Below are 82,739 nucleotides of genomic sequence, written 5' to 3'. Positions count from 1 at the left end.
GTTGTGGTGACTTAATTATATCAAAGATGGACGATTCTTTTTTATATTTTCTGTAAAGAAAGAGGTTGCCCAAAAGTAGCTATTCAGCTACTTTTGGGACAACCTCTTTCTTCATATAGTTTCCTTTTTTACAAATAGTAATTTATCTTTCTGCTCATTACTCGCCATCACTACTAACATCTTTTTAATATGAGCAGGTACTTGCTCTAGCGTTACACTCAATCCTGACTTATCCGACTGCTCAATGAAATTCAATAACGCCATAGCTCCTGATACATCCATATAGCGTGCATCTTTCATACGTAAAACAACCGGAGATTTTACGTCTTGTAAAGCATAAAAAACACGATCCACTGTTAAAAACGAAAGTGGTCCCTTAATTTTATATGTTGCTTCCTTTTCTTTTACAATAAAAACTTTACGTTCTTTACATTTCACCATGTATATAATGAATGAAAGAATAATACCAAACGCAACCGCGATCATTAAATCAAACTTCACTGTGACAATCATCGTTACGAGCATAACAACGACATCACCTTTTGGCGCTACATGCATTTTCTTCATGCTCTCCCAATCAAACATGCCAATACCAGTTAAAATTAAAATACCTGATAATACAGCAAGTGGAATGTATTGTACGACTGATCCAAGTCCCATAATGAAAATAAATAATATAACACTATGCATACTTGCTGAAAGCGCCGTTTTACCGCCACTTCTTATATTAACGATAGATCGTACCGTCGCCCCTGCCCCTGCTAATCCGCCAAACAATCCGCTCATCACATTACCGATACCTTGTCCGACCAGTTCTTTATTACTTTTATGACGCGTACCCGTCACATTATCCATTACGACCGATGTTAACAACGAGTCAATCGATCCTAATAAAGCAATACTAAGCGCTGGTAAAACAAGTTCTGCTACGCCTGTTCCACTTAAAGATGGAATATGAAGCGTTGGCATCGCTTCTGGAATCGTCCCAATCTTTTCAATCACCTTATTTAATGACAAATTTCCGATAACCGGTAACCTCACTGTAAGCCCTTCTAACGCAGAAGAAAATAAAGGAAGCATAGCTGTCACACCTACTAATGCGACTAAACTAGATGGGATTGCCTTAATCCACTTTCCAGAAACAATCATGACAATAATCGTTAATACGACGAGTAGAAAACTATTTTGCACATGTTTCATTTCACCTAAAATAATAATTAATGCGATTCCGTTCATAAATCCTGAAACGACAGGATACGGAATGTACCGCACGTAAGATCCAAGCTTACATACACCGAATAAAATTTGAAACAGTCCCGCCATCATAAATGCTATAAAACTCGCCTCTAATCCGTGCGTCGCAATAACCCCTGTTGCGATAACCGTAATCGGTCCAGTTGGGCCTGTAACCTGCCCAGGTGTACCACCAAATAACGCCGCAAATAAGCCTGCAAAAATTGCACCATACAATCCGACTAGTGCTCCCTCAGACGTTCCCGTTGCAGCAATACCAAATGCAATGGCAAGTGGCAACGCAACAATCGCAACAGTAAAACCTGCTAAACATTCCTTTGCTATTTTTTGAAACATATAATAACCACCTTTGTATAAAGTCCATTTTCCATTGTACACCTAAATAGATACATTCGTTAGTCCACTTTTTACAGTATCGTGACGTAAACGCATTCAATTACAAGTACCTACCGCATCTTTGGAAACCATTGTAACTGTGCTATAATAGATAAATTAAATCTTTTATTATATATTTGGAGGCACTATGCTAACTTTTGAAGAAAAATTATCAATTATTGAATCTTTCCCTGAATTAGAAAGAAAAAACGTATCATTAAAACGTGTGAACTTTCACTTTGAAGAAAGTCGTTTAGATAAAAAGAACGTTGTATATCATTTACATCCAAATGGAAACGGATTTGTATATGCAAGTGGTATTAAAGGTTACAAAACGGATGATAAAGGTATGGTTAACATCCGCGAATTTTCAGCAGATGAGTTACGTTCAGTAATTGAGCAATCAATTGAATTACTTTCACAAGAAGAAGTAGTAATTCCTGCAGAACCTGCGAAAGAAGAAGAATGGCAGAACGAAGACGGTCATATCCTTACTCTTATCTCAGAAGACGATATGTGGAACGTGTACGCTGGTGTAAACTTAGACGGTACATTCAACTCTTATCCAGAAGCTGCGGAATACCTTGATGAAGAAGGATTTTCACGTAAATAATATAAAAAGCGGAGACTTATCGTCTCCGCTTTTTTTTATACATCTGTTCCCAAACTAAAAACATAAGAAATTAATGCTCTCACATCCATTAATTTTTTTGGCGTCTAAACATCATCGCTCCCAAAATTAATGCGAACATACCTGCAAGAATAGAAGTAGATTCTACTGCCGCTCCACCTGTTTGAGGAAGTAATTTTAATTGCTTATTACTTTCTTTACTAGATGGTACTTCATTTTTATTTTGTACATCTTGTTTGTTTTCTGCTTCTACTTTACCTTGAATCTCTGGTTTGTTTGAAACTTTTGGCTGCTCTTTTACTTCTGACTTATTTGGTTCTTCTGGTTTCACATGTATTTCCGGCTTCTCCGTAACTTCTGGCTTCTCTAGTTCTTTCGGCTCTTCTGTTACTTTCGGTTCTTCCGGCTTTTCTTCTTTTATTTCTTCTATTGTTTCTTCTTCACCTTGTTCTTCTTCTGGTTTTACATGTATTTCCGGCTTCTCCGTAACTTCTAGCTTCTCTAGTTCTTTCGACTCTTCTGTTACTTTTGGTGTTTCCGGCTTTTCTTCTTTTATTTCTTCTGTTGTTTCTTCTTCAACTTGTTCTTCTTCTGGTTTTACATGTATTTCCGGTTTCTCCGTAACTTCTGGCTTCTCTAACTCTTTCGGCTCTTCTGTTACTTTCGGTTCTTCCGGTTTTTCTTCTTTAATTTCTTCTGTTGTTCCTTCTTCAACTTGTTCTTCTTCTGGTTTTACATGAATTTCCGGTTTCTCCGTAACTTCTGGCTTCTCTAACTCTTTCGGCTCTTCTGTTACTTTCGGTTCTTCCGGTTTTTCTTCTTTGATTTCTTCTGTTGTTCCTTCTTCAACTTGCTCTTCTTCTGGTTTTACATGAATTTCCGGCTTCTCCGTAACTTCTGGCTTCTCTAGCTCTTTCGGCTCTTCTGTTACCTTTGGCTCTTCCGGTTTTTCTTCTTTAATTTCTTCTGTTGTTTCTTCTTCAACTTGTTCTTCTTCTGGTTTTACATGAATTTCCGGTTTCTCCGTAACTTCCGGTTTCTCTAGCTCTTTCGGCTCTTCTGTTACTTTCGGTGTTTCTGGGTTAGTTGGAGCTTCCAGTTCTTCTATCGATTCTTCTTTACCTTGTTCTTCTACTTCTGTTACTTCGTGGATTTTTATATTTGTAATATTATATCCGTTAACTTTCGATTGATATCCTGATACTGGTTGTTCTTTCACTTCATACGTATGAGCTTTTCCTTCACTATCAACTGCTGGTAACTTTCCAAACTCATATTTCCAATCATTTTCTGCCTTAACTTCTTTCGTTGCAATGACTTTACCATTTTGCAGTAAATCTACTTTAATCGTTTTCGGGCGATCGTTTACTTTATCGCCTTCCCACGTTTTCGTTCCTGCAACAGATGTAGTTTTTAACTTATTTGGAACCATAAGTTTTATTCCATTTGTAGCATCCGTCTTAATTGTGAAAGGAATTTTCGCTTGTGAATCAAACTCTACATAGTTCGGAGCAGATATTTCTTGTACGTAATAATTACCTGGAGTAAGGTTTGGCGCTTCAACTATTCCGTCTTGATTTGTTGTATAGGAATCACCAATTTGCTGACCTGACTCTGTAAACAATTTAAAAGAAACACCTGGAATAAACTTATTCTCGTCTCCTTCAATATGTTTTACAATTTGCAGCGTTCCTTTCGCAGGTAAAACCCCTTCAGCCCCACCGCCAAATGATATATTTTCAACCTTTACACTATTAGATTCAGAAATCGGTTTCTCATATAAAATTTGATAATCAAGCTTGTAGTCATTCTGTAGATGTTTCAACTTTTTCCCGCTATCAGTAATCGTTGATGTATAGAAAATGGTAAACGACGTAGCATTCGCCATATGTCTATAAATTACAACTTCGAATGAGTTATCACTAGTAAGCTTAATGTATCCATAACCTCGGTCTTGAAATTGTTTAAGAGATACATACTCTTTATTGTTGATAGTAATAGTAAAACTATCTTTATTTAGCGTTTGTCCTTCTTGTAACGTATCTTTTAAAACGATGTTGTCATGTAAATATTGTTTCTTTAAATTTATATTTAAAAACCAACGCACTTCATTACTTTTGTCTGGCTGAATATCACCAGACTTATAGAAAAAGATTCCCGGTTCTGTACCTTCTCCTTTTGGATGCGTAATACTTACCATTTGTTTTTCTAAATCTGTCCCTAAATTCGTTTGTACATCTTTCGTCTTTCCGGCTTCAACATTCGTACCTTGAACAGTGAAATTAAAGTTCCCTCTAATATTTCCAAGCTTTTCTACCGTATCATTAAATGTACAAACTACATTATTTGCATTAATCTGGCACGTACCAAAAATACGCCCTGAATCATCCTTTAATGGAATTGTGCCACTATAACCTTTTAATTCTGGTGGCAGTGCTAACGTTAATGTATCCCCAGATTTCATCTTCTTTCCAGGCTTTTCACTAAAGTTTACATGTATCGTATTCTTTTCTCCATAATTTAATTTCGTCTTTTCAAATGAAAAACTATCCACAAATCCTGTCGTATTTAATTCTTGAGCATGCCCTATAATAGGCATAAAAATTTGTCCAATAAAAACCGTAAAAATAAAACAAATCACAGATATTCTTTTTAAATATGTACTCATAAAACCTCCAATATTAATTGTTACTCTTTTTTGCCGTGAGATCCATTCCACCCAAAATACCCCTTAAACTAAGGGGGTACGGACTAAAGATTATTTGCAGCATCAAACCATCGTTAGTTCTACACATAAAGTAATAAACAGCACAATTCATTAACTTATATTGCATCATTTTTACTTTTTTCGGGCAGCCAACAATAAATACTAGTCCCAATAAAAATACATTACAAGACTGTTCATTTACATATTAATTTGTTACTATATTCATGCTACCAAAATATACTAAATGACCACTTTGTCCATCAGGTCATCTGATGACTGAATTTCTTTATCTTTTACCGATAATTCTCCTTCATAACTTCATTCCACTCTTACTAAAATTATTATTTCAACATCTATAAAACTCACCTAAGTAATTTACTAAAACCTTATTTAAAGCGCAATATACGGCATTTTTAATCAAAGCGCAATGCCACAAAAAGTATTTTCGAATAATAATAAAAGAGAATTTGACTAGAAGATAAATACCATTTTTTTAATCGTTTTTTAAAAATAAAGCTACCTTTTCGTATTAGAAAAGGTAGCTTTATCTGTATAGACAACCGCTCTACCACTTACTTTTTGGCGCCTTTCAACGACTCTCTCAGGACAAATTTTTGTAATTTCCCACTTGCATTACGAGGAAGTTCATCCACAAATAAATAATGACGTGGACGTTTATAATCTGCTAATTCATCACTTTCTTTACAATATATTTCTAAATCATTTTCTGTAATCGCTTTATCTTTCTTTACAACGACAGCCACTACACGCTCTCCCCATAATTCATCTGGCTCACCAAGCACCGCAACATCTAATATACCAGGATGACTATGAAGGAAATCTTCAATTTCACGTGGATAAATATTAACGCCTCCGCTAATTATCATATCATCCACACGATCTGCGACGAATAAATAGCCATCTTTATCGAAGTAACCTAAATCACCAGAGTGATACCATCCTTTATACATCGATTTTGCATTTGCCTCTTCTCGGTTATGATAACCAGCCATCATAGTTGGACCGCGCAAAATAATCTCTCCTACTTCATAAGGAGGTAATACATCATTTGGCTCTGCTGGTGCATCTTCATTCGGTTTCACAATGCGGATTTCATGACTAAAGCACGGTGTTCCTGCTGAACCTGCTTTCGTAATTTGATCCTCTTCTACGAGAAACGCAACAACAGGTCCCATTTCTGTCATTCCATAAATTTGTACAAGATCAATATAAAGACGTTCTTTACATTCCTTCACTAATGCTGGTGCCATTGCAGCCCCGCCGTATATACCAATCTTCATGGAAGTTAAATCGTACTGTGTTAAATCTTTTTGCAACAACATATTCCACATCGTCGGCGCTGCAAAAAACGTCGTAATCTTCTCTTCTTGAATTGTATGTAATACTGTTTCTGTGTCAAAATGATGTAAAATAACATTCTTTCCACCAACTTGAATGCGCGGTATAATTCCAGCATTCAACTCACCGCAATGATATAACGGTGCTACAACAAGCCCAATACTATCTCGATTATATTTTAGGAAATACGTACAAATCATACTATGCTCAGCCATTTCGCGATGACGATGTAATACACCTTTCGGATGACCTGTCGTACCGCTTGTATACAGCATAGAACAATAATCCATTTCACCAATTTCAATATCTACTTTTTTGGAAGATGCTTCATTTACTTTTTCATGGTAGGAGCTAGCATAAGAAGGTGTATCGTCTTCTACATACCAAAAAGACGAATTCGGAAAATCTCGTTCAATGATAGCCACGGTTGGCTCAACTGCTTTTTCAAAAACAACTACTTTCGAGGATGCGTCCTGGAGAATATAAGATACTTCTTTTGCTTTTAAGCGGAAATTGATCGGGTTAAAGATCGCTCCAATTTTTGCACAGGCTAAGTAAACGTTTACAAATTCACGGCAATTATATAAGTAAACAGATACCGTATCGCCCTTTCTTACCCCTTCTTCTAATAGAGCATGCGCCGTTTTATTTATTTGCTCATCCCACTGTTTATACGTCCAGCGAATATTTTTTTCTGGTTCCACTAACGCCTCTTTATTCGGATACTTACCAACAGATAAATCGAAAATTCTCCCTATCGTCATGTACATGCCAACAATTTCCCCCTTTTCTCTTTCATAAATCTATCATTTCGTCCATAAGTAGACATTGTCCTTTAATGATTTGACTAATTTTTCTGATTATTATCGACATAGTTTTACAAACAGTTCCGCTTTTGGCGGTAAGTGAAATTATATCGGCGATTTTCCGGATATATCGGCGCAACTTGAATTATATCAGCGATTTTCAAAATATATCAGCGCAACTTGAATTATATCAGCGATTTTTCGAATATATCGACTTACCGACAAAAACTGACAATATAAGAAAGAGGTTGTTCCGACTCGGAATAACCTCTTTCTTTTTATGCAAATAGCTCTTCTAAAATTTTCAGTTTATCTTCTGTATATTTTACGAAGCCATCGTTATATGATTTTGGATCTTTCGGATTCGCAAAGTGCGTAATTGCTCCCGTTTTCGGATGAACAAATTTACTTGATGCACCACAACCAAGTCCGATAATTGATTGTACTTCTTCCATAATGACAATGTTGTAAATACTTTCTTGCGTCGGCATTGCATAACCAACGTTCTCTAAATTACCTAAAATATTTTTTTGACGATATAGGTAATATGGTACGTAATTATGCTTTTGCGTCCACTCTTCTGCTTCGTGCATCATCGCTGTAATTTCTTCGCGACCTGCTACTTTATATTTACGTTTGTTTTGCGTCATTTCAGAAGCACGTTTGAATGATAGCGTATGAACTGTTAACGATTCTGGCATTAACTTTTCTGTTTCATCTAACGTATGCTTGAAAATATCTAACCCTTCACCAGGAAGACCAACAATTAAGTCCATATTAATATTGTTCATTCCCATTTCACGAGCTAAATGATACTTCTCAATTGTTTCTTCTACAGTATGGTGACGCCCAATTGCTTTTAATGTTTCTTGATGGTATGACTGCGGATTAATACTAATACGGTCAATATTCCATTTATTTAACACTTCTAGTTTCGCTGGCGTAATTGTATCTGGGCGACCTGCCTCAACTGTTACTTCACGAACATTTTTCACATCTGGGAACGCTTCATACATTTCTTCATACAGCATATCCATCTCTTCTGCTGTAATACTTGTCGGTGTACCGCCGCCGTAATAAATCGTCGTAACTTTTACACCTTTTTCTTTTAAAAACTTACCAATTTCACGAACTTCATAATGTAAACCACCTAAGAATGAATCAACAGAGCCTTGACGTCCGTTAATTGCATACGCCGGGAATGTACAATATGCACATTTTGTTGGGCAGAATGGAATACCGATATAAATACTTACTTCCTCTTTCAAACGATATAAATCCGGAACTACCGCTAATTGGCAATCAACGATACGTTGAAGAAGTTCAATTTTCTCTTCATGAATTAAATAACTTTCACGAAGTTCTTGGTGTGCTTCTTCTTTTGACATACCATTTTGAAGCATTTTATGAAGAAGTTTCGTTGGACGAACTCCAGTTAAAATACCCCAGCTTTGTTCAATACCAGTTAACTGCTGAAGAACAGAAAGATATACATAAGAAACAACGTGCTTCACTTGCTTCATACGCTCTTTTTCATCTGTAAAAGCAGATAAATCTTTTGCGAATGTTTCTTCATACACATTTCCAGTCGCAACATCTGTTAAACGAGCTAATGCTTTCACATTCTCTTCAATGTGTATATCAACGATAAGATTTGCTTCCTCTTGTTCAAATCCAATCGTACTCTCTTCAAAAAATAAGCCGCCAATATTTTGTAGCGGACGTAAAAAACGATCATCTTGTAACGTTTTAATTGAAATTAACAACATTATCACCTTTTCATTTGCAAACTCTCTTTAGTTTACTTGAAGGGCGTTTGCAGGTCAATACAGAAGGTTTTACCTTATTTTCATATCCTATTTAAAACAAACTGAATATTGATTTTTAATGAACTTTCTCTAGTTGTATAGACATTAGTATATACTCTTGTTACAATCTAGAACGTATTAGTACTTGCTACTAATTTAAATACATATAAAGGAGGACTCTTAACACGACATAAAGACTATCACGTGTTAAAACAACTATGAAAAAAAAGCTTTACAACATTTTAGCAATATCTTTGGCATTACAAACATTTGTAGCACCTACCCATTCATTCGCGGAAAGCATAGAGAAAACTGCGGAATTGTCTACGGATGAGCAAGCTTTAAAAAGCATTGAAGAACATGCAAAACAGCATAGACATGACGAAGAAAACAACCTTGAAATCTCGGGTGAATATCTTCTCCACTTATCAACAAAACTTCCACTATACGATTCAAATGACTTAAAAACGAAAACAAATATTGAAATTACTGAACCAGTAGTAAAGGCAACAAAGAAAAAAAATAATGCCTATTACGTTCAAACTACATCTGGTGCTGGCTGGGTTAATAAGGGAAATAATAGTTTAGAAGTACAAGAGATTCATAAACTCTCGAATCAAAAACTAATTGTAACAGAAGAAGCATCAGTATATTCCTTCCCTTTCCAATCGTTTAAAGAAGAAACGAAATTACAGCCACAAACAGTAACTCCTACTGAACAAGCTGGGAATTGGTTTAACATTCAAATGAACGGAACTGAGAAATGGATTTATGCTCCTTCAGCTACATTCGACGGTACGAAAGCATCATTATTTGAAAAAACAAGTGCTATCGAAAAGAGAAGCGCAACTTTCTTCAAAACACCATCTAATTTGCCTACAAATAACGTTTATGGTGTTACATTTAAAGAAATGATTGTTCCAAAAGGAAATGAAAACATTCGTCCTGGCTACGCAATGGAACCGAAATACATTACAATTCATGAAACTGCTAATACAAGTAAAGGTGCGAACGCTTTAAACCATGCGAAGTACTTAGATAATCAAGCTCGTGGAAATACTGATCGTTCAGCGTCTTGGCATTTTACAGTAGATGACCAAGAAATTTATCAACATCTTCCACTAAATGAAGTTGGATGGCATGCTGGAAATAAAACTGGAAACTATGAATCTATCGGAATTGAAATTGCTGTGAATAGTGATGGAAATTATACGAAAGCGGTAGAAAATGCCCGAAAATTAGCTGCTTACTTAATGAACGAATTAAATATCCCCCTAGATCACGTTCAAAAGCATCAATTTTGGAGCGGAAAAAACTGCCCTGCATTTATGATTCAACGTGGACAATGGGATGCTTTCTTAAAGGGCACGAATGCTTACTATAATGAACATCATAAAGAGGTTGTTCCCCCGCCAGAAGTCCCTCATGAAAAAGACGACATTACAGGTGGTTGGTATGAGCAAGATATTCGTCAATTAGCTGCTAGAAAAATCATGTTCGGTGACGGCAATGGTTCTTACTGGCCAAACCGCCTCGTAACACGAGCTGAGTTTGCAAATTTAATGTCGAGAGCTTTAAAATTACCTGCTGGAAACGCTAAATTTACAGACTTAAACGAAGCACACCCATCTTTAATAGATGGAATTAACCGCGCCGCTAGCGCAGGTATCATTAATGGTCGTGGGAATAATAAATTTGATCCCAATGCTACAATAACACGTGATGAAGCTGTTATTATGATTGACCGTGCATTAGAATATAACTGGATTTATAGAAAAGAAGTGAAATTACCATTCACTGACCAACACTTAGCATACGATAAAAAAGCATTACAAAACGTTTATGCATACGGAATTGTAAAAGGTAACGAACGAAATGAATTCGTACCAAAAGGCACAGCAACACGTGCTGAAGCAGCCGCATTTTTAAATCGAATGCTTAAAGTTATTGAAGCTTAAACAAAAAAACTAAAAGGCATAAGAGATAACAATTCTCTTATGCCTTTTATAAAACTATTAACTATTTTTAATCATAAATCTAAGACGTATTCCTAATAAAATAAGAGCAAAACCAATGAATGATAGATAATTCATATCATGTCCTGTAGCTGGAAGTTGTGCATGAGACGCACCTTGTCCTTTTTCTGGTAAGGTAGGTTTTCCTTTATCTACGTTTTCCATTCCTTCACCTGGTGTTTCTGTTTCTCCACCTGGTGTTTCTGTTTCTTCGCCTGGCTTCTCTATTTCTTCACCTGGTTTCTCTGTTTCTCCACCTGGTGTTTCTGTTTCTCCACCTGGTGTTTCTGTTTCTCCACCTGGTGTTTCTGTTTCTTCGCCTGGTGTTTCTGTTTCTTCACCTGGCTTTTCTGTTTCTTCACCTGGTTTCTCTGTTTCTTCACCTGGTGTTTCTGTTTCTCCACCAGGTGTTTCTGTTTCTCCACCTGGTGTTTCTGTTTCTCCACCTGGATTCTCTGGACCTTTGCTTGTTTCTTTTTCATTTGTAATTTGAAGTTTTACTACTTCAATTTTTTGATTAGAAATCGTAAATTCAATTTCCTTATCAGATAACTCATAACCTTCTGGTGCCTGAACTTCTTTTAAAATATAATCTCCTGGCTCTAGTTCTTTCGAAGTTGCTTCACCATTTTTATCTGTTGTTAATGTGTCTATTTTTGTTCCATCTTTCAAAATTTCAAACACTGCGCCTGCTAATTTTTTATTTGTATCAGTAGCATCTACCTTTGTAATTTCTACTTGACCTTTAATTTTTTCTTTCACTTTTTCATTTAATACTTCTTGCTTTATTACTGTATTTGCAACAACATTTACTTCTACCGTCACTTCTAACGCTTTATAGCCTTCTGGCGCTTTCGTTTCTTCTAACGTATGCTTTCCTGGCACTAAGTTTTCGAATGTTACTACACCGTTTTTATTCGTTGTTTTCGCCTCTCCAACTACTTGACCAGTTTCATTCTTCAGCTTAAATTCTGCACCTTCTAGAACCTTTCCACTCTCTGCATCCTTTTTGATTACTTGTAAGCTTCCTAGTTCTTTTGCGTTTTCTACTTGTACTTCTACTACTTTGTTTGCTTCCACAACGACTTCAATTTCTTCTTTTAACAACTTATATCCTTGCGGTGCTTTCGTTTCTTTTAATGTGTATGTTCCTGGTTCTAATTTCTGAGAGATTACTTTACCAGTTTTATCTGTTCGTAACGTCTCTACTTTTTTACCATCTTTGTACACTTCAAATTCTGCGTCTGACAATACTTTCGCTTTATCTTCTGCATCTACTTTTACGATTTCAAATTGACCTGTAGCCTTTTCAACAACCTTTTTATTCAACACATCTACAGTCACTGTTTTATTAGCAGCTACATCAACATGAACTAAACTAGATGATAGTTCGTAACCTTTTGGTGCTTCAACTTCTTTTAATGTATATGTTCCAACTGGAAGTTGTTTTGATAAAGCTTCACCTTTACCATCTGTAATAATTGTTTCGACAACGTTCCCATCTTTATCTATAACATCAAATTTTGCACCTGGTAAAAGTTGACCAGATTCACTATCTTTTTTCAATAATTTAAATTGACCATTTTCTACTTTTTTCGTATTCTTCATAACAAATTCAATTATGTTTGTATTATCAATTGTTACTTTTTCTGGTGTATCAACTTTTATATATCCTTCTGGTGCACTAATTTCTTTTACAAAATAATCACCAAATGGTAAATCTTTAACTTCCGCAATACCCTTTTCGTTTGTTGTAACAGTAGCCACAACATTATTATCTTTGTCTATAACATCAAATTTTGCGTCTTTTAAAACAATGTTTTCATCGTTTTCATCAACTTTTTTAATCTGTAAATTTCCTTTTTCAGCTGCCGGCTTTTTCCACTTTGGCCAGTTAAATTTAAAATTATGAACCTCAAATCCATCTCTTTGGTGTAATCCACCAACAAAGGCTTGTCCGTTAATAGAGCCACCCTTTGTCTCTACAACTGCATTAGGCGCAAATACACTTCCTACTACACCATATCCTTTAGTTGTTATCTTTTTAGCATTAGGGAACACCCAGATGACTTTACTAGCTAACTCAGTAAAAAAGGAATTAGGGTCATATGCTTGAGATGTATTAACTAATGTGAACCCGCCCTTATCTGTTGTATCATACAGGATTGCACCGCCACCAAAATTAACTTCTTCTGCATCTGAATGAATAACAATAAAGTCTTTATTACTTACATTCGGAAGAAAAACGTCTGTTACATCAAATGTTTTCTTTCCATTTTGTCCTGAAGAAACGTAAATATTAGAATTCTTTACATCTTCACCGATTCCAAAGGTCATACCCGGTTTTGGTTTATCAGTATGTAATTGACCCGCATCCTCAATTACACTATTAATGTCTTTTCTAAACTCTTTAAATTTAGCATCAATCTCCGCTTGCTCTTTATAAGAGATACGGTCATATGATGATTTCATTGCACCTTCTGGGTCACCATCTTTTGTCATAGCCACTGTTCCATCTTGGATAATTACTTGTCCTGTTCCCGCCTTCGTAAATTGACCACCTAGTAATAATGATGGATACCCTTCCTCTACCCACGTTGCTCCAGCTAAGTTGTTTGCTCCTGTTGCAGCCGCTAAGACTGTATAACTTGATGCATTCATATTTTTTTGAACAGCCATCGCGCCCTCAATATCCGCACTCGTTGCACTATGATCTCCAAAAATGATTGCATTGTAATAAGATACATCACCTAAACCTTTTAATTCTGTTGTAGCTGCCTCTGCTTTATATGGTAAATGGATTAAAAAATTCATACATACTAGTAACACAACTATAAAACTACTACTTAATTTTTTTATTTTTTGATTAAATGATTTCCTCAAGAAATTCATTCCCCCTTTTAAACTTCCTAAAACCAAACAAAAAAGCACCTTTCATATGTACCAAGGCTTACTCACAATAACTTAAAATCATCCATTTAAATAAAAACAAGAAACTCTACAACTGATCAATAAAATTACTACAATTCATTTTTGAGATAATACGTGAACGAAACTATCATGCGGAAGTATTTTTGCATATGGAGCTCAATAAAATTAATCTGGAGAATATTTCATATGGTGTAACTATTTTGGCAACATCATCCACTTTACAACAGTTTGCTAAAGGATTCAAGTGAATTGTATACATTTTAGACACAATTCCCCTTTATAGAACGCTTTCATTTCTAAAATAAAACCAATAAAAAAACGTAGCCAAAAAGCTACGTTTTTCCTTTATCACTTCGGTGTATTTTTATGATTCTTCAAAAACGGAAGCGGGAATTGCTTGCGAAAATGTTCTTTAATCATATACTCTACGCCGTTCTCACTATTTGAACGTGTAATCCAGTCGGCCGCTTGTTTTACCTCTACAGGCGCGTTCCCCATCGCTACCCCGAGACCCACATTTTCAATAACCTCTAAATCTTCCATGCTATCTCCAATGGCAACCATTTCGTTTAGCGAAATATTTAAATGCTCTCCAAGCAATTGTAATCCACGTAATTTTGATACATTTTGTGGCAAAATTTCTATTCGTTTTGAATCACATTCAATATACTCTATATCTTGAAACGCTTTTCTTAATGTATTCAGTCCTCTTTCTTTTTCACCTTTCGTTTGGAAAAGAACATCAATTTTTGGCGCCGCGACTGGATGATCACGAAGCGCATCACCTAACGAATCTACAAATTGAACTGGATAAAATAACGGATCAGCACTCGATAGCACAGTACGCGCAATTAAGTTTGGTGTATTTCTCTCGCGATTTCCGATTGAAAACCGTTCATGAGAAATGCGGACGTTACAGTCAAAATGCTCTAATACTTGCACAATGTTAAATGTCTTCTCTTCCGATAATCTTCTTTGAACGTACGGCTTATCTAACGTTGCTGAAACGAAAGCACCACCGTGTGTCACTAATATAGAATCTAATTTTAACGCCTTTGCTACTTTATGAGCGGACTGAAAATTACGGCTCGTAAATAATGTAACGTATACGTCTTTTCTTTTTACAAATTCAATTGTTTCTCTTATTCCTTTTGCAATTTTTCCGTTGTTGTATAGTAGTGTCCCATCTATGTTAAGTGCTAGTAAGCGATAAATCATGTCGCACTCCCCCTCTTCGCTGTTGTACTCTATCCATAATTTATGAAATAACTGTAGCAAATAGAACGAGTTAGAATTTCTACTGAAAATTTGGTTTACTATATACATATACACTCAGTAAAGGAGATAGTACAATGCAGGCACCTCCTTCCTTTTATGAAGGCGATACGTTAGAAGTCGCAAAAAAATTACTCGGACAGAAACTTGTTCATATTGTAGATGGAATAAAACGAAGTGGAATCATTGTTGAAGTAGAAGCATACAAAGGGCCGGGTGATAAGGCCGCACATAGTTACGGCGGCAGACGGACTGATCGCACGGAAGTCATGTTTGGCGCACCAGGACATGCTTACGTATATTTAATTTACGGTATGTACCATTGTTTCAACGTCATTACAGCACCAGTGGGTACCCCGCAAGGTGTTCTCATTCGAGCTCTTGAACCGGTAGATGGAATAGAAGAAATAAAACTAGCGCGCTACAACAAAACAGACCTTACAAAAGCGCAGTATAAAAATTTAACGAACGGACCTGGCAAACTATGCCGTGCCCTCGGCATTACTTTAGAAGAACGAGGCGTATCATTACAAAGTGACACATTGCATATTGAACTCGTCCGAGAAGAAGAACACATATCATCACAATATAAAATAACAGCCGGACCTCGAATTAACATTGACTATGCAGAAGAAGCTGTACATTATCCGTGGCGTTTTTATTATGAGGGGCATCCGTTTGTTTCAAAGAAATAAATGATTCAACAAAAAATATTCATAAAAGAAGACTGTTCCAAAATGGAACAGTCTCTCCCTTTTTACTCCGCACCTTCCGCAGTCGCAATATTATCCTCTAAGTTTTCTCTAGATAATTCAGCTGCCATAAAGTCAGCTGTTTCTGGAAGTGCTAAATGCATATGAGCTTTTTGACAAATTTGGATCGTACAGTTTTCAACAACATAATCGAAAACATGTCCGCCTCCGCTTCTTTCATCATCAATATAATGTAAGTGGAAACCAGCTACACCAATACCTTGCGCATAATCTGGCGTCCAAAATCCAGCAAGCGTACCTTCTGTATTTTTAAAGGAAAAGATTGGTTGTGATTTCGTCACTTCAACGAGCGGTGTATACGGTTTTTCTTGTTTTGGAACAGTTCTCGTTCTTACTTCGCGGAATGTACCATCCATTCGAATACCGTAAAATAAGTTTTTACTCGGCATTAATTCATGTAATAATGCTTCCACTTCTTCACGATTCATCGGACGCTCTATCGTATAACTCATTTCTTTTTCAAAAAACGTTACAGTCGCAAATGGTGTTGTTTCTTCTGGCTCTACTTTTTCTGCTGAACCGTCTGAACGTAAATGATAAAATTCGTTATCAAACGCAATCATTTCACCATCTAATTGATCAAATGTGCCGATACCGAAATCACCATGTTTTTTCAAATCTTCAAAGCTAATCACACCATCATATATACCATCTAATAGCGCAAGCATTGTAGATGTTTGATATACTTCATTACTCGTTTTCGTTCTTTTTGCATCAATATCAATTAATTGCGCAACCGTCATCTCAAATCTGCCTCCATTAGTTTAATTGATTTGGTAATAATTTTTCGCTTAATTTAATGTTGTCACGGTAATCGATTGGAATATCAATAATGACAGGGCCGTCTGCTGCTAATGCTTCTTTTAATACCCCTTCTAATTCATCAGGCGTGTTAACGCGAAGACCTGTCGCACCGAAACTTTCTGCATATTTTACAATATCAACATCACCGAACTCTGTAGCTGATGTTCTACCGTATTTCATCATTTGTTGGAACGCAACCATATCATACGTACCGTCTCTCCATACAAGATGTACAATTGGAGAATTTAAACGTACCGCTGTTTCTAATTCCATCGCTGAGAATAAGAAACCACCGTCACCTGATACGGAAACTACTTTCTTACCTGGTTCTACTAAAGTAGCAGCAATTGCCCAAGGAAGTGCAACACCTAACGTTTGCATACCGTTACTAAATAATAATCTACGTGGTTCATAAGAACGGAAACATCTTGCCATCCAAATGTAATGGGAGCCGATGTCACACGTAACAGTTGTATCATCACTAATTAAAGAACGAAGTGTACGAATCACTTGAAGCGGATGTGTAACACCTTCTGAAGCACGATTTGGAACTTCTGCTTGTTCTGATAATTTCGCGCGTAATCGTTCTAACACTGCTTCTGATTTCGTACTTAATACAAGTTTCGGTAATTTCTCCGCGATGCTATTTACAGTTAAAGCGATATCACCAATTAATTCACGCTCTGGTTGGTAATCGTGGTCGATATCTGCTTGATGGTCATCAAGATGAATAATTGTTCTGTCCCCAAGTTTATTCCAGAATTTCGGATCATACTCAATTGGGTCATAACCGATAGAAATAACAAGGTCCGCTTCTTCTAGTAAAATATCACCCGGTTGGTTACGGAATAATCCAACGCGGCCGAAGAAATGATCTTCTAATTCACGTGAAATCGCACCAGCTGCTTGATATGTTTCAACGACAGGAAGTTCTGTATCCGCAATTAATTCACGAACAGCTTTCGTCACTTCATTTGTGCTTGCTCTCATACCGAGTAAAATAACCGGCAATTTTGCTGCTTTTATTTTTTCTACTACGTATGTAATATCATGTGTGGGAGCGATTCCAAGCTGTGGCTTAGAAAGCGCACCGATAGACTCTACATTCGTTTCCGCAGTCATAACGTCTTGCGGAAGACTTACTAAAGTAGCGCCTGGATTTGTGGAAGTCGCACTTCGAAATGCATTTGATAATGCTTCTGGCACATTATCAGGATGCTCTACTTCTACGCTATATTTTGTGATTGGTTCGAATAGTGCAGCATTATCCATAGATTGGTGCGTACGTTTTAATCGATCTGTACGCGGAACTGCACCAGCTAAAGCAACAACGGGATCACTCTCCGCATTCGCAGTAACAAGACCTGTCGCTAAATTTGATGTCCCTGGTCCTGAAGTTACAAGACATACGCCCGGTTTTCCTGTTAATCTACCAATCGCAGCTGCCATAAATGCTGCATTTTGTTCATGACGACAAACAATTAACTCTGGTCCTCTTTCTTGCAGTACATCAAATACAGAGTCAATCTTCGCTCCTGGAATACCGAAAACATGTGTAACACCTTGTTTAATTAAACAATCAACAACAAGATCTGCTCCTTTTGTTTTTGTCTTCACGTCGTTTGCTTTTACACCTGTACTCAAACTAATCATTCCTTTGTTTCATAATTTGTGTAATAAAGATTTTAATTTCACCTAGTTAATTAACGTGGTGAAGTATTATTTATCATTATATTACAAATGCATTATTTTTCCAATGATATGAATTTGACAGTTTTATGACGCTCATTAAGGAATGCGCTTACAACCCTTTATTTATCCTAAAATAATATTTTTATATTTTCTCGAAAAAATCTAAAAAACTTCCATCTCATCACAGTATTTTAAAAATAATAGTACCTTGTAAAGAACACTACTAAATGATATATTTGTAAATATTGGAACACCCATTAATTGGAATAACATTCGTAGTTAGTATATCCCCCTCTCAACAAAGAGCGGATTCTCAGCTATAATTCATTATTTTATAAAGGGAAGTGATCGCAATGAACAAAAGTGAGTTTTTAAGCCAACTTAGTTCCTACCTACGGAATATACCTAATTCAGAAAAGGAGGATATTATTTCAGAATATGAAACTCATTTTATTAGTGGTAAACAAGACGGAAAATGTGAAGAAGAAATTGCTAAAAAACTAGGAAACCCTAAAATGATCGCGAAAGAACTGAATGTTTCCTATGCAATAAGCAATGCTGACAAGAAACGCAGCTTCAAAAATATGATAACTGCACTATTTTCTGTTATGAGCTTAAGTGTTTTAAACTTTGCCTTTGTCTTTGTCGCCTTTTTCGTACTACTCTTTTTATTACCGATTATTCTAGCACTTATCATTGCCACTCCAGTATTAATCATTTCCCCTATTTTATTAATAGGGTTAGGATTTTTTACAGGGTTTCATCAAATTAGTTACTCCGATGTTTATAATGTGTTCATCGCTTTTTGCGTCGGTTTACTCATATCCGTCATATGTTATCAAATGGTCAAACATCTATACGCACTTTTAGTAAAGTATTTGAAATGGAATATAGCTATTTTACAAAGACACTAATGAATGTAAAAGGAGATTAAAATGAAGAAATATACTTTATATTCACTCATGCTACTTACTCTTTTATTTCTACCAGCTTGTTCAAACAGTGCACAACCTAAGGAAGAAAACGATGTACAATCTATTAAAGATGTTACGATTAAAATTCCGGAAACGATATTCACTTCCTCCAAAAAGAATGAAACGATTAACGAAGATGAAATAAAACAAAATATAAAAACGTATTTAGATTATAGCGGAGAGTTATACGAAAACATCGTCCCACTTTCGTCAGCCATGTCTGACGAGAATGTCACGGAATCCGACCGGGAAAAATTAAAACAACTAGTAGATTTAGCACAACAAAACGATGCGAATTTCCTTAATTTTATTAATAACAATACGATCCCTCATGATTATAAACAGCCTTCAAAGGAAATTCATGATTACATTTCAGCGTCTACGGCACTTTCAGTAGAACTAGAGCAAGAATTAGACAAACTCGCTGAAGATGGTAACTTGTTCAAGACTGATTTTTCTTTTACAAAGCGCTTTGAGGAAGTTAATGGTAGGAAGCAAAAAGAAATTGAAAAGTTTTTGAAGGAGAAGAATATTGAAACGGAGTATTTCAAAAAATAACAAACAAAAAAGACGCCCCTATACTAGGGCGTCTTCTCTCATTACGCTTGTTGTTGCGCGCTATATAATTCTTCAAGTGGCTTCATGATAATTTTGTTAACATCACCGATTACAACGTTTAGGCGTTGCTCAGTTTCCATTAACTTTGTAATTTTAGCATCTTGTTGAATGCGAACTACAACTTCTTGTGCTTGTTGGTTGTCTTCTTCAGTAATTTCTTGGCCTTGCATCATTTTTTGTTGTAGGCTAAGTTGCATTGTGCGGAACTCATCGAATAAGTTCTTTGAAGCTGCATCAGCTTGAACTGCTGCGTAGCTCTCTTTTAACGTTTTGAAGTCATCGTTTTCAGCGATTGCTTTTTGTAATTCATATGCTACATCATGAATGTTTTTTGTCATTTTATTTTTCCTCCTTTAGAAGGCTAGCGCTTTTCATACGCACTGCCTTTTACGTGCATTTACATACGCACCTCTTCTTACCATATCAAACTATGCAAGAGATGTGAAGAAATTTCACTTTTATTTGTATGTACATATCTTATTATTTAAGAAACAACAGTAATAACCCTTGCACGATTCCAATCATTCCGCCTAATAAGGCACCTAAATACGTAATCATTTTTAGTTCATTTTTTGTAATGGACAGAACTAAATCTTCTAGTCTCTCCGTTGAAAATGTAGACACTTCTTGCTGGACAATTTCAGCCAAGTGGAGATTATTTAGTATACTCGCTACGTTTTCTGCTCCCCACTTCAAGCCTTTCGTTACTGCACTTGGAACTACCTTTTCCATAATTGTTTCTCGAACTGGCTCACATACTTGCTGTACAGATTGGTTTAAAAACTTACTCACTGTTTCCTCAACGTTAACAGCTGACAATATGGAGTTTACAATCATTTCTTTTTCTACAAACGTTTCTAATTCTTTTACATCTCTTCCTTTTAACTTCTCCCACTCTTTTTGCAGTACATCAGTTAAAAGCTGCTTTGTGCCATCTTGCCCTAAAAACTTAATGACTTCTGGTTGCACACGATCCACTACACTTACATTTCCTAAAAACATTCCGACTAAGTTAAGCAATGTACCCCTAGAAGCAAAGAAATCATCAATCATTTTTGAAAGACGAGCTTTCCCTTCTTCACTTTCAAAAAAACTGATTCCTCGTTCTAAAATAAATGCTGAAACATTTGGAATCGCACTCTCTATTTTTTCATGAACAGAATGAGGTAAAGCCTGTTCCCATGTATATGTATAGTACTCTTCTAAAAATACCTGAATCTTTTCTGTAATTACCTGTTCGATTTTCTCGGTCGCTTCTTTTTCTACATGCGCTATGTTCCATTTTTCTAACATGTGTCGCAGTGACTGTTCATTCATAATTACTTTATCCACTTCTACTTGTGCCCAGTGGATTAAACCTTTTTGAAACTCTTCATTTGTTAACTTCTTTCCGATTCCTTCTGGTGTTAACAAATGCTCAACAACCATTTTCCCTAATTGAACAGCAAGCTCATCGCGGCGCTTCGGAATTAATCCTGGTGTAAATGGAACTTGAAATTTCCCAATATAAATAGGACGATGAGGACGAAATAACATTTTTATCGCTAAATGATTTGTAAATCCTCCAATAATCGCTCCGAGCCCTGTCGTCGTTAACATACTTAACCATATATTCATTACAATCAACCTTTCGCTTCTCCAAAACCATAGCATATCATCATACGGACAAAAGTATAATGGTATAAAAACGTATTTGCAATATATAGCTTCGCCTATTATGCCAACATTTTGTTAGTAAAGGAGTGATTTCGTTGGTTCTCGGTATTTTAACTTCTCAGCCTCATTATGAGCAAACATATTACACCGAAATCGCTAAACGCGCTCGGCTTTATCATAATGTCGTTGCACAGTTTACGCCGTTTGGTATTGATCCTAAAACAGATCTTATTTCTGGTCTGATTTATGATACAGATACAGGAAAATGGAAAGAGCAAACATTCCCTATTCCTTCTTATATATACGATCGTTCTTCTTTTAACGAGGAAACAGACATCGAAAAAGCAAAGTCAATTATTCACTCATTACACAACCGTCCTTCCACTACCTTTTTAAATAACACACTCATTGACTTAAGCGAACTACATGATATATTTCTCACGAATAAAAAATTATCACCTTATATACCAAAATTTGAAATAGCAACGATACACAACGTTTTCAAACTGTTATTAAAAACAAAAGATATTATTATACGTCCTACTAACGCACATTCCAATGAAAGTCTGTACCGGGTCGCTTATAAAAATAAAACATTTCATATTGATACGATAAATGACGCCTATCATGATTCTACTCAAATGAAACGGACTGATGAATTTATATCTTGGTACAAATCTAATATACGATCAGCACGTTACATCACCCATACAATGCTGCAACCACCAAATCAATTAACATACCCACTTCATATTCGGACCATTTTACAAAAAAATAAAGAACAGAAATGGAACGTTATCGGTCAGTTTATACAAAAAAGTTCATTTCCGAATCAACTTTTACTGTCGGCAACCGATGATTCCTCGCTGCATGCATTTTCAAAAATTAAATACGTACTATCTAGTACCGGTGTACAATTATTACAGGACGCTTTACAAGACATTATAAATGAAGTGTTTCAAACATTAGATCAATCTTATTCTTCGTTATTTGAGCTAGAGCTTTCCACTATTATGGATCAAAAAGGGGCAATTTGGCTTATGTATGTCAACACGATTCCTCCGTACGAACATTACATTCGTCATAGTGATTCATTAGCCGAAAAAATATATCACGGACCATTAAAATTTAGTCGCTTTACACCATAATGAAAGGGGGTAAGTCTATTTTGAAAGAGCACATATATACATTAAACATTTCAGATGAGCATCCAAATAGTATTACTTTACCTTATATTTTTTCCATCACACCACCAATTACATCCCTTTCCTTTGGTCTACGCCATGTTGCAAGTGAAGATGTAAAAATTCATTATTCCTTTACTCGCGAAATCATTATTGGAAAACAAATTGCAGAGAAACTTTTACTTCCTCATTCCACTACTATCCATGCATTTACACAAAACCAAACGATTATTTTCGGACCATTAATTGGGATTTTCACAACTGGTTTTAACGATGACGCTTCTAATCCTTTAGGGAACCGTTCCACTTCTCTTGGCGAGTTACTAACGCCACCATTCACCTTACGACCATTTGTATTCGTTTTTGGTGTGCAACATATAGACTGGGAATACGAAACAATTGAAGGATATTTCTTTCAAGAGGAAAAGTGGATAAAGAAAAAAGTACCTTTACCGAATGTCATTTACGATCGATTACCAAATCGGAAAGCCGAAAATTATAAACCGATCGTAAGAGCAAAAAGAAAGCTAGAGCATGACTATTCTATTCCATGGTTTAACCCAGGTTTTTTTAATAAATGGGAAGTACATCAACTTCTTATGAAAGATGAATCCATCATGCCGTTATTACCAAACACAGAAACATTTCAGCACTTCGAACAAGTGGAACGATTTCTCGGAACGTATAAATCAATTTACATGAAACCGATTCATGGTAGCTTCGGTAGAAATATTCATCAACTATTTTATTCTCAAGCAGATAATTGCTACTACTGTCGTTATCGCGAAAATGAAGAAAATAAACTAAGAAAGTACCAATCATTAGAAACGCTTCTGAACCATGTGTTAAAAGGACATGATTTAAAAAAGTTTATCGTACAACAAGGTATTTCCTTACTTCGCTTCGATGGGCAACCTGTTGATTTCCGCATTCATACAAATAAAAATCATTTCGGCCAATGGATGGTCAGCGCAATTGTGGCAAAAATTGCTGGCAAAGGTAGCTTAACAACGCATGTAAATAGCGGTGGCGATACAAAATTGCTACAAGAACTTTTTCCTGATTCAACGAAACAAATTCAAATTGAAAATAAATTAAAACATACAGCCTTACAAATTAGTTACGCGCTCGATGAACAAGTAACCGGAAATATTGGAGAAATCGGTTTTGATATCGGTTTAGACACGCAGGAAAACCCATGGCTCTTTGAAGCAAACTCTAAACCAGGGCGAACTGTGTTCCAAGATGCCAAGTTAAAAGAACAAAGTGAACTAACGCGCCAATTATTTTACGAATATGCCATCTACTTAACTGAACATTCTTTGCGCGATACAAAAGAAAAAATGTCTCAAATAAAATCAGAGACTTCCTCAAACAACGAGCATATTCCGTCTCCTATGATTCACTCACAAATACAAAAACAAAAACTTCCACCTCATTCATAAGGTGGAAGTTTTCTATTTACACGAGTTTTACTACAAACTCTGTTTCCACGTTACATACTCCGCAATAAAAAATATGATTGCAATATTCATTTGAATTATTATGTGTGAATCCATCTACTGCACTTAATAATTCTTGGTCCATATACGCACTATAATCGTCTATGTAATCTACAGCCTTCCCATAATCTTGGAGTATACTTTGGCAATTTTGACAAGAATATGTTTGTAATTCTAATGCGTTGCAAAGCGGGCAAATTCCCATCACGATTCCTCCATATAATTGTATCTAGCTACGTATAGGAGCGGCTTGCCCCTTTCTCACTTACATTTGCCTCAAAATAGCAGGATACAAAAAGAAAAATATATTTCATATCGCTCTTAGTTTAGCCTTCTTTCTAAAAAATACAACGATTACTCTTATTTCATAATTTACGAAATCACTAAGACTTTTTTACAAAATTTACAAATTATTATTTCGTATATCTTTCTAGGTAACATCCATACTATGAGTACAAACTTAATTACCGATGGATTAGCGCCAAACGGGGCGATAATCTGGTTCAACTCCAGCTAGTCCAACCAAAAAAATTTTTATAACTCTAAGGAGGATATATTCCTATGGCAAACCAAAATTCTTCAAATCAATTAGTAGTACCAGGAGCAACAGCTGCAATCGACCAAATGAAGTACGAAATCGCTCAAGAATTTGGTGTACAATTAGGAGCAGATTCTACAGCTCGTGCTAACGGTTCTGTTGGTGGCGAAATCACAAAACGTCTAGTTGCAATGGCTGAGCAAAGCCTTGGCGGATTCCACAAATAAATATATATGGCAAAAAAGGTCTCAAGGCATATGCCTTGAGACCTTCCTTCATTTATTGCAACATTTGTAAAAACTTCTTCGTACGTTCTTCTTTTGGATTTGTAAATACATCTTCTGGTGTACCTTGTTCGACAACGACACCGCCATCCATGAAAATAACACGGTTCGCAATTTGATGTGCAAAACGCATTTCATGCGTTACAATGACCATTGTCATGCCTTCTTTAGCAAGCTCTTTCATGACCTTCAGAACTTCTTGAACGAGTTCAGGATCAAGCGCTGACGTCGGCTCATCAAATAGTAACACTTCTGGTTCCATTGCAAGCGCGCGAGCAATTCCAACGCGCTGTTGTTGTCCGCCTGATAGTTGGAACGGATATAAATCAACTTTATCTGCTAAACCAACTTTTTCAAGGAAATAGTTTGCTTTTTTCTTCGCTTCTTCCTTCCCCATCTTTTTCACTGTAACGAGCCCTTCCATTACATTTTGAAGTGCTGTTAAATGCGGGAATAGATTATGGTGCTGGAATACCATACCTGTTTGCGTACGAAGATTGACAATATCTTTCTTCGTTACTTTTTGAGAGAAGTTAAGCTCTTTATTACCGATACGAATATTACCAGCGTTTGGCGTTTCTAATACATTGAGACAACGTAAGAATGTCGTTTTACCAGATCCAGACGGCCCAATAATAACAACAACCTCGCCCTTCTCAACTGTTAAATCTATATGCTTTAGTACGGTATTATCTCCGAAACTTTTTTGTAAGTGCTGAATTGAAATCATAAAAACAAAAACTCCTTTTGTAAAAGGATTATTTTAATGTGTAGCGTTCTGAACGCTTTTCTAACATCTGTTGTACGATTGATAATAAGAAACAAATAACCCAATAAATAAGACCTGCTTCAAAATAAACAATTAAAAACTCATAGTTCATTGCCGCAATTTCCTGCGCTTTTCGGAACATTTCTGTTACTAAAATTAACGATGCTAATGAAGTATCTTTCACTAAGCTAATAAATGTATTCGAAAGCGGCGGAATTGATACGCGCGTTGCTTGCGGTAAAATAACACGTTTTAACGCTTGCGGATATGTCATCCCAATTGTGTAAGCTGCTTCCCACTGCCCTTTCGGAATGGAAAGGATAGAAGCACGAATAATTTCAGATGCATACGCACCGACATTTAATGAAAATCCAACAACTGCTGCTGTATATGGCTCAACTTCAACATTAAGAGTTGGCAGGCCATAGAAAATAATAAATAACTGTACAAGAAGTGGCGTTCCGCGAATGATAGATACATAGATACGAGCAATCCATTGTAAAATACGACTACCTGAAATACGTGCAAGCGCCGTTAACGTTGCCAGTATAAGACCGATAATAAATGTAATAAGCGTTAATGGAATTGTCGTAAAAACAGCTTCCTTCAGCATAGGCATGAAGGAAGTCTGCATAATATCTATCCAAGTAGACAATCGATCTGAAATCAATGCACTACTTAGATACATTTTCACCAAACCATTTTTTCGTTATTTTGTCATACGTACCGTCTTTTTTCATATCTTCTAACGCTTTATCTACTTCTTGTACAAGCTTAGTGCTACCTTTACGGAATAAGAATCCACTTTCTGAAGCTTCTTTTTCTGTATCTACAATTTTAATTTTCGCATCTTTTTTCGTTTCTAAATAATTTAACACTGATAATTTATCATTGATTGTGAAATCAACGCGTCCTGAAGCTAATAGTTCTGCTGCTTGGCTAAATCCTTCTACACCAACGATTTCTGCACCGTTTTTCTTAGCGATATCTGCATAGTTACTTGTTAAAGATTGTGCTCCTTTTAATCCTTTTACATCAGCAAATGTAGCAGGTTTATCTTTATCTTTTGCGATAACTAATGCCGCTGAAGATGAAACGTATGGTTTAGAGAAGTCATATTTCTTTTGACGGTCTTCACGAATACCAACTTCGTTTGCAACCATATCAAAGCGTTTTGCATCTAAACCAGCAAGTAAGCTATCCCATTGCGTTTCTTTAAATACAGGTTTTACGCCTAAACGTTTTGCAACTTCTTCTGATAGTTCAACGTCAAATCCAGTTAATTTATTGCTTGAATCGTGGAACGTAAATGGTGGGTATGTACCTTCTGTACCAATTACAAGTTCACCGCTTTGTTTAATCTTTTGTAACGCGTCTTGACTAGCTGTATCTTTTTTCTCTTCTTTACCGCAGCCGGCTACAATCCCGATCGCTAATGTAGTTACTGCAAGCACTGAAAATAATTTCTTCATGATGGTAATCCTCCAAGTATTCTGATAGGAATTTAAAAACTATATTGATTGTATGCAATCTTGAACAATTTTTCAATGAAAATGTTCTTATTTAGTTTATCCTTTTTCTTCATAATCAAACAAAAGGGAAAAATAATGCTACATACAAAAAATAAGTAACATTTTTTAATATAGCATTTATTGTACGAAAGGTAAAATAATACTTCTTATTTAACAGTCCTGATTCACTAAAAAAAGAACTTGTGAAAATCACAAGTTCCTCCCCATACCTATTAAGCGCTCTGATTCCCTTCCATTTGCGTTTTGTACATATCGTAATAACGCCCGCGCTTTTTCATTAATTCATCATGAGACCCTTTTTCTAAAATCATCCCTCTATCAAGCACGATAATTTGATCTGCGCTTTTAATTGTTGAAAGTCGGTGAGCGATAATAAATGTCGTTCTTCCTTTTTTCACAACTTCTAGCGCTTGTTGAATCATCGCCTCTGTTTCTGTATCGATACTAGATGTCGCTTCATCTAAAATTAAAATGGCTGGGTCAAAAGCGAGCGCCCTAGCAAACGATATAAGCTGACGTTCTCCGGTTGAAAGTGTACTTCCTTTCTCCGTAATTTCTTCATTTATATTGTTCGCAAATCTTTCAGCACCTACATCACGCAATGCTTTTACGATGCGCTCTTTTGAAATATTTTCATTTTCTAAACTAACATTAGTTGCTACTGTTCCGCTAAATAAAAACGGATCTTGCAGTACAATTCCCATATGTTCACGAGTTGCTTGTTTCGGCATCTCTTTTATATCATGACCGTCAATCGTAAGCTTTCCTTTTTCAAACTCGTAAAACTGAAAAAGTACATTCATAATGGAACTTTTTCCTGAGCCAGTATGACCGACAAGTGCGACTGTCTCGCCTTGTTTCGCTTCAAATGAAATATTTTTTAACACTTCATCTTTTCCATTATAAGAAAACGACACATTATCAAACTTCACATTTCCTTGTAAGCGAGGTATACGTTCTTCTTCTACTGCTTCCCCTTTTTCCTCTAACAATTCAAAAACACGTTCTGATGCAACGCGCGATTGTTCTAAGTTAGCAAGCTGATTCACCATATTTGTAATCGGTGAGAATAATCGTGTTAAATAATCAACGAACGCATATAGTATCCCTAGAGAAATGACGCCTGTAGCACTTAATGAAGCACCACCGAAATACCAAATCACACATGTGAAAGCGATATTTCTTAATACACCTACTAAGTTATGAGAAGTTGCTGCATTTAAATTCAAAATTTTATTTTGATACTTAAAATAATCGCCATTTAATTCTTCAAACTCTTTTTTCGTTTCACGCTCTTGACGGAACGCTTGAATAATTGGCATCCCTTGAATGGATTCATTCACTGTTCCGTTAATATCAGATAAACGCGAACGCATTTTATGATTGTATACAGACGCGTACTTTCTATATAAAATAGCCCAAACAATTAAAATTGGGATGATGAGTAAACATAACGTCGCCAATTTTACATCAAGTAAAAATAGCGCAGCGAATATCCCAATAATATAGATGATACTTGAAACGAATGTTGCAAGCACCGTTACATATAAATCACGAATAGCCTCTGTATCATTCGTTACACGCGATACAATTTTCCCTGCTGGTAAATGATCGAAATACCGAATCGGCAACGTTTGAATATGAGAAAAGACATCTTCCCTCATAATTTGAATAATTTTGTTCGCTGCCTTCTGTAAGAAAAATTGCTTTCCGTATGCAAATAATGAAACGACTACTAATAAAGCAAAATAGCCTCCACCAAGTAATAATAAGCGGTTTATTTCTGGCTTATAAAACGCAAATACTTCTTCCTTTGTTAATGCTTTCGCTTTATACACTTGCACCGCCTTACCATTTTGAACAGTAACCATATCACCTTTTACAGAACGTGACCCTTCCACATTCACTTTATTTGGTACAAAGTAATATTGAAAACCGACTTGCATCACGCGTACTTCTTTTCCTTTTTTCTCACCTTCTTGGAAGCGATCGCTTCGCTTATAAAAGGTGCCATTATACGAAACAGCCTCGTCACTCTTTTCTGTTTCATACCAAGGTTTCTCTATTCCAACAATATGATCGTCAATCATCGTTTTCGCGACGAAAGGACCCGCAAGCTCTGCAATGACGAAAATAAATAACATTAACATCGCTGCAAATATCGTCCCTTTCACTTTCATCGCGTATTGAAACAATCGTTTTGAAACGCTCATATTTTCACCCCACTATCCGCACTTTCACTTTCACCCTGTTGTCTTTCAAACTGCTCCGCATACCAGCCTCCCTTTTGGATAAGCTGATCATGCGTACCTTCTTCCATTACTTCTCCCTCATCCATAACGAGAATCCAATCCGCATGTTGTACGGCTGACAAACGGTGCGTCGTAATAATCGTCGTCTTTCCGCTTCTTTCTCTTCTTATATTTTCAATGATCGCTGCTTCCGTACGAGCATCAACAGCTGATAAAGAATCATCTAAAATTAAAATCTCTGGATTTTGAATAACAGCTCGTGCAATCGAAATCCTTTGTTTTTGCCCTCCTGATAAAGAAACACCTTTCTCTCCGACGAGCGTTTCTAACCCTTCTGGTAAAAACTCTAAGTCTTTTTTAAACACTGCAATTTCAATCGCTTTCTCGAGTTCCTCTTCAGTCGCTTCCCTATTTCCGAATAAAATATTTTCCCTCGCTGTTTTTGAGAATAAAATATGTTCCTGCGGTACATAACCAATCCACCCAAGCACATTTTCATTCGTCATTTTATCTAATGTCACATCAGAGACTGCAATATCTCCATCTCCAAGCGGATATTGGCGAAGAAGCTGACGTACGAGCGTCGTTTTTCCGCTTCCTGTTTTTCCAACAACCCCAAGCGTTTCCCCTTGTTTTAATGTAAACGAAACCTTTTTTAAATTTGTTTCAGTTGATGAAGGATATGAAAAGGTAACATCATCAAACTGAATATAATCCGGCTCTTGTACAAGCTTTGGATGTTTCGGATCCTTTACATCTGGTTCATACGCTAACGTTTCATTTACACGGTCGAGTGACGCATTTCCTCTTTGCATAACATTGATTAATTCACCAATTGCAAACATCGGCCAAATCATCATCCCTAAATACACGTTAAAGGACACAAGTTCACCAAGTGTCACCTTTGATTGGAATACAAGATATGCGCCATACACTAAACCAATTAAATAACTAAGACCGACAAGCATTTTCACAGTTGGCTGGAATAGTGCATCAATTCTAGCTACTTTCATATTCTTTTCGTAGACGTCATCTCCTAAATGATGAAATCTTTCTTGGTCTGCATTCTCTTGTACATACGCACGAATAACACGCACGCCAGCAATCGATTCTAATACTTTATCGTTCATATCACCGAACGCATCTTGCGCAACTGTAAATCTTTCATGCAATTTCTTTCCATATATATTCATCGCATATGCCATAATTGGAAGTGGTATAAGTGCCGCAAATGTAAGCTCCCAACTAATTGTAAATCCCATCATAAAGACGATCGTAAGCATATATAAACTCGAATCTACGAGCGTTAATATACCGAAACCAGCTGTCATAGCGATTGCTTTTAAATCATTCGTTGCTCTCGCCATTAAATCACCAGTACGATTTTTTTGATAAAACGTCGGCGTCATCTTAAGTAAATGCCCCATAAATTTAGAGCGCATCGTTTTCTCAAGCACGAATGCACCGCCAAACAATTGATGTTGCCATACGAAAGTGAGGCCATATCCAACTATCGTAACCCCAATTAAAATAAGAATAGACTGTATAATAGCTTCGTTCGATAACGTTCCTGTTTTTATATTATCTATCGTAACCCCTAACACTTTCGGGGGGATAACTTCCACTATATTCACAATTAAAAGAGCTCCAATGGCGATACTATATCTCTTCCAGTGCTCCTTAAAAAACCACTTTAACTTTAGTAATACTGAAAACAATGTAATCTCTCCCTTCTCGTTCTCATTTATCTCTCATTTCTTTATCCGCTATCCAGACCCATTACATTTACATTTCGTAACCCATACAATCTCATCACATTTTTCCACCTTCCAAAGTTTTATTTAGTAACATGGAAAATAAACAAAAAAAAGCATACCGCCGCTTGACGATATGCACAAAAATGCATAAAAGCGTACGTTACGATATACGCAACGTACGCTTTTTATAAGACAAAAATGCCCTATATATCCGCACGGGTTGCGTAATGATATAAATGTTTTCTGCCATTTAACAGAGCTAAACCCATTACATTTACGATTACAATCATTACGCACACCTCCTTCATTTATTTTCCATTTATAATCTTATAACTTTATTGAGTATTCTGTCAATTGTTTTTTTACAAATTGAATAAAAATATATGATCCATCATTTCGAAATAAGGGAATGTTCTGTAAGAAAGGGCATACAAAATAAAAACTTCATAAGAAATCGTTTTCACAAATATTTCATTTGAAAAATGTTATCAAACCCCATACAATCACCTTATACTCACTCTTACAAGTTGCTATTTTAGGAGGACTAATCATGACAACTAGCAATACGTACAAATTTTATTTAAATGGAGAATGGAGAGAAAGCTCTTCAGGAGAAACAATCGAAATTCCATCTCCATACTTACACGAAGTAATTGGACAAGTACAAGCAATTACTCGCGGAGAAGTAGATGAAGCAATTGCATCTGCAAAAGAAGCTCAAAAATCATGGGCGGAAGCTTCTCTACAAGATCGCGCAAAGTATTTATATAAATGGGCTGATGAGCTCGTAAATATGCAGGATGAAATTGCCGATATCATTATGAAAGAAGTCGGTAAAGGATATAAAGATGCGAAGAAAGAAGTTGTTCGTACAGCTGATTTCATTCGTTATACGATCGAAGAAGCTTTACATATGCACGGAGAAAGCATGATGGGCGATAGCTTCCCGGGCGGTACAAAATCAAAACTTGCGATTATCCAACGCGCACCACTTGGTGTTGTATTAGCAATCGCACCATTTAACTACCCAGTAAACTTATCTGCTGCAAAACTTGCACCAGCATTAATTATGGGTAACGCTGTTATTTTCAAACCAGCAACTCAAGGTGCAATTAGTGGGATTAAAATGGTTGAAGCACTTCATAAAGCTGGCCTTCCAAAAGGTCTTGTAAACGTAGCGACGGGACGTGGTTCTGTAATTGGTGACTACTTAGTAGAACACGAAGGCATCAATATGGTATCGTTCACAGGTGGTACAAACACAGGTAAACATTTAGCAAAAAAAGCTTCCATGATTCCACTTGTATTAGAACTTGGTGGTAAAGACCCTGGTATCGTTCGTGAAGATGCTGACTTACAAGATGCTGCAAACCATATCGTAAGCGGTGCATTCTCTTACTCTGGTCAACGTTGTACAGCTATTAAACGCGTACTTGTACACGAAAACGTAGCAGACGAGCTTGTTGACTTATTAAAAGAGCAAGTAGCTAAACTATCAGTTGGATCTCCAGAACAAGACAGCACAATCGTTCCATTAATCGACGATAAGTCTGCTGACTTCGTTCAAGGCTTAGTTGACGACGCTGTAGAAAAAGGTGCTACGATTGTTATCGGTAACAAACGTGAGCGTAACTTAATTTACCCAACATTAATCGACCACGTAACTGAAGAAATGAAAGTTGCTTGGGAAGAGCCATTTGGCCCAATCCTTCCAATCATCCGTGTTTCTTCAGATGAGCAAGCAATTGAAATTGCTAACAAATCAGAGTTCGGTCTGCAAGCAAGTGTCTTCACTAAAGACATTAACAAAGCATTTGCAATTGCTAACAAAATCGAAACTGGTTCTGTTCAAATTAACGGACGCACAGAGCGCGGCCCTGACCACTTCCCATTCATCGGTGTAAAAGGTTCAGGTATGGGCGCACAAGGTATTCGTAAGAGCCTTGAGTCTATGACACGTGAAAAAGTAACTGTATTAAACTTAGTTTAATCTTATAAAAAGAAGCTGATCTATTTTTAGATCAGCTTCTTTTCTATATATACTTCCAAAAAACAGAGTATTTCGTTCTACTTCCGATTTGGTTTTCCAAATCGAACTAAAACATGCCATAATAATTTTAATTCCTGAAGCACTTCCTCATAAGTTCCACGATCACTCCAAGATAATGGATTGCGTTTCAAATCCACTACAGCAGAGCCAATTATATTGGCATCGATACAATTATTCCGTGCAATACGCCTTGCTAAAGATGGCATTTTTGAACCTCTAAAATTCATTGGAACGTCGTCTACCGGCAGTACAAAACCCATGTGCCAATACAAATCAATAGCGTACTTCATACAAATTCCTTCTAAAGTTCTCCCTACATCCGTCCCCTTAAATGAAGGATCTACAATAAGCGCCTCCACGTCTTCTTTAAGTGAAATCTCTCCATGAATCTGTGCTTCAATATAATGGTTAAGATTGCGAGATGACTCTTTGTTTACTAAATCTATAAACGGCCTTTCCAGATTAGCCAGTAAATGATGAATGAATCTTGTTGGAGTCAAATTCCCCTCACCAATTGCAAAATCTCTTACAAATGTCTCTTCCAAAAGAGCAGCTAAAATCATATCAAACTCTTCATATGTCCCCTTTTCTTTTGGATCTTGATGCGAATCTAAATACGTATATGTAGAGCGAGAAGAAACTTTTGGAGATAAGAGAAAGTAACATGATCCAAAACGCGGCGCGGGCCCCTCTGGATGTAACATCAAATTTAGCGCTCCATACTTTGGCCGTTGATCATTCGTTACGCCTTCCAATTGATATGCGCCTCCAAATATTCTCTTTTCCCAAAGGTCACGTTCACCGCCAGGATAAGCAGATACGCTTCCGTTAGATATTAATGTTTCAAACTGGCTTTTATATCTCCCTTGCTCAAGCAGTGCTTCAGCAATATTTTTCATATTCGAATCTTGTCTGTCTGGATGAAAGTGTAAAGCGATCCTTGCATGAGATTTTAAATTAGCGACAGCTTCTTCAAACATTTCATCTGTGATATTAGACATGTTAAGTATATGATTAATTGTTGCTTTCGCCTCACGTTTTTCGTTCTCTGCATATTTTGAAATATACTCTAAAGCAAATAGTTGAGACCTTAATAATTCCATAATCAAACCTCTCCTTTAATTGAAATGACCTTAATCCTTTCAATTAAAAGCGCATTTTTTCCTTCTTATGCAACTAACCTAATTTATGGAACAAAAAGTACTTTAATAAAGCCTAGTTACAGATGCGAGCATCTTTTATAGGTAAATCCACACACTCTACAGAAATTTGATACCCTAGCCAACGCTCAGCGATATGTTCAAATGAAGAAACAGAGCCTGTTGTAAAAAATCGATGCTTAGGATTCAGAGTGTCAGCCAGAATTCCTTTGTGCTGTAAAATTGTGCTTAACTCTATCGCTGTTTCTTCTGCAGAACTAATAATCGTTACATCCTCTCCTAGTTCCTTTTTAATATAGGACTCTAAAAGTGGATAATGCGTACACCCAAGAATTAACGTATCTATATCTTCTTTCGTTAATGGAAGTAAAGCTTGTTTCACTTGCTGCGTGACATATGCGGTATCTTCTAATCGATTTTCTACAACTGTAGCTAAAGTCGGGCACGCATGACTATGCACTTTCAAATATGTATCAAGCTCATGCAATGCTTTTTCGTACATATTAGACTGTATCGTACCTACAGTTCCAATTACTCCGATTTCCCCTTTCTTTGTCACTTTAATAGCCGCTCTTGCTCCCGGATGTATAACGCCAATAACCGGAATAGAAAGTGCTTCTTGCAACGCAGCCAATGTAGCAGCTGCAGCAGTATTACATGCTACAACTAGAGCCTTTAACGGAAACTGTTTGAGAAACTCAACCATTTCAAATACGAAAGATTGTACCTCTTCTACACTTCTTGGCCCATACGGACAACGCTCATTATCACCAATATAATAAATGCTCTCTTTAGGCAATTGTCTTATAATTTCGCTCGCAACTGTTAATCCCCCAACTCCCGAATCTAGCACACCTATTACTGAATGTTTATGACATACAGACATATACTTCATCCCCTCCTCAATCTTCTAGCGTCAATAACATTTATTATATTATGAAAATTCAATATTACATACTAATCCCTCTCCCTTTTAATCACAAACTCTTCTCTATAATCTGATTATTACTATATCCATTGACGTATAAAAATACATTTGTTACTCTTAAATACGTTAATTTAATATTTAAATCCTCATTCGTATCTCGGTGAGGTAGAGGTTGCAGTCATTAAGAGTATCATTTCTGGAGATGTAGTGGCATTGATGAAGGAATGAGAAAGGAATGATTGCCGAAGTAAGTTGTGTCCACCATGCACACTTGCTGGGTCTGCATTTAATAAGTGCAGAACTGTCACAAACGTCTCGTTTGTGGAGAGCTATCGAGAGGTATGTCGTGGGTTTCTTATAAGATAGAAAGCATGTAGCGGCAAATTACGTGCTTTTTTTGTTTTGTTTGGGACTTCTCTTCCTGACTCAGGAAGACATACATATCTCCTCGCTTGACTTGGTTATACTAACTTTGGAGGTATTTTCTATGCAACAAAAAAAATGGGGCTTTTGGGTACTAACAGCTTTCGTTGTCGGTAACATGGTTGGCGCTGGGATTTTCATGGTGCCAAGTACGTTGGCACAAACAGCAAGCCCTCTCGGTGTCACTTTAGCTTGGTTAACAACAGGGTTTGGTGTTTTAATGCTAGCTCTTGTTTTCGGTAATTTAGCAATTCGTCGTCCTGATTTAACGACAGGACCACAAAGTCATGCATATGCTTTATTCTCAACACCAAAAAAGAAAAAAATGGCTGGTTTCAGTATGGTATGGGGCTATTGGGTTGCAAACTGGGCAAGTAACGTTGCCATCATTACATCATTTGCGGGATATTTATCACTCTTCTTCCCAATTATGAAAGATACACGACTACTATTTTCAATCGGTTCTTTTAATGTAGAAGTCGGAAAACTAATTACATTTACGATTTGTTCCATCTTACTTTGGGGAACTCATATTATATTAACAAACGGTGTAAGCGGAGCTGGAAAGCTAAACTTCTTAGCAACAACAACGAAAGTAACTGGATTCCTATTATTCATCGTCGTTACGTTATTTGCATTCGAAGCTTCTAAGTTTGGACAATGGTACACACCGATGATCGATAAATCAGGTGCATCACACGGCCTTCTTTCACAAGTAAACTTAGCTGCTCTTACGACGCTTTGGGCATTTATCGGAATTGAATCAGCGGTTCTTTTATCAAACCGTGCTGTTTCTCCAAAAACGGTAAAACGCGCAACAGTTGCGGGATTACTTATTACAGTTGCGATTTACTTAGGAATTACAATTTTAACAATGGGTGTACTTCACGTTGATACATTACAAGCCTCAGAACGTCCGTTAGCAGATGCATTAAATGCTGCAATGGGTCACGGCGGCGGGAAACTGATGGCATTACTTGCTCTTACTTCCCTGTTCGGTTCGATTTTAGGCTGGATTTTATTAAGCTCAGAAGTACCATATCAAGCAGCAAAAGAAGGTTTCTTCCCTTCCTTCTTCGCAAAAACAAACAAAAAAGGAAGTCCAATTTATTCATTACGATTAACAAACATTATGTCGCAAGTGTTCTTATTCTCAACATTATCAGGAACAATTGCGGAAGCTTATACATTCGTTATTACTGTATCGACACTGGCCTACCTCATTCCATATCTCGTTTCACCAATCTTCCAGTTAAAACTAGTCGCAACTGGTGAAACGTATAAAAATGAAATGCGGGCAAGAATTACAGATGGTATAGTCGCAGTGATTGCACTTTGCTACGCACTATGGGTTATTAAAACGGGCGCAGCCGATATAAAAACATTCCTTCTCGGAATTGGTTTATTCGTAATCGGCTTTGCTTTCTATCCATTAATGAATCGTGATCAGAAAAAAAATAACGAAAAGAAAGACGGGCAAGTTGCATAACGCAATTTGCTCGTTTTTTCTTTTCTAAAAACATATATAATAGAACAAAGAGGTGAAAAACATGTCAATCGAATCACTATGGAGCAGCCGCTTCCAACAACATATGCAAAATATCATTACATACTTTGCACGTATGATTAACGGTTTACTATATAGCTTTATCTTTATTTCATGCGTTGGCGCATACTACTATGCTCAGTTTCTAAAAGCATCTCCTTCTAAAGGAATATCTTTACTACTCATCACGATTGTACTTACATTCATTATAACGAGATGCCCGATCCGTACATTTATTCAAAAACCTGATGCTGTCTATTTACTAGCACTAGAAGAGAAATTAACATCTTATTTCAAAAAATCTCTTCTATACAATTATATCATTCAGCTTTTCCCATTATTATTTACGTTTCTTATTCTCGTTCCGCTTGCGCTACAATCATTGCAAGTAACGGTGCCTTTCTTATGTACAATCTTTATCGTTTTAATGATTGCGAAAGCTTGGAATATGTACATACATTGGATGTGGCGTGATAGTCATGAAAAAAGCATCTGGCTTATCATTCGTATTACTTGTAACGCACTCATTATTTACATGCTGTTTTACTCAGCAAACATTCTCATATTAGGGGGATTACTTTTACTGCTTGCTTTCCTGCTTCTATATACGAAAAAGCAGCCTACAAAACGAATACCGTGGGATTACATAATTGAACAAGAAGAAAAAATGAACGTTCGTTTTTATCAATTTGCTAGCATCTTCACCGATGTTCCGCAACTAAATAAGCAAGTAAATAAAAGAAAATGGCTTACAACTTGGATTGAACCTTTATTACATAAAAAACGAGCAACTTTCTTCTATTTACATACACTCGCATTTTTACGCGGGAATGATTATTTCGGTATATATATTCGCTTAGGGCTGATTGGTGCCTTCGCCTTATATTTTATACCAAACATATACGTAAAAGGCGCTATCGCATATATCGTCCTATATATGATTTCTATGCAGCTCCGTTCCCTGTGGAAATATTTTTCGGGAAATATTATTGTAGCATTATATCCAATTGATACTGAAAAACGACTGAATCAATTTCTTCACTTAATCTTTATATTACTAAGCATTCAGCTCATTATATTTTCAATTGTTATACTCATTGCTACAGGTCAATTTTTACATAGCCTTATCATTATGATTGTCGGGTTACTCTGGATCAAATTTATTATTGTACCAAAAACGAAACAACGCGTTTCTTCGTTTTAACGAAAAGAATTATCTTAAATGCCAAGGAGAAAATAAAGTATCTCCTTGGCTTTTTTATTTTCCCTTCTCAAACAAGAATCACTGGTACAACCAACGTTTTATGATTTTTACATACAAAAACGATAATACATGTTTACATCCTAACAAAAAGGGTATCTATTAATTAACAGCGTAAAGGAGGGGCCTATATTGTGAATAAAAAAACGGAACAATTGGAACACCACGTTACGGATAATCAACGCAAACATGCTTTAACAACAAACCAAGGAGTAAAAATAGCCGAGGATGAATTCTCTTTAAAGATGGGCTTAAGAGGCCCAACCTTAATGGAGGATTTCCACTTTCGCGAGAAAATGACCCACTTTGATCATGAACGAATTCCTGAAAGAATTGTTCATGCACGCGGAGTTGGAGCACATGGTCATTTTCAGCTTTATGAATCTTTAGAAGCATATACAAAAGCAGATTTCCTTACTAATCCTTCAAAAAAAACACCTGTATTTGTACGGTTCTCAACCGTTCAAGGCTCTAAAGGATCCAATGACACAGTAAGAGATGTGCGCGGATTTGCCACAAAATTTTATACAGATGAAGGTAACTATGATTTAGTAGGTAATAATATGCCAGTATTCTTTATCCAAGATGCTATTAAATTCCCTGACTTTGTCCATGCAGTTAAACCAGAACCACATAATGATATTCCTCAGGGAGCTAGCGCTCATGATACATTTTGGGATTTTGTTGCCCATAACCCCGAGTCTACTCATATGGTTATGTGGCAGATGAGCGACCGGGCTATTCCGCGTAGTTTACGAATGATGGAAGGTTTTGGGGTTCATACATTTCGACTTATTAATAAAGAAGGAAAAGCCCACTTCGTAAAATTTCACTGGAAACCTACCCTCGGAGTTCATTCATTAGTATGGGATGAAGCTCAAAGAATTGCTGGGAAAAACCCTGATTTCCATCGTCAAGATTTATATGAAGCAATTGAAAAAGGGGATTATCCAGAATGGGAGCTTGGATTGCAGCTAATTCCAGAAGAAGATGAGCATGCATTTGATTTTGATATTTTAGATCCAACGAAATTATGGCCGGAAGAAGAAGTTCCTGTAAAACTAGTTGGTAAAATGACACTCAACAAAAATGTTGATAACTTCTTTGCAGAAACGGAGCAGGTAGCTTTCCACCCTGGCCATGTCGTACCAGGTATTGATTTTTCAAATGATCCTCTTCTGCAAGGAAGATTGTTCTCCTATACAGATACACAATTATCTCGTTTAGGAGGCCCTAATTTTCACCAAATTCCTATTAACCAGCCCGTATGTCCTTTTCATAATAATCAACGTGATGGCGTGCATCAAATGCAGATTCATCGCGGTCAAACAAGCTATCACCCTAATGGCTTGAATAATAATCAACCAGCAACCGTCCAAGCCGAACAGGGCGGATATGAGCATTATCAAGAAAAGATTGATGGACATAAAATTAGAGGCCGCAGTAAAAGCTTCCTTAACTTTTATTCGCAAGCTAAACTTTTCTACAATAGTATGAACCCTATTGAAAAACAGCACATAAAAGATGCATTTTGCTTTGAAGTTGGGAAGTGCAAATCAGACATGGTGAAGGCAAATGTAATTGCTCTTTTAAACCACGTCGATCGTCAATTAGCAAAGGAAGTCGCTAACATGATTGGAGCCCCTTTGCCTAAAGAAAATCACGAAATAAATTCGGATGCAAAATCACCTGCACTAAGTATGTCCAACACTATTTTTAAAGCTGATTCCAAAAATGTGGCAATTCTATTGAATGGTGACCCAAGCGTCTCCCTTCTGTCCGAATGGATTCAAGCTTTTGTACAACACCGAATGAACTATAGCATCATAGATAATAAAATTCATCAGTTCAATGATTCCATTAAAGTAACGGATACTTATACAACAACAGACTCTGCACTTTTTGATGCGGTATTAGTGTTTAGTAGTGAATCTGCCATTCGACCCCCTGTTTTAGAATTTGCAGAAACTACTTTTAAACACTTTAAACCGATAGCCTATGTCCTTAGCGATCCTCATGCTTTAGACAATAGTAAAATCAAATTAGATGGAGCAGGAATTTACAACTTAACAAACACTTCAATTGAGTCATTTATAGAAGGCATTGCCCAAGGACGATTCTGGAACCGATAATATAATGTAAGGAGCGGATTAGAATGAGTAAAAAAATTGCTATTTTAATAACGGATTATTTCGAGGACACAGAATACACAGAGCCAGCAGAAGCTTTTAAACAAAAGGGATATGAATTAACAACTATTGAAGCAGAAAAAGGGAAAACGGTACACGGTAAACAAGGAAAAAGTGAAATTGTAATTGATAAAGGTATCGATGATGTTTCTCCAGAAAACTTTGACGCACTCTTCATACCAGGCGGATTTTCTCCAGATATACTTCGTGCGGATGAGCGTTTCGTTCGCTTTAGTAAAGCATTTATGGATACGGAAAAACCGGTTTTCGCTATTTGTCACGGACCCCAATTACTCATCACTGCACAAACACTTGAAGGACGCGATGTGACTGGATATAAATCTATTGAAGTCGATTTAAAAAACGCTGGCGGAAACTTTCACGATAAAGAAGTAGTCGTATGCCAAAATCAGCTGGTCACAAGTAGACAACCTGAGGACATCCCGGCGTTTATTGAAGAATCGTTGCGTATATTAGGATAGCTACTTTGGTTAACTAACCTCCTTTTATTTACATGAAAATAATGAATCAGCCCTCACCAACTGGTCGTTTACAGGAAATCCGACCTCCACAAATATCGGGATACATAAAAAGAAGGGAATCCAAAAGTTCAGTTTTAATAATCTTTTGGATACCTCCTTTTTTCGTCCCAAAATTTCTAATCACTTTTCATAGGCAGTTCTCATATAGTGAAAATGACTATATCATTCCTATCCATAAGTTAAATCATGCTTTTACACATATATAAATACAAAAGATGGGAGCCTATATTTATGAATAACAATCCACCTTCAACGCCCCCAAATCCAACGGAAACGAATAATAATGAAGTGAGCTTACAAACGTTACGCGTCATCGGACTTATTGTACTAATTAGTGGCTACATATTAGTCACTCTTTCTGAAGTAGGCACATTAAAAAATCTTTTGCTACAGCCAGATACCACTCCGAATTTAGCTGAAGTTGATCCGTTCTAAAAATTATATAAAAAGCGAGTCCCAGTATAACTGGTTCGCTTTTATATAGTTTCATCCAATTTGAGAAACATTTCTCTCCTCCTCATACTTCTCTTTCTCTTTCCCAATCGCTTTCATAAATAATAAAATACTGCTCATACCAACGATAAAATACAGAGCACTCATGCCCCAAGATGCGATAAATGAACCTAGCATAACACCTAATGCCCCGTTCATTTTTGCCACTTGAAAGACCATTCCGTTAATCGCCATATATGAACCTCTCGCCTCATTTGGTACCATATCTGCCATAATAGATTGACGCACTGGCACATACATCATCTCGCCTACCGTTTGGAAAAGCCCTGCAATTAATAAAATCCATAAACTATTGCTCGTTCCGAGTATTGTAAATCCAATTGTATAAATGAATAAGCCGACATATAATATTTTCAAATCGTTGAAGCTTTTCAGCATTTTAATAAGAAGTGCTGAACATAATACAACTAAAATTGTATTCTCTGCAGAAATCCAGCTCAGCATGCGAATACCTGTTAAATCAAACGTAACACCATTCCCGAATAAAAAGTGCACCGTTTCAAATTCCTTCTGCAAACGTACTCCTAAATAATTATTAATTTGAAACTCTAACGATAATGTACATATACTCGCTGCACAAAAAATTAAAAATGCTTTATCTTTCATTACGACTTTATAACTATCCGCCATATCTTTTAATACATTTTTCTTCTCTACTATTTTTCTAGCTACATACACCTCTTCCATATATACAGCCATCACATATAAAGTAATAACTGCAATCGCTGTTAATCCGATAAACAATTGCAATCTATAGTTCTCAAATAGTAATCCGCCAAATATCGCTCCAATCGCAATGGATAAATTAATTGCCCAGTAGTTAATGCTGTACATCACTTTTCGATTTTCAGGTGTACTTACATCAATTAACATTGCCTCTGTCGCAGGGTTCATAAGTCCAGATCCTAAACTATTCACCAACATAAATATAAATGTTAGCCACGGTGAATCTACATAATCGGAATTCGCAATCCCCATACAAGCAATGGAAATGACTTGTATACTTTGACCGATAATCATCACCTTTTTACGACCAAGCCGGTCTCCAACATATCCACCGTATAAACCAATTACTAACGAAGCTATGACATTACTAAGTAGTAACGCACCAGCAATCGCACTACCTAACTTTATTGAAAAATAAATCGCCATAAATGGAAAAATCATCGTGGATACAGTACGTGTTAAAAACGAAGTTATAATTCTAATCTTTATATTTCGATGCATACTCCAAAATCCCATTGTTTCCCCCTCCTTATGCTTACTTATTTTACTTTGAAAAAAAGGAAGAAAAAGGTTAGAATATTCTAAAGAGTTTCCCCTTTTATAATAGAAGGAAGTGTATATATGAAAATTATGGACTATTACATTAGACTAAGACTACATGCACAAGATCAACAACATATGCGAAATAGCTTACAAGAATTAGCGGATGTTTTATATTGCAGTACGAAAAACATAAAGATTTTATTAAAGAAAATGAGCGAGGAGCAATTAATTCACTGGACTCCAGGGCGAGGCCGCGGGAATAAAACGGAAATTCTATTTATACATAATTTCGTAGAAGCGATTGAGTCCTATACAGATGAACTGTTAGCGCAAGAAAAATTAAAAGATATCTTTCTTCTTTTAAAAGAACCCCTACCCCTTGCACTTCAAAAAAAGATAGAAAATAAACTACATCATCATTTTGGATACGAACCTTCAAATGATATGTACGACATATTAAAGATTCCTATATCGAGAAAGATATTCCCCTTAGATCCGGCTTTTGTGGCTGTAACTACAGAAAGCCATCTTACAAGTCAAATTTTTGATACGTTAGTCGTTTATAACGATGTTACGGAAAAAATGGAACCACACATTGCGCATACGTGGGAATTAAGTGAAGACGGGCTGACGTGGACTTTTTATTTACGAAAGGATGTATATTTTCATAACGAAACAGTTTTAACTTCTAAAGATGTACGATTTTCATTTGAAAGACTAAAAGAAGTTCACTCTCCTTTTGAATGGTTAACAGAAGAAATTGTTCAAATTGAAACGCCATCACCACTGCAAATAAGGTTCCATTTAGCAAAGCCCAACCTTTTCTTCTTACACTATGTAAGTTCCATACAACTAGCAATTTTGCCGCGTGATGCTAGTATTCAAAATCATCATTATATAGGTACTGGACCTTTCAAACTTGCTCATTACTCTGAAGACAATATCGTACTCGAAGCGTTCACTCATTATTTTAAAGAACGCGCGTTATTAGATCGTATTGAATTTTGGGGTATTCCGGATCATGTACAAATCGATGCTGATTATGAACTACCAAATGAAGAAGAAAATGAAAGGCATGATATACAAATAGAAGAAATAGGTTGTATTTATGCTGGATTCAACTTTACAAAACCTGGTCCTCATCACGACATTTACTTTCGAAAGGCTTGGAGAGAACTATATGATGTTGAAACGATACTTCGTAGCATAGAGGGTAGACGAACAATTGCTGCATCAAGCTTTTTCCCTGAAAGAAGCCGCCAAGCTACTAAAAGGTCCTACTCTTTAGAAAAAGCAAAAGAGTATTTAAAAAAGAGCACTTATAATGGAGAGACGATACATATTTACTTCTTCGCATTTAAAGATAGTGCAAATGATGCATATTTCTTAAAAGAACGATGTGAAAGTTTAGGTATACAAGTAGAGCTTCACCCATTTCTCATTTCAGATTATATGAACCGTTCTATCGATCAGCATGCCGATATTATTTTCATGGGAGAAGTGTTTGCTGCCGATCATGAACTTGCATTCTTAAATGTATTTAAAAATAAAAGTTGCTTCGTAAACCGGTTCATGGACCCGCACTATGAAAAACAAATTAACTGTTTACTTGATACATTTTTATTAGAAGAAAATAAGGAGAAGCGCTATGAGCTCATGTATGAGATCGAAGAATTTTTACAAACAGAACACATCATTTTATTTAACTATCACGTTTTAAAAAGAAAGACATACCCTTCTTCTTTAAAAAACGTAACAATTGATTCATTCGGTTGGGCAAATTTTGCGAAGTTATGGGTACAGCCATCCACTTATTAAATTATGTGGGCTTTTATAAAAGGAGAAAAACATGAAACACACCTTAGAAAAAAGACTTTCCTATCTATACACAGGTGAATTATTTTCAGTCATTACTTTTATTTTCACAAGTTACTTACTTAATTATGCTTATCCTACGTTACATTTATATTCCCTGTATTCTTTTTGGGTCTCATTTCTTCTTTTAGAGTTTATCTTATTACAAGGAGTAATTTACTGGTACGTAAAGTGGAAACGACTAAAAAAAGAGAAAACATCTGTTACGCCCATTAGGATGATTCAATATTTAAAAATACTTAAAAAGATTAATATAGCATTCACTATCACGGGATTTATTACGTTTACTATTGATGTTGTAATTTTGTATCCCGACTTACCTTTAGGCGGGGTATCATTCACCCTATTTATTTATATTTTTGCATTACTTGAGTACATTAACTATTATCATACTCAGCTTTCATACAATAACATCTCTGATATGAAACATTTACTCAAATCAAAAAAACTAAAACAGTCCTGTATAAGTAAAGATTTTCAACGTATTTCATAAGAGAGAAGGTACTACCTCCTTAGTAGTACCTTCTTCACAATACAAACTATTATTGAATTATTTCATCTAAGTGATCTTTCAAGTTTAATAAAAACTTCTCAATATCCGGATTCTTTACCACATCATAACAAGCAAAACTCTTTAACGGACTCATCCCAAGAAACTTCTGCACGCGGTGTAAATGACTAAGCGTTGATTCTAGACTTTCTCCTTCAAAGAACTTCGTCTTATCTCCAAATGAATTTTCAGGTGCATTCCAAGTTGTAGAGAACATATACTCTTTCTCTTTTAATAAACCACCTGTTCCGTATTCATCTGCACCTTTAAAGAACAAACCGTATTCATATACTTCATCCATATACGTTTTAAATAATCCTGGAACACTAAACCAATAAATCGGTGTTTGATAAATCACAACATCAGCCCACAAAAATTTATCTTGTTCTTCTTTTATATTGTATCCATCTTGAATCGTTGTTGTTTTCACTTGATGGTCCTCGCTTAATACCGTCACCATATGATCCACTAACGTTTTATTTAATCGTCCTTCCTTTGTACCGTATTTTTCATGTCCATTTATAATAAATATATTTTTCATCGTTTTCCTCTCCCCTACTCTATTCCTCGCTTATTAACCCAAGTTGCTGTTTCAACGTAAGATTATCTTCTAAATGCCAGTCTTCCGTAATCTTTCCGTCTTTCACATGTAAAATGTCAATTGCAAAAAAATTAATTTTCTTACCATTATGCGTTCCTGTAAAAGAAAGACGGGCTGTTACTTTATCACCGACGACTAATAAATCTTCAATCTCGCAATGTATATTAGGAACGACTTTACGAAAATTTTGTGCTGCAAACTTTAACCCTTCAACACCTTGTGGTCGCCCTTTTGGCAACGTATTATCGAAGAAATTTTCAGTAACAGTCTGCGGAATAAGTTCCTCCTTACCTGTATCCCAAAATGCATAAAAACGCTGCGCCGCATGAACCATTTCTGTCGCTTCTTTTTTACTTAGTGAGGGATCAATTGTCATTGCTTTTGGCTTTGGCATTTCTTTTAATAACTGAACTTCCGTTTTTTGTTCCACACCACATGCTACGAGCACAATACAAATAACAAACAAACTAAGAAACCCAAACAACTTTTTTATCCCCATGAAAATCACCACCTCCTCCTCTAAATCCTTTGTATTTCGTATTGCTATTGTATATGCACTAACTTTCTTTATGGAAGTAGTGATATTTTTTTCATATAGTTACCAAAAGTATAGTTTTGTGATACTATAAAGCAAATTCATTCAAAAAAATTTTATGGAGGCTAGTTCCATGAACAATATAGATCCAGTTGAATTAACGAAAGGTTTACCTGGCATACCTTGTCCCATCGCTAAAACCCTTGATGTAATCAGTACAAAATGGACGTTTTTAATCATTCGTGATCTTCTTATCGAAGGAACATTACGCTTTAGTGATTTACAAAAATCAATGGACGGGATTAGTCCGAAAACATTATCACTTCGACTAAAAGAATTAGAATCTCAAGGCATTATAACGAGAAAAGTATATCCAGAAGTTCCGCCTCGTGTAGAGTACACATTAACGGATAAAGGAAAGCAATTAGAGGGCATATTTATTGAATTAAAACGGTTTGGATTAAGCTTATAAAACAAAAACCCCTTACCGTCGTAAGGGGTTTTATTACTTCGCAAAACTTTCAGCTAGCTGTTTTTCTCTCCACATAAATGTAATAGCGAGACCCACTATTAAAACAACTCCTGAAAATGCATATGGATAATGAATGTTCATATCAAATAATATTCCGCCCATTGCTGGTCCTGCGATATTTCCTAAACTCGTATAAGTCGAGTTCATACCAGCAACGAATCCTTGCTCTTTTCCAGCTGCTTTTGATAAAAACGTCGTTAAAGCTGGACGAAGTAAATCAAATGCAAGGAAAATGAAACATGTAACGAGAAGTACAATCCAATAATTAAAGACTACAGTTGAAACGAACGCTAATACTGCACCTACAATTAAACATATTTGAATTAACACTTTTTCACCGAATATATCAACCAATTTACCAAACATAAATACTTGCACAACTACCCCAAAGATTGAACTAATTGTAATAATTGCCGCAATATCTTTTGGTGTGAACCCAAACTTATGATCAGAAAACAGACTAAACACAGTTTCATATGCTGATAAACCGAATGCAAGTACAAATACGATAATAAATGCGATTGCATACATTGGATGTAATGATTTCTTTAAATCACCAATAAAGCTTGATTCTTTCGTATTAGAAGAAATCTCTGCAAGCTCTTCTTTCGTTAACGGTTCTTTTAAAATAAAAATCGAAATTACACATGCTATAAAAGCAATTGCTGCTGCAACGAAAAACGGCACACGTATACCGTATTCTGCAATAAATCCGCCGATTCCAGGTCCTATAATAAAGCCGGTACTAATAGCAGCAGATAAATAGCCCATCGCCTTTGGACGCTCCTGTATAGATGTAATATCCGCAACATATGCCGTAACACCAGGCATGATAAAAGCAGCACTAATTCCGCCTAACACCCTCGCTGCATAGAGCATCCATACATCAGTTCCTAATCCGAAAAGAAGCTCTGAAACACCAAAAATAAATAATCCAATGATGATCATTTTCTTCCTACCATAAAGATCGACCCACCGGCCTGTAATAGGTGAAGCAATAAGCTGAGCCATTGCAAACACTGCAACGAGATATCCCATCGTCTTACCTGTTAAACCCATATCATTCATAAAGGACGGCATAACCGGAATGATTAATCCAATCCCTAAAAAAGCGATAAATATATTACTCAAAAGAATGACCAGTACCATCTTTTGTTCTTTTATCGGTTTTTTCACTTTTAACACCTCTTCCCGTAAGCTCCTCTCAAAAAATAATGCCCAAGAAGCTTTTTCTTTATCCTGCTATTTGTGGGCTAATCATGAGTAGAGATGCCCCTACTCGTTAGAATTTCACTGTATCCTTCCACACATACATACGCATTAGGTGAATGACTATCATTCAGTTTTCCTCAAAAATGAACCTACCTTCTCAGACAGGTTCATCTCACTATTTCTTTATATGTAATGCATGTGTTAAAAAATCTAGTACTTCTGCCTTTTGTAACTCGACTTGCTCATCATCTTTATGATCATATAAATACACTTGTTCCGCTGCTGATTCAACTAGAGCGATAAATAACTTCGCTGTTCGCTCTGCGTGAACCGAATCACGAATTTCACCAGCTTCTTTCGCCCCACTTAAAAATTCACTTAGCCACATATAAAGAGGCTCATACACAGCTTCCCATTCTTTTATATGTTCTGTAGATGCAAGACCCGCATACATTAAAGCTTGTATTTCACGATATTCCTCTATGAAGTGAAACACCGCATCTATTACTTGCGTTACTTTACTTGAGAAAGGCGCATCGTTTTGAACTTTTTCTTTTACTGCAAGTATCATCTTTTCAACCATCACTTCTGCTATTGCAGGCATAACAGATAACTTAGAAGGAAAATATAAATAGAAAGTTCCTTGTGCAATGCCAGCTAATTTCACGATATCAGAAATCTTCGTTTTTTCAACGCCCTTTTCCTGAAATACTTCAATCGCTGCATAGACAATTTTCTCTTTTTTATTCATCATCTAAACCCTTTCACACGCGTATTGAATGACTGTCACTCATTTTATAAGATAATCGATTGTACTGTCAATGATAGTGAACTTTGCGAGGAAATCATTTTTTTCATAATAAAATCTCCTAACAAAAAATTAGGAGATAAAAATGCCAAATACCTTTAAGAAAGAGCCTTTAACCCTGTCACGCCGCATACAATAAGAGCTACACTAATGATACGTGCTTTACTTTTCGACTCACCAAACAGGAACATGTTTAATAAAACGGCACCTGCTGTTCCAATACCAATCCAAACCGCATACGCGACACTTACTTGTAAAAATAAGAAAGATGTATACAAGAATGCAAAGGATGTAGCAAACCCGCCTATATAAAGTGCTCCATTTGCTAACGTTTTATCTTTACTATACATTTTAAGACCGATCACACCGACTATTTCACTAATTGCAGCACAAAATACGAAAAACCAACCCATCTTTAAGCAGCTCCTTCCATAGTATCTTCTTTATTATCAGCTAGCTTTAAACCGATAACGCCAGCTACAACCATCACGATAAAGAATAATTTTCCTACACTGAAACTCCCGCCGAAAAGGAATACATCCATTAAGAAAGTACCTACCGTACCAGCTCCGGCGAAAACAGCATATACAGTCCCTGTTGCAAGATGTTCACACGCTTTAGAAAGGAAGTGAAAATCAACAGCGATAACTCCTAAAATAATAATCCAATGCCACCAAGTATTGGCCGTATTAAAACCAAACACCCAAAAAATTTCAAAGATACATGTTAATATGACATATAACCAAGCTTTATTTTTCATACCTCTCACCTCTCATGACTGACTATCAGTCATTTTTGTTTTAAAAAAATATGCTCTTTCATCACTACTATATAAACAACTATCATCCTCATTTACCTTTTGTATTTGTTCCGTTTTCAAACTAACTACATCCTGACACAGGAAATGACTGAATGTCATTCATATGTATTGTACATGAATATTTTAAAAACTGTCAATGCCGAAAGTTTATTTAAAATTTCTTTCATCTGATTTGTATATTTCCTAATAATCTGTCAATACTGCTAGTAACATAATATTTTCTCCACTCCCCCTTGGAGAGATCCCTTAAATAGAGCAGTTAGCTTTTGCTAGCTGCTCTTATTTCTTTTGCTTCATCCAACGTACCGAATCATCGCTACTTCATCACAATAATCTACCTTTGGACAATGTCTACAATCAATCCATACCTTCTCTGGTAACGCCTCTCTATTCACAAAATCAAACCCGCACTTTTGAAAAAATTCCGTTTCATATGTTAAAGAAATAACTCTGCTCACTTTTATTTTCGCTGCCTCATTTATTACATGGTTTACTAACATACGTCCGATACCTTTCCCTGCATATGTATGCGAAACGACTAACGATCGTACTTCTGCAAGGTCCTCCCCTAATACATGTAAACCAGCAACTCCAACGATTTTCCCCTCTTCTTTCATAACATATAAACATTGTAAATATTGATAGAGAGACAAAAGAGAACGCGGTAAAACTACCCCCTCTTTTGCATAAACTTCAATGAGACTATAAATTTCTTTCACATCACTCGTAACCGCATTACAGATTTTCATATGCTATCCCCTTGCCCCCGATATTAATATTTATAACTCAAAATGAATTTTAATACACAATTTTATATAATAATACATCTCTCTTTTCTTCTCGTCAATCACTTTATACAAACAAAAAACCAAGCAATCTAATCGATGCTCGGTTCCTCATTTCGTATCGGTAATACCGTCGAATATTTAATTTCACGAAGTGCTAAACTCGTCTGTATCCTTGTAATACCAAGCTTATTTAGCTTTCTAATAAACTGCTCTAGTTCTTTACGATCACGATTTGCAACCTTTAATAAATAATCATACTCCCCTGTTAAACAGTGACATTCTAACACTTCCGGCATCGCTTCTAATTCTTTTTCCAACACTTCAAGTTTATCCGATTGATGAATATTCGTACTCATAAAAATGAAGCATAACAAATCAAAACCAAGCTTTTCTTGGTTTAAAATGGCTACTTGCTTATCAATGAATCCTTCTCCATCTAACCGTTTAATTCTCGCATGCATCGCAGCTGGTGATAAATTAACACGTCGCGCAAGCTCTGCATTACTTACTTGTGACTCCTTCTGTAATATATCTAAAATTTGTACATCTAAATCATCCAACACTTTAATAACAGACGACTCCATTATAATTCCCCCTTATTTCTTACCGATGATTATTCGAAAAAACACCTTATAACTTATATAAAATTGAATATCTTTCTTTAAATAGCTTCTACAACAAAACATTTTATCGATTTTTATCCATTATACAAAAGAATATATTACACAATAAAGAAAAATGTTAAAATTATTTACAATTCACATTGATTACAACAAAGGGGATTTTAATATGCCTTATTTTTATGTCTTTTTACTATTACTAACGAGCTTATTATGGGGAGGAAACTTTGTCGTTGGAAAATCACTTGTTGATCACGCATCTCCAATGACACTTACAAGTTTAAGATGGATAATTGCGATCGTTTGTTTATTACCAATGGTATGGTTTAAAGAAAAGAAAATCATTCCACAACGCGCGGCGATACTTCCGTTAATACTGATGGGAATTTCAGGGGTTGCTCTTTTTAACATCTTTCAATTTTTAGCATTAGAAAAAACATCCGCAACAAATGTAGGGCTTATTTCTACATTAAACGCGATTTCTATTGCACTATTTTCTGTCTTATTTCTAAAAGAAAAAATAAATACACTTCAAATTTTATCTATGATTCTTTCATTCTTCGGGGTTATCCTCGTCCTATTAAAAGGTAACTTTGCCCTTTTATTTTCACTACATTTTAATAGTGGCGATTTATGGATGATTGCGGCTGTTTGTATTTGGGGAATCTATTCTGTTTGTAGTAAATGGGCAACAAAGACAACGACACCACTTATGGCGACGCTATACTCTGGTATTTTCGGCGTTATTTTATTACTGCCATTTAACATAGGTAGCTTCACTGTTACAAATATAAATACTTCTTTCATAACTTCACTTTTATATACAGGGCTTATTTCCACAGTTCTTTGCATGGTATTTTGGAATATTGGCGTACAAAAATTAGGAGCAACTACATCCGGCATTTTTCTAAACTTCAATCCCATTTTCACAGCTATTTTAGCATTCCTTTTCCTCGGAGAAGAATTAACGTGGATTCAAATTGTAGGGACAATGATCGTTGTGACAGGATGTTATTTATTTTCTCATTTCAAAACAGTTGCCGTTCAGCCTGTTAGACCTTTAATGCGAAAACATTCTTAATGAAAAAACATCGTCATCTGGGTTGGCGATGTTTTTATTTTCTCTTCATTTCTTTTATATACTGCTTTTCCTCTTCTGGCGATAAACGTTCCGTCGCCTTGCCAGTATCTCCACCTTGAAGGCTCCATAAAAAGTTATGCTCCTCAACAGTTTGAGAAAAATCTCCTTTTTCCCATCTATTTATAATAGAAAATAACTTCATTTTATATTGAAAACCTGTGCTATTTTCAATATCTCTTTTCACATTAGAAATTTCCTTGTTTGTCATTTCTACAAATCCCCATTTTTCAGAGGATTTTACCTTTTGGTGTACCATTTTGTGCATAGTAGAAATAATTTCACCTTCACTAACTTGCGGAGATTCTTCTGCAACTTTCTTCTCTTTTTCGTTTGCCACTTGCTGGGTTTGAATATTTTTATTTTCTTTTTCCACATATGCAAGCAATTTCTTTCCGCCAACTATAGACGAGAAAATTATTATAATTGTAATGCATATACCTACGCCCCATTTAAAAAGCATTAACTCTTCATCGCTTCTCTAACAAGATGACTATCTACATATTGCTTAAACTTCACAATTTTTCCGTTCTCAAGTTGCCATACATGAACAAATTCTGCTTCAAATGATTTTCCCGTTTCTTTATAAACTCCTGAATACATACCTTCAGCAATAATCACATCTTTTCCGCTTACTTCATGATATGTATTTACACTTGCTTTATAATCATCCCATTCTGATCCTAATCGGCTAAATACATTTTCCATTATTGCTTCTACACCTATATAAGTTCCCCCGTATGGGAATCCTTCTGCCTCTGTCCATTCTACTTTTTCAGAGAGGGCTTCCGCTAAATGTTTTGCATTCGAAGAAGCTGATCCTTCATATGTACTTCGAATTATTTCTAAATTTGATTTAGACATGTTACTTCCTCCCGTTTTATTTATTTTTCGCACAAGGTGTAACCAACTTCGTTACAACTTGTACGAAAAAATATTTAAATTATTTTATTCTTAATCTATACGTTGTAATTATTATAGTTACAATAATGATTCAAGTCAACAATTTATAAATAAAATCTACTTCGTTTTCATTACTTTCTCTTTTAAGAAACGATCTACATATCCTTCTGCTTTTACAACGAATAAATACGCACCCATTGCTAATAATGCAAGGTCTAATTCATATCCTGGATTCTTTCCATCTCCTAATAAACCTGCTGCTCCATTTACCTTTACGATAGCTCCAGCTAAAATTAGTGCAAATAACAATCCTACATATCGTACGCCTAAACCGATAATTAATAATATACCACCAACTAATTCAACTGTTGCTACGCCATACGCTAGACCACCCGGTAAGCCAATGCTTGTAAACCAGCCTGCTACGTTATCGATACCTGATTGAAACTTCGCTAAACCATGTGCAAAGAACGTTACTCCTAACACGATACGAATAATTAAATTCCCAATATATTGATTCATTTTTTTCTCTCCTTTTTGTTTTGTTATGGTGAACTTTTATTTACAAGTCAAAACAATACGGTATTTCATTTCATTCGTCAAATACTTTTTTAAAGAAAACAAAAAACATTATCCCTTTTACGGATAATGTTTTCCTACAAAGTAGCGTTAATTCAAGCTTTTACTCTATCGCACAAAAAAGTTGAAACATTTTTCCAGCGCCAACATACGGCAATAAAGAAATATCCTCTTCTACAACCATGCCAACAACGTTCACTTTCTCATCTACAGGCAAATCATGTATAGCAACTTGCATCTCTCCAGCATATCTACCGTACAATTCATTATCAATTGTAATGCTACCTTTCTTTCTTGAAATGGTATGAATCGGCTGTAAAATCACTTTATGTTCTTCTCGCGATTCTACTGAGCGAATAACATCACGAGCTGGATCTAGTCTATTTGTATGCACTTGTTCCACTATTTTTAATACTTCTTTATCAGTTATAAACGATTTGTACCGCAGCGGAATAATCCCTCTACTCGCACTCGCTATCTCCTGTACACTTTCTACACTTCCGCTTATATCCCCGATTAACACCTTATCGACACCACAATCTTGTACAAGTTCTAAATACGCTTCAAGCGGGCGCATATTGCGGTGCTTTTCTAACGTTGGTAATCCTTCATATAACGGGCCCCGTTTCTCCCCATCCCCTGGAATAAATGCCATCGTTTTTATTCCGCACGCATGTAAATATTCGTTTTGTTTTTGTAAAAAGGACTTTGCTAGTCCTGTTTCTGGACGCGGGTAAAAATTATGCCACGCTTCTACATTCTCGACCCGTATCTTTTCAGTAATTAACTCTTTCCAAAATGAATCTGTAATCGTACTCGCATTTAAAGCTACTTTCATCTTGTGAGATACGCGTGCGATTTCTTTTGGCGTGATGCCATAGTCCATTCGTAAACCAGTAATTCCCCACTCTACTAACTCTTCCACATTTTCGTACGTCATTCCTAAATGGTGTAGCGATTTTTGGGAAACATCAACCATTAATTCCATTTCATTTTCAAGAGCCTGTTTCCCAAGTATTTGAATTAACTCTTTATACGTATTTGGATCATCTTCTGGTATATGAAGTGATGTAAAAATAGATAAAAATCCGTTTTTCTTCGCTACTTTTAGCCATTCTTCTTGTTTCTTTACTCGCTCTTTTGAAAGATAAATTGATACTCCTAGCATATGAATCTCCCTTTCTATGAATAAAAAAAGAGAAAGGAATCCCTTTCTCTATATGTTTTCTGCCATTTCTTCTTTAAATCCGAAGAAGTACGTAAAGATGAATCCGAACGTATATGCCACTACTAATCCAAGGAAATATAATAAATATTTATTATCAGCAATTAACGGAATTAATGATAATCCAGATACACCGATTCCGAGTGCAGCTGTTTTCATAACTGCTTGGAATGCACCGCCAACTGCTGCTCCTAAACAAGCTGTAAGAAACGGTTTTCCAAGTGGTAATGTAACCCCATATAATAACGGTTCGCCAATTCCTAAAAATCCAACTGGTAATGCCCCTTTAATTACGTTACGAAGTCGTTTATTTTTTGTTTTTACAAAAATCGCAATGGCTGCACCTACTTGACCAGCTCCAGCCATTGCGAGTACTGGTAATAAAGGTGTTACGTGCGTTTGATTAATAAACTCCATATGAATCGGTGTTAAACCGTGATGTAATCCGACCATAACGAGCGGTAAAAATGTTCCTGCAAGTACTGCTCCCGCAAACGCGCCACCAATACTTAAAATACCATTAATTCCGCTCGTAATTCCTTCAGATAAGAAACCTGCTACCGGCTGAATTGCTAACATCGTTACGATACTTACGACTAACACAGTAATAAGTGGCGTTATGATAATATCAACTGCATTTGGTACAGCTTTTCGAACTTGTCTTTCCACTACAACCATAAGCCACGCTGCAAAAATAACTGCAAACAATCCGCCCCGTCCGGGTACGAGCGCTTCACCAAATAACTTTACGTTCGCCATCGCTGGATTGAAAATTAAAATACCAGCAATTGCCCCAAGAACTGGAGTCCCGCCAAACTCTTTCGCTGTATTCCAACCGACTAAAATGCCTAAGAATGTAAAGATACCGCCGCCAATAAGTAGTAACATTTGTAGCCATGTTGCATTCGGATCAGCACCTGCGTTTTTCGCAAAGTTAGCAACCCCGTTTATAATACCTGACGCAACAAGACCCGGAATTAACGGAATAAAAATACTTCCTATTTTTCTTAAAAAGTTTTTCACTGGTGTATTATTTTTCTTCTTAATCTCTGACTTCATCTCTTGCCCAAGATCTTCAAGGTGATGATCTGCCACCTCACCAATTCGCAGTCCCGTTAAACCTTCCATCTCTGCTGCTACTTTATTTACCGTTCCCGGACCAACGACAACTTGAAGCGTCTCATCTTCAATAACGCCCATAACCCCTTCAACCTTTTTTAAAAGGTCCATGTTTACTTTACTTTCATCATGAAGCGTTAATCGTAGTCTCGTCATACAATGAGCAATGCCACGAATATTTTTTACTCCCCCAAGTTGCTCTGAAATTTCTCTGGCCATTCTCTCTTCTTTCTTCATAATAGAATCCCCCTCCCTATTATTTTATAGTGCCTTCTTCACAAACCCTTTCGCTTCTTTTAGTTTCTCCAGTGCTTCCCCATACTCACACTGCAATAACACCATAACAATCGCAGCTTTCACATTACGTTCTGCTTTTTCATAATACTCCGCTGCTACTTCATAACTAACACCTGTTGCTTCCACAATAATTCGTTTTGATCGTTCTATTAACTTTTCATTTGTAGATTGAACATCTACCATTAAGTTTTTATATACTTTCCCTACACCAATCATAGATGCTGTTGAAATCATATTGAGCACTAGTTTTTGCGCTGTACCAGCTTTCAAACGCGTTGATCCTGTTAAAATTTCTGCGCCTGTTTCTACTTCCACGTTTAGTTTTGCATATTTACTTATTTCAGCATTTTTATTACAGGAGATACTAGCTGTACTCGCTCCTACGCTATTCGCGTACTTCAAGCCACCAATAACATAAGGAGTTCGACCACTTGCTGCAATTCCAATCACTGTATCTTTCTCATTTAATCCAGTACTTTTTAAATCTTCTTCTGCTAATTCTTCGCGATCTTCTGCACCTTCTACCGCTTTAGTAAACGCTTTCAACCCACCTGCTATAAATCCTTGCACCATTTTATCGTCTGTGCCAAATGTCGGCGGACATTCCACTGCGTCCAAAATACCTAAACGGCCACTCGTACCAGCCCCAATGTAAATTAATCGGCCCTCTTCTTCGAAAGATTTAATAACAGTCTGCACAACTTTTTCAATCTGCTCTATTTCATTTTCAACTGCTAATGCAACAGTTCGATCTTCTTCATTCATACTTTGCAGAACTTCTTTTATGCTCATCTCATCTAAATTCATCGTCTTCTCATTACGATGTTCTGTCGATAAATTTTCTAACATATTCCCACCTACTTTGAAATTTAATTTCATACTTTCATTATAACTTCAAGAAATTTAAAATCAATATTACTTTATTATTTTATGAAATTTAATTTCTTTTCATGACGAATTTATGTCCGTCCGTATGCAAAAAAGATGGGTTTCCCCATCTTCTCATTTCAGCTTCCGTAATCGCAAAGCTTCTTCTCTTGTTTCCATAAATTGATCTAGCACTTTATTACCAATGCGATTAAAGGTAATCACATATAGAGCATCTATCATGTTCAATTGCGTCATTCTTGAAGCAATACTTGCAATACGATGATCTTGTTCTACATCTGGCATACAAAGACGAATATCCGCCTCTTTATATAACGGTGATGATTGATCAAGCTTCGTAATCGCAATAACTGTTGCACCCTGTCTCTTCGCATATTGCGCCATTTCAAGTACATCTTTCGTACGACCAGATGTTGAAATCGCCACAAATATATCGCCTTCTTTTAAATTCGTCACAAGCGGCAACATCATATGAAAATCAGACAGCATCATTGCCGTAAATCCGAGCCGTGTAAATTTATAAGCCCCGTCCATCGCTGGAGTAGCTGATCCGCCTACTCCGTAAAATATAATTTTATCCGCATTTACAATACGATCTGCTGCTTTCTCAAGCTCCTTCTTATCTATCGCCGTAACGCTCGCCTCAATTGCAGCTTTATTCACATATGTAACTTTATTAAACAAGTCATACGGTCCATCTTCCGTATTCATCACTGAAAAATCGTTAATATTATAATCAGCAATCGTTAATTCACGAACGAGCGCGATTTTAAATGCTTTAAAGCTCCCAATCCCAATCGATTTACAAAAGCGAACGACACTCGCCTCACTTGCGCCTGCATTCGTTGACACTTCTTTCGTCGTTAAGTTCGGAACAATCTCTGCATTCTCCGTTATGTACATGGCAACCTTCTTTTCAGCTGGTGAAAATTGATCCATATTACTTTCAATTTTAAATAGTAATGTTGAAGCTTTCACTATTTAACCTCCACTTCTTACGGTTGCGTATATTCTCTACTCTCATTTACACCATATAGATAAAAACCATCATTACCAGGTGGATGGTGAACAATTACAGTTCCATCCCTTTTTTATATAGCGTTATTTCACCTTCAAATCGGTATTTTCCCCATCCATGTATCCAAACTGCACAGTCAGGTACAAAAGCAGTCTACTTATAGTCTTTCGGGTTTTCATCTTCTACATAGGAAGAAAAAATAGAAACCGGAAAATCTTTCGCTTTTGATTCTTTCCATGCAGTAAACGGTGTACATACTGCAATAAGTATGATTATACCGATAACCTTCCCTCTCCTCGTCATATTACATACATAGATTTTACCATAATTACAACCTATTCAAGCTAATGACTATTGCTTTTTACTATAAAAAAAGAGCTTATCTACTTCAGATAAGCCCTTCCTCTCTATACAAAATACTTCTTCAAAAGCGGCGGGGTAATAATCGTTGTCAATATAACAACAATAACAATCGCTGTGAAATTTTCTTTCGCTAGTAAATTCGCCGCCAGTCCATTTGCAGCAATAATAAGTGCTACTTCACCACGCGATACCATTCCCGCACCAATACTAATAGAAGATTGAAGGTTGAATCCTGTTAGTCTTGCTCCTAAACCTGATCCAATTAACTTTGTGAAAATCGCAATGAGCGTCATAATGATAATGAACCAAAGCTGACTTCCGATACCTTGAAATGTAATTTCCATTCCGATACTTACGAAGAACACTGGCACAAATATCGCATACGCAATCGGTTCAATTTTATGTTCTACTTCGTGCTTATACTCTGTTTGAGAAATGGCAATTCCGGCTGCAAATGCTCCAATAATACCTGCAATTCCCATCATTTCACTGTAATACGAAAAAGAGAAACAAATAATAAGAGCCGCGCTAATTAACGCTTCTGTTACACGAAGCGGCACGAGCATTTTCATAATCCAAGGAACAACTTTCCATGCAATAAAAACAATGCTAACAAAGAAGATAATTTTCTTTACGATAACAAGTGTTATATTCACATCTTGCGTTCCTAAAAAGCTCATAACAAACGCTAATAAAATAACGACGATGACATCATCAAATACAGCAGCACCTAAAATCGTTGTACTTTCTCTCGTATTCATTTTTCCTAAATCTCTTAGCGTTTGCACTGTAATACTAACTGACGTTGCGCAAAGTAATAACCCTAAAAAAATGGCATGAGATTGTATTAATCCAAACAGCAATCCTGTTACATAACCACCGATGAAAGGAAAAATAATTCCACCAGCCGCTACTGCAAATGATGATTTCAAATTCCGATTTAACTCTTCTAAATCTGTTTCAAGTCCCGCCATAAACATAAGTAGTAAAACACCAATCTCACTCAATTCATCAATAAGTTCAGAACTATTAATAATACCGAGTACAGCTGGACCGATAATAATACCAACAATTAATTTCCCAAGTACAGAAGGCTGGCCGAGTCTCACACTAATATCACCAGCTAATTTCGTACAAAGTAAAATGACGACAAGTTCAAAATAAAATAGCATAGCATCTTCTCCTACTTTAACTTTAATCAGCGGGTTTTCTCCATCCGAATAGATTGGTAATCCCCGTCCATTCCTGCAAGTAGTTTCCCCTATTCATTCGCATTTTATTTGTCACATTTTCATTTGACAAAATATTCTGAATTATAATAAAATGAACCCAGCAATTCCAAAAACTATATACCATAACTGTACCTCCATTTACTTACATACTCTTTTCTAGTGGGCTCATACTACACTCGCGGTTATGGAAATGAAAAACGGGGGGAGAGTCCAAAGTGAAGTCATTATTACGAAAAAAAGCGCTTAGTACTGAATCACCACGGCAACTACAAAGAACATTAACCGCACTTGATTTAACGTTTTTAGGAATTGGCGCCGTAATTGGGACAGGGATATTTGTATTAACAGGTATTGTTGCAGCGAAACATTCTGGTCCTGGTATTATGCTATCATTTCTTATTGCTGCATTTACTTGTGCTTGTGTAGCCTTTTGTTATGCTGAATTTGCTTCTTCTATTCCTGTCTCAGGAAGTGTGTATACTTACGCATACATGACAGTCGGAGAAGTCGTCGCCTTCATCGTCGGATGGTGTTTAATGCTCGAATATTTACTTGCCGTTGCAGCAGTAGCTGTCGGTTGGTCTGGTTATTTACAATCTTTACTACAAGGATTTAACGTCCATCTTCCCGCCATAATCGCCTCGGCCCCTGGCGTAGGAAAAGGTGGTCTCATCGATTTACCAGCTGTTTGTATTTTACTACTCATTACAGGCCTTTTAAGTTTTGGTATACGTGAAAGCGCACGCATTAATAACATTATGGTTCTTATTAAGTTAGCCGTTATTATCGCCTTTATCGTAGCAGGTGCAAAATATGTAAAACCTGAAAATTGGACACCGTTCATCCCATTCGGATATGACGGTATTATTACTGGGGCTGCTACTGTATTCTTCGCCTTCTTAGGATTTGATGCAATCGCAACCGCTGCGGAAGAAACGAAAAAACCACAGCGTGATTTACCAATCGGCATTATTGGCTCTCTTCTTATTTGCACTGTTTTATATATGATCGTATCTTTCGTTTTAACAGGTATGGTTCCTTATACACAATTAGATGTTTCTGATCCAGTTGCGTTTGCCTTACATTTCGTTGGCGAAGATACAATTGCAGGACTACTCGCTGTTGGAGCGATGACTGGAATGACAACCGTTCTCTTAGTCGTTATGTATGGACAAGTTCGCGTTTCGTATGCGATGAGCCGTGACGGTTTACTTCCAAAAGCGTTAGCACGTGTAAATAAAAGAGTGAAAATCCCTTTATTAAATACGTGGATTACTGGTGTTGTTGCCGCTTTATTAGCAGGACTTTTAGATCTGCACGTATTAGCGAATTTAGTAAACATCGGTACATTAACAGCCTTTACATTCGTTTGCTGTGCAGTACTTATTTTACGAAAAACACACCCTGACTTAAAACGCGGATTCCGTACACCTTTCGTACCTGTACTACCAGTTGTCGCGATTCTTTGCTGTTTATATTTAATGATCAATTTGTCTAAAACAACATGGATTAGCTTTGCCGTTTGGCTTATAGTCGGCTTATGCTTCTATTTCTTCTACTCTAGAAAGCATAGTCACTTAGCTACCGAAAAAACGAATGATGAAAAGAAAAAAGCATAACAAAATAGCTCGCCGTTTTAGCGGCGAGCTATTTTTCTGTACTATTATATTTTTTCGTTAACGATTGTAAAATGAAAAATATGCCGATGCAAGCTGTAAATGATGCCCAATTTCCTATTGGCGTTGCGTATTTCACAATTCCAATACCTACAAGTAATAGGAAAATAATCACCTGATATATGAGCTTCCACTTTTGCATATGTTCCCTCCTTTACTTCGTTCCCTTCTTTTTCTTCTTCCATGCATTTAAACTATCAAAGAAGAAGTTAATAAATAACGTGCCTAAACCCGCTAATAAAAACGTCATTAAAAATAGAACCCATATGCTTTTTTCTTTTAAGAAATAATATCCTACAAGGAGCACAACCGCGATCCATACATATTCAAGAATTCTTTTTAGCTTTTTCTCTTCCAAATTATTCGCTCCCTCTTTCTATGCTATTTTTAGTATAACAAAAAAGAAGCCTATCATGATAAGCTTCTTTTCTTCATTCTTATTTGTTTATGCTTTTTTCAACGAGTGAAATCGTATACTCTAACGTACGATTGATCGTTTCTACCTGTGCATCTTTTACTTTTACATCTTTCACTACAGCTTCGGCCACTGTAATTTTTTGACTCAGTGCTTTCACTGAACCGTCCGTTACATTTACATCTTGCGCTTTTTTCACTACTGCTTTTGCAGATTCAATATTGATTTGTAATTTTTCTTTCGGTGTTTTCGGTTGTTCTACTACTTTAGATTGTATAAATGTTTGATTTGCAGTTTTTAATTCATTATACGCTTGAACAATTTGTTCTCCCGTACTCGCTACATTTTCAAACACTTGTTTTGCATGATTATAGCTTTTCTCTAATTCTTGAAATGCTTCCTTTGAATATTGACCTGGCTTATCACCAAACTCATACGTACCAGCTAGCACTTCTTTTACTTTTCCAAGCTCTTCAAATAACGCATTTACTTGCTCTAATTTCGTACGGTTAGAAAACTCATTGTACGCCGCTAATACTTCTGAAGAACTTAACGCTTTACTATATAATCTTGCAAGCGCGATTTGTCCATTTAACGGAATACCGCCATTTCCATTGCTATCAGGATCCGCTCCAAGTGCAAATGGTACATTTGGATGATACACTTTTCCTGTAGCCGGTTGGCTATTTACTTTTTTACCATCTACATAAATAGCTACTTCACTTCCGTTATACGTTCCTGTTAAGTGATATGTTTTGTTTGCTTCTAATTGAACGCCAACGCGTTTATAACTGCCGCCAATGTGAGCCCATAATTCAACATATCCACTTCCTGTAGATTCAAAACCAATTCCGCCACTCTCTGTATTTTGCAAAATACCTTGTCCGCGAATTTCATTCATTGAAAATACAGTTTCTAGCGTGAACGTATTTGCTACTTTCTCTTTTTGTGCTGCTGAAAATGGAAGGTATCCAAATGTGTTTGCTTTTCCGTTTAATTTCATAACATTCTTTTTCAATGCTTTATCATATTCAATAGTCACATTGCCCTTCATATCACCTTTTGTAGCAAATGGTGAATTGTCTTTAAATGTACCATCTGCAAAGTTCACATCGAAAACATCAGCCTTTGGTACTTTCACATTCGGGTCAATATTATCTTTTTTCGTAGTAATTTCCGCCGTTAATGGTTGTACACTTTCATTGCCAAATGAATCAATCGCAACTACTTCAAGTGTATATGTTTTCCCACCATCTAACCCTGCCAGTGTAAATGTGAGCTCTTTCGGCACTGGATCACGATAAAACTCTGAGAATGCCAACAATTTATTCTTTATTTCTCCCGTTTGCTTATCTCTAGCTTGTACACGATAAGAGTGAACAAGAAGGTTATCCAGCGCTTGTGGGAATGTTACTGTTGCTGCATTTTCTGTTACATTTGATACCGCGAGCTTTGCATCTTTTGCAAAGTATGGCTTTTCTTTATCACGATCTTCTACATGTGTAAATGTGTCTTTCTTTGCTGGTAATTTAATTTTCCAAGGCTCGCCTGTCCAAGAATTTGTATGGAAATCACGGCGATTGATCGTTACTTCTTTATCGTCTACTTCTACTAATAAGCCTTGGCTTAATGTACTAGCTCCTGGCGGGATCGTCCCTTGTACTTTACCACCTTCAACTTCCATATAACTTACTGAAGATGTACCAACTGATGTAAAGTCTTTTTGATGAATCGATCTCGGGTCATCTAACGGATAATGTGAATGACCTGAAAACGTAATAACTTGTGGATATTCTTTTAACACCTCGTTAATTTTCGCGCTATCTTTTGTTCCCCACTCTTGGCTACCGTATACTGTATCTTTAATATGCTGGTGTAAAAATACGAAAATTGGTTTTTCTGGATCATCTTTTTGTGCCTTTGCCATTTCTTCTTTTAACCAATTAATTTGCTTATCTGAATAATATCCATGAGTTGTCCCATCTTCTGGAGACATAACAAGGAAATGATACCCTTTCACCACTTTATGATAGTAAATCGATTCCATTCCTGTTTTTTCTAAGAAACGCTTCTGTGCGCCCTCTACAGATAAACCGTTCCAATAATCATGGTTACCAAGAGAATTCATTCGCACAGCATCTTTATTTGCATTTTCATTATACACTTGCATGAAACGATCATATTGTTGCAGTGATCCTGAATCAGTAAAATCTCCCACAATTACAAACGCATCTTGTTTAGGTGCAAGTGTATTTAGTTGCTCGATTGCTCGTTTCCAGCGAAACGTATCATCTGTTCCACTATTCTTAATATGTACATCACTTACAACCGGGAAAACGATCTTCTTCTCACTCGGTGCCTTTTCTTGCTTCTTCTCTTCCGCTTTAACTGATGTACCCCACGGAAATGATACAAATGCTAATACAAAAACCATTAATAATCCAATAAGACCTTTTACTTTGCGTAAAGCTGTTCTTTCCACATGAATCCCCCTCATATAATAAATTAATTACATTGGTTATTGTATCGAACATATATTAACTTAATTTAAACTAAAAATTTATTTTGTTTAAATTTTGTAAATATACAGTCAATTTTATATTAAATGCCACATTTACATAAAACAAGCACTTTTGTCTAATAGTTAACTAACTTTTTCCTATAAAAACTGTGAAGAGGTATGGGCCTATGAAACTATCACGATTTTATTTTTTTTATCTATTCTTAACACATCGGCCATGCTTCTACATTTAATAGTAGTAAAAGACTACTTAAAAAGGAGGGGGTTGTATTGAAGAATAAAAAAAACATTGGCTGTTTTGCTCCTTTGTCTATCATTTGCCCAGATCCTTGTCCACCTCCCCCTCCTCCAGATCCAGATTGCGAGCGAGTAACAAATGAATTTGCAGGAAATTTCCTTATAACGAATAACAACATTCCCTCCGCCAAAGATGAATCGCAATCGATGATACTGTGGCAAAGTGATGGAATGCTGCCTATATCAGGCACTGTCTCGGTTTACAATAGTACTAGCAGCACAGAAGCAATTACAATTCAAATCGTTGGAGCAGTAACCAATATTTTCACTGTGTTTCCTGGTAATACAATATCGTACACAGGAAAAGACTTACAGTCAGTTAATATTGCTAATATCCAACATAATCCTTCACTATATTTAGAAGGCAAGTACTGTTGCCAATTTACATGCTGTTTATAAAATACCAATCTTATTACTTCCTCAATTAAAAAAGCATACCATTTGCGGTATGCTTTTTTATGAAATCGGATAACGTACTGTAATACAAAACTCGCCTTGATTAACAGTTGTTCCTGTTGTAGTAATTCGAACAGTCGTAAAATATCTTACAGTGAAAGTACCACTACTTTGTGGTTGTACGGTAATTGTATCAATTACTGTTGCACCTACTAAAAAATCAACTGTAATTGGAGCCGCACCTACATCATATTTTACGTAACCTGAACCATATACTTCTTGCGTGATATTATTTGTATATACAATTTGAGTACCAGCACCTGTAATAGACCAGTCTGTACATACTTGATCTTGTACAAGCGTTTTATTAGAACAACAAGACAAACTGGAACTTCTCATTCCCATTTTGATCCTCTCCTATTCTGCTATGAAAGTGGATAACGTGTTGTAATACAAAATTCTCCCTGATACGTTCCAGCAGGCGTTGCAGGTAACACAACTTGTATAATATCAAAACGCCGATACGTAAACCCGATACTCGTTCCTGGATTTAATGTTTGTGTATCTATTACAGTACCAGCAGAATCAAGCGCCTCTACAGTAATTGGTCCTGGTCCAACATCATATTTAACAAAACCAGTCCCCACTACGTTTTGGTTAATATTATTTGTATAGAGAACATTATCAATTGCTGTTGCAACTACAGTAGCAGACCACGGACTACACACTTTATCTTGTACATAATTTTTATCTGGACAACAAGTTAATGCTGCCCCTGAGCACTCACAAGACATAGTTGTTTCCCCTCTCTCTTTTATATTCCCTATATGTGTATGTCCTTCAGAGTCTTTTGCCTGTACGATTCATCTATTTTCAAAAAATATTCAAATGACTAGATAGATTCCGTGCTGTTTCTTTTTTTCATAAATTTATAGGTTAATATACCACCGACAACGATAACGACGACTAGTAATATCGGTAGCATATATTGCCCCACAACATCCGCCGCTTTTTCCCAATGCGGACCTAATTTCATTCCAAAATAGACATATAAAGTCGTTAACGGGAACATTGCTACAAATGTATATATACTAAACTTCCATATGTTCATTTTCGCCATACCACATGGAACAGAAATAAGCGTTCGAACTCCAGGTACAAAGCGTCCAACAAATGCTACAACTGGTCCATATTTCTCAAAGAAGTCATCCGCTTTTTGAATTTGTTCTTCTTTAATAAAGAAGTATTTCCCGTACTTTATTAATAGCGGACGACCACCATAATAACCGAGTGCATATAACGTTAACGGTCCTGTCGTTCCGCCAAGTGTTCCAGCTAATACAGCTAGCCAAAAATTCATATCCCCCTCATACACCCAATATCCAACCATAGGCAAAACTACCTCTGCTGGAATAAATTCAAACGTTAAAGCCAATACAACTCCAAAATAAGAAAACTGCTTTAAAAACTCAATTATATCTAAAATAATTTGCTCCATATTTTAACTCCTATCCTACGTTTACGTTATGCTTTTCTTGTAATTGAACTGGCGCCATTTTTACAATTCGGTTCAAAATAAATAACACAATCCCAATATCATCTAAAATACCGATGAACGGTAAGAAGTCTGGAATTAAATCGAGCGGCATCGCTACATAACCAACTAAAAAAGCAATGGATAAGATTTTCTTCTTTATTGAAACCTCTTTTGAAGTAAAAAAGTCAAATAGGAATGGAACAAATCGGCGAACATGAAATACAACTCTTAATCTACTAATAAGTTTTTTCATTTTTATATCTCCTCTCTTTGTATACAAAAAGGCCCCTACCAAATATGGTAAGGGTCCTAAAAAAGACAATAAGGGGCCTTTACCATTGCTGGTAAAGGTCTCACTAACAACGAAACGTTGCCAATAAAGCCGAGGGTTTCTCCCTGTAATGACGACTTTATTGTAATAAGTTACTCCCCTTTATACACAATTTTATACACTCACATTAAAATATTTCGGAGGGCTTGTCAATATATTTTATATTCCAATCCCTTCCGTAAAAAACAAAAAACGTATAGGAAATTTCTTACTATCTCATAATATACATAACCATTTTTGAACGAAAGGAGATGTTTCATTTGCATACTGTATGGAAAGGTGCACTTTCACTTGGACTATTAAATATAGGAATTAAACTATACAGTGCCGTAGAAGAAAACGACATAAAATTTTTAAGCCTCCATAAAGAATGTTTAACACCTATTAAATATAAAAAATTTGCTCCTGATTGTACGGATGAAGAAGTCGATGATACAGATATTGTAAAAGCCTATGAATATGCACCTCATAAATACATTATTATGGATGAAAAAGAATTAGCTGCGTTGCAAAAAGCTCACGAACCACGATCCATTCGGATTATATCTTTTGTCCAAAATAACGAAATCGATTCTGTTCTTTATGATCGTTCTTATTTTATAGGCCCTACCCCAGGACATGAAAAATCGTATTTATTATTAAAAGAAGCTCTTGAACGTACGAATAAACTTGGTCTAATCCATATTTCCATTAGAAAAAAACAACATTTAGCTATTATCCGTAACTTTGAAGATGGGCTTATGTTGCAAACTATTCACTATCCCAATGAAATTCGCGATATAACAAATATACCTAACTTACCAAGTAACGAAAATTATCCGATTCAAAAACAAGAACTCACCGCAGCAATTAATTTAATCCACCATCTTACAAACCCTTTCGAGCAAGAGTTATATACAGATGAATATAAAGAAGCTCTTACCGAATTAATAGAAAATAAAATTGAAGAACAGGAAAGAATGGAAACCATCTCTCCTGCTCCAAACATCATCAATATTATGGAGACATTACAGGCAAGTATTGAACAAGCAAAAATAAAAAGAGACAATAAAACAGAAAAAGAGGCCAAATAAAATTGACCTCTTTTTCTTTAAAGCGGATTACATTTCGGCATTTCAAGTCCAGATGATTGAGCTAATTTTAATAAATAATAACATTCCTCTCTTGCCATATGATCTGCCATTCTCGCTGATAATGCACTTAATACTTCATTCGATAACTCGAGCTCTTCCACTTCATGTAAAAAATGTGAAAATAATTTTAGTTCAAGTGAAACATCTTTTGTAAACTTTTTTAATGCAGGAAAATGATGAAGCTCTGTTCTTAAATACCCCGTCATTTCAACTGCCTTCAAATAAAATTGTTCAAAGTGCTTCTCGAATTCTTCACTTTTCTTTTTTAATCTTTTTTCAACAAGATCTAGCCCACCAGAAATAGAGCCCGCATGACCAGCCGCATCCGTTAGCCAAACGAGATGATAATGTAATTCATGAAAAACAGGCGGAACTTCCCCTTTCTTTAAAAACTCTAAAACCGTTATATACTCCTCAACTTCATTTACCATATGATTAATAAAAGTTGGCGTAAAATGAATGGTAATTTTCCCTTCCAACTGTTTCTGTATAATATTTAATTTAAACGTCCGGATCTCCTTAGCTGCTTGTTCCGCCTCTTTGGAAAATGCCACAAGATTCACATTACGAACTTTATTTAACAGATTCGGAAATAGCTCAACAAAATAATTCGCTTTTTTTATATCTTCTTTTTCCTTTGGAGCTAACGCATCAAGTAAAAATTGCGCATGATCACTCAGCACTTTTAGCCAAAATTGATGCTCAAACAACGCACTTTCTTCATAATTTCTCTCCACCAAATCCCCTCCGTCTATTCATCCTTCTCCATCACTTGAAGTTTATATCCATCTGGGTCTTGTACTACAATACTCTTCGCATATTCATTTTCTGTATATAAAATCTCATAAAACGCTAGCTTCTTTTTCAATTTCTCTATGTTAGAAATCGTAAACGTTAAAACCTCACATGAATCTGTAACAGTTTTTTCCCGTCCACCTAACACGCGATTCATGACAAAACTAATTCTCTTTGAATCAGAATGATACCAAACTCCTGTTGTATCTAATTGCGGTCTTTCTAAACTAGGTTTGATTCCTAAAATCCCTTCGTAAAAATACAACGTTTCCTTTAAGTTTTTCACTTCCAATACAATGAATTGTTTCACAGTCTCCACATTCATTCCCCCCGTACCTATTACTTTTTTATATGTGTCATAAATGCTCATTATGTCTGAATACAATACGTAGTAATGAACATGTAAGGAGGTTTATTCGTGAATAAATATATGAGATCATTTGTGCCCTATCATAGTCCTCTCGATCCTTGTCCTCCTATCGGAAAAAAATATTATTCTACTCCTCCTAATTTATTTTTAGGCTTTCAACCGCCAAACTTACCGCAATTCACGCCAAAAGAAGCACTCCAAAAAGGAACTTTATGGCCTGTTTTTTATGACTATTATGAAAATCCTTATAAAAAAGGGCGGTGACTACTGACGTGAATCAATCGCTACCAGAAGAATACTATCAACTTTTACTGGAGCTTCAAGAACTGGACTTTGTACTAGTTGAACTCACTCTTTATTTAGATACACATCCAGATGACACCGCTGCAATTAATCAATTTAATGACTTTTCCTATAAACGGAGAGTATTAAAACAAAAGATGGAAGAAAAATACGGACCACTCCAACAGTTTGGAAACAGTTATTCGAATGCCCCTTGGGAATGGAGCAAAGGTCCTTGGCCATGGCAAATATAAAGGAGAGAAACTATGTGGATTTATGAAAAGAAATTACAATACCCCGTTAAAGTGGGAACTTGCAATCCAGCACTTGCAAAATTATTAATTGAGCAATATGGCGGTGCAGATGGAGAATTAGCTGCTGCACTCCGTTACTTAAATCAGCGTTATACAATTCCTGATAAAGTCATTGGCCTCCTTACCGATATTGGTACAGAAGAATTTGCGCATCTTGAAATGATTGCTACGATGGTTTATAAGCTGACGAAAGATGCAACGCCTGAACAAATGAAAGCTGCTGGTCTTGACCCTCATTACGCTGATCATGATAGCGCACTTCACTACCATAACGCTGCTGGTGTTCCATTTACTGCAACCTATATACAAGCTAAAGGTGATCCAATTGCCGATCTATATGAGGATATTGCGGCTGAAGAAAAAGCACGCGCAACATATCAATGGCTTATTAACTTATCAGATGATCCAGATATAAATGATAGTCTACGCTTCTTACGTGAACGTGAAATTGTCCATTCACAACGTTTCCGAGAAGCAGTTGAAATTTTAAAAGAAGAACGTGATAAAAAAATATTTTTTTAAAACACATATCCTAGCGATATGTGTTTTTTTACGTTCAAAGTTAAATCCTTCCTATTGAAGATATAAATAGTATATTTATTCGATTTAATGCATTATTTTTTAATTTTTTCAAAATTCCCTATTGCTTTCTAGTCATCAGACCTTTAAAATAGTAACAGTTACTCGACAAATTGTTTGAATTTTCGACAAAAATACTCATTAGGAGGATTTTCTTTATATGCGTACAACTTTAAAGCCAGCGCAAATACTTTCGATTAGTTTATTACTATTCGCAGTTTTCTTCGGTGCTGGTAATATGATTTTCCCGCCCCTTCTCGGTCTTTCTTCCGGAGAAAATATGTGGGTCTCCATTACAGGATTTATTATTACAGACGTCGGTTTATCTTTACTAGCTATCGTCGCTGTTGCTCTTGCCGGTGGTAGTTTTAACACTTTAGCAAGCCGTGTTCATCCAAAATTTGCAGCAATATTCGCTATCATTATTTATCTTTCAATCGGCCCACTATTTGTTATTCCACGAACTGGATCTGTATCTTACGAAATTGGGATTGCACCACTTTTCCCGGACCAATGGTACTCTATGTTAATCTTTAGTGCAATTTTCTTTACAGTCGTCTACTTCTTATCATTAAATCCATCAAAATTAGTAGATCATATCGGAAAAATATTAACACCAATTTTACTTGGAATTATTGCAATTATGGCAACAAAAGCGATTCTTTCACCAGGAACGTTTACAGAACCTGTTGGTGACTATAAAGAAATCCCATTTTTCAAAGGATTTCTTGAAGGATTTTTAACGTTAGATGCAATTGGTGCTCTCGTATTATCAACGATCGTTGTAAATGCAATTCGCCAAAACGGTATACAAGAGAAGAAATCAATTGCGAAATATACAATTATTTGCGGAAGCATTGCCGCTCTATTTTTAACAATTGTGTACTTCTTACTCGGTTATATCGGTGCTTCAAACGGCAACTTAGGACAATTCGAGAACGGTGGTCAACTATTAGCGACTGTTATGTACCACTTCTTTGGGACAAGCGGGAATGTTTTATTAAGCATCGCCATTATCTTCGCTTGTTTAACGACAGCAATTGGTGTTGTAAGTGCATTTGCAAACTATTTCGCAACAGTACTAACAAATGTTTCTTACAAAAAGCTCGTACTATACGTTTGTATTTTCAGCTTCGTGATTTCAAACTTAGGTTTAAGTTTATTAATCAAAATTACATTACCTGTATTAATTATTTTATATCCAATTACGATTATTTTAATTTTCGTATCATTTATAGATAAATATACGAAACGTAAACCTTCTGTCTACATCGGGGCAATGATCGCAGCATTCATTATTAGCTGTATTCACGCACTTGATAATGTGGAAATGATACCAAACTTTATCGCTAATATCGTACACACCATTCCTTTTTACAACTTAGGAATTGGCTGGATTATTCCAGCAATTATCGGTGGTATAATCGGTTACTATATTCCCCAAGCAGAAGCTGAAGGTGAAGTTTCTACAAAATAAAAAGAAGCGAGCATGGATTTCATGCTTGCTTCTTTTTATTTTCTATCGCTACATACTGTATTTGTGTACGAACGGACCGTTAACATATAGTAACCAAAGTAAATGATGATATACACACCTATACTTCCTAATAAAGGAAGACTATATTCAAACATTCCTGTAAAGCCCATCAAACTTAAAAATGCAAAGAATGTATGACAAATCGCAAGAAGTAATGGTACTAAAAATATTGCACCTACTTGCTTTCTTACAGACTCTGTTGCTTCCTTTTTCGTTAGTCCAATTTTCTTTAATATTCCGTACGCTGGTTGCTCTGCCATCGCTTCTGTTATTTGTTTAAAGTATAAAATACAACCTGTTGCAAGAATAAAGACAATCCCTAAAAATACACTAGCAAACAATAACACTGCGCCATCTTGCAATTCAGATTGGCTTGCCTCTTCAAATGATTGGAATTTCGCTTCTTTGGAAAGGATATTCGCTAAATTTTTCGTTACCTCTGCATTACCATTTCCTTCGACGATAAATCCTCTAACTGTAGAAACAGCATGTCCTTGCTGCAACTTATTAAATAATGAATCTTGAACAACAAGTCCAACTGGTGCAAGTTTCGCACTCACAACTGTTTCCTCTCGATGGTCAACGATTGTAATATCATCCTTCATCCCTTCAAAGGATACATTATTTCCTTCAAGTGAATTGTTTTCGATGTTATACGACTTATACGGATCTAATAAAATAACTTCCTTTTCAGAACCGAGAATAACTTGTTTCTTACCTAACATAGAAGCTACTTTATTATAATCTGTCACTTTTATCATTTGCACATTACCATTACCTATTAAGTACCCAGTTAATATTTGTTCTCCATCTATCTTTCCTTGCATAGAGAGCATAGCTACAGATGTTTCATTTTTAATTGCTAGCTCATGTTTTTGAATTTCTTCTCTAACTTTCTTATCTAATTCCTTTCCAGTCGTTACATACTCATAACTAACTGGATTCATTAATGCCGCTGTCTTCTGCGCTCCATAATACATACTAGAACTAATTCCAATGGTACATAATGTTACCGCACTTAATAAAGATAATAGCGCGAGCATCTTTACGTTTCCTTTTATTCTGAAGAACAATGAAGAAATGGATAAAATGTTCGTTCCATTCCAATATTTCGTTTTATCTTCCTTTATTTTATGGAGTGATTTCACTGTATATTGCTCAAATAGTAAAAACGTACCTTTTACAATACAACCAAAAATAAGTAGACCTGTAATAAAAATTGCTCCAAATCCAAAAACTTGTGTAAGTAGCGCAATAATATAACCTGTAATTAATAAAACAATTGCTCGTTTTGCCTTCTTACTTGCATACGTAGGTGCCTCTTCTTTTTGATTTTCACCATATAGTAATTCAACTAAACGATGCTTATAAATTAACTTTTTACTTTTCCATGATGCAATAAAGAAAATTGCACCTATCGTTATAAGAACTTCTACTATAGATAAAAATGAAATCGTAAATGTAAAAGTAAATGCACTTCCCATTAACTTTACGAGAAACCCTGCGCACATATTCGCTATAAATAAACCAGCAAGAATACCTAACACACTTGCCGCAGCACCAACTAATAATGTTTCATAAAAGAGTAACTTCGCAATCTCCTCTTTACGGATACCTAATAAACTGTATAGTGCAATTTCTTTTTTCTTCTTTCGTAAAAAGAAGCTATTGCAATAAAAAATAAATATCGTTAAAAAGATAATCAACAATATTTGTGCAAACGTAAATGTCGTTTCCACCTTATCCGATTCTTTTAAAAGAGCTACTACACTTTCATTTCGTTTAATCGATACGAATGTAAAATAAATAATAATGCTGCCTACTAATGAAATAAAGTATAGAAAATAATCTTTCATATTTCGTTTTATACTACGTTTTGATACTTCTAAAAAATCCATCGTATACCTTCACCCGCCCTCGTATTTCTCTATACATGAAGTGTATACGAAATCGTATTTCTCCCCTATCGATTTTCATTACATCTCTCTTACGATATTGTAATATAACAAAATAAAAAGAACCTAGTTTCCTAGATTCTTTACATCGTATGTTTAAACGTAAACAGCTCTTCCTTTGACTGCACAACAGATTGTTCCTCTTCTACAACATCCTTCTTTAGCTCTCCTCCTAACCTTACTTTCATCATCGCCTCTTCGATACTTTTTACAATCATATTTCCTGAAAAAATAGTAAGTCCAAAAAATGTAATCGGAACGAGAGGGATCCACGGATTCACTGTTAATGATCTAAAATAGACTCCAATTAACCCTGACCATTCATGTGTGTAAGATTCTATTTCTTCTATCGGTCCTAAAAACTTAACCGTTCCGCCAAAGAATATTTCTAGTAACCCTAAGTGCAGTAAAATAGTAAGAGTCTGCGTAAACTGCTGAAAAAATACAAGTATAAACGTCATATAAAGATGCGGGAAAAGATGCTTTATAACAATATGTCTTCTCGATCCACCTAATATGCGCGCGGCATCAACAAATTCCTCCGTTCGCAATTTACGAACTTCCTTCGCAACATACAGTGCAATAACTGGCATTACAAGCATTACAAGTAAGACAACTTGAAACGAAGCCCTTTCAAAAAAGGTTGTTGTTTCCTCCCCACTTCCAAATGTACTTGCAAATTGAAGAAAAAAATACGCAATCATAACTGTCGGAATAACTGTAAAACTATCAAAGAAAGCCTCAATTTTTGAAAATCCTCTTTTTATGTACGTTCCGAGCACGACACCGAAAAATACACCTATTACCATTCTAAGTGCCGCAATTAAAATAGATATACCAACCGTCCATTTCGCGCCCTCAATGACTAAATGTAACAGGTCATACCCTTTCCGATCTGTCCCGAGTAAAAATTGTAATGAAGGTGGAAACGGTGGCACTTGTGGATTTTCATCCGCATCATATTGCAATGTAACTTGTCTAATATGTCCATCATTCCATAACGTATTTCCGATGCTCAAAAGAACTAATAGAAGAAGAAACCCAATACTTATCCAAAATCTTTTATCACGTTTTATATACGTCCACATATTATAATCTCTCCTTCATCGCAGCCGGAATGAGATAATGAAACAATTTAAATAAAATAAAAATCGGAATATAAATAAGCAGTACACTCACGATAAAAACTTCAACTCTAATACCCTCATACGATTTCAAAAACATAAAAATACCACCCGTATTAAAAATCCATTCTATAATATATAAATTAGATAACATAAAAAAGATATTCGTTTTCGCAAAGAATAATGTACTAAGCAACACATTTCGTAAAATATGACGATTTAAAATATGAAAGCGCCCCAGCCCTTTCGCCTTAGCAAATAGTACATAATCTTTTTCTAGTTCATTTTCAAAACGGAGCACTACCATTTTTACAAACATAATCGTAGTTGGGATGCTCAAACATAATATTGGCAACCCTCTAATCGACTCGCCTCCAATTGAAGCAATTTGAAAAGGTAAAAAACCTGTTTGTTTAAAAAACCATACAACTAAAATTTGTGATACTAAAATAAGAAGGATATCTGGAATGGATTCTAGGAAGATAAGAAATGATTTAATTCGATGTTGTATACGCGGTGAACTACTCATAATTACATAAACAATACAAAATGCTACAAATAATGAAATGAAAAAAGCAGCTAAAAATATAATAATTGTTTCTTTATAATGGACAAACAACTGTGGAAATAAAAATTTATCTCCCACATATTTAAAATTGGAGATGTCCATTAAATTCACAAACACTTCTTGTAAACTCTGTATGTACTGTGATGCATGCAGCTCAAATCCATAAAATAGTTTCGGCAATGTCCCTAAACAAATAATACCCAAAATCGAAATAAGAAATTGAACCGTCACTTCCATCCCATTCAAAAATACTTTTTTGACCATTTTCGCCCTTCTCTCTCTATAATTTACTCCTCAATTTTATTCTTAATTTTCTGAATTGTAAATATTTAATACATAAAAAATCGCTAGGTTATGACCCTAACGATTCTTTATGTAACTGTTTTTCTCTTTTCGCAAACGACATATACAAAATAAAACATCCAATAAGCGCTGCGAGTTCTAATGAAATAATATAGTAAGGATGTGGTCCTAACATATCAAGTAATGAAGCTGTTTCTGGCTTATGAGCTAAAAACATATAATTACCACCTGTTTTGTAATTTACAAACGAAACAATCGGAATCAATATGTTTAAAAATATCATTGTGCGTTTAATAGATTGTACTGTCGGACGATATCCTTCCACCCAAGTCATAAAGAGTGGAGCCCAAATGAGCAATATATGCGCGATAAAATATTCAATGAACCGAAAATGCGGAAAAGCATACTGCAAGTTTGGCGTTAAAATGGCTTGTGATGCACCGATAATTCCTGTAAAAAATACAATCTCATATATACGGTAACTTTTCGTTATGATCATAATTGACGCTAACAACAAACTAATCGTACATAACTCAAATGGTAATGAAGTGGCTAGCTCAAAAATCCCTGCTTTCCACTCCCACATATGAAGTCCAATTTCACTCCCTATAAATAGAAATGCAATCGCATATCGAACCGTTATATTCCACTCATTTTGACGTAATACATCTTGGTATTGATATAAAAAAACGATTCCCACCAACAGAATAAATAATATAATGGCATGTTGCCTTGAGTAGGGAATAAACGGTTTTAATGGATGCGCACTAAAATAAGCTTCCATCTTCCTTCCTCCTCTCCTTCATACAATATTATTGTAAGAAAAAAACACGCGTCAATTCATTTGCTTACACTGGGACAAGCTCTACCTTACATTTACATATTCATACCTTACAAAACTGTAAGGTTATTGTAAGCTAAAACGATTTGTCAGATTCTTTCCCTCTTCTATACTTAATGTAGATACTAAAACGAACGAAAAGGTGATAAATAGATGAAGAAGAAAAATAAAGTGTTAATTACTAGTGTAGTAGCAATCGGAATTGCAGCTGGATCATACTTTGCATTTGCTGGCGGCGGTTCAGAAGTAGCAATAGCATATAGCGGATATAAAGTAACAGAAAAACAAATTGAAAACGCGCAAAAATTTGGCGGTGAAGTCATTCCAAACGGAATTGAAACAATTTCATTTGATCCAACAAAAGGTACGTATGAATTAGCTGTAAAAAAAGGTGATGAAGTAAAAAAAGGGCAGCTTCTATTTAAATACAATGACCCAACTGCGAAACAAGGTGTAACTGAAGCAGAAATGCAAAAGAAAATCGCACAAAAAGAAGTAACATTGTTCCAAAAACAAATTGATGCAGCAAAACAAAAGTTACAAAAAGATAAAAATGCAGGCCTTCCTGCTGAAGCATTAAAAGCATCAGAAATCGAGGTACAACAATTAGAATCACAGCTTGAAATGAAAAAGTTTGAAGTTGAAAAATCTGATGAAATGATTAAAGCTGCAAAAGAGAAAGTAAACACACTTTCTGTAACGAGTCCTGCTGATGGCGTAATTGATGATATCGTAAAAATTGCTGATGAAAAAACAGGTATGAGCGGTATTACACTTCGTCATGCTGGTCCATTTAAAGTAAAAGGTCAACTTTCTGAATATGAGCTTGCTAGTATGAAAGTTGGGCAAGAAGTAACTGTTTCTTCAAAAACTGTCGCTGGTAAGACTTGGACAGGAAAAGTAACAGAAATCGGTTCTACACCATTAAAGAGCATGGACGAAAATAAAACTGTTTCTAACTATCAATTCACTGTCACATTAGATAATAGTGAAGAATTACAAAACGGCTTCCACGTTTACGTAACGAGTAAATCTGGCGAAGCAACTGGTACAATTGTTCCGAAAAGCAGCATCGTGAAAAAAGGTGACAAAAATGTTGTCTTCGTCATAAAAGACGGTAAAGCGAAAGAACAAGCAATTACTGTTGAATTCGAGACTGATAGCGAAGCAAAAGTTTCTGGAGTGAAAAAAGGAGAACAAATTATCTCTAAACCGGAAAAAGACTTAAAAGATGGTATGGAGGTTGTCGCCCAGTGATTAACTTAAAAGGCATCACGAAATCCTTCCAAAATGGTGCAGAATCCGTTCAAATATTACACGGAATTGACGTAACACTGAACCAAGGAGAATTCACTTCTATTATGGGACCATCTGGTTCTGGTAAATCAACTTTAATGAATATTATCGGTTGTTTAGATAAACCAACGACAGGTACGTACGAACTAGCTGGACAAAACATTTCAAACATGTCTGAAACAGAACTTGCACGCGTTCGTAATAAAGAGATCGGATTCGTATTCCAAAACTTTATGTTATTACCGAGACTTACAGCACTTCAAAATGTAGAGCTACCTCTTATTTACGCTGGAGTTGATAAAAAAGAAAGACGTGAGCGCTCATTAGCCGCTTTAACAAAAGTGGGTTTAGCTGATCGTGCTACTCACTTACCGAACGAATTATCAGGTGGACAAAAACAGCGTGTCGCTGTTGCACGTGCAATCGTAAATAATCCAAAGTTCATTTTAGCCGATGAACCGACTGGAGCACTTGATACGAAAACAAGTACACAAATTATGGACCTCTTTTACGAATTAAACAAACAAGGCTCAACAATCATTATGATTACCCATGATCGTGAAATCGGGGAAGCTGCAGCACGTCAAATTGTAATTCGTGACGGAAATATCGTCCAAGATTGGAGAGGTTAATTTTGAACACGAGTGAAAATATACGCATGGCCCTTTCCTCTATCTTTGCCCATAAAATGCGTTCTATTTTAACGATGTTAGGTATTATTATCGGTATTAGTGCCATTATTACTATCATTTCAATGGGTGATGGTACAAACGCAAAGTTTAAAAAAGAGTTAGGCCAAGGAAAAGATAACGAAGTAACGATTTACTACAACAATCCTGACTATGGAACAGATAATGCCAAAATTACAGCTGATATGCTAAACCGACTGCAAACTGTACCAGGCGTTAAAGATGTGTATCCAGATGTAAGTATGAAAGTAAAAGCATCTGCTGGTTCAAAAGATGTAAATCTTGATTTAAAAGGCGGAACAGGCGCCTTTATGACAGATTCGAAAATAAAATTAGTTCACGGTCGTGAATTAAACGACAGTGAGCTAAACCAAGCAATCCCTGCTGTTATATTAAATGAAGAAGCTTTCAACAAATTATTTAGTGGTTGGGAATCAAATCAATACACAGATATAAAAGGAAAGCCGTATAAAATAGTCGGTGTATACGAAACGAAAAACGACTTCGGAATGCCTATGCCTGAAGGTTATACATCACTTGAAAACGCGCCTGTCATTTCAGGAGTAACTGAGTATGACTCTGTAAGATTAACAATGACCTCTCCGGCCGAACGTAAAAGTGTAGAAAAACAAGCCGTTTCTGTTTTAAACGAAATGAAAGCTCCTAAATTTGAGCACAAATTCGAAGCACAAGACTTAGGTGAATTTACGAAGCAATTAGATGAATCAATCGGTATGATGAAGATGGTATTCGGTGGTATTGCCGCTATCTCCTTACTTGTTGGTGGTATCGGTGTAATGAACATTATGCTTGTATCTGTAACAGAGCGTACACGTGAGATTGGTATTCGTAAAGCACTTGGTGCAACGCGTGGTAAAGTATTAACACAATTCTTAATTGAATCTTGTATTTTAACAGGACTCGGTGGTTTCATCGGTTTCATGCTCGGTATCTTCTTCGCTTGGATTGTCTCCATCTTTGCTGGATGGCCACTCGTTGTCTCAAAAGAACTTGGACTTCTTGCAGTAGGTATCTCCATGTTAATCGGTATTATATTTGGTTTACTGCCAGCTAACAAAGCTGCAAAACTGGATCCAATTGAATGTTTACGATATGAGTAAACAAGAGGTTGCCTGCGTGCAACCTCTTGTTTATATACCGAAAGAAATGAAAGACTTTATTATGTGCATCATCTAAGCAAGTCACAAATAACAACGTTCTTGTATTAAAAGATTAATTAAGAATTCTTATTTTCACCTTTTTGCGTCCCCATTTAATTGCTTCTCTTTCAGTTGGGAAAAGTACATCAATTATTTCCCCTTTAATAGCACCACCCGTATCACCGGCAATGGCTACACCATAACCTTCAACATCTACTTGCGTCCCTAATGGAATTACTTTAGGATCAACAGCAATTAACTTGATATTTGGGTTTTTCCCTATATCAATACCATATGCAGTAATGCGTTCATGTGGAGGACTGTTCTCTACACTATACGCTGTAGACTCAAAAACCATTTCAATGCCACCATTTGGATTGATCCATTTTTCTCCTTCATAAGAAATAATCTTTAACCAACCACTTGTTGTACCATCAATTACAAGCACCTCTTGTGCCGCGAAAGCTTGGCCTCCATTTCCTTTTGTGGATACAAATGATGGTTCATTATACGTATAGAATGGTTTTTCTACATACTTTTTCTCACCATTTGGATTGATCCATTTTTCTCCTTCATAAGAAATAATCTTTAACCAACCATTTGTAGTACCATCAATAACAGGTACCTCTTGCGCCGAAAAGGCTTGACCTCCTCCTCCTTTTGAAGATACGAAAGATGGCTCATTGTACGTGTAGAATGATTTTTCTACATACTTTTTCTCACCACTTGGATTAATCCACTTCTCTCCCTCATAAGAAATAATCTTTAACCAACCATTTGTAGTACCATCAATAACAGGTACCTCTTGCGCCGAAAAGGCTTGACCTCCTCCTCCTTTTGAAGATACGAAAGATGGCTCATTGTACGTGTAGAATGATTTTTCTACATACTTTTTCTCACCACTTGGATTAATCCACTTCTCTCCCTCATAAGAAATAATCTTTAACCAACCACTCGTCGTTCCATCAATAACAAGTAACTCTTGCGCTGCAAAAGCTTGACCTCCTCCTCCTTTCACAGACACAAATGATGGCTCATTATACGTATAAAATAATTTATCTACATACTTTTTTTCACCATTTAAATTAATCCACTTCTCTCCTTCCCAAGTTTGAATTCTCCACCAACCATTGTTTCGTTTTTCCTTTATGAGAATTGTTTGAGGCGGATATTCCACACCCCCATTTGATTTAACTGATGTAAAAGAAGCTTCATTATATGCGTAAAATGACTTTTCCACATTTTCTTTCGTATCCGCACTCGCTAATACCCCCGTCTTTTCACTATGTTTTAACATATATATCACCCATATCCTTTCGTATATTTCAATTAATAATCTATGAAACAACGAATATTTCATTTTAGAAAATCCATTGTAATTTTTCAGAACTATCAAAAACAGCTATCAAAATTGATAGCTGTTTTATAATTTATTTAATCAATAAAAATAATTAACTTTATATTGATATTTACTAATGTATATAAACTAACATTGATAACTTATTTTTTAAATCTACCATAACCAAGAAAATGCTTTTGATTATATGAGCTAAATACATTTCCTCTTACGACACCCGTCTTTTCACTTTCTGCATGAATAAACTCACCGTTTCCAAGATAAATCCCCATATGTGATGGACCAGGTTTATATGTGTTTTGTAAAAAGACTAAATCTCCAGGCTGCGGATCATTAATTTTAATTACCATCGGCCAATATCCCTCTACACTATTCCTTGAAATACTATATCCATTATTTTTATATACATAATATATAAAACCACTACAGTCAAAAGAATTAGGCCCTGCTGCTCCGAAGACGTATGGTTTTCCTAATTGTTTTAAAGCTAATTCAATGACTCCTGAGACCTCAGAAGCATTTGGATTAATCCATTTCTCTCCCTCGTAAGAAATAATCTTTAACCAACCATTTGTTGTCCCATCAATCACAAGCACCTCTTGTGCCGGAAAAGCTTGGCCTCCATTTCCTTTTTGAGATACAAAAGATGGCTCATTGTACGTGTAGAATGATTTTTCTACATATTTCTTCTCACCATTTGGATTGATCCATTTCTCTCCCTCATAAGAAATAATTTTTAACCAGCCACTTGTCGTTCCATCAATAACCAGTAACTCTTGTGCT

78 protein-coding genes, 1 pseudogene and 1 riboswitch are annotated in these 82,739 nt (G+C 36.0%); of the genes and pseudogenes, 28 read left to right on the top strand and 51 right to left on the bottom strand.

Annotated elements, in window-relative coordinates; translation table 11 throughout:
• Positions 1-111 precede the first annotated feature (111 nt).
• Positions 112-1,590 (bottom strand): SulP family inorganic anion transporter, encoded by a 1,479-nt coding sequence (locus MR070_RS23125; RefSeq protein ID WP_078383549.1) that lies wholly within the window; start codon positions 1,588-1,590, stop codon positions 112-114.
• A 187-nt stretch (positions 1,591-1,777) separates the two neighbouring features.
• Here MR070_RS23125 and MR070_RS23120 point away from each other — a divergent pair, with 187 nt between their 5' ends.
• Entirely contained in the window at positions 1,778-2,242 is a 465-nt protein-coding gene (locus MR070_RS23120) for a hypothetical protein (protein ID WP_000955016.1), read from the top strand.
• 88 nt (positions 2,243-2,330) lie between these two features.
• On the opposite strand, the gene MR070_RS23115 is transcribed toward MR070_RS23120, so the two are convergent.
• The 3 genes from MR070_RS23115 to MR070_RS23105 all read right to left on the bottom strand — a co-directional run bounded on the left by MR070_RS23115 (position 2,331) and on the right by MR070_RS23105 (position 8,901).
• A complete protein-coding gene (locus MR070_RS23115; RefSeq protein ID WP_242262077.1) occupies positions 2,331-4,928 on the bottom strand; it encodes a Cna B-type domain-containing protein in 2,598 nt (865 codons plus the stop codon).
• Positions 4,929-5,539: 611 nt separating this feature from the next.
• Positions 5,540-7,096: a fatty acid--CoA ligase gene (locus MR070_RS23110; RefSeq protein WP_242262076.1), complete on the bottom strand. Its 1,557-nt coding sequence runs from the start codon at positions 7,094-7,096 to the stop codon at positions 5,540-5,542.
• Between the two features lie 314 nt (positions 7,097-7,410).
• Complete coding sequence (locus tag MR070_RS23105) at positions 7,411-8,901, bottom strand: coproporphyrinogen III oxidase (RefSeq protein ID WP_242262075.1); 1,491 nt, start codon at positions 8,899-8,901, stop codon at positions 7,411-7,413.
• A 257-nt stretch (positions 8,902-9,158) separates the two neighbouring features.
• Between MR070_RS23105 and MR070_RS23100 the strand changes: the two genes are divergently transcribed.
• The gene (locus MR070_RS23100; protein WP_242262074.1) at positions 9,159-10,898 is read left to right on the top strand and encodes an S-layer homology domain-containing protein; all 1,740 of its coding nucleotides are present in this window, start codon (positions 9,159-9,161) and stop codon (positions 10,896-10,898) included.
• A gap of 57 nt (positions 10,899-10,955) precedes the next feature.
• On the opposite strand, the gene MR070_RS23095 is transcribed toward MR070_RS23100, so the two are convergent.
• Both MR070_RS23095 and MR070_RS23090 read right to left on the bottom strand, forming a co-directional pair.
• Positions 10,956-13,838, bottom strand: coding sequence for a SpaA isopeptide-forming pilin-related protein (locus tag MR070_RS23095; RefSeq protein WP_242262073.1), 2,883 nt, complete (start codon positions 13,836-13,838; stop codon positions 10,956-10,958).
• Positions 13,839-14,234: 396 nt separating this feature from the next.
• Positions 14,235-15,104, bottom strand: a complete 870-nt coding sequence (locus MR070_RS23090; RefSeq protein ID WP_242262072.1) for a Cof-type HAD-IIB family hydrolase — start codon at positions 15,102-15,104, stop codon at positions 14,235-14,237.
• Positions 15,105-15,238: 134 nt separating this feature from the next.
• Here MR070_RS23090 and MR070_RS23085 point away from each other — a divergent pair, with 134 nt between their 5' ends.
• Positions 15,239-15,856 (top strand): DNA-3-methyladenine glycosylase, encoded by a 618-nt coding sequence (locus tag MR070_RS23085; protein ID WP_242262071.1) that lies wholly within the window; start codon positions 15,239-15,241, stop codon positions 15,854-15,856.
• Positions 15,857-15,918: 62 nt separating this feature from the next.
• Here MR070_RS23085 and alsD read toward each other — a convergent pair whose 3' ends face one another.
• The gene (alsD, locus tag MR070_RS23080; RefSeq protein ID WP_070805330.1) at positions 15,919-16,677 is read right to left on the bottom strand and encodes an alpha-acetolactate decarboxylase; all 759 of its coding nucleotides are present in this window, start codon (positions 16,675-16,677) and stop codon (positions 15,919-15,921) included.
• A 16-nt stretch (positions 16,678-16,693) separates the two neighbouring features.
• Positions 16,694-18,382 carry an acetolactate synthase AlsS gene (alsS, locus tag MR070_RS23075; protein WP_074607451.1) on the bottom strand — a complete coding sequence of 563 codons (1,689 nt, stop codon included), beginning with the start codon at positions 18,380-18,382 and terminating at the stop codon, positions 16,694-16,696.
• A 401-nt stretch (positions 18,383-18,783) separates the two neighbouring features.
• Between alsS and MR070_RS23070 the strand changes: the two genes are divergently transcribed.
• The gene (locus MR070_RS23070; RefSeq protein ID WP_242262070.1) at positions 18,784-19,344 is read left to right on the top strand and encodes a DUF1700 domain-containing protein; all 561 of its coding nucleotides are present in this window, start codon (positions 18,784-18,786) and stop codon (positions 19,342-19,344) included.
• Between the two features lie 21 nt (positions 19,345-19,365).
• On the top strand, positions 19,366-19,962 hold the full coding sequence (locus MR070_RS23065) for an NDxxF motif lipoprotein (RefSeq protein ID WP_242262069.1): 597 nt from the start codon (positions 19,366-19,368) through the stop codon (positions 19,960-19,962).
• 41 nt (positions 19,963-20,003) lie between these two features.
• Here the strand turns inward: MR070_RS23065 and MR070_RS23060 are convergent, their stop codons facing one another.
• Together MR070_RS23060 and MR070_RS23055 are read right to left on the bottom strand one after the other, a co-directional pair.
• Positions 20,004-20,360: a YlbF/YmcA family competence regulator gene (locus MR070_RS23060; RefSeq protein ID WP_000164606.1), complete on the bottom strand. Its 357-nt coding sequence runs from the start codon at positions 20,358-20,360 to the stop codon at positions 20,004-20,006.
• Positions 20,361-20,502: 142 nt separating this feature from the next.
• Positions 20,503-21,639 (bottom strand): DUF445 domain-containing protein, encoded by a 1,137-nt coding sequence (locus MR070_RS23055; RefSeq protein WP_118991853.1) that lies wholly within the window; start codon positions 21,637-21,639, stop codon positions 20,503-20,505.
• A 134-nt stretch (positions 21,640-21,773) separates the two neighbouring features.
• On the opposite strand from MR070_RS23055, the gene MR070_RS23050 reads away from it, so the two are divergent.
• Positions 21,774-22,826 carry a YheC/YheD family protein gene (locus tag MR070_RS23050; protein ID WP_029437603.1) on the top strand — a complete coding sequence of 351 codons (1,053 nt, stop codon included), beginning with the start codon at positions 21,774-21,776 and terminating at the stop codon, positions 22,824-22,826.
• 20 nt (positions 22,827-22,846) lie between these two features.
• Positions 22,847-24,307, top strand: coding sequence for a YheC/YheD family endospore coat-associated protein (locus MR070_RS23045; RefSeq protein ID WP_242262068.1), 1,461 nt, complete (start codon positions 22,847-22,849; stop codon positions 24,305-24,307).
• A gap of 16 nt (positions 24,308-24,323) precedes the next feature.
• On the opposite strand, the gene MR070_RS23040 is transcribed toward MR070_RS23045, so the two are convergent.
• Positions 24,324-24,569, bottom strand: coding sequence for a hypothetical protein (locus MR070_RS23040; RefSeq protein WP_071729249.1), 246 nt, complete (start codon positions 24,567-24,569; stop codon positions 24,324-24,326).
• A 356-nt stretch (positions 24,570-24,925) separates the two neighbouring features.
• Here MR070_RS23040 and sasP point away from each other — a divergent pair, with 356 nt between their 5' ends.
• Positions 24,926-25,129, top strand: a complete 204-nt coding sequence (gene sasP, locus MR070_RS23035) for a small acid-soluble spore protein, SasP family (protein WP_000013338.1) — start codon at positions 24,926-24,928, stop codon at positions 25,127-25,129.
• 52 nt (positions 25,130-25,181) lie between these two features.
• Here the strand turns inward: sasP and MR070_RS23030 are convergent, their stop codons facing one another.
• The 5 genes from MR070_RS23030 to MR070_RS23010 all read right to left on the bottom strand — a co-directional run bounded on the left by MR070_RS23030 (position 25,182) and on the right by MR070_RS23010 (position 31,457).
• Entirely contained in the window at positions 25,182-25,916 is a 735-nt protein-coding gene (locus tag MR070_RS23030) for an amino acid ABC transporter ATP-binding protein (protein ID WP_000623609.1), read from the bottom strand.
• 28 nt (positions 25,917-25,944) lie between these two features.
• Positions 25,945-26,643 carry an amino acid ABC transporter permease gene (locus MR070_RS23025; protein ID WP_000281494.1) on the bottom strand — a complete coding sequence of 233 codons (699 nt, stop codon included), beginning with the start codon at positions 26,641-26,643 and terminating at the stop codon, positions 25,945-25,947.
• Positions 26,630-27,427: an amino acid ABC transporter substrate-binding protein gene (locus MR070_RS23020; RefSeq protein ID WP_000732860.1), complete on the bottom strand. Its 798-nt coding sequence runs from the start codon at positions 27,425-27,427 to the stop codon at positions 26,630-26,632. The genes MR070_RS23025 and MR070_RS23020 overlap by 14 nt, the downstream gene beginning before the upstream one ends.
• Positions 27,428-27,699: 272 nt before the next feature.
• Entirely contained in the window at positions 27,700-29,700 is a 2,001-nt protein-coding gene (locus tag MR070_RS23015) for an ABC transporter ATP-binding protein (protein WP_242262067.1), read from the bottom strand.
• A complete protein-coding gene (locus tag MR070_RS23010) occupies positions 29,697-31,457 on the bottom strand; it encodes an ABC transporter ATP-binding protein (RefSeq protein ID WP_242262066.1) in 1,761 nt (586 codons plus the stop codon). The genes MR070_RS23015 and MR070_RS23010 overlap by 4 nt, the downstream gene beginning before the upstream one ends.
• Before the next feature lie 589 nt (positions 31,458-32,046).
• Here MR070_RS23010 and gapN point away from each other — a divergent pair.
• Positions 32,047-33,486, top strand: coding sequence for an NADP-dependent glyceraldehyde-3-phosphate dehydrogenase (gene gapN, locus MR070_RS23005; RefSeq protein WP_242262065.1), 1,440 nt, complete (start codon positions 32,047-32,049; stop codon positions 33,484-33,486).
• A 77-nt stretch (positions 33,487-33,563) separates the two neighbouring features.
• Here the strand turns inward: gapN and MR070_RS23000 are convergent, their stop codons facing one another.
• Positions 33,564-34,649, bottom strand: coding sequence for a DUF3626 domain-containing protein (locus MR070_RS23000; RefSeq protein WP_242262064.1), 1,086 nt, complete (start codon positions 34,647-34,649; stop codon positions 33,564-33,566).
• Positions 34,650-34,761: 112 nt separating this feature from the next.
• Positions 34,762-35,592 (bottom strand): glutamate racemase, encoded by an 831-nt coding sequence (gene racE / locus MR070_RS22995; RefSeq protein ID WP_242262063.1) that lies wholly within the window; start codon positions 35,590-35,592, stop codon positions 34,762-34,764.
• A 200-nt stretch (positions 35,593-35,792) separates the two neighbouring features.
• A riboswitch (Lysine riboswitch) is annotated at positions 35,793-35,974 on the top strand.
• 147 nt (positions 35,975-36,121) lie between these two features.
• On the opposite strand from racE, the gene MR070_RS22990 reads away from it, so the two are divergent.
• The 5 genes from MR070_RS22990 to MR070_RS22970 all read left to right on the top strand — a co-directional run bounded on the left by MR070_RS22990 (position 36,122) and on the right by MR070_RS22970 (position 42,030).
• Positions 36,122-37,546, top strand: coding sequence for an amino acid permease (locus tag MR070_RS22990; protein WP_001186306.1), 1,425 nt, complete (start codon positions 36,122-36,124; stop codon positions 37,544-37,546).
• Between the two features lie 61 nt (positions 37,547-37,607).
• A complete protein-coding gene (locus MR070_RS22985) occupies positions 37,608-38,807 on the top strand; it encodes an ABC transporter permease (RefSeq protein ID WP_242262062.1) in 1,200 nt (399 codons plus the stop codon).
• A 191-nt stretch (positions 38,808-38,998) separates the two neighbouring features.
• Positions 38,999-40,996 (top strand): catalase, encoded by a 1,998-nt coding sequence (locus MR070_RS22980; RefSeq protein ID WP_242262061.1) that lies wholly within the window; start codon positions 38,999-39,001, stop codon positions 40,994-40,996.
• Positions 40,997-41,019: 23 nt separating this feature from the next.
• Positions 41,020-41,535: a type 1 glutamine amidotransferase domain-containing protein gene (locus MR070_RS22975; RefSeq protein ID WP_242262060.1), complete on the top strand. Its 516-nt coding sequence runs from the start codon at positions 41,020-41,022 to the stop codon at positions 41,533-41,535.
• A 291-nt stretch (positions 41,536-41,826) separates the two neighbouring features.
• Entirely contained in the window at positions 41,827-42,030 is a 204-nt protein-coding gene (locus tag MR070_RS22970; protein ID WP_001063865.1) for a hypothetical protein, read from the top strand.
• A gap of 51 nt (positions 42,031-42,081) precedes the next feature.
• On the opposite strand, the gene MR070_RS22965 is transcribed toward MR070_RS22970, so the two are convergent.
• Complete coding sequence (locus MR070_RS22965; protein WP_242262059.1) at positions 42,082-43,350, bottom strand: MDR family MFS transporter; 1,269 nt, start codon at positions 43,348-43,350, stop codon at positions 42,082-42,084.
• Between the two features lie 105 nt (positions 43,351-43,455).
• Here MR070_RS22965 and MR070_RS22960 point away from each other — a divergent pair, with 105 nt between their 5' ends.
• Positions 43,456-45,195, top strand: a complete 1,740-nt coding sequence (locus MR070_RS22960; RefSeq protein WP_242262058.1) for an SgrR family transcriptional regulator — start codon at positions 43,456-43,458, stop codon at positions 45,193-45,195.
• A gap of 31 nt (positions 45,196-45,226) precedes the next feature.
• On the top strand, positions 45,227-45,745 hold the full coding sequence (locus MR070_RS22955) for a hypothetical protein (RefSeq protein WP_000683270.1): 519 nt from the start codon (positions 45,227-45,229) through the stop codon (positions 45,743-45,745).
• Between the two features lie 49 nt (positions 45,746-45,794).
• On the opposite strand, the gene MR070_RS22950 is transcribed toward MR070_RS22955, so the two are convergent.
• Complete coding sequence (locus MR070_RS22950) at positions 45,795-46,343, bottom strand: NAD(P)H-dependent oxidoreductase (protein WP_242262057.1); 549 nt, start codon at positions 46,341-46,343, stop codon at positions 45,795-45,797.
• Between the two features lie 19 nt (positions 46,344-46,362).
• Positions 46,363-46,902, bottom strand: a complete 540-nt coding sequence (locus MR070_RS22945; protein ID WP_242262056.1) for an ester cyclase — start codon at positions 46,900-46,902, stop codon at positions 46,363-46,365.
• Positions 46,903-47,071: 169 nt separating this feature from the next.
• On the opposite strand from MR070_RS22945, the gene MR070_RS22940 reads away from it, so the two are divergent.
• On the top strand, positions 47,072-47,410 hold the full coding sequence (locus MR070_RS22940; RefSeq protein ID WP_001059470.1) for a winged helix-turn-helix transcriptional regulator: 339 nt from the start codon (positions 47,072-47,074) through the stop codon (positions 47,408-47,410).
• A gap of 33 nt (positions 47,411-47,443) precedes the next feature.
• Here MR070_RS22940 and MR070_RS22935 read toward each other — a convergent pair whose 3' ends face one another.
• The 6 genes from MR070_RS22935 to MR070_RS22910 all read right to left on the bottom strand — a co-directional run bounded on the left by MR070_RS22935 (position 47,444) and on the right by MR070_RS22910 (position 51,682).
• Positions 47,444-48,646, bottom strand: a complete 1,203-nt coding sequence (locus tag MR070_RS22935) for an MFS transporter (protein WP_000742937.1) — start codon at positions 48,644-48,646, stop codon at positions 47,444-47,446.
• A 211-nt stretch (positions 48,647-48,857) separates the two neighbouring features.
• Positions 48,858-49,436 (bottom strand): TetR/AcrR family transcriptional regulator, encoded by a 579-nt coding sequence (locus tag MR070_RS22930; protein ID WP_041184075.1) that lies wholly within the window; start codon positions 49,434-49,436, stop codon positions 48,858-48,860.
• Positions 49,437-49,588: 152 nt separating this feature from the next.
• Positions 49,589-49,903 carry a DMT family transporter gene (locus tag MR070_RS22925; protein ID WP_000539674.1) on the bottom strand — a complete coding sequence of 105 codons (315 nt, stop codon included), beginning with the start codon at positions 49,901-49,903 and terminating at the stop codon, positions 49,589-49,591.
• 2 nt (positions 49,904-49,905) lie between these two features.
• The gene (locus MR070_RS22920) at positions 49,906-50,250 is read right to left on the bottom strand and encodes a DMT family transporter (RefSeq protein ID WP_000790625.1); all 345 of its coding nucleotides are present in this window, start codon (positions 50,248-50,250) and stop codon (positions 49,906-49,908) included.
• 353 nt (positions 50,251-50,603) lie between these two features.
• Complete coding sequence (locus MR070_RS22915; RefSeq protein WP_000686674.1) at positions 50,604-51,059, bottom strand: N-acetyltransferase; 456 nt, start codon at positions 51,057-51,059, stop codon at positions 50,604-50,606.
• A gap of 128 nt (positions 51,060-51,187) precedes the next feature.
• The gene (locus tag MR070_RS22910; protein ID WP_000446106.1) at positions 51,188-51,682 is read right to left on the bottom strand and encodes an Lrp/AsnC family transcriptional regulator; all 495 of its coding nucleotides are present in this window, start codon (positions 51,680-51,682) and stop codon (positions 51,188-51,190) included.
• Positions 51,683-51,887: 205 nt separating this feature from the next.
• Here MR070_RS22910 and MR070_RS22905 point away from each other — a divergent pair, with 205 nt between their 5' ends.
• Positions 51,888-52,799, top strand: a complete 912-nt coding sequence (locus MR070_RS22905; protein ID WP_001146257.1) for a DMT family transporter — start codon at positions 51,888-51,890, stop codon at positions 52,797-52,799.
• A 34-nt stretch (positions 52,800-52,833) separates the two neighbouring features.
• On the opposite strand, the gene MR070_RS22900 is transcribed toward MR070_RS22905, so the two are convergent.
• The 9 genes and pseudogenes from MR070_RS22900 to MR070_RS22860 all read right to left on the bottom strand — a co-directional run bounded on the left by MR070_RS22900 (position 52,834) and on the right by MR070_RS22860 (position 60,420).
• Entirely contained in the window at positions 52,834-53,319 is a 486-nt protein-coding gene (locus MR070_RS22900; protein ID WP_000897971.1) for a PRK06770 family protein, read from the bottom strand.
• The gene (locus tag MR070_RS22895) at positions 53,319-53,720 is read right to left on the bottom strand and encodes a nuclear transport factor 2 family protein (protein ID WP_000045918.1); all 402 of its coding nucleotides are present in this window, start codon (positions 53,718-53,720) and stop codon (positions 53,319-53,321) included. Before MR070_RS22895 ends, MR070_RS22900 begins: the two co-directional genes overlap by 1 nt.
• Before the next feature lie 156 nt (positions 53,721-53,876).
• Entirely contained in the window at positions 53,877-54,281 is a 405-nt protein-coding gene (locus tag MR070_RS22890) for a DoxX family protein (protein ID WP_001077748.1), read from the bottom strand.
• Positions 54,282-54,441: 160 nt separating this feature from the next.
• Complete coding sequence (locus MR070_RS22885; RefSeq protein ID WP_242262055.1) at positions 54,442-55,506, bottom strand: DUF871 domain-containing protein; 1,065 nt, start codon at positions 55,504-55,506, stop codon at positions 54,442-54,444.
• 48 nt (positions 55,507-55,554) lie between these two features.
• On the bottom strand, positions 55,555-56,919 hold the full coding sequence (locus MR070_RS22880) for a PTS transporter subunit EIIC (protein ID WP_000711318.1): 1,365 nt from the start codon (positions 56,917-56,919) through the stop codon (positions 55,555-55,557).
• A 24-nt stretch (positions 56,920-56,943) separates the two neighbouring features.
• On the bottom strand, positions 56,944-57,828 hold the full coding sequence (gene murQ / locus MR070_RS22875; RefSeq protein ID WP_044791246.1) for an N-acetylmuramic acid 6-phosphate etherase: 885 nt from the start codon (positions 57,826-57,828) through the stop codon (positions 56,944-56,946).
• 153 nt (positions 57,829-57,981) lie between these two features.
• Positions 57,982-58,845, bottom strand: coding sequence for a MurR/RpiR family transcriptional regulator (locus MR070_RS22870; RefSeq protein ID WP_000648180.1), 864 nt, complete (start codon positions 58,843-58,845; stop codon positions 57,982-57,984).
• Between the two features lie 17 nt (positions 58,846-58,862).
• Positions 58,863-59,188: pseudogene (locus tag MR070_RS22865) on the bottom strand (outer surface protein).
• Positions 59,189-59,292: 104 nt separating this feature from the next.
• Positions 59,293-60,420, bottom strand: a complete 1,128-nt coding sequence (locus tag MR070_RS22860; protein ID WP_000899806.1) for a cation:proton antiporter — start codon at positions 60,418-60,420, stop codon at positions 59,293-59,295.
• A 275-nt stretch (positions 60,421-60,695) separates the two neighbouring features.
• Here MR070_RS22860 and MR070_RS22855 point away from each other — a divergent pair, with 275 nt between their 5' ends.
• Entirely contained in the window at positions 60,696-62,099 is a 1,404-nt protein-coding gene (locus MR070_RS22855) for a branched-chain amino acid transporter BcaP (protein ID WP_000838739.1), read from the top strand.
• A gap of 28 nt (positions 62,100-62,127) precedes the next feature.
• Here the strand turns inward: MR070_RS22855 and MR070_RS22850 are convergent, their stop codons facing one another.
• The 3 genes from MR070_RS22850 to MR070_RS22840 form a co-directional block, all read right to left on the bottom strand.
• Positions 62,128-62,298 carry a hypothetical protein gene (locus tag MR070_RS22850; RefSeq protein WP_001174836.1) on the bottom strand — a complete coding sequence of 57 codons (171 nt, stop codon included), beginning with the start codon at positions 62,296-62,298 and terminating at the stop codon, positions 62,128-62,130.
• 12 nt (positions 62,299-62,310) lie between these two features.
• Positions 62,311-62,514 carry a hypothetical protein gene (locus tag MR070_RS22845; RefSeq protein WP_000391504.1) on the bottom strand — a complete coding sequence of 68 codons (204 nt, stop codon included), beginning with the start codon at positions 62,512-62,514 and terminating at the stop codon, positions 62,311-62,313.
• 79 nt (positions 62,515-62,593) lie between these two features.
• A complete protein-coding gene (locus MR070_RS22840; protein ID WP_242262054.1) occupies positions 62,594-65,053 on the bottom strand; it encodes a LamG-like jellyroll fold domain-containing protein in 2,460 nt (819 codons plus the stop codon).
• A 309-nt stretch (positions 65,054-65,362) separates the two neighbouring features.
• Between MR070_RS22840 and MR070_RS22835 the strand changes: the two genes are divergently transcribed.
• Positions 65,363-65,788 carry an S-Ena type endospore appendage gene (locus MR070_RS22835; protein WP_000791316.1) on the top strand — a complete coding sequence of 142 codons (426 nt, stop codon included), beginning with the start codon at positions 65,363-65,365 and terminating at the stop codon, positions 65,786-65,788.
• A 57-nt stretch (positions 65,789-65,845) separates the two neighbouring features.
• Here MR070_RS22835 and MR070_RS22830 read toward each other — a convergent pair whose 3' ends face one another.
• The 4 genes from MR070_RS22830 to MR070_RS22815 form a co-directional block, all read right to left on the bottom strand.
• Positions 65,846-66,190 carry a DUF3992 domain-containing protein gene (locus MR070_RS22830; RefSeq protein WP_000525809.1) on the bottom strand — a complete coding sequence of 115 codons (345 nt, stop codon included), beginning with the start codon at positions 66,188-66,190 and terminating at the stop codon, positions 65,846-65,848.
• Positions 66,191-66,210: 20 nt separating this feature from the next.
• Positions 66,211-66,579 (bottom strand): DUF3992 domain-containing protein, encoded by a 369-nt coding sequence (locus MR070_RS22825; RefSeq protein ID WP_001277529.1) that lies wholly within the window; start codon positions 66,577-66,579, stop codon positions 66,211-66,213.
• 98 nt (positions 66,580-66,677) lie between these two features.
• On the bottom strand, positions 66,678-67,283 hold the full coding sequence (locus MR070_RS22820) for a DedA family protein (protein ID WP_000435022.1): 606 nt from the start codon (positions 67,281-67,283) through the stop codon (positions 66,678-66,680).
• Positions 67,284-67,293: 10 nt separating this feature from the next.
• Positions 67,294-67,575 (bottom strand): YkvA family protein, encoded by a 282-nt coding sequence (locus MR070_RS22815; protein ID WP_000733844.1) that lies wholly within the window; start codon positions 67,573-67,575, stop codon positions 67,294-67,296.
• A 338-nt stretch (positions 67,576-67,913) separates the two neighbouring features.
• On the opposite strand from MR070_RS22815, the gene ku reads away from it, so the two are divergent.
• Positions 67,914-68,726, top strand: a complete 813-nt coding sequence (gene ku / locus MR070_RS22810) for a non-homologous end joining protein Ku (protein WP_242262053.1) — start codon at positions 67,914-67,916, stop codon at positions 68,724-68,726.
• 17 nt (positions 68,727-68,743) lie between these two features.
• On the opposite strand, the gene MR070_RS22805 is transcribed toward ku, so the two are convergent.
• The gene (locus MR070_RS22805) at positions 68,744-69,523 is read right to left on the bottom strand and encodes a DUF2935 domain-containing protein (protein ID WP_242262052.1); all 780 of its coding nucleotides are present in this window, start codon (positions 69,521-69,523) and stop codon (positions 68,744-68,746) included.
• Positions 69,524-69,537: 14 nt separating this feature from the next.
• Positions 69,538-69,951, bottom strand: coding sequence for a VOC family protein (locus MR070_RS22800; protein WP_242262051.1), 414 nt, complete (start codon positions 69,949-69,951; stop codon positions 69,538-69,540).
• 48 nt (positions 69,952-69,999) lie between these two features.
• Between MR070_RS22800 and MR070_RS22795 the strand changes: the two genes are divergently transcribed.
• From MR070_RS22795 to brnQ2, 4 genes are all read left to right on the top strand, one after another.
• Positions 70,000-70,215 (top strand): spore coat associated protein CotJA, encoded by a 216-nt coding sequence (locus MR070_RS22795; protein WP_001046257.1) that lies wholly within the window; start codon positions 70,000-70,002, stop codon positions 70,213-70,215.
• A gap of 8 nt (positions 70,216-70,223) precedes the next feature.
• Positions 70,224-70,487 carry a spore coat protein CotJB gene (locus tag MR070_RS22790; RefSeq protein ID WP_001076510.1) on the top strand — a complete coding sequence of 88 codons (264 nt, stop codon included), beginning with the start codon at positions 70,224-70,226 and terminating at the stop codon, positions 70,485-70,487.
• 12 nt (positions 70,488-70,499) lie between these two features.
• A complete protein-coding gene (gene cotJC / locus MR070_RS22785; RefSeq protein ID WP_000265273.1) occupies positions 70,500-71,069 on the top strand; it encodes a spore coat protein CotJC in 570 nt (189 codons plus the stop codon).
• Between the two features lie 217 nt (positions 71,070-71,286).
• On the top strand, positions 71,287-72,603 hold the full coding sequence (gene brnQ2, locus MR070_RS22780; protein WP_061530950.1) for a branched-chain amino acid transport system II carrier protein BrnQ2: 1,317 nt from the start codon (positions 71,287-71,289) through the stop codon (positions 72,601-72,603).
• 35 nt (positions 72,604-72,638) lie between these two features.
• On the opposite strand, the gene MR070_RS22775 is transcribed toward brnQ2, so the two are convergent.
• From MR070_RS22775 to MR070_RS22760, 4 genes are all read right to left on the bottom strand, one after another.
• The gene (locus MR070_RS22775) at positions 72,639-74,561 is read right to left on the bottom strand and encodes an FtsX-like permease family protein (protein ID WP_044791226.1); all 1,923 of its coding nucleotides are present in this window, start codon (positions 74,559-74,561) and stop codon (positions 72,639-72,641) included.
• A 140-nt stretch (positions 74,562-74,701) separates the two neighbouring features.
• A complete protein-coding gene (locus tag MR070_RS22770) occupies positions 74,702-75,706 on the bottom strand; it encodes an ABC transporter permease (RefSeq protein ID WP_000269964.1) in 1,005 nt (334 codons plus the stop codon).
• Position 75,707: 1 nt separating this feature from the next.
• Positions 75,708-76,574 carry an ABC transporter permease subunit gene (locus MR070_RS22765; protein ID WP_000239704.1) on the bottom strand — a complete coding sequence of 289 codons (867 nt, stop codon included), beginning with the start codon at positions 76,572-76,574 and terminating at the stop codon, positions 75,708-75,710.
• Between the two features lie 88 nt (positions 76,575-76,662).
• The gene (locus MR070_RS22760) at positions 76,663-77,397 is read right to left on the bottom strand and encodes a YwaF family protein (protein ID WP_000388675.1); all 735 of its coding nucleotides are present in this window, start codon (positions 77,395-77,397) and stop codon (positions 76,663-76,665) included.
• A 210-nt stretch (positions 77,398-77,607) separates the two neighbouring features.
• Between MR070_RS22760 and MR070_RS22755 the strand changes: the two genes are divergently transcribed.
• From MR070_RS22755 to MR070_RS22745, 3 genes are read left to right on the top strand one after another with little or no spacing between them, the layout of a single operon-like run.
• Entirely contained in the window at positions 77,608-78,711 is a 1,104-nt protein-coding gene (locus MR070_RS22755; RefSeq protein WP_000728813.1) for an efflux RND transporter periplasmic adaptor subunit, read from the top strand.
• On the top strand, positions 78,708-79,382 hold the full coding sequence (locus tag MR070_RS22750) for an ABC transporter ATP-binding protein (RefSeq protein WP_000609103.1): 675 nt from the start codon (positions 78,708-78,710) through the stop codon (positions 79,380-79,382). The genes MR070_RS22755 and MR070_RS22750 overlap by 4 nt, the downstream gene beginning before the upstream one ends.
• A gap of 26 nt (positions 79,383-79,408) precedes the next feature.
• Positions 79,409-80,560, top strand: a complete 1,152-nt coding sequence (locus MR070_RS22745) for an ABC transporter permease (protein WP_002020451.1) — start codon at positions 79,409-79,411, stop codon at positions 80,558-80,560.
• Positions 80,561-80,672: 112 nt separating this feature from the next.
• Here MR070_RS22745 and MR070_RS22740 read toward each other — a convergent pair whose 3' ends face one another.
• The gene (locus MR070_RS22740) at positions 80,673-81,896 is read right to left on the bottom strand and encodes a 3D domain-containing protein (RefSeq protein WP_242262050.1); all 1,224 of its coding nucleotides are present in this window, start codon (positions 81,894-81,896) and stop codon (positions 80,673-80,675) included.
• Between the two features lie 203 nt (positions 81,897-82,099).
• Positions 82,100-82,739 (bottom strand): C40 family peptidase (locus MR070_RS22735; protein WP_242262049.1); only part of this gene is annotated, 640 nt, incomplete at its 5' end.

This window comes from Bacillus cereus group sp. BfR-BA-01453, assembly GCF_022662915.1.
Taxonomy (GTDB): domain Bacteria; phylum Bacillota; class Bacilli; order Bacillales; family Bacillaceae_G; genus Bacillus_A; species Bacillus_A paranthracis.
Note: the sequence above shows the minus strand (reverse complement) of the source record. Positions and strands in the feature narration are given on the sequence as shown.

What these genes read in the sequence shown, in the direction of transcription:
- MR070_RS23000 (WP_242262064.1), bottom strand. Translation starts at nt 34,649, where the DNA reads ATGGAATTATTAAGGTCTCAACTATTTGCTTTAGAGTATATTTCAAAA.
- MR070_RS23040 (WP_071729249.1), bottom strand. Translation starts at nt 24,569, where the DNA reads ATGGGAATTTGCCCGCTTTGCAACGCATTAGAATTACAAACATATTCT.
- MR070_RS22760 (WP_000388675.1), bottom strand. Translation starts at nt 77,397, where the DNA reads ATGGAAGCTTATTTTAGTGCGCATCCATTAAAACCGTTTATTCCCTAC.
- MR070_RS22970 (WP_001063865.1), top strand. Translation starts at nt 41,827, where the DNA reads ATGAATAACAATCCACCTTCAACGCCCCCAAATCCAACGGAAACGAAT.
- MR070_RS22990 (WP_001186306.1), top strand. Translation starts at nt 36,122, where the DNA reads ATGCAACAAAAAAAATGGGGCTTTTGGGTACTAACAGCTTTCGTTGTC.
- sasP (WP_000013338.1), top strand. Translation starts at nt 24,926, where the DNA reads ATGGCAAACCAAAATTCTTCAAATCAATTAGTAGTACCAGGAGCAACA.
- MR070_RS22820 (WP_000435022.1), bottom strand. Translation starts at nt 67,283, where the DNA reads ATGGAGCAAATTATTTTAGATATAATTGAGTTTTTAAAGCAGTTTTCT.
- MR070_RS22985 (WP_242262062.1), top strand. Translation starts at nt 37,608, where the DNA reads ATGTCAATCGAATCACTATGGAGCAGCCGCTTCCAACAACATATGCAA.
- MR070_RS23105 (WP_242262075.1), bottom strand. Translation starts at nt 8,901, where the DNA reads ATGTTGTTAATTTCAATTAAAACGTTACAAGATGATCGTTTTTTACGT.
- MR070_RS22830 (WP_000525809.1), bottom strand. Translation starts at nt 66,190, where the DNA reads ATGGGAATGAGAAGTTCCAGTTTGTCTTGTTGTTCTAATAAAACGCTT.
- MR070_RS22930 (WP_041184075.1), bottom strand. Translation starts at nt 49,436, where the DNA reads ATGATGAATAAAAAAGAGAAAATTGTCTATGCAGCGATTGAAGTATTT.
- MR070_RS23125 (WP_078383549.1), bottom strand. Translation starts at nt 1,590, where the DNA reads ATGTTTCAAAAAATAGCAAAGGAATGTTTAGCAGGTTTTACTGTTGCG.
- MR070_RS23120 (WP_000955016.1), top strand. Translation starts at nt 1,778, where the DNA reads ATGCTAACTTTTGAAGAAAAATTATCAATTATTGAATCTTTCCCTGAA.
- MR070_RS23030 (WP_000623609.1), bottom strand. Translation starts at nt 25,916, where the DNA reads ATGATTTCAATTCAGCACTTACAAAAAAGTTTCGGAGATAATACCGTA.
- MR070_RS22910 (WP_000446106.1), bottom strand. Translation starts at nt 51,682, where the DNA reads ATGGAGTCGTCTGTTATTAAAGTGTTGGATGATTTAGATGTACAAATT.
- MR070_RS22960 (WP_242262058.1), top strand. Translation starts at nt 43,456, where the DNA reads ATGAAAATTATGGACTATTACATTAGACTAAGACTACATGCACAAGAT.
- MR070_RS22815 (WP_000733844.1), bottom strand. Translation starts at nt 67,575, where the DNA reads ATGAAAAAACTTATTAGTAGATTAAGAGTTGTATTTCATGTTCGCCGA.
- MR070_RS22825 (WP_001277529.1), bottom strand. Translation starts at nt 66,579, where the DNA reads ATGTCTTGTGAGTGCTCAGGGGCAGCATTAACTTGTTGTCCAGATAAA.
- MR070_RS22885 (WP_242262055.1), bottom strand. Translation starts at nt 55,506, where the DNA reads ATGCTAGGAGTATCAATTTATCTTTCAAAAGAGCGAGTAAAGAAACAA.
- cotJC (WP_000265273.1), top strand. Translation starts at nt 70,500, where the DNA reads ATGTGGATTTATGAAAAGAAATTACAATACCCCGTTAAAGTGGGAACT.
- MR070_RS22800 (WP_242262051.1), bottom strand. Translation starts at nt 69,951, where the DNA reads ATGAGCATTTATGACACATATAAAAAAGTAATAGGTACGGGGGGAATG.
- MR070_RS22765 (WP_000239704.1), bottom strand. Translation starts at nt 76,574, where the DNA reads ATGGTCAAAAAAGTATTTTTGAATGGGATGGAAGTGACGGTTCAATTT.
- MR070_RS22915 (WP_000686674.1), bottom strand. Translation starts at nt 51,059, where the DNA reads ATGAAAATCTGTAATGCGGTTACGAGTGATGTGAAAGAAATTTATAGT.
- MR070_RS22920 (WP_000790625.1), bottom strand. Translation starts at nt 50,250, where the DNA reads ATGAAAAATAAAGCTTGGTTATATGTCATATTAACATGTATCTTTGAA.
- racE (WP_242262063.1), bottom strand. Translation starts at nt 35,592, where the DNA reads ATGTCTGTATGTCATAAACATTCAGTAATAGGTGTGCTAGATTCGGGA.
- alsD (WP_070805330.1), bottom strand. Translation starts at nt 16,677, where the DNA reads ATGACGGTTGCGCAATTAATTGATATTGATGCAAAAAGAACGAAAACG.
- MR070_RS23025 (WP_000281494.1), bottom strand. Translation starts at nt 26,643, where the DNA reads ATGTATCTAAGTAGTGCATTGATTTCAGATCGATTGTCTACTTGGATA.
- MR070_RS22940 (WP_001059470.1), top strand. Translation starts at nt 47,072, where the DNA reads ATGAACAATATAGATCCAGTTGAATTAACGAAAGGTTTACCTGGCATA.
- MR070_RS23090 (WP_242262072.1), bottom strand. Translation starts at nt 15,104, where the DNA reads ATGATTTATCGCTTACTAGCACTTAACATAGATGGGACACTACTATAC.
- MR070_RS23015 (WP_242262067.1), bottom strand. Translation starts at nt 29,700, where the DNA reads ATGAGCGTTTCAAAACGATTGTTTCAATACGCGATGAAAGTGAAAGGG.
- MR070_RS22740 (WP_242262050.1), bottom strand. Translation starts at nt 81,896, where the DNA reads ATGTTAAAACATAGTGAAAAGACGGGGGTATTAGCGAGTGCGGATACG.
- MR070_RS22955 (WP_000683270.1), top strand. Translation starts at nt 45,227, where the DNA reads ATGAAACACACCTTAGAAAAAAGACTTTCCTATCTATACACAGGTGAA.
- MR070_RS22775 (WP_044791226.1), bottom strand. Translation starts at nt 74,561, where the DNA reads ATGGATTTTTTAGAAGTATCAAAACGTAGTATAAAACGAAATATGAAA.
- MR070_RS22945 (WP_242262056.1), bottom strand. Translation starts at nt 46,902, where the DNA reads ATGGGGATAAAAAAGTTGTTTGGGTTTCTTAGTTTGTTTGTTATTTGT.
- MR070_RS23020 (WP_000732860.1), bottom strand. Translation starts at nt 27,427, where the DNA reads ATGAAGAAATTATTTTCAGTGCTTGCAGTAACTACATTAGCGATCGGG.
- murQ (WP_044791246.1), bottom strand. Translation starts at nt 57,828, where the DNA reads ATGTTAGAAAATTTATCGACAGAACATCGTAATGAGAAGACGATGAAT.
- brnQ2 (WP_061530950.1), top strand. Translation starts at nt 71,287, where the DNA reads ATGCGTACAACTTTAAAGCCAGCGCAAATACTTTCGATTAGTTTATTA.
- MR070_RS23115 (WP_242262077.1), bottom strand. Translation starts at nt 4,928, where the DNA reads ATGAGTACATATTTAAAAAGAATATCTGTGATTTGTTTTATTTTTACG.
- MR070_RS22850 (WP_001174836.1), bottom strand. Translation starts at nt 62,298, where the DNA reads ATGCAAAAGTGGAAGCTCATATATCAGGTGATTATTTTCCTATTACTT.
- MR070_RS23060 (WP_000164606.1), bottom strand. Translation starts at nt 20,360, where the DNA reads ATGACAAAAAACATTCATGATGTAGCATATGAATTACAAAAAGCAATC.
- MR070_RS23110 (WP_242262076.1), bottom strand. Translation starts at nt 7,096, where the DNA reads ATGTACATGACGATAGGGAGAATTTTCGATTTATCTGTTGGTAAGTAT.
- MR070_RS22950 (WP_242262057.1), bottom strand. Translation starts at nt 46,343, where the DNA reads ATGAAAAATATATTTATTATAAATGGACATGAAAAATACGGTACAAAG.
- MR070_RS22905 (WP_001146257.1), top strand. Translation starts at nt 51,888, where the DNA reads ATGCCTTATTTTTATGTCTTTTTACTATTACTAACGAGCTTATTATGG.
- gapN (WP_242262065.1), top strand. Translation starts at nt 32,047, where the DNA reads ATGACAACTAGCAATACGTACAAATTTTATTTAAATGGAGAATGGAGA.
- MR070_RS23100 (WP_242262074.1), top strand. Translation starts at nt 9,159, where the DNA reads ATGAAAAAAAAGCTTTACAACATTTTAGCAATATCTTTGGCATTACAA.
- MR070_RS22900 (WP_000897971.1), bottom strand. Translation starts at nt 53,319, where the DNA reads ATGCTTTTTAAATGGGGCGTAGGTATATGCATTACAATTATAATAATT.
- MR070_RS22880 (WP_000711318.1), bottom strand. Translation starts at nt 56,919, where the DNA reads ATGAAGAAAGAAGAGAGAATGGCCAGAGAAATTTCAGAGCAACTTGGG.
- MR070_RS23055 (WP_118991853.1), bottom strand. Translation starts at nt 21,639, where the DNA reads ATGAATATATGGTTAAGTATGTTAACGACGACAGGGCTCGGAGCGATT.
- MR070_RS23065 (WP_242262069.1), top strand. Translation starts at nt 19,366, where the DNA reads ATGAAGAAATATACTTTATATTCACTCATGCTACTTACTCTTTTATTT.
- MR070_RS22975 (WP_242262060.1), top strand. Translation starts at nt 41,020, where the DNA reads ATGAGTAAAAAAATTGCTATTTTAATAACGGATTATTTCGAGGACACA.
- MR070_RS22745 (WP_002020451.1), top strand. Translation starts at nt 79,409, where the DNA reads ATGGCCCTTTCCTCTATCTTTGCCCATAAAATGCGTTCTATTTTAACG.
- MR070_RS22860 (WP_000899806.1), bottom strand. Translation starts at nt 60,420, where the DNA reads ATGCTATTTTATTTTGAACTTGTCGTCATTTTACTTTGTACGAAATTA.
- MR070_RS23085 (WP_242262071.1), top strand. Translation starts at nt 15,239, where the DNA reads ATGCAGGCACCTCCTTCCTTTTATGAAGGCGATACGTTAGAAGTCGCA.
- MR070_RS22755 (WP_000728813.1), top strand. Translation starts at nt 77,608, where the DNA reads ATGAAGAAGAAAAATAAAGTGTTAATTACTAGTGTAGTAGCAATCGGA.
- MR070_RS22965 (WP_242262059.1), bottom strand. Translation starts at nt 43,350, where the DNA reads ATGGGATTTTGGAGTATGCATCGAAATATAAAGATTAGAATTATAACT.
- MR070_RS22890 (WP_001077748.1), bottom strand. Translation starts at nt 54,281, where the DNA reads ATGAATCAATATATTGGGAATTTAATTATTCGTATCGTGTTAGGAGTA.
- MR070_RS22895 (WP_000045918.1), bottom strand. Translation starts at nt 53,720, where the DNA reads ATGTCTAAATCAAATTTAGAAATAATTCGAAGTACATATGAAGGATCA.
- MR070_RS23070 (WP_242262070.1), top strand. Translation starts at nt 18,784, where the DNA reads ATGAACAAAAGTGAGTTTTTAAGCCAACTTAGTTCCTACCTACGGAAT.
- MR070_RS22925 (WP_000539674.1), bottom strand. Translation starts at nt 49,903, where the DNA reads ATGGGTTGGTTTTTCGTATTTTGTGCTGCAATTAGTGAAATAGTCGGT.
- MR070_RS22770 (WP_000269964.1), bottom strand. Translation starts at nt 75,706, where the DNA reads ATGTGGACGTATATAAAACGTGATAAAAGATTTTGGATAAGTATTGGG.